The organism is Amycolatopsis sp. NPDC114503 (genome assembly GCF_055633655.1).
Genome location: NZ_JBVKDT010000004.1, coordinates 489,175 through 604,517 on the forward strand (window position 1 = coordinate 489,175; position 115,343 = coordinate 604,517).

A 115,343-nucleotide genomic window follows, 5' to 3' on the forward strand; every position below is an offset into this window, starting at 1 on the left:
CGGCAGCCACCGCGACACCGGCCTGGCCCGCAGCCCGCGCGACCTCCTCGCGGCGGCGGTCCCGGTGTGGAACCGCGTGCTGCGGCCGGGCGGGGCGCTGGGGATCTCGTGGAACACGCACGTGCTGCCGCGCGAGGAACTGGTGGCGATCCTGGAGCGGGCGGGGCTGGCGGTGCGGTCGGGCGGGCCGTACGAGGAGCTGGCGCACCGGGTGGACCAGGCGATCGTGCGCGATCTTGTGGTGGCGGGAAAGCCGCTCTGAACCGATCGCGGAATAGCGTTACCGCACGCAGGAATTGTTCACCGAAATGAGTGAACGAGGGTTCGGTGCGAGCGAATTTCGCCGCTCATTTAACCCCCAGAGTTGACCGCTCGCCGAAAGCGCGGGCCGGAAGTGGCGCGGCAGCGGCGAGGTCCGGCAGTCTCGGGCGAGAGATGGACACCACAGCGCAGCCAACCCCGACCCCTCTCTCCGTACCCACGGCCGCCCTGGCGACCTGCACTCCGGATCAGCTCGGAATCTTTCCCTTGAGCGACGACGGCAGGTACGGCCGCACGGTGCCGGAAACGACGATCTACTTCCCGCGGAAACACGATGCGGAACTGGAATCCGTCATCACGGCGGCCGCGGGCGGAACGAGCCGGATGGCCATTCTTATTGGCGATCCGGCAACGGGAAAGAAACGTGCGTTGTGGGAGGCGATCCGCGCGAACGACGACGGGTCCTTCCTCCTCCGCCACTGGGAGATCTGGCCAGGACTCAGTCCCTGCACCCCGGAAGAGCTGCTGGCGAACGAGAGCGGGCTGGCTCCGTGGACGGTGGTGTGGCTTCCGGCCGCCGAGCGGTGCCTCTTGTCCGGCGACAGCGAACTCGACGACCGCGTCGCCCGATGCCTGCGCAATCTCCTCGGCGACGAGACCCGCGCCCCCTGCCTGATCCTGATCACCCTGACCCGCGAGAGCTGGAAAACGCTCAACGCGCCGTCCGGCCGGAAATCGCCTGGCCCGGACCGTCCCAACGTCCAGCTTCTCCTGCGGCAGGGAACTGTCATCCGGGTGGCCGAGTCCTTCACCAAGATCGAACTCTGCAAGGCGCGCGATTCTCCTGAACCGAGGCTGGCCGAAGCAGCGGCGAGCGCACCGGACGGCCGCGTGATCCAGACTCTCGTCGCCGAACCGGAACTTCACACGCGGTACCGCGACGCGGGCCTGGAACCTCGCGCGCTGCTGGATTTCCTGATCGCGGCACAGCACGCAGGACACGGCCGATGGTTGCCGCGCGACGTTTTGCGTCAGGGCGCGCAAGCTTTTCTCGGAAGCCGTACGCCCGATTCAGCCGAGTGGTTCGCCGAAGCGTTGAGCGAGTTGACTGAGCAGGTACACGGCGGAGCCGCGGTATTGATCCGGAAATCCGGGGAACACGGCGAGACGACGGACTCGTACTGCCTCACCCCCTCGCTCGAGCGGCGTTTCGTGACCGGGGCGGCGAAGCTGGTCTTGCCGAACGAGCTGGTGTGGCCGGTGCTGCTCGAGAAGGCAGATCCTGAAAACTGCCACGCCCTGGCGAAAGAATGCGAAAAACGCCACCTCCTGGAATTGAGCGCTCAGTTCTTCTCGAGGGCCGCTGAGAACGGATGCCCGCGCGCACGCGCCGAACTCGCCGCGATGCTGGCCAGGGCCGGCCGGATCGACGACGCGATCAGCCAGTACGAAACGATCGTGCGAACCAGCTTCGATCCGGACCACGTCGAAGCCGCCGTCCGCGAAGGAGCCAGAATACTTTTCGCCGCCAAGCGGCCCAAAGACGTCCTCGACTGGCTCGGCCCGCTCGTCGCCGAAGGAAACCGTTCCGCCGAGGTACTGGTCGCGGTAGCGCACACCCAGCTCAAGCAGCCGCGCAAAGCGCTGGCTATTCATCAGCGGCTCGCCGAGAAGGGAGATCTGCATTCGGCGGCTGTCGTGGCCGAGGGCATCGCATTCCGGGAGGACTCCCCCAGGCAGCCGCCTCGCCGGATCCCGCTGACGCCGGACGAGCGGGCTGAGGACCAGCAGCGCCGGCAGGCGCACCTCGACGAAGCGGTCTGCTATCTGACCGAACTGGGCGAACGCACCGGGCTCGACCTGCTGCCGATGATCACGGACCTGACCGTCGACGCGGCCGGGCCCGAAGCCGCGATCAGAATGCTCTCGGCGAAAGCGACCGCACACGGCCGGCACGACGCCTACCTCCTCGGAGCCCAGGTGCTGGCTTCGGCCGGCCAGGTTGAAGACGCGCTCGATTGGGTCGCGGCGGCGCGGCAATACGACGTCCCGGGCGCGGTGGCCGCCGCAGTGCGGGTAAACCTGAGCACAGATCTGATGACCGCACAGCGACTTGCCCTCGCATGCGCGGCCGACGGCGATGCCGCACCGCTGATCGCCGTCGGCGACGCCTTCTCCGCCTCGGATCGTCCGCGAAAAGCTCTCGACTGCTACTACGAGGCAGCCGAACATGAACCCCGGGCGTTGGGCGCTGCAGCGCTCGCTGCCGCCCGGCACGGCCTGTTCGACGACGCCGCCGGCTGCTACCGGACCGCCCAGCGAGCGGGCGACGCCCCGGACCCCGCCGAGATCGCCCTGCTGCTCTGCGGCTTCGGGGAGGCCAGGAAAACCTCAGATTCCGAGTATTCCGAGCCGATCGCTCAAGCACTGAAGTGGTACGTCGGAACCGCCCCGCTGACCACCGGCGCGCTAGCTCCGGTCGCTCGGTACATCGCGGAGGTCTACGCCAAGGACCTGGTCGAGGCTTATCGCACGCGCGAGGACGTTTCCTGGAACCACTCGCTGCTCTGGGTCGCCGACGCGCTCGTCGACGCCGACAACGTCCGGCCCGACGGGACCGACAGGGCGACCGTGAGCGGATCCGGTGTGGAACTCGCGTCGTCCACCCTCCTGGTCGTGGCTTCCGGCCTCTACTCCGAAGCAGCCAACGCGGGATCGGCGCTGGCCAGAGAACGGGCTGTGCGCCTCTTGATAAAGCGCCAGAGCTTCGCGGAGGCGGCCCAGCTGCTCAGTTCCACTAGCACCTGCCCGCCGGCCCGGCTGCCCGGCCTTCGGGCGGAGGCTCTCGCCGGACTGGGAGATCTGGCCGAAGCGGAGCGGATGATCGAGCAGCAGATCGCGGACGACGATTTCAGCTCCGCAGCCGGCGTCGCCCGTGGATTTCTCTTGCACGGAAAGCTCGACACAGCACCAGAAAACCGTGACAAGGCCCGGAAAAACCGTGACAAAGCGTGGGAACTCGCGGAGCGCGGAGTCCGCAGCGGCGACATCGAATGCCATGTCCTGCTGGCTGATCTCCGCCGCAACGTCGGCCAGCCGGGGAGGGTGCTCGACCTCTACTGCACCGCATTGGCTTACGGTCATCCGCGTGCGAGCAGGCGCATCGAACACTACCTCGCGTCCTCGGAAGCGCCGGACTGGAGCCATAAGCAGTTCCGCAAGTACGGGCTCGATCCGCGTGGGGAAATCGCGGGAGCCTGGTATGTTCCGGATTCCCGCGAGGCTGAGCGGTGAGGGGTGCGCGGCTCCCGATTCGCCGCCGGCTCCGGACGTTAGCCGTTGCCGGGGCCGCAGCGGCCGGGGCTGTCGCTTTGTTGTGGTTCCTGCTCGGACCTTTCGTGTCCTGGGTCGGCGGTGCCGACGTCGCACGCCTCGCGGTCGCCGAGCGAACCGCCGTCCTGAGCGGCATTCGCGGCCAGATAGCCAGTTTTCTCGCTCCCCTCGGCATCAGCGTCCCGGCTTGGGCCGCGGTCAGGAAACTTCTCCTCGACCGCGACAAGCAGGTCACCGATATCTATGCCACGGCGATCGGCCATCTCGGCTCCGAGCGCACTTCGACGCGAGCAGGCGGGGTCCGGACCCTGGAAAGAATGTACGAAGATTCTCCTCGCGACCGGGCCCGGGTTGTCGAAACGCTCACGGACTTCCTGCGCAGCCACGGAGGAACGGGAGGACCGCTGCCGCTGGACGTCAGAGTCGCGCTTCGGGCGCTGCGCACTCACCCTCCTCCTCAGGGAGCACGGCTCGACCTCGTCCGCGTACAACTGGCCGGGGCCGAGCTGAGGCTGACCGACTTTCGTAACGCGAACTTCGCTGCGGCGAAGTTGACCGACGCGGACTTCGCTGAGGCGCGGCTCGACTGCGCCGATTTCACGGGTGCGACCCTGACCTCGGCGCAGCTGGCAGGTGCGAAGTTGCCCGCCGCGGCCCTCGATCGTGCCAACTGCCGTCGTGCGAACCTGCGTGGCGCGGTGCTGACCCGGGCCAGTCTCTGCAGCACCGATCTGACCGAGGCCGTCCTGTCGGACGCCGACCTCAGCAATGCCGATCTGACCGGGGCGACCCTGGCTCGCGCCGACGTGTCCGGCGCGATGTTCGAGCACGCCGTCCTCGTCGGCGTCGACCTCAGATCGGTGCGCGGGCTCAGCCGGGACGCGCTTCGGCTGGCCGTCACGGACGCCACCACGAAGCTGCCGCCGGAACCGGCTGCCGGGTAGCGCGCCGGCTCCCGGCGCTCGATCGCTGTCCACACGTTCAATAGTCGTGTTACCAATTGCCTACACAACCCCGGCTACCCGAACCGGTGATTCCGCTACGTCAGCCGCGGTCCGACGAACCTCAGCACCTCGGGCAGCACGCCCCGCCAGTACTCCGCCGTGTGCTCCCCCGGCGTGATCCGCGCGACCTCCGGCTTGGCGCTGCTGATCAGCTTCCGGTTGGCCGCCAGGAACGGATCCCCGTCGCCGCACCACACGCCGAGCCCCCGGGTCGGGAGTTCGTCCACGTGTTGCAGCGGATCGGCGGCCGTCCAGTCGTTCTGGGACGGGAAGATGTGCCGGGTGCGGGCTTCGGGCCAGGTGCGGAACAGCGCCGCGCTGCAGGTGGCCACCGCGGTCACGTCGCGGCGGCGCCGGGCGAGGTTCAGGGCTCCGAAGCCGCCCATGGAGATGCCGAGGACTCCGGTCATCGGGCGGAGGCCGGCCTCGGAGAGCCAGCCGGGGAGTTCGTCGGCGAGCATGCGGCGCGGGTCGTCGTCGCCGTCGGGGACCCAGTAGTGGCTGCCGTCGACCGCGACGACCGCGAACGGCCGGACGCCGGACCGCACCGCGGCGGTGAGGGCCGCGGGCAGGTCCAGGTCCATGAAGGTGCGGGCGTTCGACCCGCGGCCGTGCAGCGCGACGCAGACCGGCAGGCCGGTGCTGGGGATGCCGTCGGGCGTCATGAGCACTACGTCGACGTCGCGGCCCCGGGCCGCAGAGCGCCTGCGGTGGATCGTGATCGACGCCTTCAGGGGCGACGGGCTGGAGGCCGGGGCAGCCGAGGACGGCGCAGCCACCGGGGCGGAGCGCCCGGAGCAGGCGGAGACGAGCGCCGCGGCACTGCCGAACAGCAGGCCCCGTCGCGTGACACCGGGCTTTGACTGCATCGCTTCAGCCGCGCGTCTCCTCTTCTGCCTGCTCCTCGTCCTCTTCGGCACGAGGAGCCTTGTAAGGGTCCGCGTCGCCCGCGGGCTGGGCTCCGGTCGCCCGGCGGGCCACCTCGGCGTCCGACTCGCGGGCTTTCGCGAGCAGTTCTTCGATGCGGCGGGCGTCGTCCGGGACGCTGTCCGCGACGAAGGTGAGCGTCGGGGTGTAGCGGACGCCGGTGCCCTGTCCCACCTTGGTGCGCAGGACGCCGCGCGCGGCTTCCAGCGCGGCCGCGGCGCTCGCGAAGTCCGGCTCCGCGTCGAGGCTTTCGCCGAGCACCGTGTAGTACACCGTGGCGTCGTGCAGGTCCGCAGTGACGCGGGCGTCGGTGATGGTCACCGAGCCCAGTCGCGGGTCCTTGACGTCGTGTTCGATCGCCGAGGCCACGATCTGCGAGATCCGCTTGGCGAGCTTGCGTGCCCGAGCGGGATCGGCCATGGCTGAGGTCTCCTTCTCCGGATTTCCCGGTGTTCTAGTCGTCCGGGCCGAGCAGCCGGCGGCGCGCGGAGAGCAGTTCGAACTCGGGGCGTCCGGCCGCGAACCGCTCGCACGCGTCGAGCACGTCCCGGATGTGCTCTCCGTCGGGGGCGACCGCGGCGACGCCGATGAGCGCGCGCCGGTGCAGGTCCAGATGTCCCGCCTCGGCGACCGAGACGGAAAACCGCTTCCGCAGTTCGGCCACCACCGGCCGCACCACGGATCGTTTCTGCTTCAACGAATGCACGTCGTCGAGCAGCAGGTCGAGCTCTAGGGCTCCGACAAACATAGGCTGCGAAGTTGTGCCGCGAGGGCGGTCCGGGGTGCGCGCCTGGCGCACCCCGGACCGGTCACTCACGCACGGGGCTTCTCCCGCTGTTCGTAGGTCTCGATCACGTCGTCGACCTTGATGTCGCTGTACGAGCCCAGCGTGAGACCGCACTCGTACCCTTCCCGGACCTCGACCACGTCGTCCTTGAAGCGGCGCAGCGAGTTGATCGGCAGGTTCTGCGCGACCACGTTGCCGTCGCGCAGGAGGCGGGCCTTGGCGTTGCGCCGGATCTCGCCGGACATGACCAGGCAACCCGCGATCGTGCCGATCTTGGAGGACTTGAAGACGTCCCGGACCTCGGCGCGGCCCAGTTCGACCTCTTCGTACTCCGGCTTGAGCATGCCCTTCAGCGCCTGCTCGATCTCCTCGATCGCCTGGTAGATGACCGTGTAGTAGCGCACGTCGACGCCCTCGCGGGTGGCCCGCTCGGTCGCCTTGCCCTGCGCCCGGACGTTGAACCCGAGGACGATCGCGTCGGACGCGGTCGCCAGGTCGATGTCCGATTCGGTCACGCCGCCGACGCCGCGGTGCACCACGTTCAGCTCGACGTCTTCGCCGACGTCCAGCTGCAGCAAGGCCGCTTCGAGCGCCTCGACGGTACCCGAGTTGTCACCCTTGATGATCAGGTTGAGGCTGCTCGTCTCCTTCAAGGCGGAGTCGAGGTCCTCGAGGCTGACCCGCTTGCGGCGCGACGCGTTGAGCGCGTTGCGGGTGCGGGCGGAGCGGCGCTCGGCGATCTGCCGGGCGACGCGGTCCTCGTCGACCACCAGGAAGGTGTCGCCCGCTCCCGGCACCGAGGTGAACCCGATGACCTGGACCGGACGCGAGGGCAGCGCCTCGGTGACGTCCTCGTTGTGCTCGTCGACCATCCGGCGGACGCGGCCGTAGGCGTCGCCCGCCACGACCGAGTCGCCCACGCGCAGCGTGCCGCGCTGGACCAGGACGGTGGCCACCGGGCCGCGGCCGCGGTCGAGGTGCGCCTCGATCGCGACGCCCTGGGCCTCCATGTCCGGGTTGGCCCGGAGGTCCAGAGCCGCGTCCGCGGTCAGCAGGATCGCCTCGAGAAGCCCGTCGATGTTGATGTTCTCCCGCGCGGAGATCTCGACGAACATCGTGTCGCCGCCGTACTCCTCGGCGATGAGGTTGTACTCGGTGAGCTGCTGCCGGATCTTGTCCGGGTTCGCGCCCTCCTTGTCGATCTTGTTGATCGCGACCACGATCGGGGCCTTCGCGGCCTGCGCGTGGTTGATCGCCTCCACCGTCTGCGGCATGACGCCGTCGTCGGCCGCCACCACGATCACCGCGATGTCGGTCGAGTTCGCGCCTCGGGCACGCATGGCGGTGAACGCCTCGTGGCCCGGGGTGTCGATGAAGGTGATCAGGCGCGGGTTGCCCTCGAGCTCGGTCTCGATCTGGTAGGCGCCGATGTGCTGGGTGATCCCGCCGGCCTCGCTTTCGCGGACCTTCGTCTTGCGGATCGTGTCCAGCAGCCGGGTCTTACCGTGGTCGACGTGACCCATGATGGTCACGACCGGCGGCCGGACCTGCAGGTCCTCCTCGCCGCCGGCGTCGTCGCCGTAGGTGATGTCGAAGGTCTCGAGCAGCTCGCGGTCCTCCTCCTCGGGGGAGACGACCTGGACGACGTAGTTCATCTCGCCGCCGAGCAGCTCGAGGATGTCGTCCGACACGGACTGCGTCGCGGTGACCATCTCGCCGAGGTGGAAGAGCACCTGCACCAGCGAAGCCGGGTTGGCGTCGATCTTCTCGGCGAAGTCGGTCAGCGAAGCGCCGCGCGGCAGCCGGATCGTCTCGCCCTGCCCCTTGGGCAGGCGGACGCCGCCGACGCTGGGCGCCTGCATGTTGTCCATGTACTCCTGGCGCTTCTGCCGCTTCGACTTGCGGCCCTTGCGCGAGGGCCCGCCGGGACGGCCGAAGGCGCCTGCCGTGCCGCCGCGGCCGCCGGGGCCGCCACGACCGCCGCCGCCGCGGAAACCGCCGCCGCCTGCCGGGGCGCCACCGCCGCCGCCAGGACGGAAGCCGCCGCCGCCACCGCCGCCGCCACCGGGACGGAAGCCGCCGCCACCGCCGCCGCCACCGGGGCCGCCGCGGAAACCGCCGCCACCGCCGCCGCCCGGACGACCGCCGCCGCCACCGGGACGACCGCCGCCGCCGCCGGGACCGCCTCGGCCGCCTGCCGGTCCGGCAGGACGGGCACGGCCCGGCATCATGCCGGGGTTCGGGCGCGGGGGCATGTTGCCCGGGCTCGGCCGGTTGCCGCCGCCCTGTCCGCCGGGACGCGGCGGACGCTCTCCGCCGCCCTGGCCGCCGCCCGGACGCGGGGGACGGTTGTCGCCGCCCTGACCGGGGCCGGGGCGCTGGGCGGGCGGACGCGGGGCCGGGGAACCGGAACCGACGCCGAACGGGTTGTTGCCGACCCGCGGGGTGCGCGGACCGGGCTTGGGACCGCCGGGCTTGGGGCCCTGCGGCTTGGGCGGCACGACCGAACCGGCCGACGCCGCGTCCTGCTGCTTCGGGGCCTGCTTCGGCGCGGCGGGCTCGGCCTTGGCGGCCGGGACCTCCGCGGCCGGCTCCGGCTGGGCCGGGGCGGGCGGGCGCGGACCGGGGCGCGGGCCGCCGGGCTTCGGGCCCGGGGACGCGGCCGGCTTCACGGCCTGCGGGCCCGGCTTGACGGCCGGCGCCTGCTGCTGCGCGGGCGCCGGCTGGGCCGGAGCCTGCGCGGGCGCGCTCTGCTGCTGGGCGGGCGGCTTCGGGGCCGCCGGAGCGGGAGGCCGCGGTCCCGGCGTGGGGCCGGGCTTCTTCCCGCCCTTGGCGGGGTACGCGTCGCGGAGCCGGCGGGCGACGGGCGCCTCGACGGTGGACGACGCGGACTTCACGAACTCGCCCTGCTCCTTCAGCTTGGCGAGAACTTCTTTGCTGGTGATCCCGAGCTCCTTAGCGAGCTCGTGTACACGGGCCTTGCCTGGCACAGCTCTCCTCATCTAGGGGAGGCCAGGCGGGGACCCGCTGACCTCGTCCTTATCGTCGCGCGTTCATGGCTTCAGCTTCACGGCTGACTCATGACGGGTCGACCTGCTTCCTTGTATCTCGCGACCCCGGGTGTGTCCCGGAGTCGTCGTCCGCGGCGAACGCCGCGTGGTCGTGCAGCTCCGCGGCCTCGAGCGCGCCCTGGACTCGAAGAGCCCGGGGGAACGCCCGTTTCCGCTCGGCTTTGGCCAGGCAGCCCGTGCCGGGGTGCAGCCACGCTCCCCGGCCCGGCAGCCGCCGACGTTCGTCGACGACCAGCCGCCCGCCCGCCGCGACCACGCGCAGCAGTTCACCGGTCAAGTCCCGTTTCCGGCAGCCGACACACGTGCGCACCGGTGACTGCCGGTGACGCTGGAGGTCGGGGGTGTCCCCAGTGGCCCTTCGCGGGTCTTGAACCGTTGTCGAGTCTAGCGCCTGCACCTTCAGTCGGCCGAACCGGTTGCCGCGGCGGGCCGCGCCTGGCCGGCGTGGTCTTGCTCACCCTCGGCCGGACCGGCCGGTTCGGCGGGCGCCGCGTCGCTCCGGATGTCGATCCGCCAGCCGGTGAGCCGGGCCGCCAGCCGGGCGTTCTGGCCTTCCTTGCCGATCGCGAGCGACAGCTGGAAGTCCGGCACGACGACCCTCGCCGTCTTGGCCCGCTCGTCCACGACACGTACCGAAACAACCTTCGCCGGCGACAATGCATTCCCGACGAACTTGGCCGGGTCGTCGGACCAGTCGATGATGTCGATCTTCTCGCCGGCCAGCTCGCTCATCACGTTGCGCACGCGCGCGCCCACCGGGCCGATGCAGGCGCCCTTGGCGTTCACGCCGGGGATGGTGGAGCGCACGGCGATCTTCGACCGGTGCCCCGGTTCGCGGGCGACCGCGGCGATCTCGACGGTGCCGTCGGCGATCTCCGGGACCTCCAGCGCGAACAGCTTGCGCACCAGGTTCGGATGCGAGCGCGACAGCATGATCTGCGGGCCGCGGTTGCTGCGCGACACGCCGAACACGAACGCCTTGATCCGGGTGCCGTGCTCGTAGGACTCCCCCGCGACCTGTTCGGCCTGCGGCAGCACGCCCTCGGTGTCGCCGACCTGGATCACGACCATGCCGCGGGCGTTGGCGCGCGCGTCGCGCTGCACCACTCCGGCCACGATCTCGCCCTCCTTGGCGGAGAACTCGCCGTAGGTCTTCTCGTGCTCGGCGTCGCGCAGCCGCTGCAGGATGACCTGGCGCGCGGTGGTGGCGGCGATCCGGCCGAAGCCCTCGGGGGTGTCGTCCCACTCCTCGTCGACCTCGCCCTCGGACGTGAGGGTGTGCGCGAGGACGCGGACGAGGCCGGTCTTGCGGTCGATGTCGATGCGGGCGTGCGACTGGTGGCCCTCGGTGTGCTTGTACGCGGTGAGCAGCGCGGTCTCGATGGCCTCGATGACCGTGTCGAAGGGGATGTCCTTGTCCCGTTCGATCGCCCGCAGCGCGGCGATGTCCACGTTCACTTCGACTCCTCCTTCTTGTCCTTGTCGTTCTCGTCCGCGGTCAGCTGTTTGAGCTCTTCGGCGGGCGGTTGCTTGAATTCGACTTCCACCACGGCCTTCGCGACGGATTGGTAGTGCACGTCCTTGATCCGGCCGTCCACGAGCACGCGCACGCTCTTCTCGCCGGCGTGCCCGACGCGGGCGAGGTAGGCCGCGCCCTCGACGGGCGTGATCTTGACCAGACGGAACCGGGCGCGCCGCCAGTGCCGTCGCTGGGTGAGCGGCCGGTCGAGGCCGGGAGAGGTGACCTCGAGCGTGTAGGCGCTCGCCAGCACGTGCTCGTTCTCGTCGAGTGCGGCCGAGACGGTGCGGCTGACCTCGGCGACCTCGTCCAGCCCGACGCCGTCGTCGGAGTCGACGACCACCTTCACCAGCTGTCGCCGTCCGGCTTGCTGCACCTCGAGCGAGTCGAGGTCGAAACCCGCGGTCGTGACGGCTTCGGCCACGATCGGCTCCAGCCGGCTGGCGAGTTCGTTGGGCACGTGGAGCACTCCTGTTCGGCCGTCGTGACGCGGGCTGGTCACGGCTGTGGTCGGTGAAGGTCAAGCTTATCCTGCGCCCCCGCCAGGACGCGCGAGCGGCGGCGCACCCGGGCGGCCTGGCAGGATGGGCCGACGTGACCGCAGACTTCTCCCGGCGCGCCGTGCTGCGTCTGGGCGCGCTGAGCGCCACTGCCGCCGCGGCTGTGCCGCTCGCCGCCTGCTCGGGCGGCTACGACGACGCCCCCGATCCGCTGGCCCCGCTGCTGGCGATGGCCGAGGCGGACGCCGCCGCGGCCAGGAAGCTCCCGTCCGGCGGCGACGCGGCCGGCCAGGTGGCCGACGCCAGAGCCGCGCAGGCGGCCGCGCTCAAGGCCGAGGTGGACCGGCTGAACCGGCCCAAGAAGGCGGCGAACGTCCCGCCCGCGCCCGCGGACCTGGGCGGGTTCAAGGACCGGCTGGCCGCCGCGCGCAAGCAGGCCGAGGACCTGGTTCCCGCGCTGCCCGCGTACCGGGCCGGGCTCGTCGCGTCGGTGGCCGCCGGATGTGCGGGGCTGCAGCGGGTCGCGCCGGAGCTGGGGCCGGGGGCCGACGCGAAGGCCGCATCCGCGCCGTCGTCGGTGCCGAAGGACTCAGTGGATTCGCTGCAGAAGGCGCTTGCGGCCGAGCACGCGTCGTTGTGGGTGTACGGGCTGGTGACGGCGTTCCTGCCCGGAGATTTCGGCGACGCGGTGAAGTCTGGGCGCGCGGAGCACACCGCGCGGCGCGACGTCGTGACGCAGATGATCACTTCGGCTTCAGCGACGCCGGTGGCGCCTGAAGCCGCGTACGTGCCGCCTAAGCCGGTTACGGACACTGCTTCGGCTGCTGCGCTGGTGGCCAGCGCGGAGGCGGATACGGCGGCGGCTTGGCTTGCCGTGCTTACGCATACCGACGATTCGGGGTTGCGCGGGATGGCGTTGCAGGCGTTGATCGCCGCGGCGCGCCGGGGGATGCCTTGGCGGCAGGAGGCGGGCCAGAAGCCCGCCGCGGTTGCCCTCCCCGGGCAGCCCGCATAGGAAAAGCGCGCAGGCCGGGCGGAACCCGGGCCTGCGCGCTTCCCGAAACCTCAGCGGAGCTTGGCGGACAGTTTCACCGCGTTCTTCGCGATCCGGTTCAGCAGCTGTTTGTCGTGGTGGCCGTAGTAGAAATCGGTCAGCACGATCGTCACCTCGGAGCCGGTGGCCTTCGACTCGTACTCGGCCTGGTCGCCGCTCAGTTTCGGGGCGTCGGTGTCGTGGAAGGTGCCGTCGCGGACCAGGTCGCTGACGTTGCCCGTGCCGTCCCGGTCGGTGAGCTGCTTCAGCTCGGTCGCCTTCGCCGCGTCGGGCATTGTCACCAGCACGACCGAGACCAGCGCCTTCGCGTCCCCGGACTGCACCGTGTACAGCGCCCGTGCCAGGGACTTGCACGGGTTGTCCTGGAAGAACTTCTTGGCCCCCGAGTAGGCGTTGGCGACGCAGTCGGTGGCCTTGACCGGGCCTTCGGCCAGCTTGTAGTCGAAGGCGGGCTTCGTCGTCGCCGGAGGCTCGGCGACCGGCTCGGCAGGCGTGCTGTCGTGCCGGATCAAGTACCAGACGAGCCCGGCCACGACGGCGATCGCCACGAGTCCGGCGCCGCGCAGCAGCAGAGCGCGGTTGGTGCGCTGCGGGCCGGACGGCGGCGGGCCCGGCCGCGCGGGCACGGCCGGGATCGGAGCCGTGTCCGAAAGGCCGGGGGTACCGGGGGTGAACTGCGGGTGCGACACGCGACTACCGTAGTTCACCCCTTCCCCGGCGCTGAGCCCAGACGCTCAGCCCAGCGCTCCCAGAACCCGTTCGACGTCGTCAGGGCCGTTGTAGAGGTGGAAACCGACCCGTACCCGCCCGTTGCGGACGCTCGCGACGACCCCGGCTTCCGCCAGCCGCGCCGGGTCGGCTTCCAGAGCCACGATCGCGCTCCCCTGCGGCTCCAGTCCCGCCGCGGCGCGCAGGGAATCGGCCAGGCCGGCGTTGTGTTCGCGCACCGCCGCGACGTCCAGTGACGCGAAGTAGTCGAACGCCTCCGCTGCGCCGACGTGAGACAGCCACACCGGCGAAAGGTCGAACCCGCGCGCGTTTCCGGCCAGGCGCAGTGGCATTCCGTATACCGACGACCACGGATCGTCGCCGGCGTACCAGTTCGCGGCGACCGGGCGGGTCCGTTCGTGCGCCCGCGGATGCACCGCGAGCCAAGCGCAGCCGCGCGGCGAGAACAGCCATTTGTAGCCCCCGCAGACGATCCAGTCCGCCCACGCGACGTCCAGCGGAAGCCAGCCCGCGGCTTGCGTGACGTCGATCAGGACCGGCACGCCCGCGGCTTCGGAGGCGGCCCGCAGCGCGGCGGTGTCGAGGAGCGCGCCGTCGGCGGACTGCGCGAGGCTGACCGCGACGAGGTCGTGGCCTTCGACGTGCTGCGCCAGTTTGGCGAGCGGCGCTTCGGTGACGTTCGCCCGCTGCGCGAACGGGAACGTGACGCTGGTGAATTCGTTCTCGGCGACCAGAACCCGGGCGTCCGGAGCCAGCCCGCCCGCGACGTTCGCCACCAGCTGCGACACCGACGCGCCGATCGCCACCCGATCCGCCGGAACCCCGGCCAGCCGTGCAAAACCGTTGCGGGAACGGGATACCGCCTCGTCGAAGTCCGACGGGGTGTCCTGTCCGGTGCGCCAGCGGGCGACCGCGGAGTCGACCGCTTCGGCGACGGGCGTCGGCGGGATCCCGATGCTGGGCGTGTTGAGGTATCCGGCGGGGACAGCGAAGTCGGTGCTTCCTCCGAAGATCATGTCGTCCAGATTACGGGAGCAGCGCCGTGACATCACCGTACGAAGGCGGCTTCAGCGGCAGTTCCGTCTCGTCTCGGACAGAGTCCACTGTGGCCAGTGCGGCGGAAAGTGCTACCCGGTAAGGCGTTGAGCCGAGACTGACCCTTGCGACGCCCAAAGAAGCCAATTCGGAGAAAGTGGCTTTCCCAGGCAGGTGCAGGAGGTTCACCGGCACTTCGACCGCTTCGACCAACTCTGTCACGTCCGCGGGCTCGTGCAGACCGGGGACGAAGACGCAGTCGGCACCAGCGTCGGCATAGGCGCGGGCCCGGGTGATGGCGTCCGCGACCGGGCCGATGCCGAGCCAATGCGTGTCGGTGCGGGCGTTGAGGAACATGCCTGGGACTCGTTCGCGCACCTTGGCCAGCAGGGCGGCCTGAACGACGATCGGAGCGAGGGTGTCGGCTCGGCCGTCTTCCAGGTTGACGCCCACGACCCCGGCGTCGGCCAGTTCCGCGACGAGGTCCGCTACTTCCCCGGGGTCAGCGCTGAAGCCGTCGGCGAGGTCGACGCTGACCAGGATGTCCAGTGGTGCCAGCGATTTCGCCAAAGCGACGGTCGCGGCCCGGGACTCCGGAGCACCGTCGGCGAGCCCGGCGGCGGCCGAAACGCCGAGGCTGGTGGTGCCGACTGCCGGGTGTCCCGCGGCGGCGAGGGCGGCGGCGAAGCCGAACTCCCAGACGTTCGGCAGCAGAAGCGGACGGCCGGGGACGTGCAGCGCGGCGAAGGAGGTCATGTCCGCCACGGTACGACGTCCACGCTTCGGCGGCGGCCGAACCGTCGGTCAGCCCCCTCGGCTGACCGACGGCTCAACCTCCGGAACCGCCGGAGAACGCCGCGATCCGAGCCGCCCGTCGGCCCGCTACCGCCTTGCGCAGCGCCGGAACCACCGGTCCGGCGAGCTTCTCCAGTTCCTTCAGCCGGTCGGCGTGGTGTCGTGCGTCCGACCGGGACATCCCGGCTCCGGAGGCCGCGGCGAGAGCGGCCAGCGCCGCGGTTGAAGCGTCCACTTCGGACAGCGGGGCGGTCAGGGCGTGGTCGAGTTGCGCGTGCGCGTCGCGTACTCGCGCGGGGTCGGAAGGAAGAAAAACCTTGCGGTGCAAGACAGAACTGCTGCCTTCTTCGAGCAAACCCGCCGCGGAGAGTTGCGTTTCCAGCGACTGCAGCGTGTCGTTCTTGCCCCGCCGCAGCACCGCGCGCCAGGACGCCGGGCTGTGCGCGCGAAGGTCGGCGAGCAGGTCGTCGAGCAGGAGGTCGCCGGTCGGGGCGGCACCGGTCGGTTCGGCGTGGCCGCGCTGGTCGCGGAGGTTGCCGCGCAGCACCAGGTCGGTCACCGCGGCGGCGCGGACCAGCAGGGCCGCGTGGGAGCGGCGGGAGACCGGGCCGCCGCCGGAGTCGCAGGCGAGGAAGTACGCGCGTGCGGGCAAGGAGTCGCTCATTGTTTCTTCACCTCTGGCCAGATCGTTTCCCAGGATTGCTTCCGCCCGGTGTACAGCCACATCAGCCCGGGCACCACTTCGGTCACCGAAGAGAAGTACGGTCTCAGCAACGCCGGATCGAAGCCCGTGAAAAGCACGTTCTTCGCCGAATCCGGCGGCCGGTCGAAGTACCAGTATCCTCGGTGTCCACTGTAGACATTGTTGATCCCGTAGCGCGGACCGTAGTACTCCACGGCCGCGGCGAACGGGTAGATTTCCCCGTATACGGCGGTTTCCCGGCGCACCGACTCGGGCAGCGACTGATACGTCTGCCCGACGCCGTCCGCCAGCTGCTGTTGCGCGGTCTCCCCGGCCGCGAACACGGTGCCGAGCGGAAAGGGCCCGAACGACGTCGCTTTCATCGACGCTGGCCACACCGGCAATCCGGCGATGGCGACCGCCGCCGAAAGCGCGAAAACGGTTCCGACCGGGATCTTCCACCAGCGCACAAGATTCCGCCGCGAAAGCTCCGTCGCGGCGGCGGCGAACGGCAGCGAATACAGGCTCATCAGGTAGTACGAGCGGCCGTGCGTCCCGATGATCACCGCCACGACCAGCAGCAACGCCACCGCGAGGTACCGGTACGGCACCAGGTCCGGCGATCGGAACAACCGCCACATCCCGTACAGCAGGGCCAGCACGCCGATTCCCATTCCCGCGCCTGACAAACCGTCGCGCGCGAAGGTGAGGTAGCCGGGGAATTCGGCCGCGACGACTTCGCCCATCCGGGTGTAAGCCCAGCCGTGCGCGGCCTGCCAGAGGAACGTCGGCAGGGTGGCCACGACGGCGATCAGCGCACCCAGCCACAGCTTCGGCCGCGACACCAGCTTCCGCGGTCCGAGAACGAGCGCGGACACCAGCACCGCGCCCCACAACGCGGGAATCAGGAATTTCGTCTGCAGCGACACCGCGGTGACCACTCCGGCCCACAAGAGCAAGCCGTCGCGCCGGGTCCGGGTCCAGCGCACGAGAAGGAACACCACGAGTGTCCAGAAGAACGGATCCAGCGCATACGTGGCGACCCAGTGACTGATGATCATCAGCCCGGAAGTCGCGTACGCCCCGGCCGCCATGACCTGTGCCCCGCGACCGCCGCCGAGTTCGCGGGCGGTCAGCGCGGTCACCACGACCCCGGCGCCGGCCGCGAGCGCCATCGGCAGGCGCAACGCGACCAGCGAACCGGGGAACCACTGGTCGAGCGCGCCGGCCAGCAGCGGGACGAGCGGCGGCTGGTCGAAATACCCCCAGGCCAGGTGATCTCGACCAGCCACGAGGAAGTACAGCTCGTCGAACCCGTGCGCGTACCGGGTGCTCGTCGCCACCAGCAGCGCGACCGCGGCCGCCGCGACCGCCAGCACGGGCAGCCGGGCGAACCGCGGGATTTCCTCGCTCGTCATGGCGTCGAGTCCACCGCGCCGGGCGGGTGCGGGGTAAGCGCGCTCGGTATCGACCCGCTGCGACGAAAGTGGATCGCTCTCGGCTCGGCCGCAACTTTCGGCGGTAGCCGGACACCCGGGCGGTGCGGATCCGGCGCGGCCGGACGGGCGAACGGATACCGTGGCCGGGTGACCAGCACGTGCCGTTCGTGGCCGCGGTCGACCGACTGGCTCTGGCTGGGCGGCGCCGCGCTGGCGTTCGCCTGCCTCGACTTCGGGCTCTTTCTCGCCGCCGGGCCCACCACCGGTTTCCTCGGGCCGTACGCGACGCTCGTCCTGGAACTCGTCTGCGACGCGTCCCTGCTTCTTCTCGCGCGCTTCCCGAACGCGGTGGCCGGGCTGCTGATCGTGGCCTCGCTGGCGATGCTGGCATCCGATCTCTTCTCCCCCGGCCTGCTCGTGCCCACCCGCCAGCCGACGTTGATGACCGTCCCCACGATCACGCCGATCGTCCTGGCGCAGCTCGTCCGGCAGTTCGATCGGCGGCGGCTGTTGTGGATCGCCGGATTCCTGGCGCTGCTGGCGACGCGGCCATGGAACCCGGCCTGGAACACGACGCCGTTCGGGTTGCTGAGCACTGCGCTTCCGGTGGCGGTGTCTCTGTACTTCGAGGCGCGTCGACAGCTCCTGAGTTCGTTGCGGGACCGGGCCGAACGCGCGGAACGCGAGCAACATCTGCTCGCCGAACAGGCGCTGGCGGCCGAGCGGCGACGGCTGGCGAGCGAGATGCACGACGTGGTGACCCACCGGTTGAGCCTGATGGTGCTGCACGCGGGCGCGCTTGGCGTGACGTCGCCGGATCCGTCGGTGAAGTCGGCGGCCGAGGACATCCGGCGCGAAGGCGCGCACGCCCTGGACGAACTCCGCGACCTGGTCGGCGTGCTGCGCAACGGCACCGGAGTCGAACCGCCAGTGCCGAATCCGCCGCTTCCCGGCGAGGTGGCGGACCTGGTCGCCGAATCCGTCGCGGTCGGCATCGCGACCGAGCTTTCCGTGACCGGCGACCGGACTTCGGTGTCGCCGACCGTCGCGCGCACCGCGTACCGCGTGGTGCAAGAAGCTCTCACCAACATCCGCAAGCACGCGCCGGGCTGCTCGGCGACGGTTTCGCTGCGCTATCACCCAGGCGGACTGGACGTAGCCGTCGCCAACACTCGCGCGACCCAGCCGCCGGACGCGGCACTCGCGGGCAGCGGCTCCGGCGCGGGGCTGAGCGGACTGCGCCAGCGCGTCGAACTCGTCGGCGGGACCTTCGAGGCGGGCCCGGCGCCGGGCGGCGGGTTCCGCATCGGTGCGATACTTCCCGCCTACGTCCCGACCACGGAAGGTGCTGCCCGGTGATCACGGTCGTGGTGGCCGACGACGAGCCGATGGTGTGCGCGCACCTGCGCACGATCCTCGGTTCGGCCGGCGACATCGAGGTAGTCGCGCAGGCGCGGGACGGCGCCGAGGCGGTCGAGGAAGTGGTCCGGCACCGGCCTTCGGTGGTGCTGATGGACCTGCGGATGCCCGGGGTCGACGGGCTGACCGCGATCGAGCGGATCTGCGCGCTGCCGGAACCGCCCGCCGTCGTCGCGCTGACGACGTTCGACGCGGACACCTACGTCATCCGCGCGCTGCGCGCGGGCGCGGCCGGGTTCCTGGTGAAGTCGACGCCGCCGGAGGATCTGATCGGCCTGGTCCGGGTCGCCGCGGACGGGCACACTGTGCTGTCGCCGTCGGCCGCGCGCCGGTTGGTCGCGCTGTCGTCGGACGGCCAGCGCCGTGACGACGAGGCCCGCCGCCGGACCGCCGGGTTGACGGAGCGGGAGCGGGATGTGCTGGCTTGTTTGGGAGAAGGACTGTCCAATGCGGACATCGCCGGTCGGCTGCATCTGGCGGAGGCGACGGTGAAGAGCTACGTGTCGCGGATGCTGGTGAAGCTCGACTGCACGAACCGGACGCAGGCCGGGCTGCTGGCGCACGAGGCCGGGCTCGTCGGCCGGTAGGTCATTTCAGCAGCGAGCCGAGGCGCTGCGCCGACGCCACGACCAACCGGCCCAGCTCGTCCGGGTCCGGGGCCTCGAACAGCGAGAGTCCGATGCTCGTTCCTGGTGCGTCACGACCAGTCGGCACCACCGCGGAAATCCCGGTGATGCCCGGCGCGATCTCCCCCACTGACACCGCGTAGCCCCGGGACCGGGCGCGCGTGATCTCCTCACGCTCCCCCTCCACCGGCGGCTCCGCCGAAAGCAGCGCGAGCCCGGCCGAACCGCGTCCTATCGGGTCCAGCTGGCCGCTGCGGAACGACACGTGCATCCGCGCCTGCCGCGGTTCCACGATCATCAGCATCCGCACCTGCTCGGCGTTTTCGCGGACGACCAGGTGCGCCGACGCCCGACCGGCGTCCGAAAGTTCCTCCAGCACCGGGCGCGCGAGCGTGCGCAGGTCCTGTTCCACCGGTTCGGCGAGGCGCACGAGACCGGTGCCGAGCGAGATCCGCTTGAACCGGTCGCGCCGGCAGAGATGGTGCGCCTCCAGCGTGCGCACCAGCCGGTGCGCGACCGTGCGGTGCACGCCGATGCCGTCGGCGATCTCGGTCATCGTGAGCCCCTGCGGATGCTCCACCAGCAGCTCCAGCACCTGAAGCCCGTGGCTCAGCGTCTTCGACGTCCCCGATTCGGACACACGGCTCCCTTGACGACAGTTGTCCGGCGACCTACTGTTCCTACATATCGCACGGTGCGTGCGAATATAGCACGTTTGCCGCTCGAGGCAACTCCCCTGCGGATCGAGGTCCCTGACATGAGCGAAGTCCCCGTCGAGGACGTGCTGGCGGTGCATCAGCTCTACGGCCGCCAGAGCCACGCCATCGACTCCGGGCAGGCCGCGCGCTGGGCCGCCACGTTCACCCCGGACGGGGAGTTCGTCTCGCCCAGCTATCCGGAGCCCGCTGCCGGAACGTCCGCGCTGACCGCGTTCGCCGAGCGGTTCCACGCCGGGTGCGCGGAGTCCGGTGAGCGGCTGCGGCACGTCGTGTCCACAGTGGAGGTCCGGTTAGGACAGTCCGAGGACGCCTTGCGAGCGCTCGCCTATTTGCAGATCGTCGGGACGCCGGAAGGCGGTTCCCCGCGGCTGCACCGGCTCACCGTGCTGGACGACGAACTCGTGCGCACCGCGGAAGGCTGGCGCGTGCGCCGCCGCACCGTGCACCGCGAGCCCTGAGAAACAACGAGGAGAAAACCCAGATGACCACTCTCGAGCCCACCGGCCCCGGCCGGGTGCTGCACCAGCCCGCGACCGCGCGGTACCCGGAAATGCCGGGCAAGGTCGCGGTGGTCACCGGCGCGGCCCGCGGCATGGGCGCGCGGTTCGCCGCCGGTCTCGCCACGCGCGGGGTGCACGTGGTGGGCGGCGATCTCGACGCCGCCGCGATGACCGCCACCGCCGACGAGCTGACCGTCGCGCTGGCCGCGGAGTCCATTGAGGACAAGCCGGGCCGGATCGTCGCGTCCGCTTTGGACGTCACCCGCGCCGAGGACCACGTCGCGCTCGCCCAGCGTGCGATCGACGAGTTCGGCCGCATCGATTTCTGGGTCAACAACGCCGGGATCTTCCCGTTCGCCGAGGTGCCCGACATCACCCCGGAGCAGATCCGCTCGACGCTTTCGGTGAACGTCGAGGGCGTGCTGTTCGGCGCGCAGGCCGCGGCCGCGCGGATGGAACCGGGCAGCGCGATCGTCAACATGGCGTCGGTGTCCGCGGTCCGCGTGCGCAAGGGGCGCGCGGCGTACTGCAGCTCCAAGGCGGCCGTCGCGCACCTCACCGAATCGCTCGCGGTGGAACTCGGCGACCAGGGCATCCGGGTCAATTCCATCGCCCCGGGCTACATCGACACCGAAATGACGCGCTGGATCCAGGACGACGCGCCCGCGCTGGCGAAGGCGCTGGACGCGGTGCCGCTGCACCGGATCGGCTCGCCGGAAGAGGTGTGCAGCGTGCTGCTGTTCCTGCTTTCGGACAGCTCGCGGTACGTGACCGGGCACAGCCTCGCGGTCGACGGCGGCTCCCGGCATGTCTGACGCCACCGAAGCCGTGCGCTACCCGGACGTCGTGCTCGTGACGGGCGCGGCGAACGGGATGGGCGCGCAACACGCCCGTGCGCTCGGCGAACGGGGCGTGCACGTCTGCGTCGCGGATTTCGCTGGTGCGGACGAAATCGCGGACGAGATCCGCGCGGCAGGTGGTGCGGCGACGCCGTACACAATGGACGTGGTCGAGCCAGCACAGTGGACTCGCGTGCTCGACCGGATCCGCGCCGAACACGGTTCGCTCGGCGGGCTCGTGAACAACGCCGGGATCTCGCGGCGGCTGGAATTCCAGGACACCACCGCGGAAGTCTGGGACCGGGTGCTGGCGGTGAACCTGTCCGGGCCGTTCCACGGGATGCGCGCGGCGGCGCCGCTGATGCGCGATTCGGGCGGCGGTTCGATCGTGAACATCTCGTCGATCTCCGGCCAGATCGGGTACTTCTCCCCCGCCTACTCGGCGAGCAAATGGGGCTTGACCGGATTGTCGAAGTCCGCCGCGGGCAATTTCGCGAAGTGGCGAATCCGGGTCAACTCGGTCCATCCCGGACTGGTCGACACCGGGCTGCTGGCCGGCGCGGACGCGTTCGTCAAGTCCGCTGTGGACAGTGTGCCCGCCGGAAGGATGGCCGATCCCCAGGAGATCACCGACACGGTGCTGTTCCTGCTGTCGGATCGCTCCACCTACTTGACCGGGAGCGAGGTCACCGTGGACGGCGGTCTCGTATCGAACGGTCTCTACCATCGCATTCTCGCCGAAACCGGAGGTGATCTCGGATGAGCGTCGACGCTGATGTCGTGGTGATCGGCGGGGGCGGTGCGGGGCTGGCCGCCGCCGTGTCCGCGGCCGAGCACGGTGCCTCGGTGATGCTGTTCGAGTCCGAAAAGGAACTCGGCGGCTCGACCCAGCTGTCCGCGGGCATGCTCACCGCGGCGGGCACGAGCGTCCAGCGCGAACTGGGCATCGAGGACACGCCGGACCGGTTCTTCCAGCACTACCTCGACCTCAACCAGTGGCAGCTGAAACCCGGTCTGCTCAAGACGTTCTGCCGCGAAGCCGGTCCCGCTGTCGAGTGGCTGATCGGGCTCGGCGCGGAGATCCCGGCGAAGGTGTCGCATGACGCGCACACGCCGGGGCTGACCCGAGCGGGCGTCGAGGACGTCTGGCGCGGGCACGTGCCGAAGGACCAGGGTTACGGCCTCGTCCAGGTGCTCGACCGCGCTCGCCGCAAGGCCGGGGCCGAGGCGGTGCTGAACACCCGGGTCGAACGGCTGCTCGTGGAGGACGGGCGGGTCGCTGGCGTGGTCGCCGACGGCATCGAGGTCCGCGCGAATTCGGTGATCGTGACCAGCGGCGGGTTCGCCCAGGATCCCGCGCTGCGCTCGCGGTACTACCCGGACGCGGACGCGGCGGGCGAGGATCTGTTCGTCGTCGCAGCACCCGGCTCGCGAGGCGACCACTTCGCGTTCGGCGAGCAGGTTTCGGCCTCGATCACCGGCGAGGGCTGGGGATTGCTGTTGCCGACCGCGTATTTCCAGCGCCTGCACCATTGGCAGTCCGGTTTCCCGCCGCGCTCGCGGGTGCTGGTGAACGCGCACGGCCGCCGGTTCATGGACGAGGACGCGTCGTACGCGGTGTCCAACGGCATCATTTCCGCGCAGGACGGTCCAGTGTGGATGGTCTTCGACGACCGAGCGCGTCGCGACCTTCCGCCGGGCTACGCGCATTGGAACGCCGAACACGTACTGTCCGAAGCGGACGCCGGCCGCACCTTGCGCGCCGACACGCTGGAGGAACTCGCGGGCAAGATGAACGTGCCCGCCGACGCCCTCCGGGCCACTGTGGACAGATGGAACGTCCAGCTCCCCACCGGCGAGGACCCGGAGTTCCTGCGGCACGAAACCTTGTCCGCCAAGGGATCGGCCGAATCGCCCGCGAAGATCGAGACCGGACCGTTCTTCGCCGCCCGCACGCTGCCCGCCGAACTGGTCTGCACGCACGCCGGACTGGAGATCGACTCCAGCGCCGCGGTGCTCGATGTCCGCGGCAACCGCGTGCCCGGACTGTTCGCCGCGGGCGAGGCCGGCGCCGGCGTGCTCGGCTTCCGTTACGTCGGCGGCGGCAACGCGGTCGCCAACGCCGTCACCATGGGCCGCATCGCCGGCCGCTCCGCCGCTGCCTGATCTTTCAGAGTTACTGCTCACCGTCGAGGAGAACCCCATGCCCGTCCCCGCCGCAGCCGCCACGACGGCGGACTCCCCGCTGGCCAGACGCACCGTCCGCAAGGTCGGCATGCGTGTCATGCCCATCGTCCTGCTGCTCTACATCTTCAACTACATGGACCGGGCGAACATCGGCTACGCCCAGCTCGGCATGGCCAAAGAGCTCACCATCACGGCCGCGACCTTCGGCGTCGCGTCGGCGATCTTCTTCCTCGCCTACGTGGTGTTCGAGGTCCCCAGCAACATGATCATGAAGAAGGTCGGGGCCCGGCTGTGGCTCAGCCGGATCGCGGTCAGCTGGGGCATCGTGACCGTGCTGACCGGGTTCGTCGCGAGCGTCACGCACCTGATGATCGCGCGGATCCTGCTCGGCATCGCCGAGGCCGGGCTGTTCCCCGGGCTGCTGCTGTACTTGACCTTCTGGTTCCGCGGCAAGGAGCGCGGCCGGGCCATCGCGACGCTCGCGCTCGCGCAGCCGATCGCGCTGATCCTCGGCAGCCTCTTCGGCGGCTGGATCCTCGACCACGTGCACTGGGCCGGCATGAGCAGCTGGCAGTGGGTGTTCATCCTGCAGGGCGCGCCCGCGGTGCTGATCGGCCTGCTGACCTTCTTCTACCTGCCGAACAAGCCCGCCGACGCCAAGTTCCTGACCGCCGAGGAAAGCTCCTGGCTGCAGGCCGAGATCGACCGCGAGTACGTGCCGGAGGAGAAGGAAACGTTCCTCGGCCAGCTGCGCGCGGTGCGCGACGGCAAGGTCATGCTGCTGGCGATTTCCAACCTCTTCATCGCCTGCGGCCTGTACGGGCTGACGTTCTTCCTGCCGCTGATCGTGAAGCAGCTCGACCCGAAGTACTCCTCGACCAACATCGGCCTGCTCGGCGCGATCCCGTACGTCGTCGGCGCGGTCGGCATGCTGCTGCTCGCCCGCAACTCCGACCGCACCGGCGAGCGCAAGGGACACGTGATCGGCACCGTGCTGGTGGCGGCGATCGGGTTCTTCGGCGCGATCCAGTTCAAGACGGTGCCGACGTTGTCGCTGATCAGCCTGTCGCTGGCGGCGATCGGCGTGCTTGGCTACCTCGCTCCGTACTGGGCGATGGCCGCGCGGGTGCTGTCGAAGGAGCACACGGCGGTCGGCCTGGCCGCGATCAACTCGATCGCCGCGCTCGGCGGGTTCTTCGGGCCGTACGCGATCGGGCTCGCGGCTACGGAGACCGACGTGACGGTCGGGTTGTACTTCCCGATCGGCTGCCTGATCGTCGCCGCGGTGATGCTGGCGTTCCTGAAAGTGCCGCGCGACGCGGGCGCCCGCCTGTCTCGTCCGGTGAAGTAGTTTCGAGTTTGATTATCCCGGCGGCGCGGTTACAGTGCTGTCCATGCAGGACTCCGCCGCGCCGCCGGACCCGGACTCGCTCGACTTCTGGTCGTTCATCGCGCTGGCCAACCGCAGGCTTTCGGAGGAATTCGGGTTCCGCCACCAGCTGGCGACCGAGGTGCTGCTGACCCTGAACCGGGCGTCCAACCTGGTGACCTACGACCTGGAATCCGCCGTGCACCGGCCGCGCGGGCGTTCGTGGTCGGCGTTTCGCGTGCTGTTCGTGGTGTGGCTGGCCGGGCCGCTCGAACCGTCCGCCGCCGCCCGGCTCACCGGCATGAGCCGGGCGGCGGTGTCGAATCTGGCGAAAACCCTGGTCAGCGAGGGTTTGCTGACGCGGACGCCGGGCGAGACGGACGGCCGCTCGGTACGGCTCTCGCTCACCGAAGCCGGGCACGCCGAGATGCTCGAGGTGTTCGAGGCGCAGAACGAACGCGAGGCCGGGTGGGTCGAGGTGCTCACCGAGGCCGAGCAGCGCGTGCTGGTGATGCTGCTGGACAAGCTCATCTCCGGCCGGGCGGGGTTCGCGACCCGCCGCTGACCCTTTCCCCAGGCCAGCCAGTGGACTAGGCTGGCCTGAAAGTAGTACATACTTTGATTACTTCGCGCCGAGGAGGCGACCCATGGCCTACTACCGCAGCGCGGGCAGCATCCCGCCTAAGCGGCACACCCAGCACCGCACGCCCGAAGGCGGGCTCTATTCCGAGGAGCTGATGGGCGAGGAGGGCTTCTCGTCGGACTCGTCGCTGCTGTATCACCGCGGCATCCCGTCCGCGATCGTCGACGCGACGCCGTGGGAACTGCCGGACCAGACGCTCACCGAGAACCGGCCGCTCAAACCTCTGCACCTCAAGCTGCACACGCTGTTTCCGGGCCAGGACTGGAAGAGCGCGGACGTCGTCAGCAACCGCCGGCTCGTGCTCGGCAACGGCGACGTGCGGATTTCCTACGTCGCCGCCGGCGAGGCTTCTCCGTTGTACCGCAACGCGATCGGTGACGAGTGCGTGTACGTCGAGTCCGGCGAAGCGGTCGTGGAGACGGTGTTCGGCGCACTGCCCGCCCGCGCCGGTGACTACGTGCTCCTCCCCCGCGCCACCACACACCGCTGGGTGCCGAAGGGCCCGGAACCGTTGCGCGCCTATGTGATCGAGGCGAACTCGCACATCGCGCCGCCGAAGCGCTACCTGTCGCGCTACGGCCAGTTGCTGGAGCACGCGCCGTACTGCGAGCGCGACCTCCATGGCCCGGCCGAGCCGTTGCTCGCGGAAGGCACCGACGTCGAGGTGCTGGTGAAGCACCGCGGCTCGCGCGGCGTCGTCGGCACGCGTTACGTGTACCCGACGCACCCGTTCGATGTGGTCGGCTGGGACGGCTGCCTCTACCCGTACACGTTCAACATCTCCGACTTCGAGCCCATCACCGGCCGCGTGCACCAGCCGCCGCCCGTGCACCAGGTGTTCGAGGGCAACAACTTCGTCATCTGCAACTTCGTCCCGCGCAAGGTCGACTACCACCCGCTTTCGATCCCCGTGCCGTATTACCATTCCAATGTGGACTCCGACGAGGTGATGTTCTACTGCGGCGGAAACTACGAGGCGCGCAAGGGTTCCGGCATCGGCCAGGGTTCGATCAGCCTGCACCCCGGCGGGCACAGCCACGGCCCGCAGCCGGGCGCGGTGGAGCGTTCCATCGGCGCGGAGTTCTTCGACGAGCTGGCCGTCATGGTCGACACGTTCCGTCCGCTGGAGATCGGCGAGGGCGGCCACGCGAGCGACGACCCCGGCTACGCCTGGACCTGGGCAGGACGGGGACCCCAGTCGTGACCGACGCACTGACCCGCGGTTTGCTGGACGACGCGGCGGTCTTCCCGCCCGGCCTCGCGCCGCTGCCGGACGCCGTCGCCGCGCACGACCGGCACACTGCTTCGGCGTACGCCGCGATGGTCGGCCCGCTGGTCGTCGCCGCGTCCGGCTTGGCGGAGCTGGCTGAAGTCGTCGCAGGCCGGGAAACTCCGTTGCCGCTCACCGTGACGCTGCCCGCCGGACCGGGCGGGATCGCCGACGTGCTCAAGGCCGTCGACGGTCTGCCGGTGTCGGTCGAATCGCTCGAAATCGCGGTGCCGCAAGGAATGAGCGTCGCCGAGTTTCTGTCCGCAGTGGACGGTTGCCCGGTCCCGGTCGCCGTGGAGATCCCGCGCGACGAACGCCGGATTCCGTTGCTGCAGGCCCTTTCCGGCACCCCGCACAAGGCGAAGTTCCGCACCGGCGGCACGTCCGCCGAGTACTACCCGGACGAAGCCGAACTGGCCGCAGCGATCCGCGCGGCCGCCGACGCGGGCGTCCCGTTCAAGGCGACCGCGGGCCTGCACCACGCGATCCGCAACACCGACCCGGCGACCGGTTTCGAACAGCACGGATTCTTGAATCTCTTGCTCGCCGCCGAAGCGGTCGGCCGCGGCGCCGAGGACGAGGAAGTCGTTGCGCTGCTTGCCGAACGCGACGGCGCCGTCGTCGCCGGCCGCATCCGCGCGCTGGCCCCGGAACGCCTGGCCGCGGCCCGCGCGCAGTTCACCTCGTTCGGCACCTGCAGCATCACCGACCCGCTCACCGAACTGACAGACCTAGGCCTGATCGGAGCCACCGCATGACCGTGCTCGACATCCCCGCCGGCTCCCCGTTCGGCGTCGAAAACCTGCCGTACGGCGTTTTCTCGGCAGGCGGCGGCAGTCCCCGAGTGGGCGTGCGCGTGGGTGAGCACGTGCTGGACCTGTCGATCGCCTTGGGCGACGCAGTCTTCGCAGAGCCGACGCTGAACGCCTTCATGGCGCAGGGCTACGACCGCTGGGTCGAGGTCCGCACGCGCCTGCAGACGCTGGTGACCGGCGACGTACCCGCCGAAGCCGTGCACGCGATCGGCGACGTCACCCTGCACCTGCCGATCGACGTCGCCGACTACGTGGACTTCTACGCCTCGGAACACCACGCGTCGAACGTCGGCCGCCTGTTCCGTCCGGACGCGGAACCGTTGCTGCCCAACTGGAAACACCTCCCGGTCGGCTACCACGGCCGCTCCGGCACGGTCTACGTGTCCGGCACCGACGTGGTCCGCCCGAGCGGCCAGCGCAAGGGCGAGGACGGTCCGGTCTTCGGCCCGAGCACCCGCCTGGACATCGAGGCGGAACTGGGCTTCATCGTCGGCGCGGGCACTCCGGCCAACACCCCGGTCTCGCCGGACGACTTCCCGAAGCACGTGTTCGGCGCGGTCCTGCTGAACGACTGGTCGGCCCGCGACATCCAGGCCTGGGAGTACGTCCCGCTGGGCCCGAACCTGGGCAAGAGCTTCGCGACGTCGATCTCGCCGTGGGTAGTCCCGATCCTGGCTCTGGCCGAGGCCAGGGTCCCGCTGCCCGGCCAGACGTCGCCGGAACCCCTGCCCTACCTGCGGGAAACGTCGCCGTGGGGCCTGGACGTCAACCTGACGGTGCAGTGGAACGGCCAGGAGGTCGCCCGCCCGCCGTACCGCGAGATGTACTGGTCGCCCGCGCAGATGCTGGCCCACCTGACCGTCAACGGAGCCTCCGCCCGCACCGGCGACCTCTACGGCTCCGGCACGATCTCCGGCAAGGAACCGGCCGAACGAGGCTCGTTCCTGGAACTCTCCTGGGGCGGCCGGGACCCCCTGCCTGTCAACGGCGAGACCCGCACCTTCCTGCAAGACGGCGACGAGGTCACCATCACCGGCACCGCAACCACCAGCAGCGGCGCCCCCCTGGGCTTCGGCGAAGTCCGAGGCCGCATCCTCCCCGCCCAATAACCCCAACGTCCGTGAGGGGAACCCTGAAGGAATCAGATTCCCTCAGGGTTCCCCTCACAGACTTCTCGCAGCCCCACCCGATATGACGTCGGGGCGTAAGCCCCCTCCCTAAACCGCCACCACCACACCCAAACCACCCCAGGCAGCCACCCCCCACCCTGCACCCCGATACGAAGCCTCCCCTGCGGTTCGGGGGTGCTTGTCAAGGCATCTTTCCCGCCTTGACAAGCACCCCCGAACCGTCAGCACACTCGGCTTCGGGGTGCCCCACGCCCCAGGGCGCAATGTCGCCGCCAGGCGACGAGCCGCCGTTACTCCGCGACAGGCGCCCCAGTCTTCTCCCGAACCTCCTCCAGAGAAACCCCAGGCGCCAACTCCACCAACTTCAACCCGTCATCCGTAACATCCAGCACGGCCAAGTTGGTGATAATCCGATTCACCACCCCAGCCCCGGTCAACGGCAGAGTGCACTTCTCCACGATCTTGGGCGTCCCGTCCTTGGCATTGTGATCAGTAATGATCACAACCCGACGAGCCCCGGCGACGAGGTCCATCGCCCCGCCCATCCCCTTGACCAGCGCCCCGGGCACAGTCCAGTTGGCCAGATCCCCATTAGCCCCCACCTGCAACGCCCCGAGCAACGCCAAATCGATATGCCCGCCGCGAATCATCGCGAACGACTCGGCGGAATCGAACAAACTGGCCCCGGGCTGCAACGTGACAGTCTGCTTCCCGGCGTTCACCAGGTCGGGATCCTCTTCCCCCTCCCAAGGAAACGGCCCCAGCCCGAGAATCCCGTTCTCGCTGTGCAAGGTAACCTGCACCCCGTCCGGAATGTGATTCGCCACCTGCGTGGGAATCCCGATCCCGAGGTTCACATAATCGCCGTCCCGCAGCTCACGAGCCCCGATCGTGGCCATTTCATCGCGATTCCAGCTCACGCCGACGCCTCCTCGCGCACGCGCACGGTCCGCTTCTCGATCTGCTTTTCCCGCGCAGTCGCCTGAATCAGCCGCTGCACGTAAATCCCCGGCGTGGTGATCCGCTCCGGATCGAGATACTCGTCCGAAACCTGCTCGGCCTCGGCCACCGTCACCTTCCCGCACGTCGCGACGAGCGGGTTGAAGTTGCGCGAGGCGTACCGGTAGATCAGGTTCCCCGCCGGGTCCGCGACGTACGCGTGCACCAGCGCAAGATCGGCGACGATCCCCCGCTCCTGCACGTAGGTGACCCCGTCGAACTCGGCGTGCGGCTTGCCCTCGGCGATCGGCGTGCCGACCCCGGACTTGGTGTAGAACGCCGGGATCCCCGCGCCGCCTGCCCGCATCCGCTCGGCGAGCGTCCCCTGCGGGGTGAACTCGACCTCGACGGTCCCGTCGAGATACTGCTGCGCGAACAGCTTGTTCTCGCCCACGTACGACGCCACGACCCGGCGCACCTGCCGGTTGTCGAGCAGAATGCCGAGCCCGGCCCCGTCGACTCCCATGTTGTTCGAGACGATCGTCAGATCGCGCACGCCCGAGTCCCGGACCGCCTCGATGAGGTCGTTCGGGTTCCCGGTGAGGCCGAAGCCCCCGACCGCGATCGTCAGCCCGTCCTCGAGCAGCCCGTCGAGGGCCTCCGCGGCGCTGCGGTACTTCGTCGGCACGGCATCCTCTCCACTTCGTTCGGTGAGTGGTCAGTCCCCGCATACAACCCAGCGCAGGGGAAACGGGTCAACCGACACGCCGGGATCCCCGGCAAACCTCTCGCGCACCGAACACCCGCGCCCGATGCGTCCACTGAGCGGACGTACCCTTCCTCCCGTGCCCACCTCGCCTCCTGACCACGTAGTCGGACGGGTGTCCGCGGTCCTGCGCGCATTGTCCACCCACCGCGACGGAGCGTCGACCTCTCGGCTGGCGCGCCAGTGCGGCCTGGCCCGGCCGACGGTGCACCGGCTGCTCGCGTCGCTGGCCGCCGAGGGCTACGTCGACCGCGACCGGCAAAGCGGCCGCTGGTATCTGGGCCCGGAGCTGTACCTGCTGGGCGAAGCCGCCGCCCCGCGCTACGACGTGACGCAGCAGGCGCGCGCGAGCGTCCACCGGCTGGCCGCGGCGACCGGGGAAAGCGCGTTCTTCTCGGCCCGCCGCGGCAACGAGACGGTCTGCCTGCTGCGCGAGGACGGCGACTTCCCGATCCGGTCGTTCGTGCTGTACGAGGGCGCCCGGTTCCCGCTCGGCGTGGTGTCGGCGGGGCTCGTGGTGCTGGCGATGCTGCCGGACCGGGAGGTCGAGGAGTATCTGTCCACTGTGGACCTCACCGGCGAATGGGGTCCGGCGCACCGGGCGGAGGACGTCCGGGCCCGGGTCGCGCGGACGCGGGAGGACGGGTATTCGACCAATCCCGGGCTGGTGGTCGAAGGGAGTTGGGGGATGGCTGCGGCGGTGTTCGCGCGAGCCGGGGAACCCGCGTGGGCGTTGACGCTGACCGGGGTGGAGTCGCGGTTCCGGGAGGAGCGGAGGGGCGAACTGGGGGCGTTGCTGCTCAAGGAGGCGCATACGTTGACGAACGTGCTCCGGCAGCCCTGAGGCCGGCGGGATCGCGGGCGCCTCAGCCCGGGCTTTGCCGGCTCCGGTAGGCCGCGACACTGGCCCGGTGCGCGCAGTTTCGGGTGCAGTACTGCTTCGAGCCGTTGCGCGACAGGTCGACGAAAGTGGCCCGGCAGTTCAGCCCGGCACAGACGCCGAGACGAGCCGGACCGAGCGCGGCGATCACGGAGGCCAGTGCGCTGAGCGTGGTCGCGGCCAGGTGCGCCGAGCAGCGGTCGGTGTCGGAAGTTACCTCGGTCCACCAACGGTCGTCCTCGTGCCGCAGTGCCGGGGTGGCTCGGCTGTGCCGCAGGCCGTCGTTGATCAGGGCCGCAGCTCCGGCCGGATCGGTGGCCGCTCGTTCCAGCACGGCACGCACCGTCTCGCGCAACGCGCGGACTTCCGCCAGATCGGCACGGGTGAGACGACGCGGGCCAGTCCCGTGGTTCGGGGGCCCTGCCTCGGGATGGTCGTCGAGGAAGGCCCGGAGCTGCTCCACGGTCTCGAGCGCGTCCTCTCCCTTGATCGGTCTCAAGGTGTTGGCCAGGTCGACGGCCGTCTCGACCGCCACCGGACTGTGATACGCATCTGGCATTTGACGTGTCTCCTCACCGGCCCGTAACGTTACACTCGAATGGGCTTTTGCATGTCACATGCTACCCGGCGGGGGACGTTCCGGCCGAGAAGGACCTTGACCAGTGAGGAGCCTTGCCATGCCCGCCGAGCCGTTCAGGGTCACCATCACCGAAGCCGAGATCGCGGATCTGCGCGAACGATTGCGACGGACGCGGTGGCCCGAGCCCGAGCCGGTGGACGACTGGTCGCAGGGGTTGCCGCTGGCTTACGCGCGGGAGCTGTGCCGCAGCTGGGCCGAGGACTACGACTTCGGGTTCGCCGAGCGGCTGAACGCCTTTCCCCAGTACCGCGACACCATCGACGGGCTGGGCATTCACTTCCTGCACGTCCGGTCGCCGGAGCCGGACGCGTTCCCGCTCGTGCTCACGCACGGGTGGCCGGGTTCGGTGCTGGAGTTCCTGGACGTCCTCGGCCCGCTGACCGATCCGCGCGCGCACGGCGGGGATCGGGCGGACGCGTTCCACGTGGTCGCGCCGTCGTTGCCCGGGTACGGCTGGAGCGACAAGCCGTCGACGACCGGGTGGGGCGTCACGCGGATCGCGCGTGCCTGGGACACGTTGATGGTTTCGCTGGGATATCACCGATACGGCGCGCAGGGCGGCGACTGGGGTTCGGCGGTGTCCGGCGCGCTGGGCGAGGTGGCGCCCGAGCGGGTCGCCGGCGTCCACCTGAACCTGGGGTCCGTGGCAGCGGGCGCGTTCGCCGACCCGACGCCCGCGGAGCGGGCGAACCTCGAGGCCGAGAAGGAGATGCAGCGCACCGGCCGGGGGTACTCGGCGCTCCAGTCGACCCGGCCGCAGACCCTCGGCTACGCCCTCACCGACTCCCCGGCGGGCCAGGCCGCCTGGATCGCCGAGAAGTTCTGGGCCTGGACAGACAACAATGGCCGCCCCGAGGACGCGTTGCCGCGGCAGAAGATCCTCGACGAGATCTCGGCCTATTGGTTCACCGCGTCGGCCGCGTCGTCGGCGCGCCTGTACTGGGAGAGCTTCGCCGGCTTCCGGGACAAGGTGACCGCGCCGTCCGGGCTGTCGGTCTACCCGCGCGACATCACCCGCCCGTCGCGGCGGGAGGCCGAGCTGCGGTTTACCGATCTGCGCTGGTTCGAGGAACTGCCGCGTGGCGGCCACTTCGCCGCGCTGGAGCAGCCGGAGTCGCTGATCGAGCAGGTGCGCGGGTTCTTCCGTCTTTTCCGTTGACCGGTCTCGACTCCCTGAAAAAGCACGGGCAAGAGGCGTCGCTCAAGAAGCGGTAGCGGCGTTCTCCGCGTCGTAAGCCGCGCGGGCGGCCGTCACCTGGTCCATGTTCCGGCGCGCCCAGCGGTCCAGCAGTTCCAGCGGTTCGGCGAGGTTGCGGCCCAGCTGGGTCAGCTCGTACTCGACCTTCGGCGGGATCACCGGGTACGCGGTGCGGATCAGGATGCCGTCGCGGACCAGGCTGCGCAGGGTCTGCGTCAGGACCTTCTGCGAGATGCCCTCGACGCGCTTGCCGATCTCGGTGAACCGCAGCGGGCCGTCCACCAGGGCTCCGACGATCAGCACCGTCCACTGGTCGCCGATCCGGTCGAGCAGCTGGCGGGTCGGGCAGTCGCGGTCGTACGGATTTCCCAGCACGGCGGCCTCCTCACTCTCCGCAAGAGAGTAACACTCCCCCGGGTCAGCAGGCTTTACCGAACCCGAACATTCGCCCCACACCGCTCGTACACCCGCGCGCGACGGTGGTCACCGGGAACACCGACACGGGAGGACGAGAACGATGCAAGGAACGAGGCGGCTGGCACTGGCGGGCTGCGGGATCGCGGCCGGACTGCTCGTGGCCGCGCCGATCGCCAGCGCGGACACGCAGGCTCCGGCTCCGGCCCCGGTCACGCTGAGCCCGCAGGAAGTGCAGCAGATGTGCACGGCCTGGGTGCCTAAACTGCACAAACAGGCCGAGAACCTGACCAACCGGATCAACGGCGGACCGGAGGTCTCCGGGTCGGTCGCGAACCTCAAGGCGCGCGCGAACGACGCCCGCACCAAGGGGCACACCGCACAGGCCGACCGGCTGCAGAAGCGCGCGGACAAGCGGCAGAGCCGGATCGGCGAGCTGGCCACCGCGACGAAGCAGCTGGACGCGTTCGCCGCCGCGCATTGCCAGGTGCCCAAGTGAAGCGGCTGATCGCGGTCGCTGCCGCGGCTGTCGTCGTCGGGCTCGGCTGCGCGGCGTGCGACAACGGTTCGGCGCCGTCGTCGAGGGCGGCGCCGAACGGCGATCTGAGCAGCATCCAGTCCACGCTGGACTCGATCCAGTCCGACATGGCCGGCGACGGGTCGCGGTGACGCGCGTACCGTTTCCCCCGACGTAGCCGGCCGGAGGAACGGGAGCCCGCATGGGGTCAGCTGGCCGCGGTCTCGTCCTCGTCGTGGAGGACGAGACCGCGATCGCCGAGCTCGCCGCGCTTTACCTGCGGCGCGACGGGTTCGGGGTGGAGGTCGAGCCGGACGGCGCGAAGGCGCTCGCGGCGATCCGGCGGTTGCGGCCGGTCGCGGTGGTGCTCGACATCGGACTGTCCGGAATGGACGGCATCGAGATCTGCCGGGCGCTGCGCGCGGCGGGCGACTGGACGCCGGTGCTGTTCGTGACGGCCCGCGACGACGAGCTGGATCGCTTGCTGGGCCTGGAAATCGGCGCGGACGATTATCTCACCAAACCGTTCAGCCCTCGCGAACTCGCCGCCCGCGTACGGACTGTGCTGCGCCGAGCGTCCGGCAGTCCGTCCACGACACTCGCTTGCGGCGGCGTGCGCATCGACGTGCCCGGCCGTCGCGCTTGGGCGGGCGAGGCCGAGATCACGCTCACCTCCACCGAATTCGATCTGCTCGCCCACCTGCTGCGACACCCCGGCCAAGTCCTGTCGCGAGATCAATTGCTCAGCGCGGTCTGGGGTTACGCCGCCGCGGCCGGAACCCGCACTGTCGACGTGCATGTCGCGCAGTTGCGGGCGAAACTCGGCGACGACAGTCCTATCCGGACAGTCCGGGGCATCGGGTACGCGGCGGACGCCGGATGAAAACCACGCTCGCGCTCCGGATCACCGTGGTGTGCCTTGCCGTCGCCGGAATCGCGGTGCTGGTGGCCGGGCTGGTCGCGTCCCGATTGGTCCGCAACACCGCGGATTCGGTGCTGCAGCAGTCGTTGCGGGATCAGGCGGACGTCGTCGCCGGGCAGCTCGACGGCACCGGGATCGGCAACCGGCTCGCGATCGGCAAGGCGGCCGCGGTCGTGCGAGGGCAAGGCATCGAGGTCGTCGTGCACCGGGACAACGGCCAGAATTCCGGCCAGGCGACCGCGGTGCGCGCGGCGGAGCGGGCCGGGCTCACGTCCGGAAAGGACCATTCGACGCGGGTCGCGATCGGCAATGTCGACTACCTCGTGGAGGTGCGCCCGGTCGGCCCGCAAGCCGCGTTCGCGCTCGTGCAGCCGGTGCGCAGCGCCGAGGCGACGCAACATGCCTTGCTGCGCAACATCCTTTTAGCCCTGGGCATCGGGCTCTTGGTCGCCGCCATCGCCGGATACGTCTCCGGACGATTGCTCGGCCGCCCGCTCCGCCGCGCCGCAGCCGCCGCGGGCAGTCTCAGCGCAGGCCGGCGCGACGTCCGGGTGCCGGTCGAAGGCCCCGCCGAAGTCGCGCAAGTCGCGGGCTCGCTGAACGAACTCGCCGACGCGCTGGCCCGCAGCGAAGCCCGGCAACGGGAATTCCTGCTGTCGGTGTCGCACGAACTTCGCACCCCGCTGACCGCGGTGACCGGTTTCGCCGAAGCGATCGCCGACGGAGTCGCCGAAGGCCCGGACGCCCGCCGCGCCGGTGAGACGATCCACCGCGAGGCGCAACGTCTGGAGCGGCTCGTGTCCGACCTGCTCGAACTCGCCCGCCTCGGGGCCGACGAATTCCGGCTCGACCTGGATGTCTTCGATTTCGCCGCGCTCGTCCGGGACTGCGCGGAGGTGTGGCAGCTGCGCTGCGCCCGCTCGGACGTCCCGCTGACCGTGCAGTCTCCCCCTGAAGCCGCCATGGTCACCGCCGACGCCCGACGGTTGCACCAAGTCGTGGACGGCCTGGCGGAGAACGCTTTGCGCGTCACGCCAGCCGGTGCGCCGATGGTGTTCGCGCTGGCTGTCGCGGACGGCCACGCGCACCTGTCGGTCCGAGACGGCGGCCCGGGGCTCGCGCCGGAGGACTATCCGGTGGCTTTCGAACGCGGCGTCCTCAATTCCCGATACCGCGACAGCCGCCCGGTGGGATCCGGCATCGGGTTGGCGCTGGCACACGGGCTGGTGACGCGAATGGGCGGGACCCTGACGGCCGGACCGGCTCCCGAAGGCGGAGCTGCGTTCACCATCACGCTGCCCCTGGCTTAATTCACGCACCCGCTGGCGGTCGTCATCTTCGGCTGCGCCGGAGTGCCCGCCGGAGGAGTCGGCGTCGTGGTCTCCGCGATCGGCCGCACCGCGCCGCCGCTCGACGACGGGTGGACCGCGCCCGAATCGTCCGCACCCCCGGACGCCGAGACGTCCGGCGAGCTGATCTGCGTCTGCACGAAGTGCTTCACCTGCGCCGGATCCACCTTCACCGCGTCGCCGTCGGACGGGGTGGCCAGCGACAGGCTCTGCACCGGAATCGTGCCGAACGCGATCGCGCCCGAGCTGAGGCCGTGCAGCTGCTCGGCGAAACTCAAGAGGTTCCAGCCGTGGTCAAGGGTGACCGACCCCTCCAAAGCGTCCACAAGGGAGGAAAGCCGCGCGGGATCGGTGAAGGTGCCGGAGCCGAGGACGGTCTTCGCCATCGCCGACATGAACGCCTGCTGCCGCGCGATGCGGTCCAGGTCGCCGTTGGGCAAGCCGTGCCGCTGCCGCACGAAGGCGAGCGCTTGCGTACCCGAGATCGTCTGCACACCGGCGGGGAAATCCGCTCCGGAGAAGGAATCGTGCACCGGAGCCTTCAGGCACACCTGCACCCCGCCGACCGCTTGGCTCAGCGCGGCGAACCCCGCGAGATTGACCGCGGCGTAGTGATTGATGGTGAGCCCGGTGAGTTGCTGCACGGCGGCAATCGCCGACTTCGCACCGGCGGCGTCGGCGGCCACCTCCAGCTGCGGGCCGCTCATTCCTTGCTGGGCAAGCTTTCCCCGCTGATCCGCGCGGGCACGGCTGTACGCTGAATTGATCTTGTGCTTGCCGTAACCCGGAATGTCCACATAGGAATCGCGCGGGATCGAGATCGCGGTGGCCGCCGCCCCGCCGACCGGGACGTGCACCACGATCATCGTGTCGGTGGTGTTGCCGCCGTCGTCTCCTCCGCCCGCGTGCAGCGCGTCGAGCACGCTCTGCGGCAGCGGCGTCCCGTCCGGTTTGGTGCGGGAATCGAGACCTGCCAACAAGATGTTCTGCGCGACGGTGAGCGGTTCCCCGGCCGAAGTGTCCGGAACCTGCGCCGAGGGCGCGATGACATCGGCGGTGACGAGGCTGGTGTCCAGCCGGTGCAATTGCGACCACGCGAATCCGGTGGCGCCCAGCACCAGGGTGGACACGACCCCCAGCACCGCACGGCCGCCGATCCGGCGGCCCCGGGACGTGATCAGCACGGCCGGTTCCTCGCTTCCCCGGGGACGGATTTCGCCCCCCCGCATTCGAGGATCACCGCGTTAGCTGGGAATAGCCTGAGAAACCTGTCGCGAAGATGTGATGCTGCCCGTTCGGCCGAATGCGCCGCGACAGCCGGTATCCCTTCGGGCACAGGGAGTTCAGCGCGGCATCCGCCGCCACACCGCGCGCGGCACGAACCGCATCGCCGCGAACACCAAGCGCAACACCCCCGGCACCCACACCGCTTCACGACCGCGGCGCAAGGCGGCGACAGTCGCGTCGGCGACCTGATCAGCGGTGCTGGAGAACGGCGCGGGCGACATTCCTTCGGTCATCCGGCCGATCACGAAGCCCGGACGCACGAGCAGCAGGTGCACGCCGGTGCCGTGCAGCGCGTCGGACAGTCCCGAAGCGAACCCGTCGAGCCCCGCTTTCGCCGAGCCGTACACGTAATTCGCCCGCCGCACGCGAATCCCGGCGACCGACGAGAAGACGACCAGGTTTCCGGAACCCTGAGCGCGCAAGAGTTCCGCCGTGTGAGTGAGCACCGACACCTGGGCGACGTAATCGGTGTGCACGATCGCGGTGGCGTGCGCCGCGTCGGTTTCCGCGCGGGCCTGGTCGCCGAGAATGCCGAAGGCCAGCACGACGGTCTCGAGCGGGCCGTGTTCCTTGATGACCCGGTCGAGCAGCGGGCGGTGCGCGGAGAGGTCGTCGGCGTCGAAGTCCTCGGTCGCGACAGTCTCCGCGCCCGCCTCGCGCAGGGCGGCTGCCTGCTCCACGAGGTCCGCACCCGGCCGTGCGGCGAGCACGAACCGCTTCGCACCCCCGCGCGCCAGCCGGACGGCCACCGCCGCTCCGATTTCGCTGCGTCCGCCTAGTACCAGCACCGTTCCGCTCACGGTGGGTGAGTCTGCCAGCCCGCCCCGCAGCAGACCGGCTGGGCCCGCCGGCGGCGGCCCTCGACGTGATCGTCTCGCGCCTGGCAGCGGACAGCAGGGAGTCTCGTCGCCACCCACGGTGATCGACGCCAGCAAGGCTTCTGTCGCTTCCGAGCAGGCCAAGCGGCAACGGCCAGGCGCCCGCCGTGAAGTGCTCTGCTTCACAAACTGCAACTTTGCAGACTCTGCAAGATCTCACTACGCTGACCTAGTGACCCCTCCCGGCCTTCGCGAGCGCAAGAAGCTCGAAACCCACCGCACCATCGCTCTCGCGGCGCTCCGGCTGATCGACGAGCGTGGTCTGGACCAGGTCACGGTCGACGACATCGCCGCGGAGGCGGGCGTGTCCGCGCGCACGTTCTTCAACTACTTCGCGGCCAAAGAGGACGCCGTGCTGCTCGCGTACGCCGACCACGCGGAGCGGGCCGAGCAGACGATCGCGCGGTTCGTCGCGCAGCCGGAAGGGATCGACGCCTTTCCGGCGTTCATCGCGACCGTCCGGGAGGACCTCGCCGATTTCGAGCGGGACCGCGACGAATGGCTGACCCGGTTGCGCATCATCCGCGGCGATCCGTCGCTGCTGATCCGCGCGACGGTGCTCAACTCCGCCTCGCGCGACCCGATGATCGCCGCGATCGCCCGGCGCAGCGGCACCGACGCGGAGAACGACCTGTTCCCCTCGCTGCTGCTCGCGGTGGCGGGCGGAGTGCTCAACGCCGCGCTCAGCCGCTGGGCCGCCCGGAACGGGGCCCAGTCGCTGCTCGAGATCTTCGACGAGGCCGCGGCCACCGCCGCCGCCGGCCTGCCCGACCCTCGCTGAACCCCTTCGTAGTCCGGAAAGGACTGTCATGTCCGTGTCCACCGCGGAATCGCCCGCGCCCGCGGCGATGAGCCACCGGCAAGTGCTGCAGGCGATGTCCGGCCTGATGATGGGCATTTTCGTCGCCATCCTCGCGTCCACTGTGGTCGCGAACGCCCTGCCGCGGATCGTGTCCGAGCTGGGCGGCAGCCAGTCGTCCTACACCTGGGTCGTCACCACCGAACTGCTCGCGATGACCGCGACCGTCCCGCTCTGGGGCAAGCTTTCCGACCTGTACAACAAGAAACTGCTGATCCAGCTCTCGCTCGGGCTGTTCGTCGTCGGCTCGCTGGTGGCCGGGTTCGCGCAGAACATCGACGTCCTGATCCTCAGCCGGATCGCGCAGGGCATCGGCGGCGGCGGGCTCACCGCACTCGCCCAGGTGATCATGGCGGCCATCGTTTCGCCGCGCGAACTGGGCAAGTTCTCCGGCGTCTTCGGCGCGGTCTTCGCCGTCGGCACGGTCGCGGGCCCGCTGATCGGCGGCGTGCTCGTGGACACCTCGTGGCTCGGCTGGCGCTGGTGCTTCTTCCTCGGGGTTCCGTTCGCGATCGCGGCGATCCTGTTGCTGCAGCGCACTTTGGACCTGCCGACGCTGCGCAGGGAAGTGCACGTCGACTACCTCGGCGCGTTCCTGATCATGCTCGGCGTCTCGACGCTGCTGGTGTGGTCGTCGCTGGCAGGCTCGAGCTTCGAGTGGGGTTCCTGGCAGACCGCCGTGCTCGTGCCCGCCGGCGTGCTCGTGCTGGTCCTCGCGGTGTGGGTGGAGTCGAAGGTGCGCGAGCCGGTCGTGCCGCTGGCGCTGTTCCGCAACCGCACGGTCACGCTCGCCACCGTCGCGAGCTTCCTGGTCGGTGTCGCGATGTTCGGCGGCACCGTGTTCCTGTCCCAGTATTTCCAGCTGGCGCTCGGCAAATCGCCGACGGTGGCCGGGCTGATGAGCCTGCCGATGATCTTCGGGCTGCTGGTTTCGTCCACCGTGTCCGGCCAGCTGATCAGCCGCACCGGCAAGTGGAAGCCGTTCCTGCTGCTCGGCGCGGTGCTGATGGCCGCGGGGCTCGGCCTGCTCGGGCTGATCGACGCGCACGCCTCGCTGCTGGAGCTGAGCCTGTTCATGCTGGTGCTCGGCGTCGGCGTGGGCATGCTGAACCAGAACCTGGTACTGGTGACGCAAAACGACGTGCCCGCCGCCGATCTGGGCGCGGCGACCTCGACGCTGTCGTTCTTCCGCAGCCTCGGCGGGTCGATCGGCGTGAGCGCGCTCGGCGCGGTGCTGGCCAGCCGGGTCGGCACGCTCGTCGCCGACGGGCTCGGCCCGGCCGCGTCCGCGGGCGGCGGCGGCGGGAAGGTGCCCGACCTGGCGCGGCTGCCCGCCCCGGTCGTGTCGGTGATCCGGGACGCTTACGGGGTCGCGACGAGCGATCTGTTCCTGATCAGCGCGCCGATCGCGCTGCTCGTGGTGGTCGCGGTCGCGTTCCTGAAGCACGTGCCGCTCAAGACGAAGAGCGGCCTGGAACGGCTGGCGGACGAGAGCGCCTGAGCTACCGTTGCCCGGGTGACCAGCGACGAGGAGTTCGGCGCCCTGCTCGAGCGGCACCGGCGCGAGATCCGCGTGCACTGCTACCGGATGAGCGGTTCGTTCGAGGAGGCCGAGGATCTCACGCAGGAGGCGTTTCTCCGGGCCTGGAAAGGCCGTTCCGGCTTCGCCGGGCGGGCGAGCGTGCGGACGTGGCTGTACCGGATCGCCACGAACGTCTGCCTCGACGCGCTCGCCCGGCGGCCGCGTCGCACGCTGCCGGACGCACTCGGTCCGGCGGCCGACCCGGCGTGCGAGATCTCCGCGCTCGACGTGCCGTGGCTCAGCCCGTTTCCCGACCTGCTGCTCGACGCCGCGGCACCGGACGACACCGGTGCCGCGGTCGTCGAACGGGAAACCATCGAACTGGCGTTCCTCGCCGCTGTCCAGTGGCTGCCGCCGCGGCAGCGCGCCGCGCTGATCCTGCGCGACGTGCTCGATTGGTCCGCAAAGGACACTGCCGAACTGCTGGACACCTCGGTGGCCTCGGCGAACAGCGCGCTGCAGCGAGGCCGCGAGACCTTGCGCGCCAAGCTGCCCGCGCGGCGCGCCGAATGGTCCGCTCCGGACAGCACGACCGCCGAGGAAACGGCGCTGCTGCGGAAGTTCATCGCCGCCTACGAATCGGCAGACGTGCAGGCCGTCGCCGCCGTGCTGAGCGAGGACGCGCGTGCGGTGATGCCGCCGTACTCGTTGTGGTTCGACAGTCGCGATCGGATTCTCGGCGCGCTCAGGCCGAGTTTCGATCCTCAGTCGCCGTTCTACCGGGGCAGTTTCCGGATGGTGCCGGTGCGCGCGAACCGGCAGCCCGCTGTCGCCGGATATCTGCGCCGGCCGGGCGAATCCGTTTATCGCGCATTCGGCGTCTCCGTGCTCACCGTCCGAAACGGACTGGTCACGGCGATGGCCGCGTTCGAAACCGCCGCATTGGCGCCGTACGGACTCGCCGAAACGTTCGAATAAAACCGCGCCGATCGTCGCTGATCCGACGGCCGCGGAAACCGGTCGCCGCAAGCAGATCGGCGGCGGACCGTGTCCGCTTGCTTCTCGCCTGAGCAGCAAAACGCCCGGGCGGTGATCGCTGGTATGCGATCACCGCCCGGGCGGTACCACCGAGTTCCGGGCTTCGCGCCGGTCGTGGTGGGGGAAACTGCTAGCGCCCTCGCCGCCGGGAAATGGTCACCGGCTCGCGGTCAGGCGACTCGATGCTGTGCGGCGGCGGAGCCGGTTCGCACCAGCTTCCGGCGCTCAACCTCGGTAGTTCCCCCGAAGATCCCGTTGCCGAGACCGTTGTCGAGAGCATAGGAAAGGCATTCCGCGCGGACCGGGCATCGCGCGCAGACCGCCTTGGCCTTCGCGACCTGCTGCGCCCCCGGACCCATGTCGGAAATCGGGAAGAACAGTTCCGGGTCCTCGTCCTGGCACGCCGCGCGGGCGAGCCAGCTGGTGGCCGTGAGTTCCATTGTTGCTTTTCACCTCCTGTCCTCATTGTCGAACCGTGGTCAACCGACTTCTCCGCGCGCACGGGCACGCCATGCCTTCGGAGGGTGTTCGGTGGGCTTTTCGGCCGAAGCGCCCCGGGCCGCGAAGGACCCGGCGGACGACCGGCTTTCCAAGTTACCACCGATCACCGTCCGCGCGGGAAATTTCGATTCAGCTCACATCGCGGACGCGGTTGCCGCCCGGGCGTGCTACGGCTCCCCCGGCCGCCGCCCGGAGGCCTCGAAGAGTCCGGCTTTTCCTTTTCCGTGCACCGTTTCCCCCTTCCGCCGCGTCGGCTCTCGAGGTGCCCGTCCGACTCAGGTACCCGCCAGCCCCGCCCTTAACCACATTTCCGTGACCGGATCGTTACATCCCACGGGCGCGTCACCGCACCTGTTCGACAGGGTCCGGGTTCGGGAGGGGGTGCGCGTGGCGGGGTTCGACGGCTTCTTCCGGGGCGATTTCCCTCGCCTCGTGGCGTTCCTGTGCGCGGGCGGGCTCGGGCCGGGCACCGCGCGCGAGGTAGCGGTGGAGGCGTTCGTCCAGGAAACCGGGACGTGGCCGCCGCCGGGCGACCCGCGCGTGGCGGTGCGGCTGACCGCCGTCCGGCTCGCCGAAGAGCAGACATGGTTCGACGGCGGAGCCCCGTCCGAGGATCCGCCGGGCGACCGGCTGGCCGCGGTCGTGGAGCGGAACGCGCGGGGCGTCGAACTGCTCTCGACGCTGCCGGAAACCCAGCGCACGGTGCTGACCTGGTCGCTCGACGGGTTCTCGCCCGCCGCGATCGCCTCGGCGCTCGGCATGGCGGGCACCACAGTCCGCTCGAACCTGCGACATGCCCGGGAACGGCTGAAGTACCGGCTCGGCCTGGCCGGGCGCGAGGAGGCCCTGATGACCGCACTGCGCGAAGCCGACGCCGCACTGGTCGGCGCGCTGCGCTCGGCGCTGGACGTCGAAGAAGCGTTGACCCGGGTGAAAACCGAGGCGACCGCCTTGGCCGCACCACGGGTCCCGGCCGCCCGATTCGGCTTCGACGGCCCGGTGCGCGCCGCGGTCGACGGCGATCCGGACGCGGCGCAGGATCTGCTCGCCGCCGTGCAGCCGCTGATCGTGCGCTACTGCCGTGCGCGGCTTGGCGGGGCAGACGCATATTCCTCGGCGGATGACGTGGCGCAGGAGGTCTGCCTGGCGCTGCTGACCGCGCTGCCCGGCTATCGGCACCAGGGGCGGCCGTTCCTTGCTTTCGTTTACGGGATCGCGCAGCACAAGGTGGCTGACGCGCATCGGGCGCACGCGCGGAACCGGACCGAGGCGATGGCCGAGTTGCCGGAGGCGGTCGATCTCGCCGACGGGCCGGAGGAACGGGCGTTGCGGGCCGAGCTGAATCGGCAGCTGGCTCGGTTGCTGCAGCTGTTGCCGGAACGACAGCGGGAGATTGTGCTGCTGCGGGTTGTCGTCGGGCTGTCCGCGGAGGAAGCGGCTGAAGCGGTCAGCTCGACGCCGGGAGCGGTTCGGGTGGCGCAGCACCGCGCGCTGCTGCGGCTCCGCTCAGCCCTCGAAAGACGACGCCGCTGACCCGATCCGCGCCACCACGAACTCCGCCAGTGCCGCCGCCGGCCCCTCGCTGCCGTCCCTCGACAGCAGGATGAAATCGACGTCACCCGGGTCCGGAAGGCCGAGCTCAGCAGGCAATTCGACCAGATCCGACGGCACCAGGCTCCGCGCGTGCACCGTGATCCCCAGCCCGGCGGCCGCCGCCGCGCGCAGGCCGGTCAGGCTGGACGTCAGGCAGGCCGCCCGCCATTCCAGGCCCGCGCGTTCCAGCGTTTCCACCGCGAGCTGCCGGGTGACCGACGGCATCGGGTACTGCACCAGCGGCACCGGATGGCCCGGGGCGAGGTCCGTCGCCGCCGAGCCGATCCACACCAGCGGTTCCCGGCGCAGCAGCCGTCCCGGGCCGGGCGCGCCCGGGCGGCGTTTGCCGAGCACCAGGTCGAGGCGTCCGTCGGCGATCCGGCGGGCGAGCACATCGGACAGTTCCACGTGCAGTTCGACGTCCACCAGCGGATGGCTTTCCCGCAGCCGCCGCAGGATTTCCGGCAGCTCGCCGAGCGCGAAGTCCTCGGACACGCCGAACCGCACCCGGCCGCGCACCTGCGCGCCGCGGAAATGCCGGGCGGCGCGGTCCTCGGTGTCCACAATGGTCTGCGCGAACCCGAGCATCGCCTGCCCGCGCGCGGTCAGGTCGACCGCGTGCGTGTCCCGGGCGAACAGCAATCCGCCCGCCTCGGATTCGAGCCGCCGGATGTGCTGGCTGATGGTGGGCTGCCCCACACCCACTCGCCTCGCCGCCGCGGTGAAGCTGCGAGTTTCCGCCACAGCAAGGAAAGAACGGCACAACCGGGGATCCAGCATGCGTCACATCTTATCGGGTTTCTCAATGGCAGTCAGTACGGTCATCGGGGTTCCGAATGACCGCCGCCGACGAGAGAATGGCAGGGAAAGGAGATCCACCGTGCTCGCTTCGTTCGCCCGCCCCGTCTCGGCCTTGCTCGCCAAGCTGCGGATCGACCCCTTCATCGCCCTGATCCTCGTCACCGTAGGCATCGCCTCGCTGCTGCCTGCGTCCGGCGCGGTCGCGACCGGGTTCGGCGTCGCGACGAAGATCGCGGTCGGGATGCTGTTCTTCCTTTACGGCGCAAGGCTTTCCAGCCAGGAAGCGGTCGAGGGGATGCGGCACTGGCGGTTGCACGTCACGGTGCTCTGCGCCACTTTCGTGCTTTTCCCGCTGCTGGGGCTCGCCGCGTCGTTCCTCTCCCCCGGGCTGCTGACGTCGCCGCTCTACACCGGTGTGCTGTTCCTCTGCCTGTTGCCCTCGACCGTCCAGTCGTCGATCGCCTTCACCTCGATCGCGAAGGGCAACGTCGCGGCGGCGATCTGCAGCGCGTCGCTGTCCAACCTGCTCGGCATCGTGCTGACGCCGGTGCTCGTCGCGCTGCTGCTGGCCACCGACGGCCCGGGCGTGAGCGGTTCGGCGGTGCTGGACATCGTGCTGCAGCTGCTGGTGCCGTTCGTCGCCGGGCAGCTCGCGCGCCGGTGGATCGGCGGCTGGGTGCAGCGGCATTCCGCGCCGCTGAAGATCGTCGACCGCGGTTCGATCCTGCTGGTGGTGTACACCGCGTTCAGCGAGGGGATGACCGAAGGCATCTGGCACCAGCTGGACGTCGGCCCGCTGCTGGTGCTCGTCGCCGTCTGCTGCGTCCTGCTGGCGGCCGTGCTCGGCGCGACCAGCGGCGGCGCGAGGCTGCTCGGATTCGACCGCGCGGACCGGATCACGATCATGTTCTGCGGTTCGAAGAAGAGCCTCGCGAGCGGCCTCCCGATGGCGACGGTGCTGTTCGGGCACGCCGAGGTCGGCCTGATCGTGCTGCCGCTGATGCTGTTCCACCAGATCCAGCTGATCGTGTGCGCGGCGATGGCCCGCCGCTACGCCCGGCAGGCGGCCGCGGAGGAACCGGGGGAACTCGCGGCAGTCGGGTGACGCGGACCGGCTACTCGCGCATCCCGAGCGCGTCCGCTGGCCGGGCGCGCAGCGCGAACTCCCGCGTGGTCATCACCAGAGTGCTCGCGGGCACCGGCGGGTGCGTGCCGTGCTCGCCCAACCCGCAACGCCCAGCCGGAAAACCAGTGGAGCCGCGTCCTGCCCGCGGCTAATCTCGCCCGGCCAGTGTCGGCTAGGCGAGGACGTGCCGTTGTACATCGCGTGAGGCATCCCAAGCTCTGATCCCGTCGCGCGCCGCGTTGTGCGCCGCGCTTCTTCGTGCTGCGGAATTCTCACTGGAATCGGTGTACTCCTGTGCTCTACAACTGGACAGTCCTGCCCATTTGCCTGCCGCTCGTCCGGCGGCGCTGCCACACGTGTTCGTCCGAACGTTTCCGGGCGGATGGCAAGTTCCGGGTCAACGCCAACCACAAACTCGTCGACGCCTGGCTTCTCGTGCTCTGCGCCGGCTGCGGGGAAACGGCGAAACTCACCGTGTTCGAACGGGCGAAGGTGCGCTCGGTCCGCCCGGTTCTGCTGGACCGCTTGCACCACAACGATCCCGGCCTCGCCGCCGAACTGCTCCAGGATCCGGTCCTGCGACGGCGCAACCGCGTCGCGCTCGACTGGGACGGCGCCTGGCGGCTCGACACCGGTGGTTCGGACCACCTGGGCCAGGACGCGATCGGCGTCTCGGTCGGCTTCGCGGCCCGGATCCCGGTCCGGCCGGCGCGGCTGATCGCCGAGGGCTGCGGCCTCGCCCGGGCCGAGGTCGAGCGGCTGATCGCCGAGGGGAAGGTCGTGTCGGGGATCCGGCTGGGCGGCAAGCTCTCCGGCGACTTCGCCTTCACGCTCAAGCACTGAGAGCCGTGAGGGGAACCCTGAGGGAATCTGATTCCCTCAGGGTTCCCCTCACGGACGGTTGTCTGTCCACAACGGACAGAGCGAGGTCCACTCCCGACTTCCGCTCGCATGAGCGCGAACCGCGAACCCGGGCACCAGCGCTGCCTGAACGGGCACTCGTGCGTAACCGGATCCGGCGGAAAGCGTTGCCGCAGCTCAGCGCGCCCAGGCGGAGGAGCGGCTTGCCCCGCCGTCCGCGCACTGGTGTCCAGAAGGGAACAACGCGGCGACAACCCGTAGACCGGCGCTTACCGTAAGTCCGCAGTCTCCCCGTGCTCTGTCGTATCGGCCGAACGAAGGGCATCCGCGGCGACGTCGGCGGTCTGGCATGCCAGTCCGTCATATCCGGAGAACCCGACCAGAGGAGAAAGCATGGCTTCGCAGGACGGCGCCCGCGTCGACACCAGCGTCATGCGCAAGGGCGCGCAGACGATCAGCGACACCGGGCAGAACATCACCGGGGTGAACCAGAAGGTCGACGGCACCATGCAGACGCTGTTCGGCACCTGGCGCTCGGACTCGGCGAACGTGTTCAACCAGGCCATGGGCCAGTTCGACCAGACGGTCCGCAAGATCGTGCAGAAGCTGGACGAGCTCTCGCAGAACGTGCAGACCTCGGCGAGCGAGTACGACAGCCGGGACTCGGACAACACCTCCACCGCCAACAACGCCGCCACGGTCATCGGCGGCGGCGGCCTGCAGGGCTTCTGATCCCCTTCCTTCCCACGAAAGGACATCTCCCATGGCTTTGGGCCAGTTCCAGATCAGCTTCGCGACCATGCAGGACACCGTCGGGCAGGCGAAGCAGCAGTCGAACCAGATCACCGAGCTGCTGGACCAGATGAAGGCGGTCATCGAGGGCCAGCGCGAAAACTGGACCGGTGTCGCGGCGGACATGTTCCACGAGACCTACAACTACTGCCACCAGGCGGCGCTCACGCTGCCGCAGGCGCTCGACGCCGCCGCGCAGACCCTCGGCCAGATCAACGAGGGCACCTCGAACACCGAGGGCACCAACGCCAAGCGGTTCGCCGCGAACTGACGCCGCCGCCTCGCCGCAACTGACCAGAAAGGAGGGTGAACGGCCATGGTCGCGCCAGGTGACACGAACTACGGGATGAACAACGATTCGTCGAACCACCATCAGAAGACCTCGGACGACGGGAAGTTCCACAGTCCGGGCGACCAGTCCCCGCCGGACGTGAAGAACGAGTGGATCCCGCCGGGCGACGTCGGCAAGCCGCCGCCGGTGCCGGGCGGCTCCGAGCATCCGGGCAAGGGCGTCACGGCGGTCAACACCGAGGCGATGCGCACGTTCGCGAAGAACCTGCAGTCGCTCGCGGACGGCCCGCTGAAGGATCTTCCGGCGAAACTCGACGGGATCCAGCTCAAGCCCGGCGTGTTCCTGACGGCGCAGAACAAGATCTTCACGCCGATCCAGGGCGCGAACGCGCTGCGGGACACCACCCGCACCGCGATCCACGACCTCTGCAAGGCGCTCGACGAGGTGGCGGACGCGGTGAACAAGGCCTCCAAGGCCTACGACAACGCCGACGAGGTCAACAAGATGTCCGCCGACGACTACAACCAGTATTTCAACACCGTCAGCGGCCACATCACCGGCGCCGGTCAGAAACCCTGACCGGACGGGCGGCGGTCTTTCCGGTTTCGAAGCGATCGAGGGAAGATGTCCGACGACAACAACACCCACGGGTTCACCTCGGACGACAACGGGGTCTGGCCGGACACCACGCAGACCGGCAACCAGAACAGCACTGGCGACCCGTCGAAGGATTTCGACGGGCTGACGTGGAAGCAGATCGAAGCGGCGATCCTCGGCGGCGGTTCGCTGTCGGGCGGCCAGGACAACCGGGACAAGGCCTACGGCAACGTCAACTGGCAGTCGCTTCAGGACGCGGCCGGGGTGTTTCAGGAGACGCAGCAGAACCTCGCGATGGTCGCTCAGTCCATTCAGGACCAGACCGCCGCCCTCGCCGGACCCGACGGTCCGTGGAAGGGCGACGCCGCGACGAAGTTCAAGGACATGATGACCGCGCTGGGCAACAAGTTCTCCGATCTGGCGGACCGGATCGGCGACGGCGGCGGGTCGAACAACGTGCCGAACAACCTCGTCAATTCCGCGGCCTACCTCAGGTGGGCGCAGGACACGATCCGCTACATCGACAGCTATTACGCCAGCCAGGTCCTCGCCCAGGGCAGCAAATACCACCTCAGCGACGGGCGCGCGTACATCTCGCAGTTCCCCGAGGCCGTCGAGATGATGACCAACGACATGCGCAAGGTCGGCGGGCAGCTCGCGCAGAAGTACAACACCGTGCACGTCAACGCGGGCAAGACGACCCCGCCCCCGACCCCCGGCGGCGGCGACGGCAACACGCCCAAGCCTCCTCCGCCGCCACCGCCTCCTCCTCCGCCGCCCACACCGCCGCCGCCTCCGCCGCCGGTGACTCCTCCCCCGCCGCCTCCGGTGACGCAGCCGCCGCCTGCCCCGAAACCGCCGCCCGTGTCTCCGCCGCCGGGCGGTGGCGGCGGTGGCAATGGCGCGCCGCCGCCGGTGAACAAGGCCGTGATTCCGCCGCCGCCCAACGGCGTCAACGGTCCTGGCGGGAACAATGTGCCGCCGCCGTTGAAGAACGCGCTCGTGTCGCCGCCGCCGGGAGACCTCAACGGTCCCGGGGGCAACGGCACGCCTCCTCCGGTGACCGCTGCTTCCATTCCGCCGCCGCCGGGCGATGTCGGCGGGAACAAATCGCCGAACCTGCAGAAGCCGCCGGGCCCGCAGGTCAACCCGCCGGTGATTCCTCCGCCGCCGGGCGATTCCGGCAGCGTGAAACCGCCGAAGGTTTCCCCGCCGCCGGGCGATGTCCCGGGAGGGAACAACCTCAAGTCCCCGTCGATCCCGCCCCCGCCCGGGGCCTCCGGCAACAACCTGTCCGGGCACGTCAGCCCGCCGTCGGTCCCGGCCCCGCCGGGAAGCTCGGGCGGGTCCGGGCACGTGAACCCCGCGTCGATCCCGCCGCCTCCGGGCGATTCCGGCGGCAACCTGGCGAACAACGCGCTCAACCCGGCGCACCTGCCGCCGGGCCTCGGCAACCCTCCGGGCAACCAGAACCCGGGCGGCAGCGGCATCCCGATGATGCCGCCAGGAGGCATGGGCGGTGGCGGCGGGCTGAACACGCCGTCCGCGGAACGACCGGACTCGTCCGGGCTGCTCGGCAACATCAAGAAGCCGTGGGTAAGCCCTCCGCCGGACGGCATCGGGAATCCCGATGTCCACGGCGACACGCCACCGCTGCACTCGGCCAAGTGGGCTCCGCCGCCCGGCGCGAGCGGCGGAACCGGCAACGGTGCGGGCGGACCTGGCGCGAGCGGCAACGGCATGGGCGGACCGGGCGACAGCGGTCCGGGCGCGATCAAGGGCCTCGGCGAGAGCGATCTGCCGAAGCTGCCGAACCCCGTCGGGAACCACGAGCAGATCCCCGGTGGCGGAACCCCGCCGATGGTCCCGCCCGGCGGGATGGGCGGCGGCAGCGGTCTCAACACACCCGCCGCGGAACGACCGGACTCCTCCGGACTGCTCGGCAACATCAAGAAACCGTGGGTGAGCGCGCCGCCGGACGGCATCGGGAACCCCGACGCCCACGGCGACACGCCACCGCTGCACTCGGCCAAGTGGGCACCGCCGCCCGGCGCGAGCGGCGGAACCGGCAACGGCTCAGGCGGACCTGGCTTGAGCAGCAACGGCATGGGCGGACCGGGCGGAACCGGCGACGGCATGGGCGGGCCGGGGAATGAGCCGGTCAGCCCTGGGGTGAAGGGGCTCGGCGAAAGCGACCTGCCGAAGCTGCCGGACGCCGTCGGCAACCACGAGCAGCAACAACTCCCGGCTTCGGGAACGCCGCCGATGATCCCGCCCGGCGGCATGGGCGGTGGCAGCGGCCTGAACACGCCCGCCGCCGAACGACCGGACTCCTCTGGGCTGCTCGGCAACGTCCAGGAACCGTGGGTGAGCGCACCGCCCGACGGCATCGGGAACCCCGACGCCCACGGCGACACGCCACCGCTGCACTCGGCCAAGTGGGCACCGCCGCCCGGCGCGAGCGGCGGAACCGGCAACGGCTCAGGCGGACCTGGCTTGAGCAGCAACGGCATGGGCGGACCGGGCGGAACCGGCGACGGCATGGGCGGGCCGGGGAATGAGCCGGTCAGCCCTGGGGTGAAGGGGCTCGGCGAAAGCGACCTGCCGAAGCTGCCGGACGCCGTCGGCAACCACGAGCAGCAACAACTCCCGGCTTCGGGAACGCCGCCGATGATCCCGCCCGGCGGCATGGGCGGTGGCAGCGGCCTGAACACGCCCGCCGCCGAACGACCGGACTCCTCTGGGCTGCTCGGCAACGTCCAGGAACCGTGGACGGCCGACCTGCCTGGTGGCGTCGGCGACCCGAGCGCGTCCGGGGAAACGCCGCCGAGCGAATCGGCTGGCTGGGCTCCCTCGGCGACTCCGCCGCCGGGGGTGCCGATGGCCCCGCCGGGCGGCGGCGGCAACGGGACGCCCGCCGAACGTCCTGACTCCGCCGGGCTGCTCGGCGATGTCCAACAACCGTGGGCAGTAAGCACACCGGCAGGCATCGGAGACCCCGTCGCACCAGGCGACACCCCGCCGAGCACCTCAGCCGGCTGGGCCTCCGCGACCGGCGCCGGCATCCCGGTCGTTCCGCCGAGCAGCACGGGCAACGGCGCCACCACGCCAGACCGACCGGACTCCGCCGAACTCCTCACCGGAGCCCAGGAGCACTGGGCGCCTTCGTCCACTGTGGACGCAGCATCCCCGGTTGCCCAGCGCATCCCGGCCAACACCGGCTGGGCCGCCGCGAGCGACGACAACGACCCCGTCCGCATCGCGGTGGTACAGCCCCTCGACCACGAGGACACCTCAGCCTGGGACGTGGGCACGGCCGAATTCCTCCCCGCGCTCCTGCCGGTCACCACCACGGCAGAGGACCGGCAGGAGGAAATCACCACCGATTTCGTCCAGCGCAGCGACGAACCGTGGCGGCCGAACCAAGCCGACGAGGAACCCGCGATCGGCACCTACCAGCGGGTCCGCGGCGGCCCGGCCGAGGTCGTCCCCGACGAACTCCCCACCTGCGGCGACGCTCCGGAACCCCCGGAGCCCGAAGCCGGCACCGCCGAAGAAGAAACCGAGGAAGAAGAGGAACGCACCATGGCCGACCTGCTCCGGCAGGACGACGCGGCTTGGGGCAAACCGACCCAGCGCAGCTCCCCGGGGGTGCTTGAATGAGCACGGAAACCGTCAAGCGCGGCCCGCGCGCCGCGGGCCCGGAAATGCCCGAGGGCCAAGAAGAACTGCAAGAACCGCCGGTCATGGCGGAACCGGCCGCGCGTGATTTCAACTCGCTGCTGATGATGCTGCCGATGGCCATCGGGTCGCTGGTGATGGTGCTGGCGTTCTCCGGGGTCGCGGGCAGTTCGCCGTTCACCTACGTGATCGGCGGCGGCATGGGCGTGTCCATGATCGCGATGAGCCTCGGACAGCTGTCGCGCGCCGCCGCCGAACGCAAGCGCAAGATGCAGGCCGAGCGGCGGGACTACCTGCGCTACATCGGCCAGGTCCGCGAGCGGGCCCGGTCGACCGCCGAGGACCAGCGGCACGCGGTGGCCTGGAACAACCCGGCCCCGGATTCGCTGTGGTCGCTGGCGATGGGGCCGCGGCTGTGGGAACGCCGGATCAGCCACGAGGACTTCGCGCGGGTGCGGATCGGGCTGGGCACGCAGCAGTCGGCGCTGGAGCTGGTGCCGCCGGTGACCAAGCCGATCGAGGACCTCGAACCGCTGTCGGCGATCTCGCTGCGCCGGTTCACCGAGACCTACCGCACGCTGTCGGGCATCCCGACCGCGGTGGGGCTGCGGAGCTTCACCAGCGTCGAGTTCGACGGCGATCCGGAAGCGGCCGCCGGGCTGGTCCGGGCGATGCTCGCGCAGCTGGTCGCCTTCCATTCGCCGGACGAACTGCGGCTCGCGGTGCTCACCACCGAGGCCGCGCAGGCGCAGTGGGACTGGGTGAAGTGGTTGCCGCACAACAACCATCCGGCTCTTCGCGACGCGGCAGGCCCGCTCCGGCTCCTCGCCGCCGACCACGACGAGCTGATGGACCTCCTCGGCCCGGACGTGGCCGACCGGGACGACCACGACAAGACCGTCGGACCGACGACGACCGAACCGTTCGTGGTGATTGTCGCGCATCTGGCGACGATCCCGGAGTCGTCGCGGCTGGTCGGCGCGGGCCTGCGCAACGTCGTCCTGCTGGACGTCACCGGCGCGCTCCCCGGCGGCCCCAAGGTGCTTCGACTGACCACAAAGGACGGTCTGGTCGAGTTCCCGGCGGGCAGCGGGGTGGGTTCGGCGACCCGCGACGAGCTGTCGGTGACCCAGGCCGAAGGACTCGCCCGGCTGCTCGCGCCCAAGCGGACCAGCGGAACCCTGGAAATCGCCGACCAGCCGCTGGAAAGCGACTTCGGCCTGACCGCGCTGCTGGGCATCAAGGACGTGCACACCTTCGACATCCCCGGCCAATGGCGGCCGCGCGCGGCGCAGCGGGCCCGGATGTCGGTGCCGATCGGCGTGACCGAGGACGGCGAGATCGTCGAACTGGACCTGAAGGAATCCGCGCAGGGCGGCATGGGCCCGCACGGGATGCTGATCGGCGCGACCGGGTCCGGCAAGTCGGAGCTGCTGCGCACGCTGGTGCTCGGGCTGGCCGCGACGCATTCGTCGGAGATCCTCAACTTCGTGCTCGTCGACTTCAAGGGCGGCGCGACGTTCCTCGGGATGGACCGGCTGCCGCACACCTCGGCGACGATCACCAACCTCGCCGACGAACTGCCGCTGGTCGACCGCATGCAGGACTCGCTCAACGGCGAAATGGTGCGCCGGCAGGAACAACTGCGCGCCAGCGGCTACCCGTCGCTGTACGAATACGAAAAGGCCCGCGCGGCCGGCGAACAGCTGGCCCCGATGCCGACGCTGTTCCTGGTGGTGGACGAGTTCTCCGAACTGCTGAGCGCGAAGCCGGAGTTCATGGAGCTGTTCGTGTCCGTCGGACGGCTGGGCCGCAGCCTCGGCGTCCACCTGCTGCTCGCCTCGCAGCGGCTGGACGAGGGCCGCATCCATCGCGTCGAGGGCCACCTGTCGTATCGGATTGCGTTGCGCACCTTCTCCTCGATGGAGTCCCGCAGCGTGATCGGCGCGGGCAGCGCGTACGAGCTGCCGCCGGAACCGGGCAACGGTTATCTGAAGATCGACACCACGAACCTGGTGCGGTTCAAGGCCGCTTACGTCTCCGGCCCGGTGCCCGCGGGCAATGGCGAGAACTCCGCGGTGGCCGCGGCACGGGCCAGCCGCGAGGTCGTCCCGTTCCGCACCGAAGCCCATCCGGCGAAGCTGATCATCCGCGACGACGAGCCGGAACCGGCCGAGAAGCAGTCCGATGTGGACGCTCTGGAAGCGGCCGTGCCCGGCGGGCCCACGCTCGCCGACGCGTTCATCGACCGGCTGACCGGCGCGGGTCCGGCGGCACGCCAGGTGTGGCTGCCGCCGCTGGCCGAATCGCCGAGCCTGGATTCGCTGCTGCCGAGCGTCCTGCCGGATCCGGTGCGCGGGATGGCGGTGCAGGATCCGGCGCACTGGGGCAAGCTCCGGGTGCCGATGGGGATGATCGACCGGCCGTTCGAGCAGGTCCGCGAACTGCTGACGGCGGACCTGTCGTCGGCGGCCGGGCACGTCGCGGTGGTCGGCGGGCCGAAGACCGGAAAATCGACCTTGCTGCGCACCCTCGTGCTGGCGCTCGCGATGACGCACACCCCGCAGGAGGTCCAGTTCTACGGGCTGGACTTCGGCGGCGGCGGGATCATGTCGCTGTCCGGGCTGCCGCACGTCGGTTCGGTCGCCACCCGGCTCGAACGCGACCGGGTCGTCCGGACCATCGAGGAAATCTCGCAGGTCATGGAAGGCCGCGAAACGCTGTTCTCCGAGCACGGAATCGAATCCATGGACGCCTACCGCGCGTTGCGCCGCAGCGGCCGGATCGAGGATCCGTTCGGCGACGTGTTCCTGGTGGTCGACGGCTGGTACAGCCTCAAGAACGACTACAGCGACCTGGAGCAGAAGATCGGCGAGCTGGCCTCGCGCGGGCTGTCCTTCGGCGTGCACGTGGTGATCGGCGCGACCCGCTGGTCGGAGATCCGGCCGTACCTGCGCGACCTGCTGCAGACCCGGTTCGAGCTGCGCCTCGGCGACCCGATGGAGTCGGAAATCGGCTCGCGCAAAGCGAAAACGGTGCCGAACCAGCCGGGTCGCGGCCTGACCCCGGACGGTTTGCACTTCCTGGCCGGGCTGCCCCGGATGGACGGCAGCGGCAACACCGACGACCTCGCCGCGGCGGCCAAGGCGGTCGCCGAGGAGGTCCATCTGTTCTGGCCGGGCGCGCCGGCTCCGTCGGTGCGGCTGCTGCCCGCGAAACTGCCGATGGCGCAGCTTCCCGCGCCGGACGGCGACCTGCGGATCGCGTTGGGACAGGACGAGCAGCGCCTGCTGCCGGTGTGGCACGACTTCGCGGCCACTCCGCACCTGCTTGCCTTCGGCGACAACGAAACCGGCAAGACCAACCTGCTGCGGGTGGTGCTGCGGTCGGTGCTGGCGCGTTACTCGTCGAGCGAGGCGAAGATCGTGCTGGCCGACCCGAGCCGCCAGCTGGACGTCGAAGTGCCCGAGGAATACCGCGTCGGGTACGCGACCACCACCGAGGCGTTGCAGGAATTGGCCCAGCAGGCCAGTGTTTCGCTCACCCCGCGAGTCCCGGACCAGACCATCACCGCGGACCGGCTCAAGCGCCGCGACTGGTGGACCGGCCCGCGGCTGTTCTTCGTGGTCGACGATTACCAGTTGCTGACCAGCGGCATGGGTTCGCCGCTGGAACCGCTGTTGTCCTTGCTGTCGCAGGGTTCCTACATCGGATTCCACCTGATCCTCAGCCGCAGCACCTCGGGCGCGATGCGCGCGCTGAGCGATGCGGTGGTCCGCCGGATCTGGGAACTCGGCAGCCCGGGCGTGGTGTTCTCCTATCCCAAGGAGGAGGGCAAATTCCTCGGCGAGGCGGCCCCGCGCCAGCTGCCCGCCGGCCGCGCGCAGCTCGTCACCCGCCGCGGCGTGAAACTCGTGCAGACCGCGATCGCGGAAGAAGACCGGGCCGGCGAGGGCTGGTCCCCGCTCGCGACGACCGAAAGGGGCGTGCGATGACCGCGTCGACCGGCGAACTGTGCCGGATCACCGTGTACGGGCCGCAGGGCCGAGCGGATCTGGCGGTGCCGATGTCCGTCCCGCTGACCAGCCTGCTGCCGGTGCTGCTGGAGCACACCGGCGGCCGCGACGACCTCGGCGACGCCTGGGTGCTGCAGCGGCTCGGCGAGGAGCCGCTGGACGCTTCGGGCACTCCGGAGTCGCTCGACTGGAAGGAGGGCGAGGAATTCCACCTGCGCCCTCGCACGGATCCGTTGCCGGAGCTGGATTTCGACGACATCGCGGACGGCATGGCCACCGCGGTGAGCCGGCATCCCGGCCGCTGGCGCCCGGAGTTCAACCGCGGCCTGTTCCTCGGGTTCGCGATCTTCTCCCTCGTCGTGCTCGCCAAGGTGCTGCTCTACCCGGGTTCGGCCGGGCTGACCGCGATCGGCGGCGGCGTGGTGTCGCTCGGGCTCCTCGTCGCGGCCGTGGCGACCGGGGTGCGTTCCGACGACAAGGCGCTGCTGACGTTGCTCGGGCTCGGCGGCTGCGCGTTCGCGTTCCTCGCGGGCGCGGTCGCGGTGGCCGGGCTCGACCCGGCGTTCGACCTGCAAGGCACGCCGATTCTGACCGGCTGCCTGACGTTCGCGCTGGCCGGCGGTCTCGTGCTCGGCGGGCGGGCGGCGTGGTCGCACGCCATCCCGTTCGTGCCGTTCGGCGCGGTGGTCGCGACCGGGCTCGCCGGGGCGCTCTCGCTGTGGCTGCACCTCGGCGCCGGGTTCACCACCGGGCAGGCGGCCGGGCTGGTGTCGTTCGTGCTGGTCGGGCTGATGGTGTTCGCGCCGCGGATCGGCATCCGGTTCGCGCGCATCCGCGGTCCGCAGCTGCCGCGTTCGGCCGGGGAGCTGCAGTACGACATCGAGCCGATGCCCGCCGCGCAGATGGTGCACCAGACCGGGTACGCCGACGGCTACCTCACCATCGCCTGCCTTGCAGCCACGGCCGTTTTCGTCGGCTGCTTCCCGTTCCTGGTCGGCAACGGGCTGTTCCCGACCATCCTGGGCGGACTGGTGTCCGCGGCGGTGCTGATGCGTTCGCGGGCGCTGCTCGGCGTCTGGCAGCGGGTGCCGCTCGCCGCCGCCGGCGCGATCGGCCTCGTGTTGCTCGGGCTGTCGCTGATCCAGCCGTTGCCGACGCCGTGGCGCGGCGCCTGTCTCGCCGGACTGTGCCTGGTGTTCTTCCTGCTCCTGCTGGCGATGCTGCGCCCGCCGCCGCGGCGGCTGCTGCCGATCTGGGGGCACCTGGCGAACTGGCTGGAAACGCTGAGCGCGGTGGCGATGATCCCGATCCTGCTGCAGCTGTTCGGCGTCTACGCGTGGGCCGTCGGGCTCACTTCCTAAGCGATGGAGGGGTGACATGGTGCAGACGCAGAAGGACCACGTCGAGGCGTATTCGTTCCTGATCGGGCGGATGACCTCGGCGCTGGTGCTCGGCGACGCGAGCCACCTCGACGTGCCCGCCCGGCGGGCCTGGGTCGGCCTGCTCGTCGGACTGGTCCTCGGCCTGCTGATCGCGGTCGGGTTCTTCGTGTACGGGCTGATCGCGCACCACACCGGCGGGGCGGCGCCCGCCGTCGGACGCCGGGCCTGAGCGGAAGGAGGACAGCCATGGAACTCTCGCTGATCCGGCGCGACGACGGCGCTGTGGAGCGCAAGACCGTGGGCAACGCGCTGGTCGTGCACCTCGCGGAGGGGATGACCGGGCAGGCGCAGTCGCTCGCGCTCGGCGTCGCGGCCGATCCCGACCACGACCTGGTCGTCGTGGACCTGCCGGTCGATTCGCCGATCGCGATGTGGGAATCGGTGGCCAAGGCGCTGCCCCGGCGCCGGCGCGGGGTGCGGCTGGTGATCGGCGGCCGCTCGCGCGAGACGACCGCGCTGGCCGGACAGTGGCTGGCCGAGCGGATCAACCGCCCGGTGCTCGCGCCGGACGGTTCGGTGATCCCGAGCGCGGGCGGCGCGCTGTTCGTCCACGCCGGACGCGGCGGCGGCTGGGTCCGCTTCCGGCCGGGGCGTCCGCCGGCCTGGGAGGCGAAGCGATTCCCGCGCCCCGCTTGGGATTCCGGGATCGCCGCCGAACTGACCCCGACGAGTTCGCGCGGGGTCGCCGAACCGCTGCCGGGCGGGTTGTGGGTCCGTCCGGTCGGTTTCGACGCTCCCCAGCGGCACCACCGCGCGGCGCTGATCTCCCGGATGCCCGCCCAGCACGACACCATGACGATCGTGCTGGGCTGCCCCGGCTGCCCGCCGCTGGCCCTGGACGACGCGGCCCGGCTGTGGGTGCAGCTGCCGGAGAAGGTGCGGGCCAAGGCGCGGTTCGTGCACTACGGCCCGATGTCGGTACCCGGTGAGGCCACCATCGGACAGGCGCTGGCGGACCTGCTCGGCAAGCCGGTCGCGTTCTACTCGGGCGTGCCGGTCGGTTCGCCGCAGCTGCCGACTTTGCGGACCGTGATGCACGACGGACGGTTCGGCTGGCGGCCGTTCACCACCGAACTCAGGTACGAACCGCGCTCGTCCTCCGCTGACGCGGTCTTTCCCGAACTGTTGTCGCACCGTCCGCCGATCCACGGGCTCGACCAGGTCTCCCCGGCGGTGTACTGGTACTCGCCGGACGCGGTGGTCGAGGTCGTGCAGTCGGGTCTGCTGGTGCGTCCGCCGCAGGACGGCCCGTCTTCGGCAGCGGTCCGCGAGATCAATCTCGACGCCGCGGTGCACAACCTGACCTTTGACGCGGCTGACGAGGGCTCGGCGTCGCGAATGCGGTTGCTGGCGGAGGATTTGCTGGCGCGGCTGGACGAGGAGACTCGCCGGATGAGCCGGGTGTTGCCTGCTGCTGCGCTGCTCGCGGAGCGTGCTCGGCCGCGGGTTGTCGCGCCGGCGTTGGAGGCGATCGAATCCGGGCATCCGCCGGTGCCGGTTGTCGCCGCGGCTCCTCCGGCGGCGTATCTGCCCGCGGCTCCGGCGGCGTTGGGTATTGCTGCGCCGACTGAGGTTCCGGGGGCGATCGCTGCTCCCAGCCCTGCCGTTGTGCCGGTCGCTCCCGCCGCTCCCGTCACTCCCGCCGCTCCCCCGGCCAAGGTCTCCGCTGCTCCTCCCGCAGCTGTGCCGTTGACCCGCATCGCTCCGGCCGACGTCGCCCCGGCGAAGCCCGTGGAACCGCCGGTCGCCAAGCCCGCGCCTCCGGTTGCGGAGAAGCCGCCGACGCCGTCCGTTCCGGTGTCCTCTTCGGACAAGCCAGAGCCCGCGCCGAAATCGGCGAAAGCCCCGGCACAGCTGCGTTTCCAGGAAACCCCCGGCGCGGAGTCGACCGCGCTGCTGCCCAAACGCGGCGCGGACAAGGAACGCCAGTGGCTGCGCAAATCGCTCGGCGCGGAGTACGGCCTGATGTCGAACACTGTCGCGCGGATCCTGTCCGAGCACCCGGGCTTCCAGGGCGTGCTGTCGACCTCGTCCTCGGCGGAGGTGCTGACCGACGCGGTGGCCGTGCAGCTTTATCTGTCCCCCAAGGGATCGACGATCGACGCCGGGCTGCGGCGCGGGGCGAACGGTCCGCACGTGCCGGTCGCCCGGTGCGTCGTCGCCGGGCTGAGCAGGTTGCCCTCGCACCGCGGCCCGGCCACCTTCGCGACTGAGCTGCCGTCGTCCGCGTGGCCGCTGCTGGATGGGCGGAAAGTCCTGACCGAATGGGGTTTCCTGAACGCGCTGACCCAACCGTCGTCCACTGTGGACGGAGAGACGGACGTGCTGGTGTGGTCAATCACCGGACGGCGCACCAAATTGCTGGAACCGGGCGAGGGCGGCGTCGAAAACCGGGTGCTGTTCGTGCCGGGGACCAGCTTCAAGGTCCTCGAAACGCGCAAACCGGCCGCGGGCGCGCGGGGCGCGGTGCTGCTGCGGGAACTGACCGCGAGCGAGATCGACGAGACCGGCCGGGTCGCGAACGACCGGGCGTCGCTGGACGAGCTGGCGATGAACTCGCTCCGGCAGACGCTCGAGACCTGGGCGGAAGCGGGCGAGGACCTGGTCCGGACCGTGATGGACGAGCAGGCGGCGGAGCGGTTCGGGGCGCTCCCGGGCCTGGCGTGAGTGCGGAGAGGCGGAGACGATGAACCGACAGCTGCTCGTGGTCGGCGGCGACCGGCCGGGTGCGTTCGGCACCATCGGCGCGGCGCTGGCGCAGGCGCAGCCGGGGGCGACGATCAGCGTCCACCCTGGACGGTACGAGGAAAACCTCGTGGTGAACCGGATGGTGTCGCTGGTGGCCGAACAGGGCGCGGGCACCGTGGAAATCGTGGCGAGCACCGGAAGCGTGCTCGTCGCGAACGCCGAAGCGGTGCAGTTGAGCGGATTCATCCTGACCGGCACCGACGACCAACTGGTCACTGTGGACGTTGTCCGCGGCGAGGCGGCGCTGGACGGCTGCCGGCTGTCCGGGGCTTCGTGGGCGACTTTGCTGGCGCGGCTCGAGGGTTCGCTCGCGCTGCGGGGCTGCACGGTGACCAGCACCGGCGGTGCCGGGGTCGTGATCGCCTCGCCGGTGCAATCGGCCATTGAGGACACTGAGATCGTCGACGCCGCGTCGTCCGGCGTGGTCGTTGCCGAGGCTGGTTCGGTGCTGCTGCGCCGATGCACGGTGCGTGGTGCGGCGGGCAACGGAGTGTGCGTCAACGGCGAAGCGGTCGCGATTGTCGAGCAGTGCGAGATCGTCGGCGCGCAGAAACCGGCGATGGTCGTGGAACAGCAGGGGCGCGCGACCATCACCGGGCTGACCGTGCGGGACAGCGCGAACGTCGACCTGTATGTGACCAGCAAGGGCCGGGTTTCGGTGGCGTCGTCGCAGTTCCGGTCGGCGCCGATGCAGGCCGCGCACATCGCCGCTTCCGCCGAACCGCTGCTGCGCGAGTGCGTTTTCACCGGGGCCGGCACGAACGCGGTGCAGGCCACCGGGACCGCCGCTCCGCAGTTCGTGGACTGCACCTTCGAGGGTTCCCCGGTCACGATCCTCGTCGACGATCAGGCACGGCCTCGGTTCGAACGCGCGACCGTGCGGGGATCTACGAACACCGCGATGTCCGTCAGCGCGGATTCCGCCGTGACCGTCGGCGGGCTGCGGATGACGCCGGAGAGCGGTGTCGGGATCGTCCTCTCCGGACAGTCCACTCTGGATCTCGCGGATGCGTCGATCGACACCGGCCGCGAAGCCGGGGTGCGGGTCACCGAGGACGCCCGGCTGACCGTGACCGACATCCGGGTCGATTCGACGGCGGACAAGGCGGTCTCGTTCGCTGGCAGCGCGCCGTCCTCGGCGAAGTCAGTGCAGGTGCGCGGCGGCGGTCTGCATGTTTCCGGGACTGCGGAAATCTCCTTGCAGGACTGCGAGATCATCGACTCCACAGTGGACGGCATCACCGTCGCCGCGGGTTCGACGCTGACCGCTTCCCGCTGCCGGGTGCGCAATGCGCGAGGCAACGGCGTGTACGTCGGCGCCCAGGCGTCGTTCACCGAATGCGAGATCCTCAGCGCGGGCGAAGACGGCTTCCACGTGGAAACCGCCGAGCCGGTCAGCATCCGCGATTGCGTGGTCAACGACGTCTCCGGCGAACTCGTGAGCGGCGAGCACGCGGACGTCGACAACCTGCTCACCGATTCCGTGCGGCCCCTCGAAATGCCGGCGGCTCCGGCAAGCGACGTCGCGGCCGAGCAGACGGTGAGCGAGGCGGCCGGAGAGGTGCTCGAAGGCCCGCTGGGCGATCTGGAGGCGCTGGTCGGGCTCGCCGGGGTGAAGAAGGAGGTCACCGGCCTGATCAACCTGATCAAGATGTCCCAGATGCGCGAGCGGATGGGCCTGCCGATGCCGCCGATGTCGCGGCATCTGGTGTTCGCGGGCCCTCCCGGCACCGGCAAGACGACCGTCGCCCGGCTGTACGGCACGGTGCTCGCCGAACTCGGCATCCTCTCGAAGGGGCACATGATCGAGGTGGCCCGCCAGGACCTGGTCGGGCAGTACATCGGGTCCACCGCGATCAAGACCACCGAGGTCGTGGAGAAGGCTGTCGGCGGGGTGCTGTTCATCGACGAGGCGTACACGCTGAGCGCGCCGACCGGCGGTTCCGGCCCGGATTTCGGGCAGGAAGCGATCGACGCGCTGATGAAGATCATGGAGGACCAGCGCGATTCGCTGGTGGTGATCGTCGCGGGCTATTCCGAGCAGATGGAGCAGTTCCTGCAGTCGAACCCCGGCCTCGCGTCGCGGTTCACGCGCACCATCGAATTCCCGAACTACAGCGTCGACGAGCTGGTCACCATCACGACCGGCCTGACCCGCAAGCACTACTACGAAATGACCGACGACGCGCTGGCCGCGCTGCGCGAGTATTTCGAGCGGGTGCCGAAGAACTCGACGTTCGGCAACGGCCGTGTCGCGCGGAAGCTGTTCGAGGCGATGGTGAACAACCAGGCGTCGCGGCTGGCGCTGTATCCGCCGTCCAAAGACATCGAGCTCAACCGCCTCACCGCCGACGACCTTCAGGCCGAGCTGACGCAACTTCCTTCCGCCGCGAAGTCGGCCGTTTCGGTCACCGCCGACCCCGCCGCAGCGGTCAAGACCAGCGCGGGCTGGAAACGCCTCAGCGGGCTGGCCGGCCAGAAATCGGTGCGGGAGAACGCCGAACGGCTGCTGCTCAAACTCGGCCGACTCACCCGCGAACGGCAACCGCTAGGCCACCAGGCCAACCTGGTGATCAGCGGCAAACGCGGCACCGGGCGCTCCGAATACGCGAAACTGTACGCGCAAATCCTCTCCGAATTCGGCATGACCCCGATGGGGCACCTGGTCCGCCGCAACCTCGCCGAAGAACTGTCGCCGCAATGGCCCGGCCAAGCCGAACACTTGGTCCGAGCCGCGGTGGAAGACGCCTCCGGCGGCACCCTGGTCGTCGACCTGGACGGCGACTGGGACACCTCGCCGCACACCCCCGGCATCGAAGCACTGGAAGCACTGTCGGAAATGATCACCCGGCGTCCAGCGGATCCCGTCGTGGTGTTCACCGGCGAAAGCGACCGCGTCGGCGAACTGCTCGCCCAACTGCCCACCCTGCGCGACGCGTTCCCGTACGGCTGGCAACTCAGCGAGTACACAGTGGACGAACTCGCCGAGATCGCCGTACGCCTGCTGATCCGACGCGGCCACGAGGTCCCCGACGACGTGCGCGACGCACTCGCGCACGAACTCTCCGCCGCGTCCGACCACACCGCGCACGCCGCGCACGAACTGGCCCGCACGCTCTCGGCAGCCGCCGCGTCGCGCACCCTCGCCGCCGCCGACCTGCGCGGCCTCCGCCCGCCCGACACCGGAGCCATGGCCCTCGGGCCCGGCCTGGCCTCGGTCGGCTGACTCTAGGGAGGAAACCGATGAGTTCGCAGCACGAACAGATGCTCGAAGACGCGATGGCCGCCTACCAGCACCAACGCGACCACTTCGACCAAGCCCGCCAGGACGTCGAAACCGCCACCAGCACCGTCACTTCCGCCCGCCGCGAGGTGACCGCGACCGTCGGCCGCACCGGTGAATTGACCGAACTTTCCTTCCCCACCAGCGCCTACAAACGCATGGCCCCCGCGGAACTCGCGTCGGTGATCGTGCAGACCGTCTCCGCCGCGCGGCAGAAATCGGTCGCCGCAGCCGCGGAATTGATGGCCCCGATGCTGCCGCCGGGTATTTCCGCTCAGGACCTGATGAGCGGAAAAGTGGACGTCAACGCCCTGTTCTCGGCGCGAGTGCCGGGATTCGACGAAGGGAATCTGCCGTGACAGACCAGTTTTTCGTCGACGCCGACGGGCTGGACGGTGGCCGCGACGGCTTCGACGGCAAGAGCGCCGAACTGCGCACGCTGGCCCAGCTCGTGCAAAGCCTGGCGAATCCCGGCCGGATCGAGGACGCGGCCGGAAACGACAAGAACGGCAACGAATTCTCGAAGACGCACATCCAGTCGGCGGCCGAGATCTACAACGGAATCAACGCCTGGGCGCTGGCGGTGGAAGCGACGCGCGACGCGATCGGCGACATGGCCACGTCGTTCCGCGAGGCCGACCAGGGCGCGTACGACGGTTCCAACGCCCTGTTCAAGAACTTCACCGACCTGAACCACAAGGTCCGCAAAGCCGACCCCGGCGGCACCGACGCACCCCCGACCGAGTACGGGCGCGGCGTGCGAATCCAAGGCAAACTGCTCGGCAAAGACCGGGAAGCCGAAGACGGCGGCGGCTGGACCCCGGCCAAGACCGCCCGAGCCCAGATCCCGGACCGCGGCCAGGAACCTCTGCCTTCGAAACCGGGCGAGGAACCTCGGCGCTTGAGGCGTCTGGCGGTCGAGCGCCCGGTCCAGCACAAGGTGCTGAGGCGCGAAGGCGAGGTCACCCCGCTGCGGCCGACCGAATCGACCGTCTTCGTCCGCTCGGAAAAACCGATGCATGCGGTCGAGGACAAGATGGAGACCCCCGAGGGCGAAGTGACCACCCCGACGCATCCGCTGGAGCCGACGGAGGCCTGGCTGCCCGCTGTGGAAGGCGCGGGTTGGCAACCGGCGAAGTCGATCCCGGCCCAGCCCGCGATCACCCCGGAAGAACCCGTTTCCTGACTTTTTCGCTCCGCGCAAGGAGGTGACCCGCGATGAGCCTCATGGTGGACCCCAGCCTGAACTGGGTGTTCTACATCATCGCGGGTGACGCCTGGCCCCAGGGCGACGAGGACAAAGCGCGCGAACTCGCTGCCGAATGGGACCAGGTCGCGCAGCAGATCTCCGCCGCGGGAACCGGTTTCAGCCAACTGGCGGAACAAGTGGTCTCCAACGTCGGCGGCGACGTAGCGACCAACTTCGCCGACTACGCCAACAAACTCAGCACCATGGGCGCCGGTTTCTCCTACCGGGCCCAGCAACAAGCCGCTGCTTTACGCGAATACGCCCTGAATGTGGAAAACGCCAAATACGGCATCCTCATTTCCATCGCGGTCACCGCCGCGGACCTGATCTGGGCGATGACGAACCCGTTCACCGCCCCGCTGATCCCGGGAATCTGGGCCGCAGGCCGGACCGCGGTGATGCAGATCGAACGCTCGCTGATGTCGCGGTTGATGAGCCTGCTGTCGAGGGTCGCGCGAGAGGCCGCGCAGGAAGCCGCGGAAGAGGCGGCCGAGGAGATGCTGGCCGAGTTCATCCAGATCGCGCAGGGGAACCGGGACGGCTTCGACTGGAAACAGATCGGCCAGAACGCGGCGCTGGGCGCGATCGGCGGGGCGTTCGCCGCCGGCGCGCACAGCGGTCTGGGCAAATGGGGCCACAACGTCTTCGGCGCGGCCGGTGTGGAAGCAGCCACCGAGGTGGTCGTCGGCTTGGCCGGCGCCGGTCTGTTCGGCGGTGACCTGGACAGCCTGGGGTGGGGAGCCCTGAACGGCGGCCTGAGCGGTGCCGCCACGCACGGCGCACATCACGCCGGGCAAAACCTCCACGACAAACTCACCGGCGGCGGCAAGGACGGCGGCGGGACGGGGAAGGGCCCGAACGATCCCGGCGGGGGCGGCGGGACGGGGAACATCAAGGTGGACCCGGTCAACGGGCCGGGTTCCTCTGGCGGCTCCGGTGATCGGGGTGGCGTCGGTTCCGGCGGTTCCGGTGGATCCGGCAATAACACCCCGCACGGCGACGGCCAGAACAACTCCCACTCGCCCAGCACCACCGCGACGAACAACCAGCCCCCGGCGACCAACTCCACCTCAACGGGCGGCCCCAACCCCACAAGCGGCGGCACCTCGCCCGGAAGCCAGAACTCCCCCAACGGCTCCCCTTCCACCGGCGGCTCCGCCACCGGCCCGAACTCCGCGAGCGGCCCCAACTCGCCCAGCAGCCCCAACCCCGCAGGCAACTCGGGTTCGGCGAACGGCTCCACCTCCGCAAACGGCTCGCACTCGACAAACGGCGGCACTTCCACCGGCGACCCCAACCCCGCCGCCGGACCGAACTCCGCGAACAGCCCCAACCCCGCAAGCAACTCAAGTTCGGCGAACGGTTCCGACTCCGCAAGCAACTCGCAGTCAACCGGCGACGCCAACTCCGCAGGCCAAAACCCCACCAGCAACTCGACTTCACCGAGCAACCCCACCAGCGGCTCGAACTCCGCAGTCAACCCGGACTCGGCGAACAGCTCCCTTCCCCCCAGCGACTCGCAGTCACCCGGCAACGTGAACGCCGCGAGCCCCAACCCCACAGGCAGCTCGGACTCGGCGAACCCACCCCACGACTCCAACCTCACCAGCAGCAACACCCCCGCAAACGGCTCGGCGAGCAACACCCACCAGAACTCCCCCTCGCCCGGCAGCACCGCCACCACTCCCGGCAGCTCCCACCACGACGCCCCCGCCACCGGCTCGAACCCGCCCGGAGCCCGTCCCGGCACCGAAAACCCGGGCGGCCCCAACACCACCAGCCCGAGCGGCACCCCCAACCCCCCAGCCGCCAGCCCCAGCACGAACGGGCCCCAGGGTCCCGGCAGCACGACCGGCAATCAGGGCCCCGACTCCAACTCCACAACCCACCCCGGTACGAACAGCAACCCCGGCCCCAGCACCAATCCGGCCCACAACCCGGAATCCGCCCCCGCCAACCAAGGCACGAACGGCACCGATCACCACGCCGCCCCGCCCCCGTCCACACCGGACTCGGTCAAAACCGAAACCCCCACCCCACCACCGACCGCAACACCATCCACACCGGACTCAGTCCGGACCGAAACCCCCACCCCACCACCAACCGCAACACCATCCACACCGGACTCAGTCCGGACCGAAACCCCCACCCCGCCGCCGACCGCGACACCGTCGGCACCGGAGTCCGTCAAACCCGGAAACCTCGACTCCACCGGCACAAACGGCCAGCCCCTTCCCTCCACCGGAGGCCGCGCCCCCTCACCGCCAGCGGCCAACGGCAACCACGCGCCCACCCCGCAGCCCGACACCGGCCTCCCCGGCTTCAGCGGCAACCGGACCGCGGATCCGACGCCCGCCACAGCCCATCCCAGCCAGCCGGACGGCTCCGCGAACCCAACGACTCACCCCGGCCCGGAGTCCGCCCCGAACTCGTCCGGCCACCTCACCCCGGCCCCCTCGACGAACTTCACCGGCGCTTCGAACACCTCCCTCGGCCCGAACGCCACCACCTCCCCGAACCCGGCCGCCAACCACGCCCCGGAGACCAGCCCGTCCCCCGGCTCCGTCCGCGCCCCGGGTTCGACCGCCAACCCCAGCAGCCCGAACTCCAACCCCAGCTCGAACCCGGCCGCCGCCCCGCAGCCCAAGCCGGTCCCGCCGCCGACGTCGACCAGCGTCAAAGGCATCGACTCGTCCCCGGTCCCCGCCCCGAAGACCACCGTCAACGGCCCGAACCCCACGCCGGTCACCACCGGACAAACCCCGTCGCACGCCTCGCCCACCCCCAACCCGAGCCCCCAGCCGACGTCGACCGCCGGTCCCCACCCGGCAACTGGCGGTCCGGATCAAAACCAGTCCACCAATGCGAAACCGACCGGCGGCCTCAGCCCAACGTCGAACCCCTCAACCAACCCCGAACCCGCCGTCAACCCGAATCCGGCGACCGGCGCGAAGCCCACCCCCGAGCCGACCCCGGGCAACACCGCCCCGCCCAAGAACGGCCTCAAGCCACCCCCCGCCCCGGCGAAGCCGATCAGCACCGAACCCACTCCCGCCCCCCGCTCCCGCGACAACGCCGCCGCACGCCGCGACCTCCACACGCCGGTCGCCGCACCCAAAAAGCCAAACCCCCAGAACCGCGACCTTCACACGCCCGTCGCCGCACCCAAAAAGCCAAACCCCCAGAACCGCAACCTCCACACACCCGTCGCCGCACCCAAAAAGCCGACCCTCGCCGCACCCACCGGCCCCGGTCCGAACGTCGGCAAACACCCTCCGGTCACCGGCGGCAAGGGAGACTTCGCTCAGCACCACAAGAACTTCAAGTTCACCGTCGTGCACGAAACCGGCATCATCGGCAATCTCGGCACCCGCAACGAGGACAATCAGAGCAGCATCGGCGTAGTGGCCACCGTCGCCGCGACCCCGGACGACAATCTCCGCACCCTCGCGGAGAAGTACTCCACCGGGTTCACCGGAAACTCCTCCGACGGACGTTTCGGCCTCGTCATCGGCATCAACGGAACACCAGGCTCGGAACAAGCGATCAACCAGAAAATCCAGCAATTCCAGAATACCTGGGACAACCGCTTCCCGGTAGCGATCATCGGGTTCACCTGGAAACATCCGAGCAACCCGGTCGTCGACCAGAAGACCATCCCCTACGGCGGCATCCGCGAAACGATCGCGCGGAATCCGGTCACCGAGAAGCTCGCCGAGCAGATCCGCGAAGCCGGTGGCGACAACGAGGTTTACCTGCACACCGGCGACGCCGACGTTCACTCCCTCGACACCCGCACCGGACCGGTGTTCGACGCGGTCGACACCGCGGTCCAGCAGAATCCCGAGGGTCCGCCGGAGGTGATCAGCGGCGGTTATCACGTCCGGCCCGAGGACGGGGACCTCGCCAATCGCGCGGCGCAGTTGGATCTTGACGTTCGGCAGGCACTGGCCGGAGTCGACTCCCGAGCGATTTATTTCCCGGAACCGAATACCTTCTTGCGGATGCCGGGGAACAAGCTCGAGAACGACGTCACGTTCGGCATCAAGAACCCGAACACCGGCAGCTTCGATTACGGAGCCAAAGAGGGACGAGGCATCGTCGATTCGGTTCTGTCGCAACGCAACCCGGGCTGGCAATACAGCGACCATCCGACGGCGATCGCGAAATTCTCCTCCGATCTGGCCATCCAGACCGACGGATCGCGCATCGCGGGCAAGGTCGGCACCGACCCGAACGGGATCACCGCGCTGGCCCAGAGTCATGCCAACGAGACCAGGTGGTCCGACCAGATCGGCCATTATCTCGGCAATCACACGACTCTCGACCCCAACCTCGCGAAGATCGCCGCGAAGGCCGCGTTCCACGGGATCACGCCGAGCGGGCCTACGCCCAGCAGGCCGGAGGTGTTTTCGGACGTCGTCGCGAATCTGCCCAAGAACGAGCGCACCTCGCTGGTCAAGGGCATGAAGGAGAACGTCGAGGACGGCAAGAAGCTCGCCGATCTCACGCTCGCGACCCGGCAAGCCCTCGTCGACAATCTCAGCGGCAACCGTCCGGCAAACACGCAGACTCCTGCTGCTGCGCCAAAAAACAACGGGCAGGCAAAGGCAGCGCCGAAGCCGAACCCGAAGACTCTGCCGGGGCCGAAGGACTGGAACGGCCGCCGCGACACCGCCCCGGTGACGAGGTTCTCCTCGGAGCGGTTCGATCCGATCAAGAAGATCGCTGAGCAGTTCACCGGAAACCGCGCGGGGCTGAAGGGCGGGCAGCTCGCCGGCGCGATGGCGCACATCCGGTTCGACGTGCGCCGGTTCGAGATCGCGCCGGGACAGTGGGTGCGCGAGCACACCATCCCGATCGACCTGACCTCGCATTCCGGATCAGTTTCGCCTGAGCAGCGCGAACAGTTCATTCAGGAACTGCGAGACCACCTCGAAGAATGGGTCAACCAGTCCTCCCGGCTGCCCGGCGGCGACCAGCTGCACCTTCGCCTCGACGTCCGCGTCGCCGACGACATCCACCCGGACGACACCGGCTGGCAGGCCGACCCCCGCCGCCGGATCCCGGTGAACCTGCACGATTCCACTGTGGACCCGAACACTCCGGAGACGAACCAGCTCAACTGGGACGTGCACGACTCGGCCTTCGGCGTCACGCATGAGCTGATGCATTTCCTCGGCCTCGGCGACGGCTACAAAAACGACGAAATGCTCTTCAACCGCGGGGACCAGCCCGGCGTGATGGGGCCGGACGCGTGGCACGATTCGCGGCTCAACCAGGGCAATCTCGACCAGCTCGAGGCCGTCTCGAGCACCGCGAACATCCGCGATCACCACCTCGGCGACTCCCCCGCGCCAAAGCCGGAGCCGGAGCCACAGCCGCACCACGACAACCCTCGCTCGCAACCCGACACGGACGGCAAGCCGAGTCTCCACACGCCGATCAAAGCGCCGCAAGAAACAAATCCGCAGCAGGGCGACGCTGTACTGGTCGCGGACGAGCAAACCGAGGAACCGCCGGACACCCGCCCCCTCGCGGACCGGCTGCCCGAGTTCGTCCGCGACGGCAAGGCGCTCGGCTCGGTGGTCCCGGTCGACGTCCGCGGCGCGAAGGACGTCGGCACCAGCATCGAAAACCTGATCCGCCGCCTGAACCCGAACCAGCAGAACCCGCCGCGGACGCACGGCATCGACGCGATCACCGATTCCCTCGCCGGCCCCGAGTTCGAGTCCTTCATGGGCGACGGTCGCAAGTCGATGGTCCGAGTCGGCGAGAAGTGGCACGAGGTGCACGTCACCGCGGAACCGGACTTCAGCGAAGTGAACGCCGACCAGATCACGAAACTGCCGCAGCCGACCATCGGCGACGTCAAGAACGAGGTCAAGACCACCCACGCGAGCCCGAACACCGACACCACCGCGAAGGCCGTCGGCAGCTCGTACTTCGCGATGTTCCCAGCAGGCCCGTACGCGTCCGTCGGCGGTACCGCGCAGCTCGCCAGCCCGTCGGCGGAGCACACCGGCACCACGACCGGCACCGAGCAGCGCGTGATCCGCACCGCGGGCGACATGCAACGGGCCGACGCTCCGGTGACCTACCGGATCACGGTGCGCAACGAAACCGGCGGGCTGGTCGGTTCCACAGTGGATGGACAGGTCGGGCTGGTTCTCTCCACCGACCTGGCCAACCTGAAACAGGAACCGACGGCCGGTCCGGCGGAGCCCAAACCGGACTGGGCGAAGAAGATCGAATTCCTCTCTCCGGAAGCGGTCGATTTCGACGAGAACGCCCTCTTCGATCAGGTAAGCAAGAACCTCCACCCCTCGGTGACGAAATTCGGCGCCCCTGGCCGCACCTCGCTGCGGGAATTCCTCAGCCGCGGCGGGGTGCGCAGCATGCTCGGCACCGCGATGCAGGGCAATCCGGTGGTGTCGAACGACCTGCTCAGCCCGCACGGCGCGCACCGCGAAGCCGTGCAACTGGCGGTGCGGCCCACGAACGTCGAATACCTCGGCACGATTCCCGGAGACAGCGAACTGCGGTTCAACGACTCGTCGGTGAACGGCGGAAGCACTGCTGTCTCCTCCAAATACGGCGGAGAGGCCAACGCGATCTTCGGCGGCGGGTCCTATGTGCCCGGCACGGTCGGCGGCGTCGGCGGGGTCAGCGGCAGCTATTCCCGGAAGGTCAGCCAACAGTCCACCAGCGGCACCAGCTTCACCAACAAGTCCACAGTGAACGCGAAGGGCGACATCGGCCTGTACAAGGTCACCGTCGACCTCGATGTCACCACCTCGAACGGCGAGAAGACCACCGTACAGGCCACTTCGTACACCCGGATGGGCTTGCCCGAGGCGAAAGCCCAGGGACTGCCGGTGCCGAAGACCACCCCGACGAAGTTCAAGGACGTCGGCGTCCGCTACGAACCGCCGTACCTCGCGGCGGCCATGGCGGCGGGCACCGCCCGGCCCGGATCGTTCGAGCCCGCGACGCGCGTCCAGCCGCAGATCGAGAACGCGCTGCGGAATCTGCCCGGCGCGGACAAATTCCTGCCGCGCTGGGACCAATTCCAGAGCGACAAACAAGGCTCCAGCCGGGACATCGCCGACCGGTTCGCGAACCTCCGCAAGATCACGTCGACGTTCTCGGTCGCCTCGCTCCGGGGCAAAATGGACAGTCTCTTCACGCAAGGCGTTTCAGCGCAACTGAAGCGGCGCGGGCTGTTCACCGACGAGTACATCAACGTCACGGTCAAGGCCAAGCCCGGTCCTGGCCGTCATCTCGGTCAGGCGGACGGCCGCTCGGTCAAGAACAGCAACGAAACGAGCCCCTCGCTGACCAGCGCGACGACCACCGAACGAGGCTGGTCGGTCGGCGTCGAAGGCCGGGTCATCATCCCTGGCGCCACGGCGGGCGCGAACCTCGGCATCAGCCCGACCGTGACCCCGCTGCAGTACTCCGACAACCGGACGTGGAAAAACTCCGGCGGCCCGACGGTGACCACGACGACCGGCAAGGGCGGCAGCCCGAATTCGCAGGTGTTCGAACACGACGTCGAGTTCGAGGTCGAGATCACCAGCTACACCCGCAACCGGCCGTGGGTGCGGCGGCTGACGCCCGGGTCGCCGTTCCGGGTCACGCCGAAGGTGTCCACAGTGGCCAAAACCGGCGACCCGGATCTGCCGCCGATCTCCGGCAAAGTCGATATGTGGATCAACGACGGCACGGCACTGGCCAAGGACCCGTCCGAATTCAAGCCGGGCAAGCCGGGCGTCGTCTCGATGACCCCCAACGAAACCCCGAGCATCGACGACCTGCTGACCCAGCAGCAAAACCAGACCACGCCGAAGTTCCTGCACGTGGAAGCCTTCGCCAACACCGAGGCGCTGCGGGACGAGGCGCTGCGCCAGCTCCAGCGCGCCGCCGGCGGCGACGCGGTGCTCGGGCTTCCCGGCAGCGAAGCCCGTGCTCGCGTGGACCGGATGTTCTCGCCGGAGAACTTCCGCGGCCTCACGCCGAAACTCCTGAAGCAGGGCGGGACGGCGAACGGCTTCCGCTACGAACGCCGAGTAGCCGACCGAGTCGGCGGTCTGGGCATGGGCATCTCGCTGAGCAATCCGAAACTCGTCGCGGTGTCCGAAACGGGCGGCGGCGACCGCACGTATTCCGGCGGCTCGAAGGCCAGTTACGAGGGTACGCAAAAGAAATCCATCGAAGCCAACGTCCAGCTCGGACTCACCGTGCGGCCGACCGGCACCGACACGCACGGCCAGGGTCAGCTCTTCGGCACCGCGAAGTGGAGCCCATGGCAGCGCAGCTCCGGTTCGTCCCATGAGATCACCGCGAGCATCGACCACACCAATCGGTCCTCTTCGGACAGTCGCACGGTGCTCGTCCAGTACGACAGCAAGGTCCGGCTGATCGCGGAAAGCCGCCAGGAAGGCTTGGTCAACGGCTCGATCTCGCGAGCGGGCGCGGACGTCCAGCTGCCGGGTTCGGTCTTCGTGGCGATGACCGAGGACGAGGCTCGTGCCGAAGGATTGCTGCCGCCGGTCGAACCGCGCACCCCGGCGCCGGGCAAGCTTTCGGCTCCGCCGCTCGTCGGCGGCAAATCCAGCTCGCTCGGCTCGGCGGTGCTGGAGGACGCTCCCAACCTGTCGAAGCTGGTGCAGGACGCCCGGCAGCAGCTCGGCAAGCTCGGCGACAAGCTGCTGCCGAAATCGGTGCTGGACGATTCGATGAACAACCTCCAGCGGACCCTCGACACCGCCTCGCCGGAAGCGGTCACGTCTCTTGTGGACGGTGCGCTGGACGGCGGCGTGTCCCTGGTGGCGCAAGACCCGGGCGTGCTGTGGACGGACAACTACCAGCTGCTGCTCAAAGCGAAGATCCTCGACACCCGGTTCCTCGACGTGAAACACGACGGCAGCGAGATCGACCACGTAGTCAATTCGACCGTTACGGACAAAGAGAATTCCGGCCGCGGTTCGTCCTACGGCGGGCAGATCCGCGGTGCCGGCCGCGGCCTGTTCCAGGACAGCCAGCCCAAGGTCAGCGGCTACGACGGCGCGTATCTGGGAGCTTCCGGGACCCGCGCGAAGAGCGACCAGACCGTCGAGAACAAGGCCACGACCACGGCGTTGACCTCGTCCTCGAGCGGGCCGTCGGCGCGGTATCAGCACCAGGTCCAGTTCGAATTGGTCGTCGCCAGGGACGGGCGCACCTACCCGGTCGCTTCGCAAGAGGCGACCGTGACGTCCAGGTCGTCCGCTGACGACCACAAGATCTCCGGTGACGAGCAGTACCACACCAAACTGTACGGATCTCGGACCACTGAACTCAACGCCGCGGAGTCCACTCCGGACCGTCTCGCAGCGTGGCAGCAGGAAGGTTTCGGCCCGCTGCCGAAGTCTTCGACTGTCGAAGGCCTCCGCGGCGCCGCGGACGTGCGAGCCGGCGCCCTCCGCGCTTTGCGGCTGGCCGGCGCGGGCAACGGTCTCACCGGGCCCGGCACCGGCGCGCACAACACGCTCTCGTCCTCGATCACCAACGAGACGCTGCAAGCACATCTCCCGAACATGGTCGGCAAACCGTTCGCGACTCCGGACTTGCATTCCTCCGCAGTGACCGGCAGCAGCCACGCCTCGGTGAAGGTGTACACCCGCGTGGTGAAACCGGATCTGGTCGGGCTCAGCGATTCGGTGAAACTGGAGCGTTCGGACCAATCCGGGTCGACCTTCACCGGCGAGGCCAAGGAAACGGTCACCGGCGAACTGCAGGGCAATGTCGGCACGGGCGGCATCACCGACCCGGGCCGGAACACGCATGCCTGGGGCGGGCTCGACGTCCGGAGCCCGGTCGGCCAGAGCGATCCGACGTCCAGCACCGCCGCCGCGCAGCGGTCCGTCGTCGGCAAGGACAAGGGCCGGACCGGTCTGGTCGGGCTGGACGTCGAGTACCGGATCGTCGCGACGGTCGACGGCAAAACCGCGGCGGTCGAAGTGCGGGTGCCGCAATCTTCGCGGACGCGGATGAGCGAAACCGACCTCGAGCAGTCGCTCGGCCAGCCGTTGCCCGAAACGCTCGCTTCGGCGCAAGACACAGTGAAGAAAGCCGCCGAGGATTGGCGTACCGCGGAAGAGGAACTCGAGAAGGCGCAGCGCGATTTCGATGACGCGTGGCTGTCCGAAAACGACAATATGCGCACCACGACCGACGGTGCACGCGGGCTGAACCTCCCAGTCGACGGCAATCCAGTACAGCAAATGCGGCAAGCGGTGCAGACCGCGCAGAACGAGGCCCGTGACGCGGGCCAGGCATTGCGGGCGGGCAACGACGAAATCGCCCGGCTCAACGAACTCGACGAGCAACTGCTTTCGCTGGCTCTCGGCGAAGAACCGGGTTCCGTCGCGCAAAGCGATCTGGTCGCGCGTGCCTGGGACACGCAACGGCAGACCCAGCAGATCCGGAACGAGCAGGCCGAACTGGTCCGGCAGCGGCAGGCGGCGCAGGACCGCGCCGCGGAAATCCTGGCCGTGCTGGACGAGTACCGCAACAATCACACCGACCACACCGCGCGGCAGGACGACGCGAACGACCGGATCCAGCAAGCCAGGGAGAAGGCCGACGAGGCGCTGCGGAAGTGGTGGCAGGCCAAGTCCGAAGCGGACAGCCAGATCGCCGCGCACACCTGGCCGCGGCCGCCCGAGAACACGCCGGAACAGCACCGCGAAGGCACTGTCGAGGCGAACGACACGGTGTCCGGTTGGGACACTGACACCGATCGGCCGTACAGCTTCGACCCGGCCGAGATCCAGGTCCGGACGATCAGCGACAGCTCCGGCCGGGTTCGCGCCGTCTCGTTCCTCCCGGCGAACGAGCACACCGAAAGCGTCGAACGAGACTGGGTAGCCACCAACTCCAGGACGGTCAGCACGCTTCCGGAAGGCGCGACGCCGGACAAGTTCGACCCGCTTCTGAAGCAGGCCAACACCACCGGGGCCACGCCGGACCTGTCCGGACGCCGGTTCGGCGAGTGGGCCGACCACACCCCGGCACCGTGGGACGACAACTCTCTGTTCGTCTTCGCCCACGGCCGCGAGCAGTCGGTCAAGGTGACCTTGCTGGGCGGTCAGACGGTGCGAGTCGACGGCGATACCTTTGCCCGGATCGTGGCGCAAGCCGCTCCGCTGGCCCAATCCCACTCGGTCACGCTCATCGCGTGCAGCACCGGCCAGACTGAAGGTCCGGGCGGTGTCGCGCACGATTTCCAGCGTGCGCTCGGCGAGCTCGGCGGACCGTCCACAGTGCACGCACCGACGAAACCTGCTTTGTTCGGCCGGGATTCCGCAACGCTCGGCAAGGCGATCGGTGCCTCGCACGCTTTCACCGCTGTCACCGATGGCGGCCACTTCCGCACCTTCGGCGATTCTCCAGAACTGTCCACAACAGACTCTGTCCCGCCCGCCGAGGAACACCGCTATTCCGCGCCGGAGGATCTGGTCGCCGACCTGCGCCAGACCGCAGTCGACAATCCGCCGCCGGCACCGCTGCTCGGACCGGACCTGTTCGGCCTGTACCGCGCCCCCGAACCGCCGGATTTCCTGCGCGGACACGACTTCCGCAATCTCACCGCCGGACAGGGCATCAGCTTCCTGGACCTGCTGGACCTCGCCAAGGGCTACCAGCTGAGCAGCGAACACCTCGACCCCGCGCACCTCGAGGACAATCGCGACTGGACTCTGGAGAAAGAACGTCCGGACGACCGGCTGGCCACGTGGGCGCCCGGCGACGTCGCACCTCTCGCCAAGACCACCTCGACCCCGCTGCTGATGCACGCCATCTGGCTGGGCGGTCCGCTCAAGGACACCGGCACCATGCACGCCTTCCGCCGGAATTTCGGCGACGCGGCGGACCGCCTCGGCGACGGCATCGTCCCCGTCCTGTGGACGGACGTGCCGCGCTGGCAGACCGAACTGGCACTGACCACCGCCGCCCCGGAGGAGGGTCCGGACCCGCTGCACGACGTCCGGGATCTGCTGCGGTGGGCGGCGGAGCACCGAGTCCAGCTGATCAATGTGGACGAAGTGTTCACCAGCGAGCATCCGATGCGGACACAAGAGTTCTACCTGTCCGAACTGGCCAAGCAGACCGGCCCGGGTTTCGCGGCGGCGAGCGACATCCTGCGGCTGGAACTGATGCACCGGTTCGGCGGCCTCTACACCGACGGGGACAACGTCGTGCACGGCCTCGACGACGTCGTCCGCGCCGCCGAGTCCGACGCCGGCTACGCGGTGCACCGGGTCGGCGGGAATATAGCGAACTCGGCGTTCACCATGTCGAAAGGACATCCGTTCGCCGCGTCCTATTTGGACCAGCTGCGCGAGAACTACGGGAAGACCCAAGCGAACCTGATGCCGCGCGAGGTCGACTCGCTCGGCCAGGGCTTCTTCGCGACGCCGATGGGCCGGGTGCACCGGCAGTCGGTGATGTACCGCTCCGGTCCGGTCGCGATGACCGAAACGGCCCGGCGGATCGGCCTGAACTCCGCGCTCGAACTTCCGGGCATGACGGAGATCCGGATGAACAGCGACCACAGCTGGCTCCTGCCGCCGCAAGGCGATCCGGCTCCGCTGTCGGACCGGTTCGAGACGCTGGAACTGACTCAGCGCGTGATCCAGACGCTGGTGCGCGGCCTGTACAACCGGGACGGGGACCTGCATCTGACCGCAGTCGAACCCGCAGTGCGCCGGCACGCCGAGCCGGATCTGGTGTGGCAGGCGGCTTTGTCCTACATCGCGGCCGACCCGGGTCTTTCCGCTCTGGTCCGCACTGTCACCGACCGCAGCAGTTACACCGGCGAGGTGCACGACGTCCCGCTGCCGCCCGCTGCCCGCGCACTCCTGACCATTGACGACAGCCGCGTGCACTACCACCTTGGCGAAGTCCAGCGCGCCGCCACCCTGCATGCGAAAGACGCTGTCCTGGTGGCAGATACACCGCTGGAGAACCTGATCTCCCGCCTTCGTTCGACGGACGGCCCGGTCCCGCCGATCGAGGTCACCGGAACCGGACCGGACGGCCGCGCACAAGCCACCGCCGCGGCCCGCGAACTGGCCGGGCATCTCGCCGACGCACTGGGCACCGACGTGCTGGACCGCGTCCCGGTGAAGATCCGAGTGTCCGAAGGGGACGGTCACGTCAAGATTTCCCTCCCCGCTGTCGAGATGTCGACTGGCACGCCAACGCCAAGGGTCTTCCGCGGCTTGAACGACGGCGGCCCGGCACCCGCAACACCTCAGGAATGGACGCACAACGGCCGTACCGTCGGGGTGCATTACTCACCGTCCGATGTGTCCGTCCCTAATGGATCGTCCTTCCTGACCACCGACGCGACCGCCGTCAAAAACTTCACCGAGCAGTTGCGCACCGACGGCACCGACCGTCCAGCCGACGCGGTCGCCGTCCGGTTGTCGGCTGCCGAACACCCGACCGCGGACTACCTGCTCAGCGGCGACTCCCGGGATCTGCTGCTCGAAGAGCTGGTGCGAACCGCGACGCACCACTGGTGGTTCCGCCCGACCCCGCCAGCCGGGCCGATCGCGCTGAGCGACCGGGACGGCACCGCCAAACTGCTCGGCTGGGTCCTCGGCGAGCGAAGCCGCGGCGCATCGGCGGCTTCCCTCGCCGAGGACGTCGAACGGCACGAACGACCGGACCTGATCTGGGCCGCCGCCCGCGAACTCGCCGCGCTCCACGACGACCTGACCGAGCAGCACGCCGTCCTCCATCTGCACGGCGTGACCGACACCTTGCTGGGCAAGCCGGACGCCGCCGCAGTGCTCTCCGACCTCGCCGAAGCGACCCGGGACGGCGCGGACGTCACCCGAATCGCCGAGGCGGTCGAGGTCCTGGAACGGCACGGCACCCTGGACGCCGTCCTGAGCGCCCCCGGCGGCCGGGCCTTGCTGCTCGAGGAAATCGCCCGGCTCGCCGACCGTCCGAACCCTGACGCCTATGCCCGGGACCTGGCCACCGTCATCCGGAAACTGGCCGCGGAGAACCTGCCCGCGGATGCCTTCCGCGCCGCACTGCGGAATGCGCTCGACGGCCCGAGGACCCGACCGACCCTGCACCGGCTGAGCGTCGTCGGCCTCGGTTGGCTGGACCGTTGGCACACGGCCGCCGCCATCCGCCGGTACCAGGCTGAGGAACGCGCGGCATCCGCCCGCCAGGCCGCTGAACTGGCCGAACTGGCGGAAGGAGGTCCCGGCCGTGCGTGACCGAACGGTAGATTCACCGGACGAGGAGGAGGTGCCGGCGATGTCCGAGGACCAGTGGGTGCTGCTGGTCGACCCGGCGTGGCAACCGGCGTCGACGGCCGAAGGGGCCGAGGTCCCGAGCCCGCCGCCGCAGGCCGTGGTGGGCGGCTGGCTCGCGCGCGAGGACGGGTCCGTCAGCCGCTTCGAGCCCAACCCGTCCTACGAACCGGCGGCCGAAGACTCCCCGACCGACCCGCTGGACGCCGTGCTCCGCCTGACCGCCCGCGGCGAAGCCGGCTTCGACCAGCTGGCATCGGTCTTCCGCGAATCGGCCTTCGCGGTGGCTGTGGACGTCGATGAGTTTCCGCTCGTCGCGCCGTCGCCGGACAACATCCCGTGTCTGCTCGTCACGACCGCACCGGCACACCGCCGCCGAGTCCGCGCCGCCGGGTGGCGTCCGGCCGCGCCTGCCGATCTGGTCCGGCTGCTGGACAGCTACGAGGACGTCGACTTGCTGCTCAACCCCGGTGCGCCGGGTTGTCTCCGGTTGCTGGCCGACAGCGTCCGCGAGATCACCGCTCACAGCGGCACCGAACGCACCGCCGAGACGCCCGGCTGAGCATCCACCGAAAGCCAGTCGTTCCGAGTCGCGTGCAACGCCAGCTGGAACCGGTTCGCCGCCCCCGTCCTGGCCATCAGGTTCTCCAGGTACCGGAACATCGTCCGCCTGCTCACCCCGAGCACCCGGGCCACCTGGTCGTCGGTGAGACCGGCGGCGAGAAGCCCCAGCAGCCGCCGTTCGCTGGGCCGGATCTCCGGGCCGGAGGCGTCGTCGGCGAGGCCCAGCGGCAGCGCGGTCTGCCAGCACATGTCGAACAGCCCGGCGAGGGCGTCGAACAGGCCGCACGACCGGATCAGCAACACCGTGCGGTCCGCGCCGGACAGCGCCGCGCAGTCGTCGACGATCAGGAGCTTCACCGGGACCTCGGGCAGAACCCGTGCCTCCTCGCCGCTTTTCCCGCAGGGCAGGATGTTTTCCGCGACGTACTCGGGACGTTCCAGCGCGAGCCTGCCGTAGACCGCGCGGTAACGGACGCCCCGGGCCAGGTTCTCCAGCTCGATCTCGTTGGCGTCCGCATCGGCGTAGTACGGCGGGGAGTCCAGTCCGCGGACCTCCATGCGCGCCGCTCGCTCCAGCTGCTGCACCCGTTCGGCGGCAGTGGTTCCGCTGACCACCTCGATCATCGGGTCGGCGTCGTAGCGGACCGAGTGTCTTCGGTACTGCTCGTACAGGCGCGTCATCGCCGCCCGGGCTCCGGCCAGTTCGGCCTCGCGTTGCCTGGTCAGCACCTCCAGCACCGGTTCCGGGCGGAGTGCGGACATCGGCGAGCCGGGGCCGTCGACCGGGCCGGCCAGCCCGATTCCGGCCAGCACCGCCAGCACGCGGCGCACCTCGCCGGGGTCGCGGCCGGTGTCGAGCGCTAGCCGATCAGGCGGAACCGGTCCCGACGAAAGTAGGTCGAGATAGATTTCTGCTTCGTCCGCTTTGAGCCCGAGAGTCAAGAGATGGCCGATTGCTTCGGGAACCATTCGGAGGCACCTCCACCGGGCTGACCGACACCATTGCGCCACTGGCACCAGCGCGTCACCGCCGGGGCTGAACGAACTGTAGACAACTGGGCACCGAATGGCCCGACGCCGTTCGCAGGAAATTCCCTGGGAGGGATCGTGTCCCGTTCAGCCCGAAGAATCCTTGCCATGGCCGGTTTCGCGGCCTTGGCCTTGACTGCCCCGGCCCTGCCCGCCGTGGCCTCGCCCGCCGCGGCGCATCCGACCGCCCGCGTCTGCGCCGAGAAGGCGAAGCCCGGCATGGTCACGTGTTTCGCCGAACGCCAGACCGACACCATGCGCGCGCTCCTCACGCCGGGCGCGCTGCCCGGCGGGTTCGGTCCCTCGGACCTGCGTTCCGCCTACAACCTCACCGCCGCGGGCAGCGCGTCGGCCACGGTGGCGATCGTCGACTCCAACGACGACCCGAACGCCGAATCGGACCTCGCGAGCTACCGCTCCACCTACGGGCTGCCCGCCTGCACCACCGCGAACGGCTGTTTCAAAAAGGTGAACGAAAACGGGCAAACCAGTCCCCTTCCGACCGCGGATTCCGGCTGGGCCGGCGAAATCTCGCTCGACGTCGACATGGTTTCGGCGATCTGCCCGAATTGCCACATTCTGCTCGTCGAAGCGAACCAGCCGAGCATGGCCGATCTCGGCACCGCGGTGAACACCGCCGTGTCGATGGGCGCGAAGTACGTGTCCAACAGCTACGGCGGCGGCGAAGACGGCACCGAACCCTCCTCCGACTCGAGCTACTTCCACCACCCCGGCGTCGCGATCACCGCGAGCACCGGCGACAGCGGCTACGGCATCAGCTACCCGGCCTCGTCGCAGTACGTGACCGCGGTCGGCGGCACCTCGCTGAGCCGCAACAGCAGCGCGCGCGGCTGGGGCGAAACCGCTTGGAGCGGCGCGGGAAGCGGCTGCTCGGGCTACGTGGCCAAGCCGTCGTTCCAGAACGTCACGACCAGCTGCGCCAAGCGCGCCGCCGCTGACGTCTCGGCCGTGGCCGACCCGCAGACCGGCGTCGCGGTGTACCAGACCTACGGCGGCAGCGGCTGGGCCGTCTACGGCGGCACCAGCGCGTCCGCCCCGATCATCGCGTCCGTGTATGCCCTCGCCGGCACGCCCGGCGCGTCCGACACCCCCGCCGCCTACCCGTACTCGCACACCGGCAACCTCAACGACGTGACCTCCGGCAGCAACGGCAGCTGCTCCGCCTCGGTGCAGTGCAACGCCGGCCCCGGCTGGGACGGCCCGACCGGCCTCGGCACCCCCAACGGCACCGCGGCGTTCAGCGCGGGCCCTCCGAGCGGCGGCGTCACGGCGGCCAACCCGGGCAGCCAGAACGGCGTCGTCGGCACCGCGGCGAGCCTGCAGCTGTCCGCGTCCGGCGGCAGCGGCGGCTACACCTGGACCGCCAGCGGCCTGCCCGCCGGGCTGTCGATCAGCTCCGGCGGCTTGATCTCCGGCACGCCGACCACCGCGGGCACGTACTCGGTGACCGCGACCGCCAAGGACTCCTCGGGCGCGACCGGCTCCACCACCTTCGGCTGGACGATCGCCCCGACCGGCGGCGGCACCTGCTCCGGGCAGAAGCTGGGCAACCCCGGCTTCGAGAGCGGCACCAGCCCGTGGACCGCGTCCAGCGGAGTGGTCAGCACGTCGTCCAGCGGCGAATCCCCGCACGGCGGCACGTATCTCGCCTACCTCGACGGCTACGGCACCGCGCACACCGACACGGTCTCGCAGTCGGTGAGCATCCCGTCGGGCTGCCACGCCACGCTCAGCTACTACCTCCACGTCGACACCGCCGAGACGACCACCTCGACGGCTTACGACAAGCTGACCGTCAAGGCCGGTTCGACCACGCTCGCCTCGTACTCGAACCTGAACCAGGCGACCGGATACCAGCTGCACACCGTTGACATGTCGGCCTTCGCCGGCCAGACGGTGACGCTGACCTTCACCGGCACCGAGGACTCGAGCCTGCAGACGTCGTTCTGCCTCGACGACACGTCGCTGACTGTCAGCTGAACCCCGAGGAAAGGCCGTCCCGTACGCGGGGCGGCCTTTTCGGGCTGTGTACGGAACTTTGCGGCTCAGCTCGGTTGGGCGGCGAGCAGATCGAGCCCGAGCGGGGTGCACTCGTGGCAGACCGCTTTGCCCTCCCGATGCGAAACGATCAGGCCCGCCTCTCGCAAAGTCTTGGTGTGCAAGGACGCCGCTGCTACGGAGACGGACAGCTCGCGAGCCAGGCCGGTCGTGGTGCGGCCGGTGATCAAGGACCGCAACGCCTCCGCGCGGGTGGCGCCGAGCAGCGCGGCCAGCGGGTCCGGCGCCTCGGCCGGGGCGAGCAGAGGCAGCGGGGTGAGCGCGGGATAGATCAGCGTGGTGGGCCCGTCGGCCCAGTACGCCACCAGCGGGTATCCCGACCACAGCAGCGTGGGCCGGAGGACAAGGCCGTGCCCGTGCAAGGTCAGGTCGAGGTGGCGGGGGAAGTTCGCTTCGAGGGTCAGGCCGTTCCAGCGGAGCATCGGGCGGAGGCTGGCGAACAGGGCGCTGATGCCTTGGCGCGCAAGGATTTTCGCTCGCCACGCGGTTTCGGCGTCGAAGCCTGCCCGCAGACTGTGCCAGCGTTCGGCGAGGACGCTCCGGTAGCCGGCGCGCAGCGCCTGGTCCAGCGTTTTCCACGCCTCGCGGTCCTGCCCGGCCAGCCGCTTCGTCCAGGAGGTCAGCGGCCGGTCGATCGCGCAGACCCGCCGCAGTTCGGCGCGCACCTCGGCCCGCGGCGTGGACAGCACGCGGTCTAGCCCCTCTTCCACGGTGCGGCTGGGCGGATCGAGGAACATCGGGCCCGCACCGGAGGGCGAGACGAGCTGCAGCAGCCGCCTGCCTTCGCGCGGGAGCTGCCGCGCGACCTGCTCGCGCCACGGGACGAAGGCCGGATCCGGGTCGCGGCGCTGCAGCATCTGCATCGCGAGGGTCAGCTCGCCGAGCGGCGCCGGATGTTCGGCGATCGACACGTGCAGAAGATCCTCGGGCGTGCAGCGCAGCCGAAGCACGGAAACCCCCTTGTTTTGAGTTCTAGCTTAAACCATCGCGCTCCGGCCTCCGGGTGCGCGAATATTGGTTTTCCGGCAGGGGGACGGGGAAAACACCGAGCGGCGGCATCGCATCCGGCCTATCGGCATACGCCGTTCGCGCCCTCCTGGACATTTCCAGCAGAAGAGGGGTTTCCATGCGAGTGAGAATCGGCGGGTTGCTGGGGGCGGCATTGGTTTCGCTGGCCGCCGTCGCGACAGTGGCGACGCAGGCGGACGCGGCTCCCGCCAGCACGGGCTTCGCGGCGCAGCTGCGGTCCGCGGGGTTCACCGCCCGGCAGGCTGCCGCGCTGCAGGGCGAAATCGACCGTGACCTGGCGATGCTGCACGGCAGGCAGGTCACGCCCAATCAGATCGTTACCGGCGACAATTCAGTGATCACCTATCCTTTGCCCGGCGACAAGTATGCGCACGCATTCGGCGACGGGCTGAACGGCAGCGACCCGCGCACGCCGTACGAGCTCTGTTCCTACGGCGCGTTCTGCGGGTGGAAGGAAGCGAACTACGAAGGAAAGGGATTCACTCACGCGGCCTGCGGCGATTTCTACGAGATCCCGGACGGCTTCAACAGCGGCGGGTCCTGGAGGAACAACCAGACGCACCACTACACGACGTCGTTCTGGGGCAAGGGCAAAACCTATTTGTCCACCTCGCCGGAGGCCTACTACACGCAGCCGCACGGGAACTGGCACCCCGTGTGGTTCATCTCGAACGACTGCTGACTGATGCGATGACGACAGGCGGCGGCGTCCGGCGAGGATGCCGCCGCCTCAGTCACGCGTCGAGGACCTCGGCCAAGGCCGGCAGAGAAGGATGCGCTCCGTGCCGCGTCACGACGACGGCGGCTACTTTGGCCGCGAACCCGCAAGCTGCCACCACCTCCGCGGTCGTCGGCTCGCCGGGGATTTCCGCGAGCCGCGCGGCAAGCGCTCCGACGAACGAATCTCCGGCGGCAGTGGTGTCCACAGCCCGTACGGCAATCGCGGGAACGTGCACGGACGACGACGCGTCGAGGACCGCGCATCCCTCGGCCCCGAGCGTCACGATCACCCACCGGCATCCCGCGGCGAACAGTCCGGCACTGCCGGGTCGCAGACCGTCGACCGGGTCTTGGCCGGTGAGCTGCCGGAACTCGATTTCGTTCGCCACCACCACATCGCTGAGCGGCAGCAGCTTCCCGGCCAGGTCGTCAACGGGCGCGGTGTTGAGCACCGTCAGCACGCCACGCTCGCGAGCAGCCGCGAACGCGCGTTCCGTCGCGTCCACCGCCGCCTCCAACTGGCCCACCACAACCCGAAGTCCCGGCAACTCGCCGATCGCCGTTTCGGCCGCCGCAGCCGGAATGTCGGCGTTCGCCCCGGCCACGACGACGATCGAGTTGACGCCCTCCGCGTCGACGGTGATCGCCGCCCGCCCGGTAGGCAGCGCGGACCTGCGCAGGTGCGCGACGTCCACGCCTTCCGCGAGCAGGGCTTCCCGGTACTCGTCGCCGTCCTCGTCCTGGCCGACGCACCCGATCACGGCGACCTGGGCGCCGAGCCGGGCGGCGGCGACCGCTTGGTTGCCGCCCTTTCCGCCCAGCTCCCGGCTCGTCGAGAACCCCATCAGGGTCTCCCCCGGCTCCGGAATGCGGGGCGCCTGGACGATGTGGTCGACGTTGAGCGACGCGACGACCGCTACCGCCGGGCTCATGCGGCCAGCCACCGAGCCGGGACGTCCCGCATCAGCCGGGCCACCGCGTCCGCCGCCACGCCCTCGGCTTCGAGCAGATCGGCGAACACCGTCGGCACGAACACGAGCCCGTTCCCGCCGTTGTGCGTCCACATCTGCTTCAGGAACAGGTCGTGCGACAACATGATCTGCTCCCCGAAACCCTCGTGCACCCACCGCGCCACGGCGCGAGCGGTCTGGGAAACCGTCGGGGCCACGCCTTCGCCGGGGAACGAGATGTCGAGGCCGATCATGTCGAACTCCAGCAGCACGCCGCGTTCGAGAAGCTCGCGCTGGTAGCCCGGGTCGTCGCCGGACGGATCGCTGTGCGCCAGCGCGACTTTGCCGGGAAGCGCACCGCATTCGTCCAGCACCAGGTCCAGCACCTCGTGCCCGCGGCGCTGCCAGCCCGGCATGTGGATGTTGAGCCCGACGCCCGGCCGTTCCGCCTGCGCGAGGGCCGCGGCACGCAAGGAAGCCCGCTCCCCGTCGGTGAACAGCGGAGAGACGCCGACCTCGCCGATGACACCGGCCCGGATTCCCGTTTCGCCGACGCCCTCGTCCAGCTCCGAGAGAATGCGCGCGGTCTGCGCTTCGACGGTGACCGCGGTAATGCGCTCGCCCTCGAACTTTTCCAGATACGCACCGGTGCCCATGATGACGTTGACCCCGGTCGCCTCAGCCACCGCCGCCAGGGCTCGCGGATCCCGGCCGATCGCCGCGCTTCCGGTCGCGTCGACGACCGTGCCGCCGCCGGCCGCGGCGAACGCGGCCACCTCGCGCACGACGCTCGCATGGTCCTTCACTGCCACGTTATCGGTGCAGCAGTAGGGATCCTGGCGAAGCAGGAACTGCCAGTCTGGCCCCACTTCCGCCTCGACCAGCCGCCGCGTGGAGGCGTAGGCCGGTTCGGCGACTGCGGACGACAGGTCGTTGAAGAGGTGCTCGTGCGGAAGCACCAGCCCGAGGTCCGCGGCGTCGACCGCACCGAGGACGCCGCGCACCTCAGCCACGATGCACCTCGGCCGGCTGGGCGAGAACCGCCGGTTCGGCTGTGTGCCGGGACGGAATCATCGCGATCGCCGCGGCCGCCAGCGCCACGCCGGCGCCGAGCACGGTGACCAGGTGCAGGCTGGAACCCGCCGCGGGAGCGACGATTTCGAGCAGCAGCGACCCGATCAGCTGGCCGGCGGTGGAGGCCAGGCCCAGCAGCAGGAGTCCCAAACCGCGCACCAGCAAGGCCATCAGCGCGATCGAGAGGAGACCGAGCGGCCCGCCGAAGTACATCCACCACGTGCCCGGCAAGGCGAAGTGCGCGCCGGCGGTCGCCATCCGCACCGCGTACACGAGGCCGAGCGCCACGAAGCCGATGAGGAAGTTCCAGGTGATGGAGATGAACATCGAACCGGACAGCAGGCCGATCTCGGAGTTGCCCGCGGGCTGCCAGCCGGCGAGCAGGCCGCCGACGAACGGCATGATCGCCAGCGCGATCATGTGCGGGGCCGACCAGTTCGGGGAAACGACCAGCACCGTGGCGCAGACGGCCAGGATCGCCCCGGCGACGCGCGGCGCGCTCATCGCCTGTTTGAACGGGACGCCGATGCCCAGGCGGTCGCACACCACGCCGGAGATGACCATGCCGGAGATCAGCGAGGTCTGGAAGATCGCCACCCCGAGGAAGCCCACGGTCACGCCTTCGGAAAGCACGATCACCGCACCGCACAGGCCCGCGAAGAAGTTCCACCGCGGGATCTCGCCGCGCACCAGCTGACCCGGCAGCCGGAAGAACGCGGCACGCGTCCGGGCACGCGCCAGCACGATGATCAGCATCAGCACGAGACCGGTGCCGAAGGACACGAGCGCGGCGGCGTGCCCGTCGCCGAGCGCGGTGCCGAGATGTCCGTTGACCAGCGACTGCAACGGGCCGAGCATTCCGGCGAAGACGGTCGCGATCGTCAGTACGACGGCCGAGGTCGCGCCGCGTGTGGGTGACGTACTCATCGAATCCTCCTTGATCCTGAGTGCGCGCGGCTCAGATTTCGCGTCCGGCAAGCCAGGTCAGCGCCTGCGCGAAGAGCTTGCCGTAGCCGTCCCAGCTCATGAACTCCTCCGGAGCCCAGTGCGGGGAGATGTCCGAGGTGAACGCGAGGGTGCGGCCCTGCCCGACCTGGCGAGCGGCCAGCATGACGTCGCCCTCGACGGTGGCGAGCAGCTCGGCGTCCGGCTTCAGCGTGGTGTGCTGGTAGCCCAGCAGGATCGGCCATTCCCGGTCGAGCCCGGCGACGACCGGGTGGCCGGACTGCACGACCTGGGCGCGGACGCCCTCCGGAGTCTCGACGCGGTCGTCGAACGGGTCGATGTCGACCGGGAGGATCTCCTCGATCGGCGTCCGGTGGTAGTTGGCCTTGCCCTCGAAGCCCTGGAAGCTCAGGTAGCCGCCGGCCATCATCAGGCCGCCGCCGCCCTGGACCCACTCGCGCAGCAGCTTGAGCCGGTTGGGCGCGGGACGGCCGCGGGTGAACGTGTCCGGGTGCAGCAGCAGGGTGTTGGAGCCGACGTCCGACAGCAGGACGACGTCGTAGGCCGCGAGTTCCTCCAGCGTCTGCGGGAACTTCTCGGCCACGTCGTGCGAACGCAGGTGAGTCACCTCGACCCCTTCCGCCGCCAGCGCCGCCAGCAGCCGCGCGCACCCGATCTCCACCTGAGTGTGCGCGAACGGGTCGTATCCCTTGTGGTCGATCGTCGCACTGACCCACGACTCCCCGGCTAGCAGGACCTTGACCATCGACGACTCCTTCGGGGCGAAAATGCTTAGCGCGTGTTGCGCAACGTAGCGCAACAACGCCAATATAGGATGCGGTTGCAGTCGCCGTCAACGCTCGAACGGGGAGGAGCCGGATGTCGCTGGCGAAGGTGGCCCGAGAGGCCGGAGTGGCCGTGTCGACGGTGTCGAGGTACGTCCGGGGGGAGCTCCACGTCGCCTCCGAGACGGCCCGGCGCATCGACGCCGCGCTGTCCTCCGCAGGGCATCCGCCGGTGCAGAAACAGGTCACCGGACTCAGCCTCGGCCTGGTCGTCCCGTCTCTGGACAACCCGTATTTCTCCACGCTGGCGGACGCGGTGGCCGACGCCGCCGCGGCGGACGGCATCGACGTGTTCACCGCCCTCACCGGCTCGTCGCCGTCGCGGGAGCGCGCCAGCGTCGAACGCCTGATGCGGGTGCCGGACGTGGGCGGGCTGATCTATCTGGGGATGAACACCACCAACGAGGCCTTCGCGAACCGGCTGGCAGGCGACTTCCCGGTGGTCTTCCTCGACGAGTACGTCGAGGCCGCCGGGCCGCGGATCGCGCACGTCACCGCGAACAGCTTCGGCGGCGCCTACCAGGCGACCACCCACCTGATCTCCCAGGGCCACCGGCTCATCGCCCACGTCGGCGGCCCGGCCGGACTGCGGACGGCCGACCAGCGCGAGGCCGGATACCGGGCGGCCCTGAAGGCGCACGGGGTCGAGGCCGACGAATCGATGATCGTGCGCGGCACCTTCAGCTCGGCTTTCGGCATGAACTTCTTCGCGCACATGGCGCGGGCCGGCGCCTCGCCGACCGCCGTGTTCACCGCCAGCGACATCGCCGCGGTCGGCCTCCTCGAAGCGGCCCGCCGCGCGGGGGTCGCGGTGCCGGGAGACCTGTCGGTGATCGGCTGCGACGGGATCACCCTCGGCGAATGGACGTCGCCGCGGCTGACCACCGTCGCGCAGCCGACCGAGCAGATGGCCCGCAAGGCGGTCGACGAGATCACCCGTCTCGCGGCCGGCGACAGCCCCGCGGACCACGTGCTCTCCATGCAGCTCGTCGTCCGCGAATCGACCCGGGAGTACTCCGCATGACCGACGAAGCCCTCGCTCTGTTGCGCGACCTGGTGCGCCAGGACACCACTTCCGGCGACAGCGCCGCGCAGGCGGGGGCGCAGGAGCTGGCCGTCTCCTACGCCACCGCGACTGCGGGCGTACGCGTGCTGCAACGCTCCACCGCCGGCCGGCCGTGGGTGCTGCTCGGCACCGGTTCAGGCAACGGGGTGCTGTTCGTGTGCCACATCGACACCGTCCCGGTCGGCTCCCCCGGCCTGTGGGAGCGCGCCCCGTTTTCCGCGGACGTCGACGAGGAGTTCCTGCACGGACGCGGCAGCGTCGACATGAAAGGCGGGCTGGTCGCCGCCTTGGCCGCGTTGCGCAACGCCGCGGAAGCCGGTGCCGACGCGCAAGTCCTCATCACCAGCGACGAAGAGATCGGCTGCCGGGGCGCGGCGGAGGCTTCGGCTTCGCTGGATCTGACGCCGCGGCTCGTCGTGGTCCCGGAGGCGACGAGGAACCGCGTCTCGCTCGGACATCGCGGAGCCACCTGGCTACGCCTCGCCGCGACCGGCAAGGCCGCCCACGGGTCCACGCCCCAGCTCGGCTGCAACGCGATCCAGCTTCTCGCCGACCGGGCTCTCGGCGCGCTCGGTTCCCTCCCGCTGTCCACTGAGGACTATCTGGGCGAGGAAACCGTCAATGTAGGGACGTTCGAGGGCGGAACCGCGACGAACATCGTTCCCGCGTCGGCTGTCCTGACGCTGGATGTGCGCACGGTGGACGGTGGCGCGCCGGTGATCGCTTGGGCCTCCGCGCTCGATCCGGCGATCAGTGCCGAGGTGGATCTCGATCTGCCCGCGGTTCGGACGTCTCGCCTGCCGGACGCGCTCGCCGGCCAGGTCACTGCTCCTGCCGCGACGTACTTCACGGACGCTTCGGCCTTGGCCGGGTCGGTGGCCGGTGCGCCGATCGTGATCTGGGGTCCGGGAGATCCCCGGCAGATGCACGCGGCGAACGAGAAGCTGGAACTGGCGTCGTGGCGGCAGGCGTTGCGCAACTATCGGGAGCTGGTGTTGTCCGTCGTGCGCTGAACTCCGCCGTGGAAGTCCTTTGTGGACTAAATGATCGGGCCGTGTTCCTGTGCCGCACGGAGATGAGGGGCGGATTACGGCGCTGCCCGTCAATCCGGCGGGCGACGATCACCGCTGGAGAAACGAACTCTCCCGGGACGCTCGTCGCGCGCGAATTGACGCGGAATCGCCCGAACAGCACCCCGGCGCAGGGCCTTACGCCCGGTCGCCCTCGTCCGGGCGCGCGAGGTGCTCGACCGTGTCCAGTTCAGCCTCCCGATGACGCCCAGCGCCGCGGGCCGCGCGTTGACGTTCCGGAAGCTCACGTCGGCGATCCCCCGTCGATCACCTCGACGAGTTCCTTCAGGACCCGGCGCCGGCTCGCCCGGCAGGACTTGGCGAGATGGTCGGGCAGGTCGGATTCCGAGCGGAACATCAGCCGGAAGCGGTCCGGGTCCGACATCGATGTCCTGCAGCGTCGTCCCGGCGACGCGCACGGATACGAGGTGGCACCCAGGTGCTCGGAGCGTTGAACCCGCGCCGCGCAGCACTGGGAAGCAACCTCCCGTCGACAACGGTGTTTCAGCCTCCACCGACGAAGTGCTTTCCCTGCAGCATAATACCGTACAACGGGGCACGATGCTCGCCCGACGACCCAGACGAACACCATGCCCCGCCTCCCGATCCCCCGGGCCTAGCGCGCGGCCAGCGCAACCGCGAAAGTGTTGCCCTCTCCCTGAAATAACGAGCTGAGGTACGCAGTAAAAGCACCACAACCAGTCAACGGCGGGATCGAGTAAGTCCCGGTAACCGATCCACCCGAGACCAGCGCGAACCCAGCTCCAGTGCGCAGCTCGACCGGGATCGGCGCACTGGCCCGGCAGCCCGCGTCCGCGACCGGCAACCCGAACAGCGACACCTGCGGCACCGCCAACGCGAGCTTCGTGTGCGTCACGAAACCACCGTCGCCCAACGAGCCCGTCTGCTCGCCGTCCGGTGCGAATCGCAATTCGGCGATGCCTGGCACGAAACCGAAGAGCTTGAAGTCCGCGCGCGCCGGGTCGAATGCCGGGCGGCTGCTGAACGAAGGCTGCGTGGCGACGGCGAAAGACCCGTTGAGCGGCACCGTCGCGCCCAATGCCTTCAACGTCGTGGCACCCGTGAGGCCGTAGCTGTAGCCGCTCTGCGTGGTGCCGACGTCGAAGCTCAGCAGGACCGCGTCCTGTCCCGGGTCGAGCGTGCAGTCCGAGGTGAACGAGCCCAGTCCGGTGAACGAGCCGTCGGCCTTCTTCGGCGTCAGCCGGGTGCTGAAGCTGCCGAGGGTCACCGTCGTTTTGCCCGCGTTCGGCACCACTATCGGCGGCACCGAGCCGGTCGCCTGGGCGGTGAACGGTCCTGGCTGCGGCAGCGCCGTCTTCGCCACGGTGAGCGGCACGGCCACCGGCAGGGTCAGCGAGCCGTTGGCCAGCGTCACCTCCGCGGCCGCCGTTCCTTCGATGCTCGCGGCGCCGACCAGTGCCAGGCCGCGCGCGGCTTTGTCGGGAACGGCCACCGAGACCGCGAGGTCCGAGGTCGTGAGCGTGCCGCCCGGCGAGGACGGCGCGTCGAACGACGCTTTCACCTCGACGTCCAGTTTCTGCTCCCCGATCAACGGAAACGGGCAGGTGTAACTCAGCTTCTTGTCGACCCGCGTCGCCGCGGCCGCGGGAGAGACGAGGCAGACGGCAGCGAGGCAGGCGAGACCCGCCGCGAGCAACCATCGGGCTTTCGGCACGGGTTTCCCCTTTCCGGGGCATGGCACCGGCCCCCGCCGCGCCGCGGCGGGGGCCGGCAGATCCGGTTACTGGCGGGCGAGGTTCAGGTCGAGCGAGTTGCCGTCGCTCTTGGCGAACGCGCTGATCCAGTCGTTGAACGAACCGCAGTTCTGGAACGCCGACAGCGCGTAGGTCCCGGTCAGCTTGCCGCCCTTGAGCAGGTCGAAACCGTCGCCGGTGCTCATCTCGCTGGTCGACGGGCTGACCGTGCCGCACTTCGGGTCGGTGCTGATCGGGAACCCGAACAGGCTGACCGTGGGCAGGAAAACGTCGAACTTGATGTGCGCCTTGAACCCGGTGCCCACCAGTTCGCCGCTCTGCGTGCCGTTCTGCACGACCTTGACGTCCGCGCTGCCCGGCAGGAACCCGAGCAGCTTGAAGTCGGTCTTGGTCGCGTCGAGCTTCAGCGAGCCGGTGAACTTCTTGGCCGCGATGTCCACGTCGGCGTCGAAGCCGCCCTTGATCGGCGCGGTGCTGCCGAGCGATTTCAGCGCGGTCTTCCCGTCGATGCCGAACACGAACTTGGTGCCCCCGGGCGGCGGCGTGTCGGAAGTCGGCGGCGGGGTGACCGACGTCGGAGGCGGCGTGTCGGAGGTCGGGGGCGGGGTGTCCGAGGTCGGGGGCGGCGTCGACGTCCCGCCGCCGCCGTTGATGGTGATCGTGGCGAGGGTGTTGTTCTGGCCAGGGTCCTGGGTGCACGGCGCGTTGATGGTGCCGTCCGGGGTGATCCCGGTGACCGAGCCGTCCGCCTTGCGCGGGGTGACCTTGAGCGCCAGGTCGCCCACGGTGATCTTCGCCTGGCCGGGCTGGGTGAACGTGAGCGACGGCGTCTTGCCCGTCGCGTTGATGTTCATCTCGCCCGAAGCCGGGATGTTCGTCTTGTCCAGCGCGATCGGCACGCTGACCGGGAGGTCGAGGCCGGGCGCGGCCACCTTCGCGCTCGCGGTCGCGCTGCCCTCCAGGGTCGTGGCCCCGATCAGGCCCAGCCCGCTGACCGTGTCCGCGTTGATGGTCGACACGGCCTTGATGTCGAAGGCCCCGGTCGCCTGCCCGGCGTTCACCGCGGGCGGCAGGTCGGTGTTGATCACCACCTTCAGCGACTGCGAACCCACCAGCGGGAAGGTGCAGTGATAGTTCAGCGTCAGCGAAATCGGGTCGGCGGCACTGGTCTGGGCCCCGACCACCAGCGCGGCGGCGACGAGCCCCGCCGCACCCGCGGCCGCGGCGGCCACGACCGTCTTCTTCTTGCCTCTTGGGTGACTCACGATGGTCCTTCCGTGTATCAACAGTGATACGAAAAGGCGGAGCGTTGTGAACAGAAATCGCTACCGGACAGTAAGCTAGCGAGCGTTCGGAGCGCCGATCAAGAGCTTTTGCGGAAATCCCGGGGACAGCTCCGCAAATTGTCACCTCGGCACGCCGCGCGGACCTTTTTCCTAGCAGGCACAGGCGACTTTTCCCAGTACTGCCCCCGCACCCGGACGCTGACGGGGGTGACAACTCCGAATCCGGAAATGTTCACGCGCGTGCCAATCGCGCATTCCATTCTTGCCCGCCCGCGATCGTGCTGCGTAGCCTCGAAAACCATGAACAGAATGCACAGCGCGGTGCTGGCGATGTCGGCTGCCGTGCTCCTCTCGTGCACTGCCTGCTCCTCGGACGCACCCGCGGCCTCCGGCCGGCACGCCGATCCGGCGGCGCTCGCGTGGGTCGACAAGGTGTGCGCCAGCGTGGCCTCGGGCTCGGCAAAGCTCTCGCAGCCGCCGGCCGCCGACAGCGCCGCCCCGGGCAAGACGCGGGACGCGATGGTCGCTTTCCTGGACCGGCTGGGCTCGGCGCTCGGCGACATGGCGGGCGGCCTCCGCGCGGCCGGCGTGCCTCCCGTCCCCGACGGTCAGTCCGCAGTGGACAAAGCCGCCGCCAACCTTGCCGAGACCACGAACAAAATCGCCTCGACGAAGTCCACAATGGAACAGGCGAAGGTGGACGACCAGGCGAGCCTGCGCCAGGCGGTCGCCGCCGCCGACGCGACGATGGGACAGCTCACCGACCCCGAAGGCCCGATCAAGGACCTCCGGGCGAACCCCGAACTGAACCTGGCCTTCGCCGAATCCGCGACCTGCAAGCGCGTCTACGGGACGAGTTCATGACAGCCCGCCGCGCGCTCGCCGCGCTGGTCGCACTGGTCCTCGCCACGACGCTCGCCCCGGCAGCCGCGGCGGAGCCCGGAACCGGCCCGGCCGACGACTCGTTCTACACGCCGCCCTCGCCGCTGCCGCCGGGCAAACCCGGCGACGTCATCCGCTGGCGGCCGTCGAATGCCGGGCCGCGCAAGGCGTCCGTCGACGCCTGGCAGGTGATGTACCTGTCCACCAACGCACTCGGAAAGCCGGACGCGGTCACCGGCACCGTGCTGGTGCCGAAGAACGCGGACCGGGCCAGCGCGCCGGTCGTCGCGTTCACCCCCGGAACGCACGGTCCGGCGTTCGCCTGCACTCCGTCGAAGATGATCGACATGGGCGCTTTCTACGAGCAGCCCGGCCTCGACGACCTGCTCGACGCGGGCTACGCCGTCGCGGTCCCGGATTACGAGGGTTACCAAAGCTCCCCCAAAACGACGTACGTCGTGGGACGGTCCGAAGGCCCGGCGGTGATCGACGCAGTACGCGCGGCCCAGCGACTTGCCCCGGCCGGGCTTTCCGGCACGTCGAAAGTGGTCTTCCGCGGCTATTCCCAGGGCGGCGGCGCGGCGGTGTGGGCAGGCGAACTCCAACCGTCGTACGCCCCGGAACTGAATCTCGCCGGGATCGCCGCCGGCGGGGTGCCCGCCGACCTCGTCCAGGTGACGCTGCAGCTCGACGGCAAATTCGGCTTCGGGGTCTTCGCCTACGCCCTGCTCGGCCTCGACCAGGCGTACCCGGAGCTGAAACTCGACTCGTTCCTCAGCGACAACGGCCGCGCGAAGCTCGCCGAGATGAAACAGAGCGCGTGCACGTTCGAACTGCTGACCACGTACGCGAATCAGAAGATCACCGACTACACCACGAGTCCGGGCTACATCCAGCCCGCGTGGGCGGCACGGCTGGCCGAGAACAAGCTCGGCGCTACCCCGCCGAAGGCCCCGCTGTTCCTCTATCACGCCACCGGCGATCAGCTGGTCCAGTTCGCTCAGGCCGACGCCCTGCACAAGACGTACTGCGCCGCCGGCGTCCAGGAAATCTGGAAAACCTACGACACCGACCACATCACGCTGGTCTACACCGGCAACGCCGACGTCCTGTCCTTCGTCAAGGACCGGATCGCCGGCAAACCGGCCGCGTCGAACTGCTGATCCGCGAAACCATGCCCGAGCCGCGAGCACTGTTTCGCTTCGCCGTCGTCGGAGCGGCCGCCTACGGGGTCACCATGCTGGTCGACTACAGCCTCAAACTGACTGTGCTGCAAGAGAAACCGGTGACCGCGCTGGCGATCGCGACTGTCGCGTCGACGGCGTTCGCATACTTCCTGTCCCGCCAATGGTCCTTCGTGGACAGAGGCGGCCACGGGCGGCTGCGAGAGGCGGCGCTGTTCTTCGCCGTCAATGCCGGTGCGGTGGCGGTGAATCTCTTGCCACTGCTGGTATCGCGGTACGTCCTTCGTCTCGAAGAGTCGCAGATCGGCTACCTGGCACAGGAAATCGCGGACTTCGTCGCGGGAATGGTGCTGGGCACGGCGGCGGGCACGGCGTTCCGCTGGTTCGGCTACCGGCGGTGGGTGTTCCCGCGACCAGCTCGTCCGAAGGAAATCGACGGCGAGCTGGTCGCGCAACGGCTTCCCGGGTCGCGAGGCGAGCCGATCGCTAAAATTCCGTAAATACCGGACACGGCAAAGTTTCCGGCGCCGCCCGGCAGGCGGGCGTTCGCCTCACACCCGGTCCGGCAGCGCCCGCTCCGCCAGCAACGCCAGTTCGAGCCGCAGCCGCTCGCCGGGGTCGGTCAATCGGTCCCCGAACAATTCGGCGAGCGTTTTCAGCCGGGCGCGGATCGTCTGCGGGTGCAGGTCCAGCGCTCGCGCGAGTTCCGGGGCGCTTCCCCTCGTCTGCACCAGCACCAGCAACGTCTCCGCCAATTGCCCGCGACGCTTCTCCGGCAGCCCGGCGAGCGGGGCGAGCGTCGTTTCGGCCAGCTGTGCCGCCAGGAACTCGTCCGCGAGCAGCAGCAGCGCCGGCACGTGGTCGCGGCACCAGACCACCGGGCCCGGCGCGTCCAGCAGGCCCCGGGCCGCCAGGTCGGCCGCGCGGCGCGCGACCCGGAACGATTCGGCCGCCGAGCCGGGCGGCACCAGCGGGCCGACCGCCGCCGTCCAGCCCGCGGGCAGTCCGGCGAGTCCCGCCAGATCCGTGTCCGGCGCGGCGGTGAGCGCCGTCGGCGGATCGCCCGCCGGATCCGCGAGGACGTGGTCCGGAAGCAGGCCCGGCGGAAGCTTGGGCGCACCCGGCAGCGCGCGGAACACCACCACCGCGACCCGCGCGGGCAGCCCGGCCGGACTGTCCTCTTCGGTCCGCTGCCCGCCGTCGAGGAGCGCGCGGAGCACGCGGCGATTCCGCTCGCCGTCGCCGGACATCGCCGCCTCGGCCGCGCTGTAGCCCTCCGCCACCGCCGCCGTCGACGTCTCGACATCGCCGAGCATGCCTTCGGCCATCCCGTAGACGACGTCGCCGGACACACCGGTTTCCTGGGCTATTTCGGCGATCCAGCGCCACATCACCCGGCTCGCGACGCGCACCGCCGCCTGCACCGACTCCCGGCTGAGTCCTTCGTGGAACGCCGTCCGCCCGTGGGCGCGGAAATCGGCGAGCCGGTCGCTTTGCCACATCGCGGGGGCGCCCACGCGGTCGATGTCCCGTTCGATCCCCCGCCGGGTCTGCTCGATCGCGGCGGTCCGCCCGGGTTCGCTGCCGAAGCACCCGGAATATTCCGGGATCTCGGCGGCGATGGCGGCGACGCACGCCCTGGCGATCTCCGGGATCCGCGGGCGCACCGCATCGCCCAGCCGGCGCGGGAGCCGCGCCCACACGGAGCCGTCCGGAGCGGCGGAACTGCGCATGGCGTTTTAATCCCTCACTCGGAAATTGACGGTTCAGGAATAATCGGCACCAGCCGGCACGGAGCGTAGAACGCACACTCGTCCGTGTCAAAAGGACGGGTTCGCGTCGCTCTTTCGAGTACCGATCGTTCATTTTTAGTGACGCACGTTTTCAGCTACGCTCACCTCCCTCCGCCCAAGCGCTTCGAAGGGGGATTCGTGGTCGAGTACCGCAGCTTCGCTCTGCTGGCCTCCCTGCCGCGCGCGCTCGGCGCGTGCCTGCGCCCGCACGCGGCGCACGCCGCGGCCGCGATGATCCAGGAGACCCAGCGCGCGGTCCCGGCCTACGGCCAGCCGCTCAAGGGCGTCTTCGGGAAGGTGCTGATCCGCAGCGTCGAGTACGCGGTGCTGCATTGCGTGGACTCGATGGGCGCCCCGGATCTGCCGCACGAGGAGTGGATCGAGTTCTACCGCGACCGCGGCGCCGTGGAGTTCGGCGAGGGCCGCAACCTCGACGCACTGCAGGACACGGCCACGATCGGGGCCAGGGTCGCCTGGCGGGCGATGCACCCCGCGGTGGTCGCCGCGGGCGTCGATCCGGCCGTGATCTCGGTCGGCGCGGAAGCGATCTTCGCCTACGTCGACGAGCTGTGCGCCACCGCGATCGCCGGCTACCAGCAGGCACAGGCCGACGCCGAGGGAGCCGTGCCCGCCCGGCGGCGACGGCTGCTGGAGCTGATCGTCCAGGCTCCGGAAGGCGCGGCGAGCAGCATCGCCGAACTGGCGAGCGGAGCGGGGTGGCCGCTGCCCGAAACGACCGCGATGGTCGCTCTCGAGCGCGGTCCCGGGGCCCCGGACTTCCCGGCCGAACTGCTCGGCGACGGCGTTCTCGCCGACCTCGACGGTCCCGAGCCGCATCTGCTCGCCCGCGACCCGGACGCGGATCTGGCGCCGCTGGAGGCGATGCCCGCGGGCTGGCGGGCCGCGGTGTCGCCGACCGTGCCGCTGGCCGACGCCCCGGCCGCGTTGCGCACCGCGCGCCGGGCACTGCAGCTGTCCGGGCCGGAGACTCCCGGCCCGATCGTCTGGTGCCGCGACCATCTGGCCACGCTCTGGCTGCTCGCCGAGGACTTCCTGGCCGCCGAGCTGGCCCGGCAAAGCCTCGACCCCTTCGCCTCGCTGAGCGCCAAGCAGCGCGAGCGGCTCAGTGAAACCCTGCTGGCCTGGCTGGAAACCCGGGGCGGGGCACCGGAAATCGCGCAGAGGCTCGGCGTGCACCCGCAGACGGTCCGCAACCGGCTGCGGCAGCTGGAGGGATTGTTCGGCGACCGGCTCAAGGACGCCGACGACCGGCTCGGCATGCAGCTGGCCCTGCGCGCCCAGCGCCTCATGCGCGCGCATCGGCCGCCGGAGAACTGACCGGCGGCTGGTCGACGGGCGCGGTCCGGAGCTGGGAACGGGCGTCAAGGACTTCCGCGAAGCGGAGAGCGCCCTCGCGCCAAAACCGGCGGATCGACCGCGCGATCGCCATCCGGGACGACGCCCGGCCGGTCCCGCATTCCAGCCTGCTGGCCGGCATCGGCAGCACCCGTCGCCACGCTCTCCCGCCACGCCGCGGCGAAGGCGGGCGGCGTCCCTGGGGAGCGAAATGGATCGTCGCGCGGCACGACATCAGCGCGCCCGGTGCGTCATTGCGGCCATGCGTCGAGGATGACCCGGACGCCGCCGCACTGTCGACACGCCGTTCGGCGGCCGGCGGAAAATTCGCACGCGCGGCCGATTTCCCCTTTCCTTTCCTGTCACGTGCGTCCCGAATTCCCGGAAAGTGGCGTTTGCCACAACGCGGGAAAGCGCCGGCTGCCCTAATTTCGGATTCGCGAGAAAGGCTGCCGATGACACTCGAGACCTACACCCTCTCCCTCCACGGCCGGCGGGTCCGGCTGCGCGAATACCGGCCCGCGGCGGACACCGGCGACGAGGCGGTCGTGCTGCTGCACGGAATCGCGGGCAGCATCGAAACCTGGGCACCGGTTTTCGCCCGCCGCAACGCATTCGACCGCCGCGTACTGGCACTGGACCTGCCGGGGCACGGCGGTTCCGACGCACCCCGCGCGGACTACGGGCTCGGCGCGATGGCGAGCATCGTGCGGGACGTGCTCGCGGTGTCCGGCGTGCGGCACGCGACCGTCGTCGGACATTCCCTCGGCGGCGGGATCGCGATGCAGTTCTCCTACCAATTCCCGGAAATGTGCGACCGGCTGGTTCTCGTCGGCAGTGCCGGGCTCGGCCCGGAAGTGAGCCCGGTGCTCCGAGCCGCCGCGCTGCCCGGCGCGTCCGCCTTCCTCGCGCTGGCCGTCAACCCGGCGACCCTCGCGCTCGCGCGCCAGGCGGCCCGGCTGGGGAGGCGGCTCGGCAGGTCGTTGAAAACTGAAACACGTGAACTGGCCCGGCATTTCGCCTCCCTCGCCGACCCCGCGCGGCGGCGGGCCTTCCTGTCCGTCGCGGGCAGCCTGATGGACCTGCGCGGCCAGCGCGCGAGCGCCGCGGAGAAGCTGTACCTGGCCGAATCGGTGCCGATGCTGCTGGTCTGGGGAGCACGCGACCCGATCGTCCCGGTCGCGCACGGGCGCCGGACCGCCGGACTGGTGCCGGACAGCAGGCTGGTCGTGCGCGAAAACGCGAAGCACTTTCCGCATGTCGCCGACCCGGACTGGTTTTGCCTGCTGCTCAACGAGTTCCTCGCCGGCACCGAGCCCGCGCGGCTCACCTTGGCCGACGTGGCGGCCCGCCTGGAAACCTCGATCGGGGATTCGAAAACGCCCGCCTGAAAATTGTCATCCGGATAGCATCCGCCGGGTCCGGAGGTATCACCCGCACCCACCTCCTTCCACCCGTTCGGGTGTAGTCCGGACGGGGGATGACCACGTCGGCCACCGGCCCGTTGACAGTGCCGTTCCGGGGAAATTATGTTGCCTGTGCCGCAAAATCCGGATCGGCTTCGGCCGCGAAGAGGCCGATTTTGGCGCCAGCAAGGACAAAAACATGACCGATGTGGACTCCGGGTTCGTCCGTCCCGCACCGCGGGGCTACCGGCCGCACTCCCCCGAACGCACCGCCGGACCTTCCGCCCGCCCGCATTCGGGACCGGTCGCGCCCGCCCCTCGGAGCCCCGCGGAAGCCCGGCCCGTCCGCGCTTCCAGCGCGCTCGGGCTGTGGGCGTCGCTCCCCCGGGAGCTGGCGGTCCGCTTCGCGCCGCGGGTCGACCCGCTGGCGAAGGCCATCCTGCGCGAGGTCCAGCTGGCGGTGCCGGAGTACCGGCAGCCGATCGAAGGCGCGTTCGGGCACGTCATCACCCGTGGTGTCCGGCAGGCGATCGTCCAGTGCCTCGACAGTGTCGGCAAGCCCGCGGCCGCGCCTGCCGCCGCCTGGTCGGCGGTGTTCCGCGACCTCGGCAAGATCGAGTTCGCCGAGGGCCGCAGCCTCGACTGCCTGCAGACCGCGTACCGCGTCGGCGGGCGGGTGGCGTGGCGGCATCTCTCGGAGTTCGGGCAGACCGCCGGGCTTGCCGCGGAGACGCTCTGCACGAGTGCCGAAGCCATTTTCGCCTACGTCGACGAGATTTCCGCGCTGTCGATCGAGGGCTACACGGCGGCGCAGACCCGGGCGGCCGGGAACCTGGCCCGGCGCAGACGCAGGTTGCTCGACTTGCTGCTCGCCGATCCGCCGTCCGCTCCGCAGGCCATCGCCGCGCAGGCCGCCGCCGCGCAGTGGGGGCTCCCGGACGAGGTCACCGTCGTCGCCCTCGAACCGCGTTCCGGCCAGCATCGCCTCGCCACCCCCGACCTCCACCCGGACGTCCTCGTCGACCTCGAAGGCGGCGAACCGTGCCTGGTCACCGGAGCCCCGGACGAGCATCTGGCCGATCTCGCCGGACGGCTGCCGGGCTGGCGCGCGGTGATCGGCCCCGCCGTCCGGCTCGCCGACGCGCCCCGGTCGCTGCTCTGGGCGCGCCGGACGCTGAGGCTCGTCCAGCGCGGCGTGCTGCCGGACGCGCCGGTGACGCACTGCGCGGACCATCTGTCGACGCTCTGGCTGCTCGCCGACGAATTCCTGGTCCGGGAACTGTGCGAGCGCAACCTTGAGCCGTTCCGGGACCTCACGCCGAAACAGCGCGCGCGGCTCGGCGAGACCCTGCTGATCTGGCTGCAGTCCCGCGGCAGCGCGCCCGAGATCGCGAGGATCCTCAAGGTGCATCCGCAGACCGTCCGGTACCGCATGCACCAGCTCACCGATCTGTTCGGCGACCGGCTCGACAACGCCGACGACCGGCTCGACCTGGAGATCGCCCTGCGCGCGGAAGCGCTGCTCGGCTCCTGACCCGCGTCATCCCAGCGAAGTGGTGAGGCATGTGACAGGACTGTCCGGCGAGACAGCCTTCGGACCGATGCTGAGCGGAGACGGACGCCCCGGGCGGCTGTGGGCGATGCTCCCCCGCGAACTGGCCGCGGTGTTCCGGCCCCGGCTGCTGGACGTCGCCGACGACGTGCTGCGCGAAATCCAGCGCACCGTGCCCGGCTACGCGAAACCCCTCGACGGCCCGTTCGGCAAAGCGCTGCGCGGCGGCGTGCAGACGGCGATCCTGCAGTTCGTCGACCGGATCGCGGCGGCGGGCGCGGTCGCCGACGATCGCCGGAAGGTGTTCGTCGCACTCGGAGTGCACGAGTTCGAGCAGGGCCGCAACCTCGACGTCCTGCAAGCGGCGTACCGGGTCGGCGCGCGCGTGACCTGGCGGCGGATGGCCGAAGCGGGCACCCGGGCCGGGGTGCCGCCGGCGACGCTGTGTCTGCTGGCCGAAGCGATTTTCGCCTACATCGACGAACTGTCGGCATTGTCGGTGGAAGGGCACGCGGCCGCGCGGGCCCGGGCGACGGGCGCCAGGGAACGCCGCAGGCGGCGGCTGCTGGATCTGCTGCTCTCCGAACCGCCGACCCCCGTCCAGGCGCTGGAGGAAGCCGCCTCGGACGCGGCTTGGCCCTTGCCCCGGCGGCTGGTCGCGGTGGCTTTCGACGGACCGGCCGACGTCGTCGGGCTCGACGCTCTCGAAGACCTCGAGGACGCGGTGCCGCGGCTGTTGCTGGCGATGCCCGAGGAACGAGGCCCGCTCGCCGATGCGCTGGCGGGCCATCGAGCGGCGGTCGGCCCGCCGGTGCCCCCGCACCGGGCGGGCCGCTCGCTGGCGGCGGCCCGGGAGGCGTTGCACCTGGTCGCGGCCGACGTGCTCCCGGACGAGCCGTTGACCTGGTGCGCGGACCACCTCTCGACGCTGTTGCTGCACAAGGACCCGTTGCTCCCGGCGAATGTCTCGCGCCGCAGGCTGGCTCCGCTGGCCGCGTTGACCTCGAAGCAGTACAGCCGGCTGGCCCGGACGTTGCTGGCCTGGCTGGAGACGCGCGGGAACGTCCGCGAGGCGGCGGACCGGCTGGCGATCCATCCGCAGACCGTCCGCGCTCGCGCCCAGGAACTGGAGACGATGTTCGAGGGCCGGCTGTGGGATCCGGACGACCGGTTCGAGTTGATTCTCGCCCTCCGCGCGACGTTGGCCTGAGTGCGATCCTCGCTTGACTGCGGTCGCGACCGTGGCCTGAGCGCCCCTTGCCTCAGCGCCGCCTCGTGCCGGGTGCCTCTTGCTCTCCGCAGGCCGCCCCGAACGCCCTCGCCGCCAGCGCAACCCTGGTCCGGGTTCCCCTGCTCTCCTCAGGCCTGGCCCGAGCGCCCTCGCCCCCGGCGCAATCCTGGCCCCGGCGCGCGAACCCATTGCCGTTCCAGCCCGAGCGACCCTCGCCCTCCGCAGGCCTGGTGCAACCCCACCACCCCACGCGGCCCGGCCCGACCGAAGCCGGAACCCCCTTTCAGGCCGCGGACATCCCGGTGATCCGCCACTTCCCGCCGATCCGCTCGGCGGTGACGCTCAGCTGCGCGGCCCCGGTGCTGCGCTGCCCGTCGCCGCGCGTGCCGGTCTGGTCGAGAAACACCAGCAGGGCCGCGCGATCGCCGTCCAGGAGTTTCACCCCGGATGCGACCGCGGTCGACGTCACGACGAGTTTCTGCTCGGCCGCGAGCCCGCGGACCTGCCCGAAAAGCCGGGAGTACTGGGTGAGCGCGGGTCCGCTCAGCAGGTCCTTGGCCGCCCGGTCGTTGCCGGCCGGATCGTCGTAGCGGTAGGAGAAAAGCGTGCCGAGCGCGGCGCTGACCTGTTTCCCCGCGTCCGCGGTTCCCGAGACGTCGGACAGTGCGGTGTTGTGTGCGACGACAGCGTTCGTGTTGTGCGCCTCGAGAGCGAACCACCCCGCCAGTGCGGCCATCACGACCGCAAGCACCAGCCATGCTCGACGTTTTCGCGGTACGGGCGGCTCCTCCGGTTCCTCAACCGGGGCAGCTGGCTCTTCGACCGTCTCATCCGGTTCCGGCACCGCTGGTTCATGGTGGCGTCCGGCCACCTTGACGGCCCGCTTCTTCGTTCGCGTGGTCACGGTGCCTCCCCTGCCGGGACTTGGCCTAGCGCGGTGACGTGCCATCCGTCCGGCGCCCGGGTCAGCTCGGCCTGGAACCGGGAACGCTTGGTCACGGCCTCCTGACCGGCCGGCGTGACGACCAGTTCCACGGATGCGATCAGCTTCGCGGTGCTCGCGCCGGTGTCCACTTCGGTCACCGCGGCATCGGTCACCTTCCCGGTGGTCACAGTTTTCGCCTGGGCGATCCGGTCGAGGCTGCCCTGCCGGTCTTGCGCCAGCTCGTCGTACAGCGCTCCGCTGGACACGTCCAGCCAGTGCTGATATCCGGCCGCCGCCTGCCGATAGTCCAAAGTGGTCAATCCGGCGACCGCGGAACGCCCTGCCCGCAAGGCATCTTCGCGGACGACCGCGCGTGTGACGCCGTCGTCGTGCGCGGCTTGCCACCAGGTGTACCCGGTCCATCCGGCCGCCGCGGTCGCGAGGGCCGCGGCGAGCTGGGCCAGCGACGCGAAAAACCTCACGGCTGTCCTCCCGGTGCGTTCTGCGAGCCCCGCACGTTCGTCGGGTCGCCCTTCGGCAGCGCGCAGCGCGCAGCCGTGTTCAGCGGTCTGGTCGAGGTTTCGAGACCGTCGCGGTACGGCGTCGCGTATCCGGTCGTGCACGGGGGCGGATCGAAGAACGACAGCGACAGCCCGAAATGCGCGCCGTCCGGCCGGACGACCGCGCTGGCCGCGCCGACTGCCCGCGGCGCGGTGATCAGCAGCTGCCGGATTCCGCTTTGCCGGGATTCGAGGACGTCCGCGGTGGTGAGCAGATTCGCGAGCAGCACGCCCAGCTGCGGACCGGAGTCGCGGATCAGCGCACCGACCTCGTTCGCGGCGGCGGGCACTGCCGGAATGAGCTTGCGGAGGTCCCCGTCGGATTGCTTCAACGTCGACGCGAGCAGTTTCGCGTTGGCGCCGAAGCTGCGGATCGCGTCCGCCTGCTGCGCTTGGGTGTCGAGGACCGTATGCGCGTCGGTGACGAGCTGGGTCAGCGGCGCGACGTGCGCGCTCGCGGCTTGCACGAACTCGATGCCGCGGCCGACCAGCTGGTCCAGCGCGGGACCGGCGCCGGAGGTCGCGTTGTACAGCTCGTCGACCACGGTGCGCAGTGCGGGTTTGGGCACCGACGCGGCGAATGAGTCCACAGTAGACAGCACAGTATCGACCGGGAGCGGGATTCTCGTATTGTCCTGGGTGATCACCGAACCGTCGTGCAGGACGGGCCCGCCGGCGGCGCGCGGCCGCAGATCGACGTACTGCTCGCCGACTGCCGACCGATCGGCGACGACGGCTTCGGTGTCGGCGGGGACGGCCGCGGTGCCGGAATCGATCTCGAGATCCGCTTCCATTCCGGCGGAGATGAGCCGGAGCTGGCCGACCCGGCCGATCGGCACTCCCCGGTAGGTGACCTCGGCGTTGGTGAAAATCCCGCCGCCAGTGGGAAATTGCGCCTTCACGGTGTAACCGCGGCCGAAGAACACCTTGTCGAGACCGGCGTAAGCGGCCCCGACATAGGCGACGCCGACGACGGCGAGGACAACGAACAACGTCACTTGGACGCGGACGAAACGGCTCAGCATCAGCGGCCCGTCTTCAGGAAGCCGTTGAGGTAGTCGCCGCGGATCGTGTCCAGCGCGGCGTCCGGGAACGGGAAGGTGAAGATCATCTCCATCGCCTTCGGCAGTTTGTCCCCGGAATCGGCCAGCCGCCGCAGCAAGGGCGCCAGCGCCTGGAGATCGGCGACCAGGTCGTCCTTGCTGCGGTTGACCGTGCCGACGGCGACCGAGGTCAGGCCGTCGAGCGACTTGAGCATCCCGACCAGTGCCTCACGCTGCTGGTTGAGGACGCTGATCCCGGGGGTCAGGCCGTTGAGCGTCGTGGTGATCTGGGCGGTGTGTGCGTTCAGTGTTTCGGCGAGCCGGTTGACGCTCTCGATTGCCCGCGTGATCTCGCCGCGCTGTTCGTCGAGGCCATTGACGAGAGTGTCCAAACTGGACAGCAGACTGCGGGCCGCGGTCTCCTTCCCGCCGAGCGCCGCGTTGAGCTGGTGGCTGATGTTCTGGACCTGGGCGACGCCGCCGCCGTTGAGCAGCAGGGAAAGCGCGCCGAAGACCTCTTCGATCTGCGGGGTCAGCGCGGAGCGGTCCAGCGGGATGACCGCCCCGTCGACGAGCTTGCCCGAGGGCGTCGCGTCGGGCGGCGGGGCCAGTTCGACGAACTTCTCGCCGAGGATGCTGGCCTGCCGCAGCCGTGCGACGGCGTTGGCGGGCAGGCCGACGTCGCCGTTGAGCACCAGGTCCACGATCGCGCTGTGCCCGTCCGGGGCGAGCTGGACCTTGGCGACCCGGCCGACCGGCACGTCGTTGACTTTGACGCCGGACTGGGGCACGAGGTCCAGCACGTCGGCGAAGCTCGCGGTGACGTGGATCGGGTGGTCGCCGAGCGCGGCGCCCCCGGGCAGCGGGAGGTCGTAGACGCTCGCCCCGGTCCCGCATCCGGTGGCGGCCAGGACCAGCGTCAGCACTGCGGCGGCCTTCGCCAGGGACTTCATTTCGTCTCCGGGAATTCGAGGAGGTTGCCGCGGCCGTCGATGACCCCGGCGTCCGGGTCGTACGCCCCCAGCAGATTCGTCAGCGCGTTCGGGGCGGCGCTCAGCGCTTCGGAAAGCGAATCCTTCTGGTTCGCCAGCACCTTCGTGACGCCAGCCAACTTGTCCACATCGGACTGCACCTTGCCCCGGTTGTCCTTGACGAAGCCCTGCACCACGCCCAGCGCCTGGGTCAGTTCGGTCAGCGCGCCGGAGAACTGGTCGCGCTGGTCGGCGAGAACCTTGCTCAGCGACGCGACCTGCGCGATGGCCTGCTTCACCTGCCCGTCGCTGGCGGCGAGCATCGCGGTGAACTTGCTGATGTTGTCGACGGAGCTGAACAGTTCGTCCTTGGAATCGCTTGCGGCACGGGCGAATTCGCCGAGGTTCTTGATCGCCTGCCCGATCGTCTGTCCGTTGCCGTTGAGGTATTCGGCCGATTTAGTCAGCACGTCGCTGACCGCGCCGTCCTTGTTGGCGCCCTGCGGGCCGAGCGCCGCCATCAGCTGGTTGAGGCTGCGCAGCAGATCGTCGACCTCGACCGGCGTCGCGGTGCGCTCGCGCGGGATCGACGCGCCGTCGGCTAGTTCGGGTCCGCCGGTGAAGACGGGCGTGAGCTGTACGTACCGGTCGGCGACCAGGCTGGGCGTGATGACGACCGCGCCGGCGTTCGCGGGCAGCCGCACGTCCGGCTTGAGCGTCATGGTCACTGTGACGTCGGTGCCGTTCGGCTCCACTTTGGACACAGAGCCGACGGCGACCCCGAGGACGCGCACGTCCGAATTCGGGTAGATGCCGACGGCGGCGCTGAAGTACGCGGTCAAGGTGCGGTCGCGCGGCATCGTCGCCACCTGCCATCCCGCTGCGACCAGAAGCGCGCACACCACGCCAAGCGCGAGCGCGCGCAGCCTGGCCCGCCGCCGGGCCTGGGATCCCAGGTCGATGAGCTGGTGTGCCATCAGCGTCCCCCGTTCTTCGGTGGCAGGCAGCTGCCCGGCGCGGAGCCGTTCGGGACGAGCCCGCAGAGGTAGGTGTCGATCCAGCGGCCGTTGCCGACCGCGTTGCCGAGCAGCCGGTAGAACGGGCCGGCCAGGCGGAGGCTGTCCTCGAGGTGTCCCTGGTTGCGCTGGAGCACGGTCGCGACGCGGTCGAGCTGGTCGAGCGCGGGCCCCAGGGTTTTCTGGTTTTCCGCGACCAGCCCGCGAAGCTGGACCGACAGGTTCTTGACGCCGCTGAACAGCTTCGCGATCGCGTCCTTGCGGTCGTTCAGTTCTTTCAGCAACGTGGTGCCGTCACGGATGAGCGCCTGGATCTGGCCGGAACGCTCGCCGAGGGTCTTCGACACCTTGTTGGTGTTCTGGAACAGCTTCACCAGCTCGTCGTCCCGTGACGCCAGCGTTCGGGACAGGGCGGCGATCCCGGTGAACGCGGTCCGGACGTCGCTGGGCGCCGACGCGCCGAGCGTCTCCGACAGCGTGCGGAACGCCTGCGCGAGCTGGCCGGTGTCGATGGCTCCGACGGTTCCGGCCAGGTCGTTGAAAACAGCGGTGACGTCGTACGGCGAACTCGTCCGCCCGACCGGGATCGGCTGGTCCGGGTCCAGCTCGCCGTCGCCGACCGGATCGAGCACGAGGTTCTTCTGCCCCAGCAAGGTCTTGATCTTGATCGCCGCGGTCGTCCGGTTGCCCACCCAGGCGTCTTTGACGCGGAACAGCACCTCGACGTGACCGCCCGCCAGCCCGACGCCGGTGACCTCGCCGACTTTCACCCCGGCGACCCGGACCTCGTCGTTCGGCTTGAGCCCGGCGGCCTCGCGGAACTCCGCTTTGTACGTCGTGCCGCCGCCCAGCACCGGCAGGTCGTCGGAGAAGAAGGTGGCGGTGCCGATCAAGGCCATGACCAATGCGGTCACCGCACCGACAACGATCGGGTTGCGCAGCCGGAACGGCTTGATCCGCGGCGGTTTCACCGGCACCTCGCAGCCGTGACCGGAATACCCGGCATCGGCCCGCCGGGCGCGGGCTTCGCGTCGGTCTGCACGGAGCAGAGGTAGAAGTTCGCCCACGAACCGTAGGAGAAGATCGTGCCGATGCGGTCGAGTTTCTTCGGCAGATTGCTGATGAACTGCTCGAACACCGGCGTGTTGTCGGCGAGGTTCTCGGACAGGTCGCCGAGCGCGGAGATGCTGTCCTTGAGCGGCTGGCGACCGGCTTGCAGCAGCCCGGCGGTGGACGTCGTGAGTTCGCCGAGCCCGCCGATGGCCTGTCCGATCGGTTTCGCGTCCGCGGCGAGGCCGGTGACGAGTTGCGCCGTCGTGTCCACAAGTGCGTCGAACTGGTCGCCCTGCGCGTTCACGGTGTCGAGGAGCGTGTTGAGGTTGCCGATCACCTTTCCGATCACGGCGTCCTTGCCGGCCAAAGTGGACGTCAGCGACGCCGTGTGCTGAAGCAGGCTTTCGATCGTGCTGCCCTCGCCTTGCAGCACCTGGATGATCTCGAAAGACAGCTGGTTGACGTCTTTCGGGGACAGGGCTTGGAAAAGCGGTTTGAAACCGTTGAACAAAGCGGTCAGATCGAGCGCCGGTTTCGTCTTGTCCGGCGGGATCAGCGCGCCGTCCTCGAGCATCGGCGACGCTCCGGACACGCCGGGGTCGACCGAGAGATAACGCTGCCCGACCAGGTTGCGGTAGCGGATGACGACTGAGGCCGCGGCGGTGAGCCGGCGGGTCCGGTCGACGGAGAACGTGACGTCGGCGAGCCGGTGCTCCACGACCCGCACCTCGTCGACCTGGCCGATCCGCACGCCCGCCATGCGAACCTCGTCGCCGGGATTGACCGAGGTCGCGTCGGTGAACCGGGCGGTGTAGCCGATCGTCGTGCCCACGCTCGAATTGGCGATCGTGATCGCCAATACCGCGGTCGCGCACACCGTGACGACGAAGAAGATCAAGCCCTTGAACGCGGGGCCCGCGACACTCCTCATCGGACAGTCACCTCCGTTCCCCGCAGTGCCGGTCCGATGAGGACACTGCTCCAATCAGGCACATCCCCCAAGGTGGGCTTCAAAAGCTCGGCGACCAGCCGCCGCTCCCCCGGCGAGTTCGCCGGACCGAGATCACCCTCGGCGGCACCGGGAGCCGAGCCGCCGCCGTAGCACTTCGGGCCGCCGGTGGCGTCGTAGCGCGGGCTGTCGCGGCCTGGCACGTACTTTTCGCGCGGGTCCTGGACGGTCAGCGTCACGTGCAGGCCCGGTTCGTTCGTTCCCTTGCCGAGGGCCTTCTCCATCAACGGCTTGAGCCGGTTGACGGCGTCGAACAGGCACGGGAATTCGGGCGAGTACCGCGACAGCAGTTCCAGCGACGGCCGGCTCGCGGCGGAAACGCCGATGAGGTTGTCCGCGTTTTTCCGCAGGAAATCGTTCAGGTTCCCGGCGGCTCCGGTCACACTCGAGTAGAGAGTGCCGAGGTCGCCGCGAGTGTCCACAATGGTCTTCGCGGTGGTCGACAAATCGCTCAATGCCTGGAGGATGTCCGGCGCCGCGCCGGTGTAGACGTCGGCCGCGTCGGCGAGACCGGTGATGTCGGCTTTGAACTGCGGCAGCAAGGGGTTCAGCTTGGACAGCAGGTCCTGCAGCTGCACAATGCTGTCGCCCAGCGGTTTTCCGCGGTTGTCCAGGGCGAGCGAGATCGCGCCGAGCGAGCTGTTCAGCTTCTCCGGTTGGACGGCCCGCAACAACGGCAGCAAGTCGCCGAGAACGCGCTCCAGCTCGATCGCGTTGGCCGAGCGGTCTTGCGCGATGACGTCGCCCGCGCGCAGCGCGCCGACCGGGCGAGCGGGCAGCACCAGGTTGACATACCGCTCGCCGAACACCGTCTTCGGCAGCAGCCGCGCGGAAACGTTGCCCGGCAGCTGCCCGATCTTCGCCGGGTCGAGTGCCAGGTCGATCTCGGCTCCCGCCGGGGTGCTGCGCACCGCCCGGACCTCGCCGAAGGGCACCCCCTTGACCTTCACTTCGGCCGTCGGCGCGAGCTGGCTGCCGACCCGGTCGGCCTCCAGCGTCACCAGCGCCGAATCGTCGAAATCCTTGTCGTAGATCGCCACCGCGAGGTACCCGAGAAGGGCGAGCACGCCCAGGAACGCGACGCCGGCGAGCTGCGTGGCCGCCCGGCTCATCCGGACACCTTGACCGTGGTCGTCGCGCCCCAGATCGCCAGCGAGAGGAACAGGTCGAGCACGCTGATCAGCACGATGGACGTCCGCACGGCCCGGCCCACCGCGACTCCGACGCCGGCCGGGCCGCCGCTCGCGCGATAGCCGTAGAAACAGTGCGTGAGGATCACGCCGACGCTGAAGACCAGCACTTTCCCGAAGGACCACAGCACGTCGACGGGCGGCAGGAACAGCGTGAAGTAATGGTCGTAGGTGCCGCCGGACTGTCCGAAGAAGACGACCGTGGTCAGCCGGGAGCCGAGATACGAGATCAGCAGCCCGATGACGTACAGCGGGATGATCGCGACGAACCCGGCGACGATCCGCGTCGTCACGAGGTAGGGCATGCTCCGCACCGCCATCACCTCGAGCGCGTCGATCTCCTCGGAGATCCGCATCGCGCCGAGCTGGGCGGTGAACCCGCTGCCCACAGTGGACGAAAGCGCGAGCCCCGCGACGAGCGGCGCGATCTCCCTGGTGTTGAAATACGCGGTCAGGAATCCCGTCATCGCCGAAATGTTGATCTGGTTGAGCGCGCTGAACCCCTGCAGCCCGACCGTGACGCCGGTGAACACGCACAATCCGACCATCACGCCGATCGTGCCGCCGATCACCGCGAGCGCGCCGCTGCCGAACGTCACTTCGGCCAGCAGCCGCACGACCTCGCGGGAGTAGCGGGTCACGGCGAGCGGAACGGCCGCGAGCGCGCGGACGTAGAAGACCAGCTGGTCGCCGAGGTCGAACAGCTTGTCGCCGGGCTTGCTGAGGTTGACCACTCAGGTTCCCTTCGCCGGAACGAGTTGCAGGTACAGGGCGGTCAGCACGGTGTTCACGAAGAACAGCAGCAGAAACGTGATGACGACCGACTGGTTGACGACGTCGCCGACCCCCTTCGGCCCGCCCTTCGGGTTCAGGCCGCGGTAGGAGGCCACCACCCCGGCGAGAAAGCCGAAGATGACCGCTTTCACCGAGCTGGCAACGAGATCGGACAGCTGTGCGAGGGCGTTGAAGCTGGCCAGGTAGGCGCCGGGTGTGCCGCCCTGGACGATGACGTTGAAGAAGTAGCCGCCGAGCACCCCGACCACGCTGACCAGGCCGTTGAGCAGCACGCACGCGAGAACCGCCGCCTGCACGCGCGGCACGACCAGGCGCTGGATCACCGAAACGCCGAGCACTTCCATCGCGTCGATCTCCTCGCGGATGGTGCGCGCGCCGAGGTCCGCGCAGATCGCGCTGCCGCCCGCGCCGGAGATGATCAGCGTCGTGACGATGGGGCTGGCCTGCTGCACGACGGCCAGCACGCTCGCCGCGCCGTTGAACTGCTGGGCGCCGATCTGGCTGGTGAGCGAGCCGAGCTGCAGCGAGATCACCGCGCCGAACGGGATGGAGACGAGAATCGCCGGCGAGATGGACACGCTGGCGATGAACCAGAACTGCTGGACGAATTCCCGGACCTGGTACGGGCGGCGGAACATCGCGAGAATGACGTCCAGCCCCATCGCGCACATCCGGCCGAACTCGCGAAGGCCGCTCACCGCCCGTCGCGGGATCTGGGTCAGCAGGGTCGTCACGGTGCCGTCCCGCACCCGTTCGGGCCGGAGCTGCCGACACAGCGGAGCACCAGATCGGTCACCAAAGTGTTGCCAGGCCCGGAAACCAGCCCGGTGAACAGGCGACTGAGGTCCTCATGGCCCACGCAGCCGGCGAACGGCGGCGTCGTGAAGGTGGTCGTCACCTTCGCTGGCGGCGCCGGGAAAGCCAGCGGCAGCAAGGCTTTCAGGGTCACTTCAGCGGGCTGGGCGGTGCGGCAGTCCGGGCCGACGTCGAGCGGCTTGCCGTCCACTTTCACATTCGACAGCTTGACGAAGACCCGCGCGGTGACCTCGGAATCGGCGCAGAGATTGGTCCGCGTCTGCTTGCAGTTGGTGTCCTTGCCGGTCAGCACCTGGGTGGTGCCGGTGACGTCGCCGTCCGGGACGAGTTCGACCGTGCCGGTGGCGGGCATGAACCGGAAGGCGACGAAATACGCGTCGGCGGGCGGGATGCTGAGCTTTCCGGTCAGCGGCACGCGACCGCTGAGGCCGAGCAGGGCGCCGTCGAACCGGCCCTGCGGAAAGCTGAGGTCCGAACCCAGTTTCGCGACGTGGCTGGTGGTCGGCTGCTGCGCGTCGCCGATAGAGAACCCGACCGGGAAATTGACGGCGGCGGGGGCCGGTGCTGGCGCGTTTGCGCCGGGCGCGGCTTGCGCGGAGCCCAGCGAAAACGCGGCCAGCACCAGTACCAGCGGCAGCGAGAACCGGGTCAGCGCAGACATTCGGACTTCCTCATCGAAGACGTTCCTCCCGAAGCTACTGACGATTATCGTTGCGCCACAAGGATTTCCGCTTTCTTGTCACGCCGGTCGGCGTTTTCGCGGCGCGAATTCACTTCCGCGTGAGCGTCACGTCCAGTTTGTTGCCCGGACCGGAGGCGAGATCGGTGATCAGGCCGGTCAGGAAACCGCAGCCGGTGAATGCCGGGACGGTGTAGGTCGCGGTCAGTTTGCCGCCCGCACCGGGGTCGAACCCGGGAGCGGAGGAGAGCGGCACCTCGGCCGGAGTGGTCGTGCGGCACGAGTTCGAGGTCATGATCGGGAAGCCGAACAGCCGCACCTTGGCGAGCCGGACGTCCACCTTCGCGTTCGCTGTGACGGCACCGCCGGTGAAGGTGCCTTCGATCGCGCCCGCCTGGCTCAGCTTGACTGTCGCGGAGGCAGGGAGGAAGCCGAACAGCCGGAAGTACACGTCCGATTTCGGCAGGGCGAACTGGGCGTCGAGCTTGCCCGCGGCCGCGTCGAGTTTCGCTTCGAGCCGTCCGGGGCCGAGCGGCAGGGTGGCGTGCAGTTGTTTGAGCGTTGTCTTGCCGCGGAGCGAGTAGGTGAACGCGGTGGTGCCCGGCGGAGTGGTGGTGGGCTGGGTCGTCGGTTCCGTGGATTGGGTGGGGGACGTCGGCTGGGTCGGTTCGGTGGACGACGTCGGCGAGGTCGGTTGTGTCGAGGACGTGGGCGGGGTCGGGGAAGTCGGTTCGGTGGGCGAGGTTGGCTGAGTCGGAGAGGTGGGCTGGGTCGGCTCGGTGGATGAGGTCGGCTGCGTCGGGGAAGTCGGTTGCGTGGGTTCGGTGGAGGACGTCGGCTGTGTCGGGGAGGTGGGCTGGGTCGGTTCGGTGGACGACGTTGGTTGGGTTGGCGAAGTCGGTTGGGTTGGAGACGTCGGCTGTGTCGGAGACGTGGGCTGAGTTGGCGAAGTCGGTTCCGTCGGCGAGGTGGGCTGAGTCGGCTCGGTAGACGAGGTGGGTGACGTCGGCACGGTCGGCGAGGTTGGCGAAGTCGGGGAGGTCGGCGAAGTCGGCGAGGTGGGAGTCGTCGGCACCGTCGGCGTCGTGGTGCCGCCGCCCGGTTTGATCTCGAAGGTGCCCAGCTGCTGGTTCTGTCCGGGGACGGCGACGCAGTCCGACGTGAACGTGCCGAGGTCGGTCGGCTGGCCGGACGCGGTGCGCGGTGTCATCGTCGTGCTGAAGTTCCCGACGGTCACCGACGCGGTCCCGGCGGCGGGGAACGTCACGGCCGGGGCCTGGCCGCTGGTCTTGACGTGGAACGCGCCCGAAGGCGGCACCGGCGTCGACGGGATGGTCAGCGGCAGGCCGAGGTTCAGCGTTTTGTCGACCGGATACTTGAGCTGGGCGGCGGCTTTGGCCGAGCCGTCCAGCGTCGTCGCGCCGACCAGCGCGAGGCCTTCCGTCGCGGTCTCCGGAACGGTGACGTCCACATCGAACTTGATCGGGGTGGACGCCGAACCCGCGACCGCGTTGTCCGGCAGGTTGGTGTCGATCTTCACCGCGAGCACCTGGTCGCCGATGAGCGGGAACGGGCAGGTGTAGTTCAAGGTCAGGCTGGCCGGCGCGGCCTGCGACAGTCCGGCCCCGGCCAGAGCCGCGGCCGCGGCGGCGCTCGCGACGGTCACCACGGCCAGCACGCCTGCCGGTTTTCTCGACTTCCACGGAAACTTCACGGCTCGTCACCTCGGGGAATCGGGACAATGTTTGACAATGTTTCCGGAAAATACCTCCGCGATTGCCCTCTCAACAACTGCCCGGAAATTCTTTGTCAGACCCGTCGGAATGCCCGGAAGAAAAAGAGTGACCCGGGTCATGACTTGTCACGCACGTGCTATTCGCCGCGCGGGAAACTGTCACGCGCGGGACAGCGGCAGACGGGGTTCTTGCCTTTCGTGGCCGCGGCTCGTTACCTTTCCGGAAAAGGGAAGGAGCGGCTATGCGCCCGCCGGTCATCGCCGTGACGGACCTCGTGAAGAAGTACCGTGATGTCACCGCGCTCGCGGGGATCAGCCTCACCGTCGCGCCTGGAACGGTGCTCGCGATTCTCGGGCACAACGGCGCCGGAAAAACCACCCTGATCGACATTCTCAGCACGCGTGTCCGGCCGACCTCGGGCACCGCCCGGGTCTGCGGGCACGACGTCGTCCGGCGAGGCCGCGCGATCCGGCGGCGAATCGGGGTCACCGGGCAGTTCGCCGCGGTCGACGAAGCCCTGTCCGGACGCGGGAATCTGATCCTGATCGCGCGGCTGCTCGGTGCGAAACCGCCGCAAGCGAAGGCGCG

At 69.8% G+C, this 115,343-nt stretch carries 96 protein-coding genes and 1 pseudogene (2 of these 97 only partly in view); 53 read left to right on the forward strand and 44 right to left on the reverse strand.

The window, feature by feature from the left end:
• A protein-coding gene (locus ACZ7OI_RS19390) for a TRM11 family SAM-dependent methyltransferase (protein WP_470265576.1) crosses the window boundary here: on the forward strand, positions 1-262 show its final stretch. The gene continues 773 nt to the left of window position 1, outside the view; 262 of the gene's 1,035 nt are visible here — the last part of the coding sequence; its start codon lies off the left edge, out of view; its stop codon occupies positions 260-262.
• A 50-nt stretch (positions 263-312) separates the two neighbouring features.
• A complete protein-coding gene (locus ACZ7OI_RS19395) occupies positions 313-3,555 on the forward strand; it encodes a hypothetical protein (protein ID WP_470265577.1) in 3,243 nt (1,080 codons plus the stop codon).
• Positions 3,556-3,593: 38 nt separating this feature from the next.
• Here ACZ7OI_RS19395 and ACZ7OI_RS19400 read toward each other — a convergent pair whose 3' ends face one another.
• Positions 3,594-3,857 (reverse strand): hypothetical protein, encoded by a 264-nt coding sequence (locus ACZ7OI_RS19400; RefSeq protein ID WP_470265578.1) that lies wholly within the window; start codon positions 3,855-3,857, stop codon positions 3,594-3,596.
• A gap of 54 nt (positions 3,858-3,911) precedes the next feature.
• Between ACZ7OI_RS19400 and ACZ7OI_RS19405 the strand changes: the two genes are divergently transcribed.
• A complete protein-coding gene (locus ACZ7OI_RS19405) occupies positions 3,912-4,538 on the forward strand; it encodes a pentapeptide repeat-containing protein (RefSeq protein WP_470265579.1) in 627 nt (208 codons plus the stop codon).
• 95 nt (positions 4,539-4,633) lie between these two features.
• Here ACZ7OI_RS19405 and ACZ7OI_RS19410 read toward each other — a convergent pair whose 3' ends face one another.
• From ACZ7OI_RS19410 to rimP, 7 genes are all read right to left on the reverse strand, one after another.
• A complete protein-coding gene (locus tag ACZ7OI_RS19410) occupies positions 4,634-5,467 on the reverse strand; it encodes an alpha/beta hydrolase (protein ID WP_470265580.1) in 834 nt (277 codons plus the stop codon).
• Positions 5,468-5,471: 4 nt separating this feature from the next.
• Entirely contained in the window at positions 5,472-5,945 is a 474-nt protein-coding gene (gene rbfA / locus ACZ7OI_RS19415) for a 30S ribosome-binding factor RbfA (RefSeq protein WP_344284638.1), read from the reverse strand.
• A 34-nt stretch (positions 5,946-5,979) separates the two neighbouring features.
• A complete protein-coding gene (locus ACZ7OI_RS19420) occupies positions 5,980-6,273 on the reverse strand; it encodes a DUF503 domain-containing protein (protein WP_037812533.1) in 294 nt (97 codons plus the stop codon).
• Positions 6,274-6,338: 65 nt separating this feature from the next.
• Complete coding sequence (infB, locus tag ACZ7OI_RS19425; RefSeq protein ID WP_470265989.1) at positions 6,339-9,302, reverse strand: translation initiation factor IF-2; 2,964 nt, start codon at positions 9,300-9,302, stop codon at positions 6,339-6,341.
• Positions 9,303-9,390: 88 nt separating this feature from the next.
• A complete protein-coding gene (locus ACZ7OI_RS19430; RefSeq protein ID WP_470265581.1) occupies positions 9,391-9,693 on the reverse strand; it encodes a YlxR family protein in 303 nt (100 codons plus the stop codon).
• 89 nt (positions 9,694-9,782) lie between these two features.
• Positions 9,783-10,841: a transcription termination factor NusA gene (gene nusA, locus ACZ7OI_RS19435; protein WP_470265582.1), complete on the reverse strand. Its 1,059-nt coding sequence runs from the start codon at positions 10,839-10,841 to the stop codon at positions 9,783-9,785.
• Entirely contained in the window at positions 10,838-11,362 is a 525-nt protein-coding gene (gene rimP, locus ACZ7OI_RS19440; protein WP_470265583.1) for a ribosome maturation factor RimP, read from the reverse strand. The genes nusA and rimP overlap by 4 nt, the downstream gene beginning before the upstream one ends.
• A 134-nt stretch (positions 11,363-11,496) precedes the next feature.
• On the opposite strand from rimP, the gene ACZ7OI_RS19445 reads away from it, so the two are divergent.
• Entirely contained in the window at positions 11,497-12,417 is a 921-nt protein-coding gene (locus ACZ7OI_RS19445; protein WP_470265584.1) for a ferritin-like domain-containing protein, read from the forward strand.
• 50 nt (positions 12,418-12,467) lie between these two features.
• Here the strand turns inward: ACZ7OI_RS19445 and ACZ7OI_RS19450 are convergent, their stop codons facing one another.
• From ACZ7OI_RS19450 to ACZ7OI_RS19470, 5 genes are all read right to left on the reverse strand, one after another.
• The gene (locus ACZ7OI_RS19450) at positions 12,468-13,145 is read right to left on the reverse strand and encodes a hypothetical protein (RefSeq protein ID WP_470265585.1); all 678 of its coding nucleotides are present in this window, start codon (positions 13,143-13,145) and stop codon (positions 12,468-12,470) included.
• Between the two features lie 45 nt (positions 13,146-13,190).
• Positions 13,191-14,201: an aminotransferase class V-fold PLP-dependent enzyme gene (locus ACZ7OI_RS19455; protein ID WP_470265586.1), complete on the reverse strand. Its 1,011-nt coding sequence runs from the start codon at positions 14,199-14,201 to the stop codon at positions 13,191-13,193.
• Between the two features lie 10 nt (positions 14,202-14,211).
• Positions 14,212-14,976, reverse strand: coding sequence for an isocitrate lyase/PEP mutase family protein (locus tag ACZ7OI_RS19460; protein WP_470265587.1), 765 nt, complete (start codon positions 14,974-14,976; stop codon positions 14,212-14,214).
• A gap of 73 nt (positions 14,977-15,049) precedes the next feature.
• Complete coding sequence (locus ACZ7OI_RS19465; RefSeq protein ID WP_470265588.1) at positions 15,050-15,679, reverse strand: GPP34 family phosphoprotein; 630 nt, start codon at positions 15,677-15,679, stop codon at positions 15,050-15,052.
• Positions 15,676-17,115, reverse strand: coding sequence for an ArnT family glycosyltransferase (locus ACZ7OI_RS19470; RefSeq protein WP_470265589.1), 1,440 nt, complete (start codon positions 17,113-17,115; stop codon positions 15,676-15,678). Before ACZ7OI_RS19470 ends, ACZ7OI_RS19465 begins: the two co-directional genes overlap by 4 nt.
• 168 nt (positions 17,116-17,283) lie before the next feature.
• Between ACZ7OI_RS19470 and ACZ7OI_RS19475 the strand changes: the two genes are divergently transcribed.
• Both ACZ7OI_RS19475 and ACZ7OI_RS19480 read left to right on the forward strand, forming a co-directional pair.
• On the forward strand, positions 17,284-18,495 hold the full coding sequence (locus ACZ7OI_RS19475) for a sensor histidine kinase (protein ID WP_470265590.1): 1,212 nt from the start codon (positions 17,284-17,286) through the stop codon (positions 18,493-18,495).
• Positions 18,492-19,142, forward strand: coding sequence for a response regulator (locus tag ACZ7OI_RS19480; protein WP_470265591.1), 651 nt, complete (start codon positions 18,492-18,494; stop codon positions 19,140-19,142). The genes ACZ7OI_RS19475 and ACZ7OI_RS19480 overlap by 4 nt, the downstream gene beginning before the upstream one ends.
• Position 19,143: 1 nt before the next feature.
• Here the strand turns inward: ACZ7OI_RS19480 and ACZ7OI_RS19485 are convergent, their stop codons facing one another.
• Positions 19,144-19,821 (reverse strand): IclR family transcriptional regulator, encoded by a 678-nt coding sequence (locus tag ACZ7OI_RS19485; RefSeq protein WP_470233700.1) that lies wholly within the window; start codon positions 19,819-19,821, stop codon positions 19,144-19,146.
• A 117-nt stretch (positions 19,822-19,938) separates the two neighbouring features.
• On the opposite strand from ACZ7OI_RS19485, the gene ACZ7OI_RS19490 reads away from it, so the two are divergent.
• The 9 genes from ACZ7OI_RS19490 to fahA all read left to right on the forward strand — a co-directional run bounded on the left by ACZ7OI_RS19490 (position 19,939) and on the right by fahA (position 28,632).
• Positions 19,939-20,358 (forward strand): nuclear transport factor 2 family protein, encoded by a 420-nt coding sequence (locus ACZ7OI_RS19490; protein WP_470265592.1) that lies wholly within the window; start codon positions 19,939-19,941, stop codon positions 20,356-20,358.
• Positions 20,359-20,381: 23 nt separating this feature from the next.
• Complete coding sequence (locus ACZ7OI_RS19495) at positions 20,382-21,215, forward strand: SDR family NAD(P)-dependent oxidoreductase (protein ID WP_470265593.1); 834 nt, start codon at positions 20,382-20,384, stop codon at positions 21,213-21,215.
• Positions 21,208-22,002: an SDR family NAD(P)-dependent oxidoreductase gene (locus ACZ7OI_RS19500; protein WP_470265594.1), complete on the forward strand. Its 795-nt coding sequence runs from the start codon at positions 21,208-21,210 to the stop codon at positions 22,000-22,002. Before ACZ7OI_RS19495 ends, ACZ7OI_RS19500 begins: the two co-directional genes overlap by 8 nt.
• On the forward strand, positions 21,999-23,405 hold the full coding sequence (locus ACZ7OI_RS19505) for an FAD-dependent oxidoreductase (RefSeq protein ID WP_470265595.1): 1,407 nt from the start codon (positions 21,999-22,001) through the stop codon (positions 23,403-23,405). The genes ACZ7OI_RS19500 and ACZ7OI_RS19505 overlap by 4 nt, the downstream gene beginning before the upstream one ends.
• A 37-nt stretch (positions 23,406-23,442) precedes the next feature.
• A complete protein-coding gene (locus ACZ7OI_RS19510) occupies positions 23,443-24,777 on the forward strand; it encodes an MFS transporter (RefSeq protein WP_470265596.1) in 1,335 nt (444 codons plus the stop codon).
• 43 nt (positions 24,778-24,820) lie between these two features.
• Positions 24,821-25,360, forward strand: coding sequence for a MarR family winged helix-turn-helix transcriptional regulator (locus tag ACZ7OI_RS19515; protein WP_470265597.1), 540 nt, complete (start codon positions 24,821-24,823; stop codon positions 25,358-25,360).
• 82 nt (positions 25,361-25,442) lie between these two features.
• A complete protein-coding gene (locus ACZ7OI_RS19520; RefSeq protein WP_470265598.1) occupies positions 25,443-26,642 on the forward strand; it encodes a cupin domain-containing protein in 1,200 nt (399 codons plus the stop codon).
• Positions 26,609-27,466: a hypothetical protein gene (locus ACZ7OI_RS19525; RefSeq protein WP_470265990.1), complete on the forward strand. Its 858-nt coding sequence runs from the start codon at positions 26,609-26,611 to the stop codon at positions 27,464-27,466. Before ACZ7OI_RS19520 ends, ACZ7OI_RS19525 begins: the two co-directional genes overlap by 34 nt.
• On the forward strand, positions 27,463-28,632 hold the full coding sequence (gene fahA / locus ACZ7OI_RS19530) for a fumarylacetoacetase (protein WP_470265599.1): 1,170 nt from the start codon (positions 27,463-27,465) through the stop codon (positions 28,630-28,632). Before ACZ7OI_RS19525 ends, fahA begins: the two co-directional genes overlap by 4 nt.
• Positions 28,633-28,943: 311 nt before the next feature.
• On the opposite strand, the gene ACZ7OI_RS19535 is transcribed toward fahA, so the two are convergent.
• The gene (locus tag ACZ7OI_RS19535) at positions 28,944-29,573 is read right to left on the reverse strand and encodes a CoA transferase subunit B (RefSeq protein WP_470265600.1); all 630 of its coding nucleotides are present in this window, start codon (positions 29,571-29,573) and stop codon (positions 28,944-28,946) included.
• On the reverse strand, positions 29,570-30,280 hold the full coding sequence (locus ACZ7OI_RS19540) for a CoA transferase subunit A (RefSeq protein WP_470265601.1): 711 nt from the start codon (positions 30,278-30,280) through the stop codon (positions 29,570-29,572). The genes ACZ7OI_RS19535 and ACZ7OI_RS19540 overlap by 4 nt, the downstream gene beginning before the upstream one ends.
• A 157-nt stretch (positions 30,281-30,437) precedes the next feature.
• Between ACZ7OI_RS19540 and ACZ7OI_RS19545 the strand changes: the two genes are divergently transcribed.
• A complete protein-coding gene (locus ACZ7OI_RS19545; protein WP_470265602.1) occupies positions 30,438-31,202 on the forward strand; it encodes an IclR family transcriptional regulator in 765 nt (254 codons plus the stop codon).
• 22 nt (positions 31,203-31,224) lie between these two features.
• Here the strand turns inward: ACZ7OI_RS19545 and ACZ7OI_RS19550 are convergent, their stop codons facing one another.
• Positions 31,225-31,797, reverse strand: coding sequence for a CGNR zinc finger domain-containing protein (locus ACZ7OI_RS19550; RefSeq protein ID WP_470265603.1), 573 nt, complete (start codon positions 31,795-31,797; stop codon positions 31,225-31,227).
• Positions 31,798-31,915: 118 nt separating this feature from the next.
• Here ACZ7OI_RS19550 and ACZ7OI_RS19555 point away from each other — a divergent pair, with 118 nt between their 5' ends.
• The gene (locus tag ACZ7OI_RS19555; protein WP_470265604.1) at positions 31,916-33,037 is read left to right on the forward strand and encodes an epoxide hydrolase family protein; all 1,122 of its coding nucleotides are present in this window, start codon (positions 31,916-31,918) and stop codon (positions 33,035-33,037) included.
• Positions 33,038-33,079: 42 nt separating this feature from the next.
• Here ACZ7OI_RS19555 and ACZ7OI_RS19560 read toward each other — a convergent pair whose 3' ends face one another.
• The gene (locus ACZ7OI_RS19560; protein WP_344284560.1) at positions 33,080-33,451 is read right to left on the reverse strand and encodes a winged helix-turn-helix transcriptional regulator; all 372 of its coding nucleotides are present in this window, start codon (positions 33,449-33,451) and stop codon (positions 33,080-33,082) included.
• A 142-nt stretch (positions 33,452-33,593) separates the two neighbouring features.
• On the opposite strand from ACZ7OI_RS19560, the gene ACZ7OI_RS19565 reads away from it, so the two are divergent.
• From ACZ7OI_RS19565 to ACZ7OI_RS19580, 4 genes are read left to right on the forward strand one after another with little or no spacing between them, the layout of a single operon-like run.
• On the forward strand, positions 33,594-33,989 hold the full coding sequence (locus tag ACZ7OI_RS19565) for a hypothetical protein (protein WP_470265605.1): 396 nt from the start codon (positions 33,594-33,596) through the stop codon (positions 33,987-33,989).
• Positions 33,986-34,159 carry a hypothetical protein gene (locus ACZ7OI_RS19570; RefSeq protein WP_470265606.1) on the forward strand — a complete coding sequence of 58 codons (174 nt, stop codon included), beginning with the start codon at positions 33,986-33,988 and terminating at the stop codon, positions 34,157-34,159. Before ACZ7OI_RS19565 ends, ACZ7OI_RS19570 begins: the two co-directional genes overlap by 4 nt.
• Positions 34,160-34,209: 50 nt before the next feature.
• Positions 34,210-34,890 carry a winged helix-turn-helix domain-containing protein gene (locus ACZ7OI_RS19575; RefSeq protein WP_370935846.1) on the forward strand — a complete coding sequence of 227 codons (681 nt, stop codon included), beginning with the start codon at positions 34,210-34,212 and terminating at the stop codon, positions 34,888-34,890.
• Positions 34,887-36,239, forward strand: coding sequence for a sensor histidine kinase (locus ACZ7OI_RS19580; RefSeq protein WP_470265607.1), 1,353 nt, complete (start codon positions 34,887-34,889; stop codon positions 36,237-36,239). Before ACZ7OI_RS19575 ends, ACZ7OI_RS19580 begins: the two co-directional genes overlap by 4 nt.
• Here the strand turns inward: ACZ7OI_RS19580 and ACZ7OI_RS19585 are convergent.
• Together ACZ7OI_RS19585 and ACZ7OI_RS19590 are read right to left on the reverse strand one after the other, a co-directional pair.
• Positions 36,236-37,462, reverse strand: a complete 1,227-nt coding sequence (locus ACZ7OI_RS19585) for an LCP family protein (protein ID WP_470265608.1) — start codon at positions 37,460-37,462, stop codon at positions 36,236-36,238. The two genes, ACZ7OI_RS19580 and ACZ7OI_RS19585, sit on opposite strands and share 4 nt — an antisense overlap.
• 159 nt (positions 37,463-37,621) lie before the next feature.
• A complete protein-coding gene (locus tag ACZ7OI_RS19590; protein WP_470265609.1) occupies positions 37,622-38,365 on the reverse strand; it encodes an SDR family NAD(P)-dependent oxidoreductase in 744 nt (247 codons plus the stop codon).
• A gap of 250 nt (positions 38,366-38,615) precedes the next feature.
• Between ACZ7OI_RS19590 and ACZ7OI_RS19595 the strand changes: the two genes are divergently transcribed.
• From ACZ7OI_RS19595 to ACZ7OI_RS19605, 3 genes are read left to right on the forward strand one after another with little or no spacing between them, the layout of a single operon-like run.
• Entirely contained in the window at positions 38,616-39,224 is a 609-nt protein-coding gene (locus ACZ7OI_RS19595) for a TetR/AcrR family transcriptional regulator (protein WP_470265610.1), read from the forward strand.
• A gap of 28 nt (positions 39,225-39,252) precedes the next feature.
• Positions 39,253-40,803 carry an MDR family MFS transporter gene (locus ACZ7OI_RS19600; protein ID WP_470265611.1) on the forward strand — a complete coding sequence of 517 codons (1,551 nt, stop codon included), beginning with the start codon at positions 39,253-39,255 and terminating at the stop codon, positions 40,801-40,803.
• A 15-nt stretch (positions 40,804-40,818) separates the two neighbouring features.
• Positions 40,819-41,802 (forward strand): RNA polymerase subunit sigma-70, encoded by a 984-nt coding sequence (locus ACZ7OI_RS19605; RefSeq protein WP_470265612.1) that lies wholly within the window; start codon positions 40,819-40,821, stop codon positions 41,800-41,802.
• Between the two features lie 230 nt (positions 41,803-42,032).
• Here the strand turns inward: ACZ7OI_RS19605 and ACZ7OI_RS19610 are convergent, their stop codons facing one another.
• Positions 42,033-42,302 carry a WhiB family transcriptional regulator gene (locus tag ACZ7OI_RS19610; protein WP_470233724.1) on the reverse strand — a complete coding sequence of 90 codons (270 nt, stop codon included), beginning with the start codon at positions 42,300-42,302 and terminating at the stop codon, positions 42,033-42,035.
• Between ACZ7OI_RS19610 and ACZ7OI_RS19615 the strand changes: the two are divergent.
• Both ACZ7OI_RS19615 and shbA read left to right on the forward strand, forming a co-directional pair.
• Positions 42,220-43,161, forward strand: a pseudogene (locus tag ACZ7OI_RS19615) (RNA polymerase sigma factor); the annotation flags it as partial. The gene ACZ7OI_RS19610 and the pseudogene ACZ7OI_RS19615 overlap by 83 nt on opposite strands.
• 51 nt (positions 43,162-43,212) lie before the next feature.
• The gene (gene shbA, locus ACZ7OI_RS19620) at positions 43,213-43,896 is read left to right on the forward strand and encodes an RNA polymerase sigma factor ShbA (protein WP_470265991.1); all 684 of its coding nucleotides are present in this window, start codon (positions 43,213-43,215) and stop codon (positions 43,894-43,896) included.
• On the opposite strand, the gene ACZ7OI_RS19625 is transcribed toward shbA, so the two are convergent.
• Positions 43,870-44,736 carry a LysR substrate-binding domain-containing protein gene (locus ACZ7OI_RS19625; protein ID WP_470265613.1) on the reverse strand — a complete coding sequence of 289 codons (867 nt, stop codon included), beginning with the start codon at positions 44,734-44,736 and terminating at the stop codon, positions 43,870-43,872. The two genes, shbA and ACZ7OI_RS19625, sit on opposite strands and share 27 nt — an antisense overlap.
• 100 nt (positions 44,737-44,836) lie before the next feature.
• Between ACZ7OI_RS19625 and ACZ7OI_RS19630 the strand changes: the two genes are divergently transcribed.
• From ACZ7OI_RS19630 to ACZ7OI_RS19700, 15 genes are all read left to right on the forward strand, one after another.
• Positions 44,837-45,862, forward strand: a complete 1,026-nt coding sequence (locus ACZ7OI_RS19630) for a bile acid:sodium symporter family protein (RefSeq protein WP_470265614.1) — start codon at positions 44,837-44,839, stop codon at positions 45,860-45,862.
• A gap of 315 nt (positions 45,863-46,177) precedes the next feature.
• Positions 46,178-46,726: a DUF1062 domain-containing protein gene (locus ACZ7OI_RS19635; protein WP_470265615.1), complete on the forward strand. Its 549-nt coding sequence runs from the start codon at positions 46,178-46,180 to the stop codon at positions 46,724-46,726.
• A 411-nt stretch (positions 46,727-47,137) separates the two neighbouring features.
• A complete protein-coding gene (locus ACZ7OI_RS19640) occupies positions 47,138-47,476 on the forward strand; it encodes a WXG100 family type VII secretion target (RefSeq protein WP_344284506.1) in 339 nt (112 codons plus the stop codon).
• A 31-nt stretch (positions 47,477-47,507) separates the two neighbouring features.
• The gene (locus tag ACZ7OI_RS19645) at positions 47,508-47,807 is read left to right on the forward strand and encodes a WXG100 family type VII secretion target (RefSeq protein ID WP_470265616.1); all 300 of its coding nucleotides are present in this window, start codon (positions 47,508-47,510) and stop codon (positions 47,805-47,807) included.
• Between the two features lie 45 nt (positions 47,808-47,852).
• Entirely contained in the window at positions 47,853-48,407 is a 555-nt protein-coding gene (locus ACZ7OI_RS19650) for a WXG100 family type VII secretion target (RefSeq protein ID WP_470265617.1), read from the forward strand.
• Between the two features lie 45 nt (positions 48,408-48,452).
• A complete protein-coding gene (locus ACZ7OI_RS19655) occupies positions 48,453-52,088 on the forward strand; it encodes a WXG100 family type VII secretion target (RefSeq protein ID WP_470265618.1) in 3,636 nt (1,211 codons plus the stop codon).
• On the forward strand, positions 52,085-56,101 hold the full coding sequence (eccCa, locus tag ACZ7OI_RS19660) for a type VII secretion protein EccCa (RefSeq protein ID WP_470265619.1): 4,017 nt from the start codon (positions 52,085-52,087) through the stop codon (positions 56,099-56,101). Before ACZ7OI_RS19655 ends, eccCa begins: the two co-directional genes overlap by 4 nt.
• A complete protein-coding gene (gene eccD, locus ACZ7OI_RS19665) occupies positions 56,098-57,483 on the forward strand; it encodes a type VII secretion integral membrane protein EccD (protein ID WP_470265620.1) in 1,386 nt (461 codons plus the stop codon). Before eccCa ends, eccD begins: the two co-directional genes overlap by 4 nt.
• A gap of 16 nt (positions 57,484-57,499) precedes the next feature.
• Positions 57,500-57,733: a type VII secretion protein EccB gene (locus ACZ7OI_RS19670; protein ID WP_037812626.1), complete on the forward strand. Its 234-nt coding sequence runs from the start codon at positions 57,500-57,502 to the stop codon at positions 57,731-57,733.
• Positions 57,734-57,750: 17 nt separating this feature from the next.
• Entirely contained in the window at positions 57,751-60,231 is a 2,481-nt protein-coding gene (locus tag ACZ7OI_RS19675) for a hypothetical protein (RefSeq protein ID WP_470265621.1), read from the forward strand.
• A 19-nt stretch (positions 60,232-60,250) separates the two neighbouring features.
• Positions 60,251-63,538 carry a right-handed parallel beta-helix repeat-containing protein gene (locus ACZ7OI_RS19680; RefSeq protein WP_470265622.1) on the forward strand — a complete coding sequence of 1,096 codons (3,288 nt, stop codon included), beginning with the start codon at positions 60,251-60,253 and terminating at the stop codon, positions 63,536-63,538.
• Between the two features lie 17 nt (positions 63,539-63,555).
• On the forward strand, positions 63,556-63,954 hold the full coding sequence (locus ACZ7OI_RS19685) for a YbaB/EbfC family nucleoid-associated protein (protein ID WP_470265623.1): 399 nt from the start codon (positions 63,556-63,558) through the stop codon (positions 63,952-63,954).
• Positions 63,951-64,781, forward strand: a complete 831-nt coding sequence (locus tag ACZ7OI_RS19690) for a hypothetical protein (protein WP_470265624.1) — start codon at positions 63,951-63,953, stop codon at positions 64,779-64,781. The genes ACZ7OI_RS19685 and ACZ7OI_RS19690 overlap by 4 nt, the downstream gene beginning before the upstream one ends.
• Positions 64,782-64,813: 32 nt before the next feature.
• The gene (locus ACZ7OI_RS19695) at positions 64,814-79,129 is read left to right on the forward strand and encodes a WXG100-like domain-containing protein (RefSeq protein WP_470265625.1); all 14,316 of its coding nucleotides are present in this window, start codon (positions 64,814-64,816) and stop codon (positions 79,127-79,129) included.
• A gap of 40 nt (positions 79,130-79,169) precedes the next feature.
• The gene (locus tag ACZ7OI_RS19700) at positions 79,170-79,727 is read left to right on the forward strand and encodes a type VII secretion system-associated protein (RefSeq protein WP_470265626.1); all 558 of its coding nucleotides are present in this window, start codon (positions 79,170-79,172) and stop codon (positions 79,725-79,727) included.
• Here the strand turns inward: ACZ7OI_RS19700 and ACZ7OI_RS19705 are convergent.
• On the reverse strand, positions 79,688-80,698 hold the full coding sequence (locus tag ACZ7OI_RS19705; protein WP_470265627.1) for a helix-turn-helix domain-containing protein: 1,011 nt from the start codon (positions 80,696-80,698) through the stop codon (positions 79,688-79,690). The two genes, ACZ7OI_RS19700 and ACZ7OI_RS19705, sit on opposite strands and share 40 nt — an antisense overlap.
• A 168-nt stretch (positions 80,699-80,866) precedes the next feature.
• Between ACZ7OI_RS19705 and ACZ7OI_RS19710 the strand changes: the two genes are divergently transcribed.
• Complete coding sequence (locus ACZ7OI_RS19710) at positions 80,867-82,759, forward strand: putative Ig domain-containing protein (RefSeq protein ID WP_470265628.1); 1,893 nt, start codon at positions 80,867-80,869, stop codon at positions 82,757-82,759.
• Positions 82,760-82,824: 65 nt separating this feature from the next.
• Here the strand turns inward: ACZ7OI_RS19710 and ACZ7OI_RS19715 are convergent, their stop codons facing one another.
• On the reverse strand, positions 82,825-83,787 hold the full coding sequence (locus ACZ7OI_RS19715) for an ArsR/SmtB family transcription factor (protein WP_470265629.1): 963 nt from the start codon (positions 83,785-83,787) through the stop codon (positions 82,825-82,827).
• A 176-nt stretch (positions 83,788-83,963) separates the two neighbouring features.
• On the opposite strand from ACZ7OI_RS19715, the gene ACZ7OI_RS19720 reads away from it, so the two are divergent.
• Positions 83,964-84,548 (forward strand): hypothetical protein, encoded by a 585-nt coding sequence (locus ACZ7OI_RS19720; RefSeq protein WP_470265630.1) that lies wholly within the window; start codon positions 83,964-83,966, stop codon positions 84,546-84,548.
• 52 nt (positions 84,549-84,600) lie between these two features.
• Here ACZ7OI_RS19720 and ACZ7OI_RS19725 read toward each other — a convergent pair whose 3' ends face one another.
• The 4 genes from ACZ7OI_RS19725 to ACZ7OI_RS19740 are packed head-to-tail and all read right to left on the reverse strand — an operon-like array spanning position 84,601 to position 88,321.
• Entirely contained in the window at positions 84,601-85,518 is a 918-nt protein-coding gene (locus tag ACZ7OI_RS19725) for a ribokinase (protein ID WP_470265631.1), read from the reverse strand.
• Positions 85,515-86,549 (reverse strand): phosphotriesterase family protein, encoded by a 1,035-nt coding sequence (locus ACZ7OI_RS19730; protein ID WP_470265632.1) that lies wholly within the window; start codon positions 86,547-86,549, stop codon positions 85,515-85,517. Before ACZ7OI_RS19730 ends, ACZ7OI_RS19725 begins: the two co-directional genes overlap by 4 nt.
• Positions 86,542-87,537 (reverse strand): DMT family transporter, encoded by a 996-nt coding sequence (locus ACZ7OI_RS19735; RefSeq protein WP_470265633.1) that lies wholly within the window; start codon positions 87,535-87,537, stop codon positions 86,542-86,544. Before ACZ7OI_RS19735 ends, ACZ7OI_RS19730 begins: the two co-directional genes overlap by 8 nt.
• A 31-nt stretch (positions 87,538-87,568) precedes the next feature.
• Positions 87,569-88,321, reverse strand: coding sequence for a glutamine amidotransferase (locus tag ACZ7OI_RS19740; protein ID WP_470265634.1), 753 nt, complete (start codon positions 88,319-88,321; stop codon positions 87,569-87,571).
• A gap of 113 nt (positions 88,322-88,434) precedes the next feature.
• Here ACZ7OI_RS19740 and ACZ7OI_RS19745 point away from each other — a divergent pair, with 113 nt between their 5' ends.
• Positions 88,435-89,424 carry a LacI family DNA-binding transcriptional regulator gene (locus ACZ7OI_RS19745; protein ID WP_470265635.1) on the forward strand — a complete coding sequence of 330 codons (990 nt, stop codon included), beginning with the start codon at positions 88,435-88,437 and terminating at the stop codon, positions 89,422-89,424.
• Entirely contained in the window at positions 89,421-90,479 is a 1,059-nt protein-coding gene (locus tag ACZ7OI_RS19750) for a M20 family metallopeptidase (protein WP_470265636.1), read from the forward strand. The genes ACZ7OI_RS19745 and ACZ7OI_RS19750 overlap by 4 nt, the downstream gene beginning before the upstream one ends.
• A 301-nt stretch (positions 90,480-90,780) precedes the next feature.
• On the opposite strand, the gene ACZ7OI_RS19755 is transcribed toward ACZ7OI_RS19750, so the two are convergent.
• From ACZ7OI_RS19755 to ACZ7OI_RS19765, 3 genes are all read right to left on the reverse strand, one after another.
• Positions 90,781-90,921: a hypothetical protein gene (locus tag ACZ7OI_RS19755; protein WP_470265637.1), complete on the reverse strand. Its 141-nt coding sequence runs from the start codon at positions 90,919-90,921 to the stop codon at positions 90,781-90,783.
• Between the two features lie 231 nt (positions 90,922-91,152).
• Positions 91,153-92,232, reverse strand: a complete 1,080-nt coding sequence (locus ACZ7OI_RS19760; protein WP_470265638.1) for a DUF6801 domain-containing protein — start codon at positions 92,230-92,232, stop codon at positions 91,153-91,155.
• Between the two features lie 66 nt (positions 92,233-92,298).
• Positions 92,299-93,537, reverse strand: a complete 1,239-nt coding sequence (locus ACZ7OI_RS19765; protein WP_470265639.1) for a DUF6801 domain-containing protein — start codon at positions 93,535-93,537, stop codon at positions 92,299-92,301.
• A gap of 321 nt (positions 93,538-93,858) precedes the next feature.
• On the opposite strand from ACZ7OI_RS19765, the gene ACZ7OI_RS19770 reads away from it, so the two are divergent.
• Genes ACZ7OI_RS19770 through ACZ7OI_RS19780 form a run of 3 tightly spaced genes read left to right on the forward strand, consistent with a single transcriptional unit; the run spans position 93,859 to position 96,124 of the window.
• A complete protein-coding gene (locus tag ACZ7OI_RS19770) occupies positions 93,859-94,422 on the forward strand; it encodes a hypothetical protein (protein ID WP_470265640.1) in 564 nt (187 codons plus the stop codon).
• A complete protein-coding gene (locus ACZ7OI_RS19775; protein WP_470265641.1) occupies positions 94,419-95,603 on the forward strand; it encodes a lipase family protein in 1,185 nt (394 codons plus the stop codon). The genes ACZ7OI_RS19770 and ACZ7OI_RS19775 overlap by 4 nt, the downstream gene beginning before the upstream one ends.
• An 11-nt stretch (positions 95,604-95,614) precedes the next feature.
• A complete protein-coding gene (locus tag ACZ7OI_RS19780) occupies positions 95,615-96,124 on the forward strand; it encodes a GtrA family protein (protein WP_470265642.1) in 510 nt (169 codons plus the stop codon).
• A gap of 51 nt (positions 96,125-96,175) precedes the next feature.
• Here ACZ7OI_RS19780 and ACZ7OI_RS19785 read toward each other — a convergent pair whose 3' ends face one another.
• Positions 96,176-97,357: a PucR-like N-terminal domain-containing protein gene (locus tag ACZ7OI_RS19785; protein ID WP_470265643.1), complete on the reverse strand. Its 1,182-nt coding sequence runs from the start codon at positions 97,355-97,357 to the stop codon at positions 96,176-96,178.
• Between the two features lie 198 nt (positions 97,358-97,555).
• Between ACZ7OI_RS19785 and ACZ7OI_RS19790 the strand changes: the two genes are divergently transcribed.
• From ACZ7OI_RS19790 to ACZ7OI_RS19805, 4 genes are all read left to right on the forward strand, one after another.
• Complete coding sequence (locus ACZ7OI_RS19790) at positions 97,556-98,755, forward strand: PucR family transcriptional regulator (protein ID WP_470265644.1); 1,200 nt, start codon at positions 97,556-97,558, stop codon at positions 98,753-98,755.
• Positions 98,756-99,228: 473 nt separating this feature from the next.
• Entirely contained in the window at positions 99,229-100,164 is a 936-nt protein-coding gene (locus ACZ7OI_RS19795) for an alpha/beta fold hydrolase (protein WP_470265645.1), read from the forward strand.
• A 214-nt stretch (positions 100,165-100,378) separates the two neighbouring features.
• Positions 100,379-101,713: a PucR-like N-terminal domain-containing protein gene (locus tag ACZ7OI_RS19800; RefSeq protein WP_470265646.1), complete on the forward strand. Its 1,335-nt coding sequence runs from the start codon at positions 100,379-100,381 to the stop codon at positions 101,711-101,713.
• Positions 101,714-101,780: 67 nt separating this feature from the next.
• Entirely contained in the window at positions 101,781-102,941 is a 1,161-nt protein-coding gene (locus tag ACZ7OI_RS19805; protein ID WP_470265647.1) for a PucR family transcriptional regulator, read from the forward strand.
• A 304-nt stretch (positions 102,942-103,245) separates the two neighbouring features.
• Here ACZ7OI_RS19805 and ACZ7OI_RS19810 read toward each other — a convergent pair whose 3' ends face one another.
• The 12 genes from ACZ7OI_RS19810 to ACZ7OI_RS19865 form a co-directional block, all read right to left on the reverse strand.
• Positions 103,246-103,866, reverse strand: a complete 621-nt coding sequence (locus tag ACZ7OI_RS19810; protein WP_470265648.1) for a hypothetical protein — start codon at positions 103,864-103,866, stop codon at positions 103,246-103,248.
• On the reverse strand, positions 103,863-104,369 hold the full coding sequence (locus ACZ7OI_RS19815) for a hypothetical protein (protein WP_470265649.1): 507 nt from the start codon (positions 104,367-104,369) through the stop codon (positions 103,863-103,865). Before ACZ7OI_RS19815 ends, ACZ7OI_RS19810 begins: the two co-directional genes overlap by 4 nt.
• Positions 104,366-105,472: an MCE family protein gene (locus tag ACZ7OI_RS19820; RefSeq protein ID WP_470265650.1), complete on the reverse strand. Its 1,107-nt coding sequence runs from the start codon at positions 105,470-105,472 to the stop codon at positions 104,366-104,368. The genes ACZ7OI_RS19815 and ACZ7OI_RS19820 overlap by 4 nt, the downstream gene beginning before the upstream one ends.
• Positions 105,472-106,443, reverse strand: a complete 972-nt coding sequence (locus ACZ7OI_RS19825; RefSeq protein WP_470265651.1) for an MCE family protein — start codon at positions 106,441-106,443, stop codon at positions 105,472-105,474. Before ACZ7OI_RS19825 ends, ACZ7OI_RS19820 begins: the two co-directional genes overlap by 1 nt.
• Positions 106,440-107,438 carry an MCE family protein gene (locus ACZ7OI_RS19830; protein ID WP_470265652.1) on the reverse strand — a complete coding sequence of 333 codons (999 nt, stop codon included), beginning with the start codon at positions 107,436-107,438 and terminating at the stop codon, positions 106,440-106,442. Before ACZ7OI_RS19830 ends, ACZ7OI_RS19825 begins: the two co-directional genes overlap by 4 nt.
• Positions 107,438-108,448 (reverse strand): MCE family protein, encoded by a 1,011-nt coding sequence (locus ACZ7OI_RS19835; protein WP_470265653.1) that lies wholly within the window; start codon positions 108,446-108,448, stop codon positions 107,438-107,440. The genes ACZ7OI_RS19830 and ACZ7OI_RS19835 overlap by 1 nt, the downstream gene beginning before the upstream one ends.
• Positions 108,445-109,461 carry an MCE family protein gene (locus ACZ7OI_RS19840; protein ID WP_470265654.1) on the reverse strand — a complete coding sequence of 339 codons (1,017 nt, stop codon included), beginning with the start codon at positions 109,459-109,461 and terminating at the stop codon, positions 108,445-108,447. Before ACZ7OI_RS19840 ends, ACZ7OI_RS19835 begins: the two co-directional genes overlap by 4 nt.
• Positions 109,458-110,651 (reverse strand): MCE family protein, encoded by a 1,194-nt coding sequence (locus tag ACZ7OI_RS19845; RefSeq protein WP_470265655.1) that lies wholly within the window; start codon positions 110,649-110,651, stop codon positions 109,458-109,460. Before ACZ7OI_RS19845 ends, ACZ7OI_RS19840 begins: the two co-directional genes overlap by 4 nt.
• A complete protein-coding gene (locus ACZ7OI_RS19850; RefSeq protein ID WP_470265656.1) occupies positions 110,648-111,463 on the reverse strand; it encodes an MlaE family ABC transporter permease in 816 nt (271 codons plus the stop codon). Before ACZ7OI_RS19850 ends, ACZ7OI_RS19845 begins: the two co-directional genes overlap by 4 nt.
• The gene (locus ACZ7OI_RS19855; RefSeq protein ID WP_470265992.1) at positions 111,464-112,195 is read right to left on the reverse strand and encodes an MlaE family ABC transporter permease; all 732 of its coding nucleotides are present in this window, start codon (positions 112,193-112,195) and stop codon (positions 111,464-111,466) included. It abuts the gene before it with no gap.
• Positions 112,196-112,254: 59 nt separating this feature from the next.
• Positions 112,255-113,001, reverse strand: a complete 747-nt coding sequence (locus ACZ7OI_RS19860) for a hypothetical protein (RefSeq protein WP_470265657.1) — start codon at positions 112,999-113,001, stop codon at positions 112,255-112,257.
• 109 nt (positions 113,002-113,110) lie between these two features.
• Positions 113,111-114,733, reverse strand: a complete 1,623-nt coding sequence (locus ACZ7OI_RS19865) for a DUF6801 domain-containing protein (RefSeq protein WP_470265658.1) — start codon at positions 114,731-114,733, stop codon at positions 113,111-113,113.
• A gap of 263 nt (positions 114,734-114,996) precedes the next feature.
• Between ACZ7OI_RS19865 and ACZ7OI_RS19870 the strand changes: the two genes are divergently transcribed.
• A protein-coding gene (locus ACZ7OI_RS19870; protein ID WP_470265659.1) for an ABC transporter ATP-binding protein crosses the window boundary here: on the forward strand, positions 114,997-115,343 show its 5' portion. It continues 589 nt past the right edge of the window; only the first 347 of its 936 coding nucleotides appear in the window; it begins with the start codon at positions 114,997-114,999; its stop codon lies off the right edge, out of view.

Excerpts from the sequence above, each read along its gene's own strand:
- ACZ7OI_RS19400 (WP_470265578.1), bottom strand. The coding sequence starts at position 3,857 with ATGGCCGATCGCCGTGGCATAGATATCGGTGACCTGCTTGTCGCGGTC.
- ACZ7OI_RS19405 (WP_470265579.1), top strand. The coding sequence starts at position 3,912 with ATGTACGAAGATTCTCCTCGCGACCGGGCCCGGGTTGTCGAAACGCTC.
- ACZ7OI_RS19410 (WP_470265580.1), bottom strand. The coding sequence starts at position 5,467 with ATGCAGTCAAAGCCCGGTGTCACGCGACGGGGCCTGCTGTTCGGCAGT.
- rbfA (WP_344284638.1), bottom strand. The coding sequence starts at position 5,945 with ATGGCCGATCCCGCTCGGGCACGCAAGCTCGCCAAGCGGATCTCGCAG.
- ACZ7OI_RS19420 (WP_037812533.1), bottom strand. The coding sequence starts at position 6,273 with ATGTTTGTCGGAGCCCTAGAGCTCGACCTGCTGCTCGACGACGTGCAT.
- ACZ7OI_RS19455 (WP_470265586.1), bottom strand. The coding sequence starts at position 14,201 with ATGATCTTCGGAGGAAGCACCGACTTCGCTGTCCCCGCCGGATACCTC.
- ACZ7OI_RS19460 (WP_470265587.1), bottom strand. The coding sequence starts at position 14,976 with ATGACCTCCTTCGCCGCGCTGCACGTCCCCGGCCGTCCGCTTCTGCTG.
- ACZ7OI_RS19465 (WP_470265588.1), bottom strand. The coding sequence starts at position 15,679 with ATGAGCGACTCCTTGCCCGCACGCGCGTACTTCCTCGCCTGCGACTCC.
- ACZ7OI_RS19470 (WP_470265589.1), bottom strand. The coding sequence starts at position 17,115 with ATGACGAGCGAGGAAATCCCGCGGTTCGCCCGGCTGCCCGTGCTGGCG.
- ACZ7OI_RS19490 (WP_470265592.1), top strand. The coding sequence starts at position 19,939 with ATGAGCGAAGTCCCCGTCGAGGACGTGCTGGCGGTGCATCAGCTCTAC.
- ACZ7OI_RS19495 (WP_470265593.1), top strand. The coding sequence starts at position 20,382 with ATGACCACTCTCGAGCCCACCGGCCCCGGCCGGGTGCTGCACCAGCCC.
- ACZ7OI_RS19500 (WP_470265594.1), top strand. The coding sequence starts at position 21,208 with ATGTCTGACGCCACCGAAGCCGTGCGCTACCCGGACGTCGTGCTCGTG.
- ACZ7OI_RS19505 (WP_470265595.1), top strand. The coding sequence starts at position 21,999 with ATGAGCGTCGACGCTGATGTCGTGGTGATCGGCGGGGGCGGTGCGGGG.
- ACZ7OI_RS19510 (WP_470265596.1), top strand. The coding sequence starts at position 23,443 with ATGCCCGTCCCCGCCGCAGCCGCCACGACGGCGGACTCCCCGCTGGCC.
- ACZ7OI_RS19515 (WP_470265597.1), top strand. The coding sequence starts at position 24,821 with ATGCAGGACTCCGCCGCGCCGCCGGACCCGGACTCGCTCGACTTCTGG.
- ACZ7OI_RS19520 (WP_470265598.1), top strand. The coding sequence starts at position 25,443 with ATGGCCTACTACCGCAGCGCGGGCAGCATCCCGCCTAAGCGGCACACC.
- fahA (WP_470265599.1), top strand. The coding sequence starts at position 27,463 with ATGACCGTGCTCGACATCCCCGCCGGCTCCCCGTTCGGCGTCGAAAAC.
- ACZ7OI_RS19550 (WP_470265603.1), bottom strand. The coding sequence starts at position 31,797 with ATGCCAGATGCGTATCACAGTCCGGTGGCGGTCGAGACGGCCGTCGAC.
- ACZ7OI_RS19555 (WP_470265604.1), top strand. The coding sequence starts at position 31,916 with ATGCCCGCCGAGCCGTTCAGGGTCACCATCACCGAAGCCGAGATCGCG.
- ACZ7OI_RS19565 (WP_470265605.1), top strand. The coding sequence starts at position 33,594 with ATGCAAGGAACGAGGCGGCTGGCACTGGCGGGCTGCGGGATCGCGGCC.
- ACZ7OI_RS19575 (WP_370935846.1), top strand. The coding sequence starts at position 34,210 with ATGGGGTCAGCTGGCCGCGGTCTCGTCCTCGTCGTGGAGGACGAGACC.
- ACZ7OI_RS19580 (WP_470265607.1), top strand. The coding sequence starts at position 34,887 with ATGAAAACCACGCTCGCGCTCCGGATCACCGTGGTGTGCCTTGCCGTC.
- ACZ7OI_RS19600 (WP_470265611.1), top strand. The coding sequence starts at position 39,253 with ATGTCCGTGTCCACCGCGGAATCGCCCGCGCCCGCGGCGATGAGCCAC.
- ACZ7OI_RS19610 (WP_470233724.1), bottom strand. The coding sequence starts at position 42,302 with ATGGAACTCACGGCCACCAGCTGGCTCGCCCGCGCGGCGTGCCAGGAC.
- shbA (WP_470265991.1), top strand. The coding sequence starts at position 43,213 with ATGACCGCACTGCGCGAAGCCGACGCCGCACTGGTCGGCGCGCTGCGC.
- ACZ7OI_RS19625 (WP_470265613.1), bottom strand. The coding sequence starts at position 44,736 with ATGCTGGATCCCCGGTTGTGCCGTTCTTTCCTTGCTGTGGCGGAAACT.
- ACZ7OI_RS19640 (WP_344284506.1), top strand. The coding sequence starts at position 47,138 with ATGGCTTCGCAGGACGGCGCCCGCGTCGACACCAGCGTCATGCGCAAG.
- ACZ7OI_RS19645 (WP_470265616.1), top strand. The coding sequence starts at position 47,508 with ATGGCTTTGGGCCAGTTCCAGATCAGCTTCGCGACCATGCAGGACACC.
- ACZ7OI_RS19650 (WP_470265617.1), top strand. The coding sequence starts at position 47,853 with ATGGTCGCGCCAGGTGACACGAACTACGGGATGAACAACGATTCGTCG.
- ACZ7OI_RS19655 (WP_470265618.1), top strand. The coding sequence starts at position 48,453 with ATGTCCGACGACAACAACACCCACGGGTTCACCTCGGACGACAACGGG.
- eccCa (WP_470265619.1), top strand. The coding sequence starts at position 52,085 with ATGAGCACGGAAACCGTCAAGCGCGGCCCGCGCGCCGCGGGCCCGGAA.
- eccD (WP_470265620.1), top strand. The coding sequence starts at position 56,098 with ATGACCGCGTCGACCGGCGAACTGTGCCGGATCACCGTGTACGGGCCG.
- ACZ7OI_RS19670 (WP_037812626.1), top strand. The coding sequence starts at position 57,500 with ATGGTGCAGACGCAGAAGGACCACGTCGAGGCGTATTCGTTCCTGATC.
- ACZ7OI_RS19675 (WP_470265621.1), top strand. The coding sequence starts at position 57,751 with ATGGAACTCTCGCTGATCCGGCGCGACGACGGCGCTGTGGAGCGCAAG.
- ACZ7OI_RS19680 (WP_470265622.1), top strand. The coding sequence starts at position 60,251 with ATGAACCGACAGCTGCTCGTGGTCGGCGGCGACCGGCCGGGTGCGTTC.
- ACZ7OI_RS19685 (WP_470265623.1), top strand. The coding sequence starts at position 63,556 with ATGAGTTCGCAGCACGAACAGATGCTCGAAGACGCGATGGCCGCCTAC.
- ACZ7OI_RS19695 (WP_470265625.1), top strand. The coding sequence starts at position 64,814 with ATGAGCCTCATGGTGGACCCCAGCCTGAACTGGGTGTTCTACATCATC.
- ACZ7OI_RS19700 (WP_470265626.1), top strand. The coding sequence starts at position 79,170 with ATGTCCGAGGACCAGTGGGTGCTGCTGGTCGACCCGGCGTGGCAACCG.
- ACZ7OI_RS19705 (WP_470265627.1), bottom strand. The coding sequence starts at position 80,698 with ATGGTTCCCGAAGCAATCGGCCATCTCTTGACTCTCGGGCTCAAAGCG.
- ACZ7OI_RS19710 (WP_470265628.1), top strand. The coding sequence starts at position 80,867 with ATGGCCGGTTTCGCGGCCTTGGCCTTGACTGCCCCGGCCCTGCCCGCC.
- ACZ7OI_RS19720 (WP_470265630.1), top strand. The coding sequence starts at position 83,964 with ATGCGAGTGAGAATCGGCGGGTTGCTGGGGGCGGCATTGGTTTCGCTG.
- ACZ7OI_RS19725 (WP_470265631.1), bottom strand. The coding sequence starts at position 85,518 with ATGAGCCCGGCGGTAGCGGTCGTCGCGTCGCTCAACGTCGACCACATC.
- ACZ7OI_RS19735 (WP_470265633.1), bottom strand. The coding sequence starts at position 87,537 with ATGAGTACGTCACCCACACGCGGCGCGACCTCGGCCGTCGTACTGACG.
- ACZ7OI_RS19740 (WP_470265634.1), bottom strand. The coding sequence starts at position 88,321 with ATGGTCAAGGTCCTGCTAGCCGGGGAGTCGTGGGTCAGTGCGACGATC.
- ACZ7OI_RS19745 (WP_470265635.1), top strand. The coding sequence starts at position 88,435 with ATGTCGCTGGCGAAGGTGGCCCGAGAGGCCGGAGTGGCCGTGTCGACG.
- ACZ7OI_RS19750 (WP_470265636.1), top strand. The coding sequence starts at position 89,421 with ATGACCGACGAAGCCCTCGCTCTGTTGCGCGACCTGGTGCGCCAGGAC.
- ACZ7OI_RS19755 (WP_470265637.1), bottom strand. The coding sequence starts at position 90,921 with ATGTCGGACCCGGACCGCTTCCGGCTGATGTTCCGCTCGGAATCCGAC.
- ACZ7OI_RS19770 (WP_470265640.1), top strand. The coding sequence starts at position 93,859 with ATGAACAGAATGCACAGCGCGGTGCTGGCGATGTCGGCTGCCGTGCTC.
- ACZ7OI_RS19775 (WP_470265641.1), top strand. The coding sequence starts at position 94,419 with ATGACAGCCCGCCGCGCGCTCGCCGCGCTGGTCGCACTGGTCCTCGCC.
- ACZ7OI_RS19780 (WP_470265642.1), top strand. The coding sequence starts at position 95,615 with ATGCCCGAGCCGCGAGCACTGTTTCGCTTCGCCGTCGTCGGAGCGGCC.
- ACZ7OI_RS19785 (WP_470265643.1), bottom strand. The coding sequence starts at position 97,357 with ATGCGCAGTTCCGCCGCTCCGGACGGCTCCGTGTGGGCGCGGCTCCCG.
- ACZ7OI_RS19795 (WP_470265645.1), top strand. The coding sequence starts at position 99,229 with ATGACACTCGAGACCTACACCCTCTCCCTCCACGGCCGGCGGGTCCGG.
- ACZ7OI_RS19800 (WP_470265646.1), top strand. The coding sequence starts at position 100,379 with ATGACCGATGTGGACTCCGGGTTCGTCCGTCCCGCACCGCGGGGCTAC.
- ACZ7OI_RS19805 (WP_470265647.1), top strand. The coding sequence starts at position 101,781 with ATGCTGAGCGGAGACGGACGCCCCGGGCGGCTGTGGGCGATGCTCCCC.
- ACZ7OI_RS19820 (WP_470265650.1), bottom strand. The coding sequence starts at position 105,472 with ATGCTGAGCCGTTTCGTCCGCGTCCAAGTGACGTTGTTCGTTGTCCTC.
- ACZ7OI_RS19825 (WP_470265651.1), bottom strand. The coding sequence starts at position 106,443 with ATGAAGTCCCTGGCGAAGGCCGCCGCAGTGCTGACGCTGGTCCTGGCC.
- ACZ7OI_RS19830 (WP_470265652.1), bottom strand. The coding sequence starts at position 107,438 with ATGGCACACCAGCTCATCGACCTGGGATCCCAGGCCCGGCGGCGGGCC.
- ACZ7OI_RS19840 (WP_470265654.1), bottom strand. The coding sequence starts at position 109,461 with ATGAGGAGTGTCGCGGGCCCCGCGTTCAAGGGCTTGATCTTCTTCGTC.
- ACZ7OI_RS19845 (WP_470265655.1), bottom strand. The coding sequence starts at position 110,651 with ATGAGCCGGGCGGCCACGCAGCTCGCCGGCGTCGCGTTCCTGGGCGTG.
- ACZ7OI_RS19855 (WP_470265992.1), bottom strand. The coding sequence starts at position 112,195 with ATGTGCGCGATGGGGCTGGACGTCATTCTCGCGATGTTCCGCCGCCCG.
- ACZ7OI_RS19860 (WP_470265657.1), bottom strand. The coding sequence starts at position 113,001 with ATGTCTGCGCTGACCCGGTTCTCGCTGCCGCTGGTACTGGTGCTGGCC.